At 72.3% G+C, this 85,263-nt stretch carries 61 protein-coding genes and 1 pseudogene (1 of these 62 running past the window's edge); 41 read left to right on the forward strand and 21 right to left on the reverse strand.

Features of this window, described 5'->3' with window-relative positions; translation table 11 throughout:
- From ACLZOT_RS39910 to ACLZOT_RS39940, 7 genes are all read left to right on the forward strand, one after another.
- Positions 1 to 501 carry the 3' portion of a GntR family transcriptional regulator gene (locus ACLZOT_RS39910; protein WP_416974080.1) on the forward strand. Its footprint begins 228 nt before the window's first position, so the window shows 501 of its 729 coding nt (coding positions 229–729); the start codon falls outside the window, past its left edge; it ends in the stop codon at positions 499 to 501.
- 113 nt (positions 502 to 614) lie between these two features.
- Positions 615 to 1,685 (forward strand): Ldh family oxidoreductase, encoded by a 1,071-nt coding sequence (locus ACLZOT_RS39915; RefSeq protein ID WP_416974081.1) that lies wholly within the window; start codon positions 615 to 617, stop codon positions 1,683 to 1,685.
- Positions 1,682 to 1,984, forward strand: coding sequence for a putative quinol monooxygenase (locus ACLZOT_RS39920; protein WP_416974082.1), 303 nt, complete (start codon positions 1,682 to 1,684; stop codon positions 1,982 to 1,984). The genes ACLZOT_RS39915 and ACLZOT_RS39920 overlap by 4 nt, the downstream gene beginning before the upstream one ends.
- Before the next feature lie 19 nt (positions 1,985 to 2,003).
- Positions 2,004 to 2,438, forward strand: coding sequence for a cupin domain-containing protein (locus ACLZOT_RS39925; RefSeq protein WP_416974083.1), 435 nt, complete (start codon positions 2,004 to 2,006; stop codon positions 2,436 to 2,438).
- The gene (locus tag ACLZOT_RS39930) at positions 2,435 to 3,820 is read left to right on the forward strand and encodes an aldehyde dehydrogenase family protein (protein WP_416974084.1); all 1,386 of its coding nucleotides are present in this window, start codon (positions 2,435 to 2,437) and stop codon (positions 3,818 to 3,820) included. The genes ACLZOT_RS39925 and ACLZOT_RS39930 overlap by 4 nt, the downstream gene beginning before the upstream one ends.
- A gap of 201 nt (positions 3,821 to 4,021) precedes the next feature.
- Positions 4,022 to 5,446 (forward strand): CitMHS family transporter, encoded by a 1,425-nt coding sequence (locus tag ACLZOT_RS39935; protein WP_416974142.1) that lies wholly within the window; start codon positions 4,022 to 4,024, stop codon positions 5,444 to 5,446.
- Between the two features lie 64 nt (positions 5,447 to 5,510).
- The gene (locus ACLZOT_RS39940; RefSeq protein WP_416974085.1) at positions 5,511 to 6,698 is read left to right on the forward strand and encodes a lactonase family protein; all 1,188 of its coding nucleotides are present in this window, start codon (positions 5,511 to 5,513) and stop codon (positions 6,696 to 6,698) included.
- Between the two features lie 262 nt (positions 6,699 to 6,960).
- Here ACLZOT_RS39940 and ACLZOT_RS39945 read toward each other — a convergent pair whose 3' ends face one another.
- A complete protein-coding gene (locus tag ACLZOT_RS39945; RefSeq protein ID WP_416974086.1) occupies positions 6,961 to 7,545 on the reverse strand; it encodes a TetR/AcrR family transcriptional regulator in 585 nt (194 codons plus the stop codon).
- A 183-nt stretch (positions 7,546 to 7,728) separates the two neighbouring features.
- On the opposite strand from ACLZOT_RS39945, the gene ACLZOT_RS39950 reads away from it, so the two are divergent.
- Complete coding sequence (locus ACLZOT_RS39950) at positions 7,729 to 8,538, forward strand: SDR family NAD(P)-dependent oxidoreductase (RefSeq protein ID WP_416974087.1); 810 nt, start codon at positions 7,729 to 7,731, stop codon at positions 8,536 to 8,538.
- Positions 8,539 to 8,623: 85 nt separating this feature from the next.
- Entirely contained in the window at positions 8,624 to 9,544 is a 921-nt protein-coding gene (locus ACLZOT_RS39955) for an aldehyde dehydrogenase family protein (RefSeq protein ID WP_416974088.1), read from the forward strand.
- A 56-nt stretch (positions 9,545 to 9,600) separates the two neighbouring features.
- On the opposite strand, the gene ACLZOT_RS39960 is transcribed toward ACLZOT_RS39955, so the two are convergent.
- A complete protein-coding gene (locus tag ACLZOT_RS39960) occupies positions 9,601 to 14,541 on the reverse strand; it encodes a LamG-like jellyroll fold domain-containing protein (protein ID WP_416974089.1) in 4,941 nt (1,646 codons plus the stop codon).
- 200 nt (positions 14,542 to 14,741) lie between these two features.
- On the opposite strand from ACLZOT_RS39960, the gene ACLZOT_RS39965 reads away from it, so the two are divergent.
- From ACLZOT_RS39965 to ACLZOT_RS39995, 7 genes are all read left to right on the forward strand, one after another.
- Entirely contained in the window at positions 14,742 to 21,209 is a 6,468-nt protein-coding gene (locus tag ACLZOT_RS39965) for an RHS repeat-associated core domain-containing protein (RefSeq protein WP_416974090.1), read from the forward strand.
- Between the two features lie 63 nt (positions 21,210 to 21,272).
- Positions 21,273 to 21,929 (forward strand): hypothetical protein, encoded by a 657-nt coding sequence (locus tag ACLZOT_RS39970; RefSeq protein ID WP_416974091.1) that lies wholly within the window; start codon positions 21,273 to 21,275, stop codon positions 21,927 to 21,929.
- 19 nt (positions 21,930 to 21,948) lie between these two features.
- Positions 21,949 to 22,260 (forward strand): hypothetical protein, encoded by a 312-nt coding sequence (locus ACLZOT_RS39975; protein ID WP_416974092.1) that lies wholly within the window; start codon positions 21,949 to 21,951, stop codon positions 22,258 to 22,260.
- Positions 22,260 to 22,583: a hypothetical protein gene (locus ACLZOT_RS39980; RefSeq protein WP_416974093.1), complete on the forward strand. Its 324-nt coding sequence runs from the start codon at positions 22,260 to 22,262 to the stop codon at positions 22,581 to 22,583. The genes ACLZOT_RS39975 and ACLZOT_RS39980 overlap by 1 nt, the downstream gene beginning before the upstream one ends.
- 69 nt (positions 22,584 to 22,652) lie before the next feature.
- A complete protein-coding gene (locus tag ACLZOT_RS39985; RefSeq protein ID WP_416974094.1) occupies positions 22,653 to 23,327 on the forward strand; it encodes a hypothetical protein in 675 nt (224 codons plus the stop codon).
- A gap of 25 nt (positions 23,328 to 23,352) precedes the next feature.
- Positions 23,353 to 24,027, forward strand: a complete 675-nt coding sequence (locus ACLZOT_RS39990) for a hypothetical protein (RefSeq protein WP_416974095.1) — start codon at positions 23,353 to 23,355, stop codon at positions 24,025 to 24,027.
- A gap of 131 nt (positions 24,028 to 24,158) precedes the next feature.
- Complete coding sequence (locus ACLZOT_RS39995; RefSeq protein ID WP_416974096.1) at positions 24,159 to 26,867, forward strand: protein kinase domain-containing protein; 2,709 nt, start codon at positions 24,159 to 24,161, stop codon at positions 26,865 to 26,867.
- 58 nt (positions 26,868 to 26,925) lie between these two features.
- On the opposite strand, the gene ACLZOT_RS40000 is transcribed toward ACLZOT_RS39995, so the two are convergent.
- A complete protein-coding gene (locus ACLZOT_RS40000) occupies positions 26,926 to 27,447 on the reverse strand; it encodes a hypothetical protein (RefSeq protein WP_416974097.1) in 522 nt (173 codons plus the stop codon).
- A 273-nt stretch (positions 27,448 to 27,720) separates the two neighbouring features.
- Here ACLZOT_RS40000 and ACLZOT_RS40005 point away from each other — a divergent pair, with 273 nt between their 5' ends.
- From ACLZOT_RS40005 to ACLZOT_RS40040, 8 genes are all read left to right on the forward strand, one after another.
- Complete coding sequence (locus tag ACLZOT_RS40005) at positions 27,721 to 30,732, forward strand: BTAD domain-containing putative transcriptional regulator (RefSeq protein ID WP_416974098.1); 3,012 nt, start codon at positions 27,721 to 27,723, stop codon at positions 30,730 to 30,732.
- A 333-nt stretch (positions 30,733 to 31,065) separates the two neighbouring features.
- A complete protein-coding gene (locus ACLZOT_RS40010) occupies positions 31,066 to 33,432 on the forward strand; it encodes an AfsR/SARP family transcriptional regulator (RefSeq protein ID WP_416974099.1) in 2,367 nt (788 codons plus the stop codon).
- Between the two features lie 5 nt (positions 33,433 to 33,437).
- On the forward strand, positions 33,438 to 34,346 hold the full coding sequence (locus ACLZOT_RS40015; protein WP_416974100.1) for an aromatic prenyltransferase: 909 nt from the start codon (positions 33,438 to 33,440) through the stop codon (positions 34,344 to 34,346).
- A 44-nt stretch (positions 34,347 to 34,390) separates the two neighbouring features.
- Positions 34,391 to 36,133: an FAD-dependent monooxygenase gene (locus ACLZOT_RS40020; protein WP_416974101.1), complete on the forward strand. Its 1,743-nt coding sequence runs from the start codon at positions 34,391 to 34,393 to the stop codon at positions 36,131 to 36,133.
- 52 nt (positions 36,134 to 36,185) lie between these two features.
- On the forward strand, positions 36,186 to 37,703 hold the full coding sequence (locus ACLZOT_RS40025) for an FAD-binding oxidoreductase (RefSeq protein ID WP_416974102.1): 1,518 nt from the start codon (positions 36,186 to 36,188) through the stop codon (positions 37,701 to 37,703).
- A 79-nt stretch (positions 37,704 to 37,782) separates the two neighbouring features.
- On the forward strand, positions 37,783 to 39,396 hold the full coding sequence (locus tag ACLZOT_RS40030) for a prenyltransferase/squalene oxidase repeat-containing protein (RefSeq protein WP_416974103.1): 1,614 nt from the start codon (positions 37,783 to 37,785) through the stop codon (positions 39,394 to 39,396).
- A gap of 45 nt (positions 39,397 to 39,441) precedes the next feature.
- Positions 39,442 to 41,553, forward strand: coding sequence for an MMPL family transporter (locus ACLZOT_RS40035; RefSeq protein WP_416974104.1), 2,112 nt, complete (start codon positions 39,442 to 39,444; stop codon positions 41,551 to 41,553).
- 75 nt (positions 41,554 to 41,628) lie between these two features.
- Complete coding sequence (locus tag ACLZOT_RS40040; RefSeq protein ID WP_416974105.1) at positions 41,629 to 42,846, forward strand: AfsR/SARP family transcriptional regulator; 1,218 nt, start codon at positions 41,629 to 41,631, stop codon at positions 42,844 to 42,846.
- Positions 42,847 to 42,891: 45 nt separating this feature from the next.
- On the opposite strand, the gene ACLZOT_RS40045 is transcribed toward ACLZOT_RS40040, so the two are convergent.
- The 6 genes and pseudogenes from ACLZOT_RS40045 to ACLZOT_RS40070 form a co-directional block, all read right to left on the reverse strand.
- Positions 42,892 to 43,896, reverse strand: a complete 1,005-nt coding sequence (locus ACLZOT_RS40045; protein ID WP_416974106.1) for a methyltransferase — start codon at positions 43,894 to 43,896, stop codon at positions 42,892 to 42,894.
- Positions 43,893 to 44,975 carry a type III polyketide synthase gene (locus ACLZOT_RS40050; protein WP_416974107.1) on the reverse strand — a complete coding sequence of 361 codons (1,083 nt, stop codon included), beginning with the start codon at positions 44,973 to 44,975 and terminating at the stop codon, positions 43,893 to 43,895. Before ACLZOT_RS40050 ends, ACLZOT_RS40045 begins: the two co-directional genes overlap by 4 nt.
- Before the next feature lie 58 nt (positions 44,976 to 45,033).
- A complete protein-coding gene (gene pcaB, locus ACLZOT_RS40055) occupies positions 45,034 to 46,386 on the reverse strand; it encodes a 3-carboxy-cis,cis-muconate cycloisomerase (protein ID WP_416974108.1) in 1,353 nt (450 codons plus the stop codon).
- Between the two features lie 416 nt (positions 46,387 to 46,802).
- Positions 46,803 to 48,608 (reverse strand): annotated as a pseudogene (locus ACLZOT_RS40060) (FAD/NAD(P)-binding protein); the annotation flags it as partial.
- Positions 48,605 to 49,750: a DegT/DnrJ/EryC1/StrS family aminotransferase gene (locus tag ACLZOT_RS40065; protein ID WP_416974109.1), complete on the reverse strand. Its 1,146-nt coding sequence runs from the start codon at positions 49,748 to 49,750 to the stop codon at positions 48,605 to 48,607. The pseudogene ACLZOT_RS40060 and the gene ACLZOT_RS40065, both read right to left, overlap by 4 nt.
- Positions 49,747 to 50,286: a cupin domain-containing protein gene (locus ACLZOT_RS40070; RefSeq protein ID WP_416974110.1), complete on the reverse strand. Its 540-nt coding sequence runs from the start codon at positions 50,284 to 50,286 to the stop codon at positions 49,747 to 49,749. The genes ACLZOT_RS40065 and ACLZOT_RS40070 overlap by 4 nt, the downstream gene beginning before the upstream one ends.
- A 268-nt stretch (positions 50,287 to 50,554) precedes the next feature.
- On the opposite strand from ACLZOT_RS40070, the gene ispH reads away from it, so the two are divergent.
- Positions 50,555 to 52,570 carry a 4-hydroxy-3-methylbut-2-enyl diphosphate reductase gene (gene ispH, locus ACLZOT_RS40075; protein ID WP_416974111.1) on the forward strand — a complete coding sequence of 672 codons (2,016 nt, stop codon included), beginning with the start codon at positions 50,555 to 50,557 and terminating at the stop codon, positions 52,568 to 52,570.
- 22 nt (positions 52,571 to 52,592) lie between these two features.
- Complete coding sequence (locus tag ACLZOT_RS40080; protein ID WP_416974112.1) at positions 52,593 to 54,206, forward strand: AMP-binding protein; 1,614 nt, start codon at positions 52,593 to 52,595, stop codon at positions 54,204 to 54,206.
- Here the strand turns inward: ACLZOT_RS40080 and ACLZOT_RS40085 are convergent.
- The gene (locus ACLZOT_RS40085) at positions 54,183 to 54,539 is read right to left on the reverse strand and encodes a DoxX family protein (protein ID WP_319726837.1); all 357 of its coding nucleotides are present in this window, start codon (positions 54,537 to 54,539) and stop codon (positions 54,183 to 54,185) included. The two genes, ACLZOT_RS40080 and ACLZOT_RS40085, sit on opposite strands and share 24 nt — an antisense overlap.
- A gap of 120 nt (positions 54,540 to 54,659) precedes the next feature.
- Complete coding sequence (locus ACLZOT_RS40090; protein ID WP_416974113.1) at positions 54,660 to 55,016, reverse strand: hypothetical protein; 357 nt, start codon at positions 55,014 to 55,016, stop codon at positions 54,660 to 54,662.
- A 39-nt stretch (positions 55,017 to 55,055) separates the two neighbouring features.
- On the opposite strand from ACLZOT_RS40090, the gene ACLZOT_RS40095 reads away from it, so the two are divergent.
- The 3 genes from ACLZOT_RS40095 (at position 55,056) to ACLZOT_RS40105 (ending at position 59,380) form a co-directional block, all read left to right on the forward strand.
- Entirely contained in the window at positions 55,056 to 56,615 is a 1,560-nt protein-coding gene (locus ACLZOT_RS40095; protein ID WP_416974114.1) for a phytoene desaturase family protein, read from the forward strand.
- A gap of 75 nt (positions 56,616 to 56,690) precedes the next feature.
- Positions 56,691 to 57,803, forward strand: coding sequence for an NAD(P)H-dependent flavin oxidoreductase (locus ACLZOT_RS40100; RefSeq protein WP_416974115.1), 1,113 nt, complete (start codon positions 56,691 to 56,693; stop codon positions 57,801 to 57,803).
- A complete protein-coding gene (locus ACLZOT_RS40105; RefSeq protein ID WP_416974116.1) occupies positions 57,800 to 59,380 on the forward strand; it encodes an acyl-CoA synthetase in 1,581 nt (526 codons plus the stop codon). Before ACLZOT_RS40100 ends, ACLZOT_RS40105 begins: the two co-directional genes overlap by 4 nt.
- Here the strand turns inward: ACLZOT_RS40105 and ACLZOT_RS40110 are convergent.
- Positions 59,345 to 61,729 carry a penicillin acylase family protein gene (locus ACLZOT_RS40110; RefSeq protein WP_416974117.1) on the reverse strand — a complete coding sequence of 795 codons (2,385 nt, stop codon included), beginning with the start codon at positions 61,727 to 61,729 and terminating at the stop codon, positions 59,345 to 59,347. The two genes, ACLZOT_RS40105 and ACLZOT_RS40110, sit on opposite strands and share 36 nt — an antisense overlap.
- A gap of 146 nt (positions 61,730 to 61,875) precedes the next feature.
- On the reverse strand, positions 61,876 to 62,337 hold the full coding sequence (locus ACLZOT_RS40115) for a MarR family winged helix-turn-helix transcriptional regulator (protein ID WP_416974118.1): 462 nt from the start codon (positions 62,335 to 62,337) through the stop codon (positions 61,876 to 61,878).
- A gap of 107 nt (positions 62,338 to 62,444) precedes the next feature.
- Between ACLZOT_RS40115 and ACLZOT_RS40120 the strand changes: the two genes are divergently transcribed.
- Together ACLZOT_RS40120 and ACLZOT_RS40125 are read left to right on the forward strand one after the other, a co-directional pair.
- Positions 62,445 to 62,825, forward strand: a complete 381-nt coding sequence (locus ACLZOT_RS40120; protein WP_416974119.1) for a tautomerase family protein — start codon at positions 62,445 to 62,447, stop codon at positions 62,823 to 62,825.
- A 110-nt stretch (positions 62,826 to 62,935) separates the two neighbouring features.
- Positions 62,936 to 64,438 carry an acyl-CoA synthetase gene (locus tag ACLZOT_RS40125; protein WP_416974120.1) on the forward strand — a complete coding sequence of 501 codons (1,503 nt, stop codon included), beginning with the start codon at positions 62,936 to 62,938 and terminating at the stop codon, positions 64,436 to 64,438.
- On the opposite strand, the gene paaK is transcribed toward ACLZOT_RS40125, so the two are convergent.
- Positions 64,425 to 65,702, reverse strand: a complete 1,278-nt coding sequence (paaK, locus tag ACLZOT_RS40130; protein ID WP_416974121.1) for a phenylacetate--CoA ligase PaaK — start codon at positions 65,700 to 65,702, stop codon at positions 64,425 to 64,427. The genes ACLZOT_RS40125 and paaK overlap by 14 nt on opposite strands.
- A 68-nt stretch (positions 65,703 to 65,770) precedes the next feature.
- On the opposite strand from paaK, the gene ACLZOT_RS40135 reads away from it, so the two are divergent.
- The gene (locus ACLZOT_RS40135; protein WP_416974122.1) at positions 65,771 to 66,592 is read left to right on the forward strand and encodes an alpha/beta fold hydrolase; all 822 of its coding nucleotides are present in this window, start codon (positions 65,771 to 65,773) and stop codon (positions 66,590 to 66,592) included.
- Here ACLZOT_RS40135 and ACLZOT_RS40140 read toward each other — a convergent pair.
- A complete protein-coding gene (locus tag ACLZOT_RS40140; protein WP_416974123.1) occupies positions 66,589 to 68,184 on the reverse strand; it encodes an acyl-CoA synthetase in 1,596 nt (531 codons plus the stop codon). The genes ACLZOT_RS40135 and ACLZOT_RS40140 overlap by 4 nt on opposite strands.
- A 169-nt stretch (positions 68,185 to 68,353) precedes the next feature.
- Between ACLZOT_RS40140 and ACLZOT_RS40145 the strand changes: the two genes are divergently transcribed.
- The 6 genes from ACLZOT_RS40145 to ACLZOT_RS40170 all read left to right on the forward strand — a co-directional run bounded on the left by ACLZOT_RS40145 (position 68,354) and on the right by ACLZOT_RS40170 (position 73,245).
- Positions 68,354 to 69,154, forward strand: a complete 801-nt coding sequence (locus ACLZOT_RS40145) for a crotonase/enoyl-CoA hydratase family protein (RefSeq protein ID WP_416974124.1) — start codon at positions 68,354 to 68,356, stop codon at positions 69,152 to 69,154.
- Between the two features lie 17 nt (positions 69,155 to 69,171).
- Positions 69,172 to 70,095 carry a Zn-ribbon domain-containing OB-fold protein gene (locus ACLZOT_RS40150; protein ID WP_416974125.1) on the forward strand — a complete coding sequence of 308 codons (924 nt, stop codon included), beginning with the start codon at positions 69,172 to 69,174 and terminating at the stop codon, positions 70,093 to 70,095.
- On the forward strand, positions 70,092 to 71,141 hold the full coding sequence (locus tag ACLZOT_RS40155) for a thiolase domain-containing protein (RefSeq protein WP_416974126.1): 1,050 nt from the start codon (positions 70,092 to 70,094) through the stop codon (positions 71,139 to 71,141). The genes ACLZOT_RS40150 and ACLZOT_RS40155 overlap by 4 nt, the downstream gene beginning before the upstream one ends.
- A complete protein-coding gene (locus tag ACLZOT_RS40160; protein ID WP_416974127.1) occupies positions 71,138 to 72,304 on the forward strand; it encodes a thiolase domain-containing protein in 1,167 nt (388 codons plus the stop codon). Before ACLZOT_RS40155 ends, ACLZOT_RS40160 begins: the two co-directional genes overlap by 4 nt.
- 84 nt (positions 72,305 to 72,388) lie before the next feature.
- Positions 72,389 to 72,631, forward strand: coding sequence for a DUF397 domain-containing protein (locus tag ACLZOT_RS40165; RefSeq protein ID WP_416974128.1), 243 nt, complete (start codon positions 72,389 to 72,391; stop codon positions 72,629 to 72,631).
- Between the two features lie 116 nt (positions 72,632 to 72,747).
- Positions 72,748 to 73,245, forward strand: coding sequence for a hypothetical protein (locus ACLZOT_RS40170; protein ID WP_416974129.1), 498 nt, complete (start codon positions 72,748 to 72,750; stop codon positions 73,243 to 73,245).
- 6 nt (positions 73,246 to 73,251) lie between these two features.
- On the opposite strand, the gene ACLZOT_RS40175 is transcribed toward ACLZOT_RS40170, so the two are convergent.
- Both ACLZOT_RS40175 and ACLZOT_RS40180 read right to left on the reverse strand, forming a co-directional pair.
- Complete coding sequence (locus tag ACLZOT_RS40175) at positions 73,252 to 75,174, reverse strand: N-acetylmuramoyl-L-alanine amidase (protein ID WP_416974130.1); 1,923 nt, start codon at positions 75,172 to 75,174, stop codon at positions 73,252 to 73,254.
- A gap of 202 nt (positions 75,175 to 75,376) precedes the next feature.
- Complete coding sequence (locus ACLZOT_RS40180) at positions 75,377 to 76,483, reverse strand: aminoglycoside phosphotransferase family protein (protein ID WP_416974131.1); 1,107 nt, start codon at positions 76,481 to 76,483, stop codon at positions 75,377 to 75,379.
- Between the two features lie 233 nt (positions 76,484 to 76,716).
- Here ACLZOT_RS40180 and ACLZOT_RS40185 point away from each other — a divergent pair, with 233 nt between their 5' ends.
- On the forward strand, positions 76,717 to 78,210 hold the full coding sequence (locus ACLZOT_RS40185; RefSeq protein ID WP_416974132.1) for a hypothetical protein: 1,494 nt from the start codon (positions 76,717 to 76,719) through the stop codon (positions 78,208 to 78,210).
- A 103-nt stretch (positions 78,211 to 78,313) separates the two neighbouring features.
- On the opposite strand, the gene ACLZOT_RS40190 is transcribed toward ACLZOT_RS40185, so the two are convergent.
- The 3 genes from ACLZOT_RS40190 to ACLZOT_RS40200 form a co-directional block, all read right to left on the reverse strand.
- Positions 78,314 to 79,663 carry a SpoIIE family protein phosphatase gene (locus ACLZOT_RS40190; protein ID WP_416974133.1) on the reverse strand — a complete coding sequence of 450 codons (1,350 nt, stop codon included), beginning with the start codon at positions 79,661 to 79,663 and terminating at the stop codon, positions 78,314 to 78,316.
- Positions 79,664 to 79,930: 267 nt separating this feature from the next.
- Positions 79,931 to 80,956 carry a Gfo/Idh/MocA family protein gene (locus ACLZOT_RS40195; protein ID WP_416974134.1) on the reverse strand — a complete coding sequence of 342 codons (1,026 nt, stop codon included), beginning with the start codon at positions 80,954 to 80,956 and terminating at the stop codon, positions 79,931 to 79,933.
- 59 nt (positions 80,957 to 81,015) lie between these two features.
- Entirely contained in the window at positions 81,016 to 82,530 is a 1,515-nt protein-coding gene (locus tag ACLZOT_RS40200; protein ID WP_416974135.1) for an alpha/beta hydrolase, read from the reverse strand.
- Between the two features lie 297 nt (positions 82,531 to 82,827).
- Between ACLZOT_RS40200 and ACLZOT_RS40205 the strand changes: the two genes are divergently transcribed.
- Entirely contained in the window at positions 82,828 to 83,484 is a 657-nt protein-coding gene (locus tag ACLZOT_RS40205; protein ID WP_416974136.1) for a chaplin family protein, read from the forward strand.
- Positions 83,485 to 83,538: 54 nt separating this feature from the next.
- Here ACLZOT_RS40205 and ACLZOT_RS40210 read toward each other — a convergent pair whose 3' ends face one another.
- Positions 83,539 to 83,937, reverse strand: coding sequence for a nucleoside deaminase (locus tag ACLZOT_RS40210; protein WP_416974137.1), 399 nt, complete (start codon positions 83,935 to 83,937; stop codon positions 83,539 to 83,541).
- Positions 83,938 to 84,023: 86 nt separating this feature from the next.
- Between ACLZOT_RS40210 and ACLZOT_RS40215 the strand changes: the two genes are divergently transcribed.
- Positions 84,024 to 84,800, forward strand: a complete 777-nt coding sequence (locus ACLZOT_RS40215; protein WP_416974138.1) for a GNAT family N-acetyltransferase — start codon at positions 84,024 to 84,026, stop codon at positions 84,798 to 84,800.
- Positions 84,801 to 85,263: the final 463 nt, after the last annotated feature.

The following is an 85,263-nucleotide window of genomic DNA, read 5'->3' on the forward strand; positions in this document are numbered from 1 at the left end:
GTGCGGGCCCTGTTCGAGTTCCGGATGCTGTTGGAGCCCCGTGCGGCCGCGTCGGTCGCGACGGCAGGGGTGGCCGACGAGCGCGTGCTGGTGCCGTTCCGCGCACTGCTGGAGCGGCTTGAGGAGTTCGACGAGTCCTTCCGCGCACGGGATGCCGTCGCGCAGACGCGGTCCTTCCAGGAGTTCTACGAGGTGACCGAGGGTTTCGACCAGGCCGTCATCGCCGCCTGCCGCAACACCTACCTCGCCCGGACGATCCGTGACCTGCGCAGCGAGACCGTACGGCTGCGGCATCTGTCGCACAGCGGTCCGCGCCGCATGCTCACGTCGCTGGAGGAGCACCGCGCGATGCTGAAGGCGATCGTGCGGGGGGACGCGCAGGCGGCGGAGGCGGCCGGCCGGCACCATCTGCTCCAGACCCTCCAGGCGCTCATCGAGAGTCTGACCGGCCAGGATTTCGCGATCGGCGCCGACGTCCACGTGGACGTCGCCCGCCCGTAGCCCGTCCCTGTCCACACCTCTCGGTACGGCTGTCGGCCGCGCCCGTGACTTCCGCACGAGCCATCCTGTATACAGGAGTGGATACATCATCTCTCGATACGAGGGGCCGTTTCATGCCGCATACCGTCGGCGCCGCCGACCTGCTCGGGTTCGCCGCCGCCACCACCGAAGCACACGGCGTTCCGCCCGCGGACGCCCGTCTGCTCGCGGACACCCTGGTGACCGCCGAGCTGTGGGGTCATCCGTCCCACGGGATGCTGCGCCTGCCCTGGTACCTCGGGCGTCTCGCGAGCGGGGCGACCGCGGCGGTCGCGGCCCCCGAGGTCGTGAGCGACAGCGGCGCCGTCCTGGTCGTGGACGGGTGTGACGGTCTCGGCCAGGTGCTCACCGACCACGCGGTGACGTGGGGTGTGGAGCGTGCCCGCCGGCACGGCATCAGCGCGGTCGGGGTCCGCAACTCCGGTCACTTCGGTACGGCCGCGTACTTCACCCGCAAGGCCGCCGAACAGGGCTGTGTGGCGCTGCTGGCCACCAACGCCAGTCCCGCGATGGCCCCTTGGGGCGGGCGGGAGAAGCGTGTCGGCACCAACCCGTGGTCGATCGCCGCTCCGGGCGGCCGCTACGGCACGGTCGTGATGGACATCGCCAACACCGCCGTCGCGCGCGGCAAGATCTACCACGCCGAGGAGCGTGGCGAGCCCATCCCCGCAGGCTGGGCGGCCGACGCGGACGGCGTGCCCACCACCGACCCGCGCCGCGCCATCGAGGGACTGATCCTGCCCATGGCCGGCCACAAGGGCTACGCCATCTCCTTCATGTTCGACGTGCTGGCGGGCGTGCTCACCGGCAGTGCCTTCGGCTCGGCGGTCGTCGGCCCCTACCACGCCACCGGCCGCAGCGGCGTCGGCCACCTGCTGATCTGCGTCGACATCGCGGCCATGGCCGATCCGGCCGAGTTCGAACAGCGGATGGAGACCCTGGTCGAGGAGACCAAGCACACTCCCGCCGCCCCGGGCACGGCGGAGGTCTTCGTCCCCGGCGAGCCGGAGGCCCGCACCGCCGAGCGCCTGCGCGGCGAGGGCATCACCCTCGCCGACGGCACCTGGTCCTCCCTCGGCCGTATCGCCGACGCCACCGCCGTACCTCTGCCCGCCCCCGTCACCCCGCAGGAGTTGTCCGCATGATCGCGCTGACCGTGTCCCTCCAGGTTCGTCCCGGCTGCCGGGACGACTTCCTCCAGGCCATCGAGGAGAACGCCGAGCGTTCCTTCACCGACGAACCCGGCTGCCGCTACTTCGACGTCGTCTGCGACCTGGCCGACGACCACCACTTCGTCTTCCACGAGATCTACGACGACGAGGCGGCCGTCGAGGCCCACCGCTCCGCGCCTCACTTCAAGGTCTGGCGCGAGGCCGCGGGGAAGTACGTCGTCCCCGGCAGCCAGGTCAACACCCTCTCCCGCCGCCTCCTCCACCACTCCTGACCTCGATCGGAGCCGCCGCATGCGCACCGAACCCGCCGCACCGAACCTGATCGTCCACCCCGACCGGGTCGAACGCTTCGACCGCGGGGGAGGGGTGGCCACCGTCCCGTACGTCGGCAAGTGGAATTCGGCACTGGCCGTCATCACCACCGGCCAGACCGTTTTCCAGCCCGGCACCGGCCTGCCCCTGCACAGCCACAATGTCGAGGAGTCCGTCCTGATCCTCGAAGGCGAGGCGACCGCCGAGATCGACGGAGCGTTCTTCGACCTGGAGGCCGGCCAGGCGACCTGGGTGCCGGCCGGGGTGCCGCACCGGTTCTTCAACCGCGGCGAGGGCGTCATGCGGATCTACTGGGTCTACGGCGGCCGGGACGTCACCCGCACCATCACCGCCACCGGCGAGACCTTCGAGCACCTGTCCGCGAACGACAAGGGAGGGGCACCCACCGCATGAGCGCCATCGTCCGCACGACCAACCCCGCCACGGGGCAGCCGCTCGCCGAGTACGAGGCGTGGGACACCGTACGGATCGAGGCGGCTGTGGAGCGTGCTCATGCCGCCGCCCGCGCCTGGGCCCTGGTTCCCGTTGCCGAACGGGCCGCCCGTGTAGGTCACTTGGCCACCGTCCTGCGTGAACACCGGCAACCCCTGGCCCAGCTGGCCGTCACCGAGATGGGCAAGCCGGTCGTCGAGGCGGAGGGCGAGGTGAGCAAGTCCGCACTGACCGCCGCGTACTACGCCGAGCACGGCCCGGACATCCTCGCCGACGAACGCGTGGCCGTCGACGGAGCCGAAGCCTGGGTCGCCCACGAGCCGGCCGGTCTGGTCCTGGCGGTCATGCCGTGGAACTTCCCGGTCTGGCAGGTCATGCGCTTCGCGGTCCCGTCCCTGGTGGCGGGCAACGGGATTCTGCTCAAGCACGCCCCCGACGTCACCGGCAGCGCGCTCGCCCTGGAGAAGCTCTTCGTCGAGGCCGGCTTTCCCGAGCACCTGGTGACCACGCTGGTGATCGCCGAGGCGGACGTGCCGGGGGCCGTCGCCCGGCTCATCGAGGACGACCGCGTCGCCGCCGTCACCCTGACCGGAAGCAACCGGGCGGGCGCGGCCGTGGGATCGGCTGCCGGGCGCGCGGCGAAGAAGTCCGTACTGGAACTGGGCGGTTCGGACGCCTTCCTGGTCCTGGACGACGCCGATGCCGCATCAGCCGCAGCGGCGGCGGTGAAGGCACGTTTCACCAATTCCGGCCAGAGTTGCGTGTGCGCGAAGCGGTTCATCGTCGCCGCCCCGGTGGCGGACGCCTTCACCGCCGCGTTCGTGGCGGCCGTCGAAGCCCTGCGGGTCGGCGATCCGCAGGGCCGGGAGACTCAGGTCGGCCCGCTCGCCCGCGATGACCTGCGGGCCGCGATCCAGCGACAGACCGAGGAGTCCGTCGCCGCCGGTGCCCGCCTGCTGACCGGAGGCGAACCACTCCCCGGAGAGGGGTACTTCTACCGGCCGACCGTGCTGGCGGACACCGGCCCGGGGATGCCCGTGTTCGACGAGGAGACCTTCGGGCCACTCGCCGCCATCACCGTCGCCCGGGACGACGAGGATGCCGTACGTCTCGCGAACGCCACCCCCTACGGACTCGGCCTGAGCGTCTGGACCTCCGAGCCGAGCCGCGGTGTGGCGCTGGCCCGCCGGATCACCAGCGGCGCGGCCTTCGTCAACGCGATCGTCGCCTCCGACCCGCGCCTGCCCTTCGGCGGCACCAAGCGCAGCGGCTACGGCCGCGAACTGGCGGCCGCCGGCATCCGCGAGTTCACCAACACGCGCACCTACTGGGTCACCGCCTGACCGGATCGGGCCCCGGACCGACCCCTCCCAGGACCTGTCTGCCGTCTCCGGGCAGACAGGTCCTCGGGCTGCCCGGAGACCGGTGAATCCCGCCTCTGACCTGCTGTTTTTCCGGCCATCTGAGGTCGACACGAGTCTATACAGCGCTGGATTCATAGCTGTATACAGACCATGTCACGGCTTCATGGAAGGGAGATGATGATGCTGGTCCTCCTGGGATTCGCGATGATCGCGACGTTCCTCTACCTGGTCATGAGCAAGCGCGTGGTGCCTGTCGCCGCCCTCGTCCTGGTGCCCCTCGTCTTCGGTCTGGCGGCGGGAGGGGGGCTCGGGCTCGCGGACGACATCACGCAGTCGATCGAGGACGTCGCGCCCACCGCCGCCCTGCTGTTCTTCGCCATCACGTTCTTCGGCATCATGATCGACGTCGGTCTCTTCGACCCGCTGATCAGGACGATCCTGCGCGTGGTGGGACATGATCCGGCGAAGATCGTCGTCGGCACGGCGCTGCTCGCCTCGATCGTCTCCCTCGACGGCGACGGTTCCACGACGTTCATCATCGTCACCTCGGCCTTTCTGCCGATCTACCTCCGTCTCGGCATGAGCCCCGTCGTCCTGACCTGCGTGACGGCCACCGCCAACGGTGTGCTCAACACCGTGCCGTGGGGCGGCTCCACCGCCCGTGCGGCAGCGGCCCTGAAGGTCTCACCGATCGACATCTTCGTGCCGATGATCCCCGCGATCACCGCCGGCCTCATGGCCGCCCTTGTCTTCGCCTACCTCCTCGGCCGCGGCGAACGCATCCGCCTGGGCGCCGTGGTGGAACTCCGCGACGGCGTCCTGGGCAAGGGGAGCGGCTCCGGCCGGGCCGCCCCGGCCCCGGGCACCACCTCGATCACCTTGGCGACCGGCCCCTCGAAAGACGATGCCCTCTCGGCCGGGACCGGCCGACGGCCCGGGACGGACACCGCGGTGATCTCCTCCGACGGCACCATCAACCGGCCCGACGCGCGCCCGAAGCTGCTGTGGCTCAACCTCGGACTCACCCTCGCCGTGATGGCGCTCCTGGTGGAGGGCACCGTCGAACCCGCCGTCCTCTTCCTCGCCGCCGTGGCGATCGCGCTCGTCGTCAACTTCCCCCGCGTCGCGGAGCAGCGGGAGCACCTCCAGGCGCACGCCTCCAGCGTCGTCGGTGTCGTCGGTATGGTCTTCGCCGCCACCGTCCTCACCGGTGTCCTCAGCGGCAGCGGCATGGTGGAGGCGATGGCGGACTGGCTGGTGGGCATCATCCCCGACTCGCTCGGCGCGCACTTCCCCGTCATCACCGGCCTGCTGTCCATCCCGATGACCTTCTTCACCAGCAACGACGCCTTCTACTTCGGCATGCTGCCGGTCCTCGACGAGACCGCCTCCCACTACGGTGTCTCCTCGCTGGAGATGGCCCGCGCCTCCCTCGTCGGCCAGCCCCTGCACCAGTCCAGCCCGATCGTCGCGTCCTTCCTGCTGCTCGTCGGGCTGGCCAAGGTCGACCTGGGGGATCACCACCGCAAGACGATCTGGCGGGCCGTGATCGTCGGACTGATCATGCTCGCCGTCGGGGGCCTGACCCTCGCCTTCCCTCTCTGACCCGGCCCTTCCCGTCCGGGAGCCCCTCAGACCGCCTCATCCCCGATCCGCAGGAGCCGCACCCGTGACGGTCCCCGACACCTCCCGCAGAGCCGTCCTCACCCTCGCCGCCGGTGCCGCCCTCGCCCCAGCACCCGCCGCCTTCCCGGCACCGCAGCCCACCCGTCCCGCCACGTCGCCGCGTTTCGCTTACGTCGGCTGTTACACCACCACCCCACGAGACGGACACGGCAAGGGGATAGCCGTGTTCCGTGTGGACGGGCCCGGCCGCTGGCGGCAGGTCGACGTCACCGACGTCCTCCCCAACCCGTCCTTCCTCACCCTCGATCACACCCAGTCGTTCCTCTACGCCGTCCACGGCGATCTCGACCAGGTCAGCGCCTACGCCGTCCACCGCCGCACCGGACGTCTCACCCCACTCGGCACCCGGCCGAGCGAGGGCACGAACCCCGTCCACCTCGCCCTCACCCCCGACAACCGGCGCCTTCTCGTGGCCAACTACGCCACCGGTACCCTCGCCGTCCTGCCCCGCGCCGCGGACGGCCGCCTCGGGCCGGCCGACCAGGTCGTCGCACTGACCGGCACCCCCGGCCCCCACCGCACTCAGCAGACCGGCCCGCACCCCCACCACATCCCCGTCGCCCCCGACGGACGTCACGTCCTGGTCCCCGACAAAGGCACCGACCGCATCCACCACTTCACCTACGACACGGCCGCCGGACGCCTGACCCCGGCCACCCCCGCGACCACCGCGGTCCGCTCCGGCGCGGGCCCCCGCCACCTGGCCTACCACCCCCACCTGCCGCTGGCCTACGTCGCCGACGAACTGAACTCCCAGGTCACCACGTACTCCTACGACCCCGCGACCGGCGCCCTCACCCCGCGCTCCTGGCTGCCGAGCCTGCCGCCCACCTACACCGGCGACAACACCGCGGCCGGGATCCAACTCACCCCCGACGCACGCTTTCTGTTCGTCTCCAACCGAGGCCACGACAGCATCGCCACCTACGCCGTCCGCGACGACGGCACCCTGCACACCCCGCGCTGGACGCCGTCCGGCGGCGGGCAGCCCCGGTTCTTCACCACCGATCCCTCCGGCGCCACCCTCTACGCGGCGAACCAGGCGACCGACACCATCACGGCCTTCCACCTCACCCGGGAGGGCACCCTGCGGCCCACCGGCAGAACCGTGCCCACCGGATCGCCGGTCTGCATCGTCTTCTCGACCGAGGACGGGCACCGCGGCGGCTGACCGGGCGGCGGAGAGCTCGGGGACGGGCTGATGCCGATGGGCAACCCGTGCATGCCGACAGGGCAGGAAGTGGAAGGCGTGCTTGCGGCGGCGGAAGCAGTCCCATGCGATCGGCCCGAGTTCGGCCAGAGCCGCCTTGAGTTCCCCGTGCCGCCGGACACCTCGAAATGGAACTCAGCCTCGCGACACCACCGGTTCAGCCGCGAGCCCGCGACCAGCCGGCCCATCCCGGTTGGCGAAAGCGCAGGTCAGCTCGGTGTGTTCAGTCGTGGGGCCCCATGCCGCGGAGGAACGTGTCGACGACGAGCGTGGCCAGCGCGTCCGCGTTCTGTCGTACCTGGTCCGGGTCGAGATCCGCGCCGCCTCCGTGCTGGGCCTCGTCGACGAGGGCGTAGTAGACCCGCTGCGCCCACACGAGGTCCGTGTCCGGGGCGAGGAGCCCCTCGCGCTGGGCCCGGGCGAAGAACTGGAGGGTGCCGGCGTTGATCTCGGACCAGATCTCCGCCGTGAGGGGGGCGTCCGCGAGGGGGTGGCCGAGGGTGAACCGCCAGACGCTCTTGGTCCGCAGGACGTTCGCCGTGACGCGGTGCAGCGCCACGAGCGGTGGGGCGGTGTCCATGTGGGCGTCTTCCACGCACTCCATGAGCTGTCGCTTCGCCGAGGCGCCGAGCGCTTCGATGAGGGCCTGACGGTTGGCGAAACGCCGGTGGACGGTCGTTCTGGCCACTCCCGCCTGCTCGGCGATCTGCTCCATGGAGGCCCCGGGATCTTCGGCGAGCACCTGCTCGGCCGCTTCCAGAATCACGCGCACGCTGCGCGCGGCATCTGCCCGTAGGGGTCGGCCCATGACCTCTCCACTCCCGTAGTTGATTCGTGACGCACCGAAGACCATACGCCTGACCTGCGGATTTGTGCATATTTGCGACAGGTTCGTTGTGCGTGAATATAAAAATGAGACGATGGTGATGCCGTTAGCTCCATTAACTGCTACATTAATGTGTCAGATAGGGATTGAAAGGAGCGAGGTGTCATGAACAAGATCGACTACCGCACCCAGACCACACTGATCACCGGAGCGAGTGCGGGGCTCGGCGCGGAGTTCGCCCGTCAGCTCGCCGAGCGTGGTTCGGACCTCGTGCTGGTCGCCCGCCGCGCGGACCGGCTGGAGGCCCTGGCCGACGAACTGTCCGCGAAGTACCGGGTCACCGTCACGGCGGTGCCGTTCGACCTCACCGCACCGGACGCGGGCGAAGCACTGGCCGAGGAGGTGGCCCGGCGCGGGATCACCGTCACCAGCCTCGTGAACAACGCCGGCTTCGGCACCCACGCCCCCTTCCGCCAGGAGGACGCGAAGCAGGTCCGGCAGGAGATCGGCCTGAACGTGACCAGCCTGGTCGACGTCACCAGGGCGTTCGTCGGTCAGCTGACCGGGGTCCTGGTCAACGTCGCCAGCTCCCTCGGGTATCAGCCGTGGCCGAACGCCGCTGTCTACGGGGCGACGAAGGCGTTCGTGCTGAGTTTCACCGAGGCGTTGTGGGAGGAGTCGCGGGGGACCGGGCTGCGTGTGCTCGCTCTCTCCCCGGGCCCGACCCGCACCGAGTTCTTCGACGCGCTCGGCTCGGACGACATGGCCCGCGGGGTCCGGATGCAGACCCCGAGCCAGGTCGTCGCCACCGCCCTGCGCACGCTGGACCGGCGCAACCCGCCGCCCAGTGTCGTCTCCGGCACCTTCAACTGGATGACCACCCTGACCTCGCGTTTCACCACCCGCCGAGCCAACGTTCTGGCCTTCGGCGCGCTGACCCGCTGGCAGACGCGCTCGACCGGGCCGGGCCACTGACATTCCTCGGGCCACCGCCGGACGGACCGCCGCGCCGGCTACCGCGGCACCTCGTCGCCCTCCCCGACAGCCAAGGAACACCGCCATGACCACCACCGACATCACCGCACAGTCCACCGACGCGGAGCGCTTCCAGCACCTCCTCCAAGCTCAGCGCGCCGCCTGCCTCCGCGACGGGGCGCCCTCACTTGAGGCGCGGCGCACCGATCTGTCCAGATTCAAGGCGGCGCTGATCGCCCGGCGCGGCGCCATCGAGGAGGCGATCGACGCCGACTTCGGACATCGCTCGCGACACGAGACCGCGATCATGGAACTCGTGGGCGTCGTGCAGGGCATCGACTACCTGCACCGCAACCTCCGCCGGTTCATGCGTCCGACCCACCGCCACATCGAGATGCTGCTGCGCTTCGGCGGCAACCGCATCGAGTACCAGCCGCTCGGCGTGGTCGGCGTCATCTCGCCGTGGAACTATCCGGTCAACCTGTCGCTCATGCCCGTCGTCACCGCGATCGCCGCCGGCAACCGCGTCATGCTCAAACCGTCCAAGCTGACCCCGGCGACGAACGCGGTGCTCGCCTCGATGCTCGGCGAGCTCTTCCCGCCGGAGCAGGTCACGATGGTCAGCGGCGACGGATCCGCGTTCTCCTCCCTGCCGTTCGACCATCTCGTCTTCACCGGCAGTACCGTGGTCGGGCGAGCCGTGATGAAGGCGGCGAGCGACAACCTCGTCCCCGTCACGCTGGAACTCGGCGGCAAGTCCCCGACCATCGTGGCCAAGGGACACGTCCGGGACCAGGCCGTGTCCGACATCGTCTTCGGCAAGCTCCTCAGCGGCGGGCAGACCTGCATCGCCCCCGACTACGCCCTGGTGCACGAAATCGAAGGATTCCGCACACTCAGCCACCCCAAGGGCATCTACGTACAAGGACGTTGGAACGCCACCCGTCTGCTGTACGCCCCCTTCGGCAAGCGCGCCGACACTCTCCTGGACTTCTTCGTCCGGTGAACTGGTGAGAGGGGTGGCCCGCCCGAGCAGACCACCCCCCCCCGGCATCCCCTGGGTCAGGGGATGTTCTGGTACAGCGCGGTGATCTGGTTCGCCGTCAGGGCGTACGCGTACGCCTGGACGCCGCTCACCGAGCCGCCGAACCAGGCGTTCTGGGTGCCGGCGGACAGGCCCCGGCCGAGGGCGAGGTCGCCGGTCGCCGCCCAGGGGGTCACCCCGGTCGTCGTGGCGGCGAGGGTGCCGTTGACGTACAACTGGGCTGTCTTCGTCGCGGCGTTGTAGACGCCGGTCAGGTGGGTCCAGGTGCCCGCCGTGGCGTTCGCCGCGTACGTGTAGGTGGTCGTCGGGCTCGCGGTGTCGGCGCTGGTGAACGCCAGGGCCCAGCCGGGGTTTCCGGTGTGGGTGTGGTTGTACTGGAGGGCGAAGGGCGAGGTCTGGGTGCCCTCTTCGGACAGGACGGTCTGGTCGGACGTACCGGCGGTGGTGAGTTTCACCCACGCGGAGAGGGTGAAACTGCCGGTGGTGCCGACGACTTGGGGGTTGGCGCTGACCGCGTACCCGGTGCTGCCGTCGAGCGACAGGACGGTGCCCCGCGTCGCGTCCGTGGCCCAGCTCGCGCCGCCCGTCAGGGTGAGCGGGTTGTTGCCGAGGTTCGGGTTCGCGCCCGCCGCGTTGAGGGTGTTGAGCGTGTCGGTCGCGGCGGTGTCGGTGGCGACCGGCATTCCGTCGCCGTCGTCGAGGTTCCAGGTGTCGACGGGGGAGAGGAGGGCCGTGGTGAGCGCCCCGAACGCCGGGTTGGACAGGTTGACGTGGTCGCCGCTGTCGGCCGCCGCCGAGAGTTTCTCCTCACCGGTCGTCGCGTCCGGCACGGCCACGGCCGCGTCGAAGTCCGCGAAGTACACGGCGGGCGTGGCCCAGGGGTTGCCCAGGTTCATGCCGCCGAGGAAGGCGTTGACGTCGGTGCGGTTGTCATCGGTGGTGCTCGTGCACGGGTCGTTGGGGGTGGCGCCGTCGCCGGCGAAGCCCTCGCAGGGGGTCAGCGAGGTCAGGACGACGTTGACGCCCCAGCCCTGGAGCTGCTGCACCAGCTCCGTGTAGCCGTCGGCGTCCAGGTCGTCGCTGGTGGACCCGGAGAGCAGGTCTTCGAGCCCGGCGTCCACGACGACCGTGGACAGGCCCGGCTGGTCGAGGATGTCCCGGTCGAGCCGGGAGAGCACCGAGGGCCCGCCGACCGGATTGCCGCTGTACGTCTCGGGGTTGTCGGTCATGAGCTGGTTGGCCTCGATGCCCTCGGCGAGCACGCCGTAGGGGCTGGCCGTGGTGGGTTCGGCGGCGGTCAGGCCGTCGGCCACCCGGTAGCCGTTGGAGTTGGGCAGCGTCGTGTTCGGCTGGAACGGGTCCACCAGGTGGTCCCCGAGGACCGCCTCGGTGGGTACGTTCGCCGACTGCACGTCCAGACCGGTCACCAGGTCCGTGAAGTTGCCGTACGCGGCGGCGGTGGTCGTGAACGGTGTGGCGCTGGTGCCGGTGGTGAGGTCGCCGCTGCCGTTCGCGGTGATGTACTCGTAGGAACCGCCCGCGTACGTGTGCTGCACCAAGTACGGGACGGCGTTGGAGAGTTGGTAGGAGACCAGCAGGTACTGGTTCGCGGTGACGGTGAACGGCAGCGGGTCGCTGTAGACCATGCCGCCGACGGGGACGGTCACCGCCTGGGCGCCGCCGAACTTCAGGGTCGTCGGCGTCCCCGAGGGGACCGCGCCGATCGCGTTCGGGGTGGAGCTGACGGCGATCGTCGCGTGGCCGATGGACAGCTTGTTCGTGCCGAGCGCGTTGTCGAGCTTGACGCGGACCGTGGACCCGGACACCGAGGGCTTCAGGGCCACCCGGATCGTCTGGTTCGAGTAGGTTCCGCCGCCCGGCAGGCCGAAGCTGCCCTCGGTGGCCCCGGACCAGGCGCCCGTCCAGGACTGGCCCGACGGGGCGGCGGCGTAGGTGCCGTTCGCCTCGGCGGTCCCGGCGGTCGTGTTGCGGGTGCCCAGCGCGAAGACGTGCAGCGTCGGCTCGCTCGCCCCGGCCGCGCCGGTCAGGTCGGGCAGGGTCACCGAGGCGATGGTGCGCGTCGGGTCGACCGGCACCGAGAAGGCGTACACCTGGCGGTTCGCCGTGCTCTGCGTGGAGCCGTTGGCGTGCGGGAAGACCGCCGCCGCGATGGAGCTGTCGGTGTTCGACCAGTCCGGCACGGTCAGCGTGTACCCGGCGCTGGTGCCGTCGGTGTACGTGATCTGCCCGGTCGCCGGGCAGAATCCGTCGGCGTCGTCACCGGTGAAGCAGTACGCGCCGCTGACCCGGGTACCGGCGGGCACGTACGGGGACGTGGTGTCACCCGCGATCGCCCCCGGCGAGGCCAGGTTGGTGTACGTGGAGGCGGTCAGGAAGACCAGCGCGCTGCCCTGGCCGGAGTAGCCGACGGTCTGGTTGGCCGCGACCAGGTTGTCCTTCTGCCCGGAACCGAAGGCGGGCAGCGTCATCGTGGCGCCGTCGACGGTCACCCTGCCGCCGCTCGCCCAGCCCGCGTTCGCCCAGTCGGTCGCCGAGAAGCTGTGCCCGTTGCCGTCGAAGTTGCCGGCGGTCATGTTGCTGTCGGCGCTGACACCCACGTTGTCGAAGCAGGCGGCGAGGCTCGCACAGCTCGTGTTCGGGTGCCCGGCGGCCAGGAACGGGTAGGCGGAGGTGCCCGACACGTCACCGGCGCCGTCCACGGCGTACACGTACAGGGTGTGCGGACCCGGCGAGGGCGGGGCGACGGTGACGGTCGCCTTGTTGCCGCTCGCGGTGACCGTCTCGCTCGCGGGCGCGCTGCTCGTCGGCGGCGGCACGTCGAGGTGGTACACGAACTTCGTCGCGGTCGTGCCGGAGCCGGTGATGTCGAACTTGCCCGAGGTGCCCGCAGCCGCGCCGACCGCCGCGTCGGTGACGTCCGTGTTCGGGTACAGGTTGCTCTCCGAGGCGAGCGCCGGCTCGTCGGGGGCGTTCGGCTCGGCGGTGAAGTGGCAGGTGGGGGACTGGCTGTAGGTCGTGGACGCCATGCCGTCGGTGACGATGACGTCCCAGTCGACCGTCTTCCCGGCCGTCAGCGACGAGACGAACGAGGCCGGGAGCGAGGCCGTGGCGTACGTGTTGTTCGACAGGTTGTCGCCGCTCTTGACCGTCGCCTTCGTGGTCGTGCCGTCCACCCAGTACTGGAACGTCGCCTGGAGCTTGTCCCCGTTCGGGTCCTTCACCTTGGCGCGCAGCACCGGCGGCGTGGAGGCGATCGTCTTGCCCATGTAGGGGTACGGCGAGGCGGTGTCGCAGGCCGCGTCGGCGGCGCCGGACACGGCGGCCATGGTCGCGGCGGTCGGGGCGCTCGGCGGGTTGTCGAAGAAGATCTGGAGCGTCGGGTTGTGCGAGAACCGCTTGAACCCCAGGTCGTTGCGGCTGGACTCCATCGAGTCCTCGCTCAGGGTGGCGGTGAAGCTCGTCGAGTGCCCGCTCGCCGCCTTCTTGATCGGCGTCAGCACGTCGAAGCCGTTGGTGGAGCTGCCGTTGTTCGGGCACAGCGACGGGTTGTACGCCGGTCCGAAGCTCTTCGACGTCGAATAGCTGTTGTACTTCGGCCTGTTGCTCCAGTCCGTGCCCGAGCCGATGCCCCTGGACCAGTGCAGGTTGACCGTCGCCGTCGTCGAGCAGGACGCCGAGTAGATGTCGGTCGCGTCGACCTCGGCGCTGTTGATCGTCGCGCCGAAGATCGTCTTGGACAGCGTCCACTGGTAGATGGCGTGTTCGTCACCCGTGTTGCAGGAGCCCTCGGGCCAGCCGTTGTAGCCGACGCCGAGATAGCCGTTGTCGGCGAGCGACCCCGTCTTGTTGTAGAACGACGTGCCCGGGCAGCCCTGCTTCACCTCGTCGAACGCCGGGTTCGCGTAGTCGACGGGGTGCCAGTTCACCGAGGGGTCGATGTAGACCGGGAAGACCGTCGAGGCGCGCGTCAGCATCGCGCGGTCCGGTACGAGGGACAGGGCGCCGGAGCCGACATGGGTACCGACCTCGGCGACGCGGGCGGCCATGCCCGGGTGCGCGGCGTCGGAGGCGTCGGCGGCGACCTTCGCCTTCGTGTGCAGGGCGCGGTTGGAGTCCCACTGGAGCGGGGTGGGGGAGTCCGCGACGGCCGTGCCTTCGGGGTCCGTGACGGTGAGTCCGCCGTCGGTGGCGGTGGCCAGGTGTCCTCCGTGCACCTGAGCGCCCAGGCGCAGGGAGGCCAGCGCCGGGTTGCGTGCCGCCGAGGCGTCGTGCACGACGAGGGTCTCGCTGGGGCCGCCGGACGCGGTGGCGGAGACCTGGAGGTCGACGCCGGGGAGCACGGCGGGGTAGGTCGCGGTATCGCCTTTGACGCGCGGCGTCGGAAGGGGAGTCGGCCAGGTCAGGGTGAGCGTGGTGGCGCCGGAGCGGGTGACCGCGAGGGGGGCCGTGCCGCCGCCGGAGAAGGTCACCGTGCCGTACGCGGTGGCCTTCGGGGTCCAGGTGCCGTCGGCGTGGTGCGTGAGCGTGAGGTCCACCGGGACCCAGTGGCCGGACTGCCGGGTTCGCACCGGCAACGGGTTGGAGACCGTGCGGAATCCGCCGCCCGGCTGCGCCTCCACCTGGACCGTGGGGGTGGTGAGGGAGGGGACGGTGACCGGTTTCCCGGTGGCGTGCGCCTGCTTCGCCGCCGCCTGCATGGCGGTGGAATCGGCCGAGGTGGGGCCGAAACCGTCCGGGAGTACCGGCGAACTCGTCGACGGCGCCGGGGACTTGGAGACGGGGGCGCTCTTGCCGGAGACCTGGAGGCCGGCGGCCGGGCGCGGGGTCGCGGCGGCGGGGGTGGCGGCGAGGCCGGCCGCGCCGACCGCCAGGATCGCGGCGGCCGCGAGCGCCGCGCTCGGTCTGTGGATTCGCGCACGTGCACGAGGTGGGTGCATCGGATTCCCGTCTCTGGAAGGGCTCTTGGGGCGGACGTTCGGAACCCCGTAAAGATCAGGCGGGCAGGTGAGAGACGTATGTGGTCCGGTCAAGAATCGGGGAAGAGGTTCCGGTTGCCCGATGCGCGGCAAATCCACAGGCACGTACGGTCCGTCACATCGTGAAGATCGACCGCCTCGCCGTGCGAAGGAGCAAGTCCTTGCCCAGGACGACAGGTTCACACGGCCGGACGGCCGCCGGACGCCTCAGACCCGACGCCCGCCTCGGACGCGGACTCACCGCGCTGACGGCCGTGATCTCCGTGATCGTCGGCGCGAGCGGCGCGGCCCGACCGGTCCACGGCCATCCGCAGCCCGGGTTCACGCAGGTGAAGGCTGTGCCGGTGACGGCCGTGCGCTCCCACTACGGGCCCGCCCGGCATCTGGCCAACACGCCGTCGCCGAAGGTGACGTGGCCCAGCGGGGCGGCGTCCTTCAGCGGGGCCGGTGCGGCGGGTCGTACGGCTGCGGCACCGGGCGCCCGGCTCCGGGCGGGCAGCCTTCCGATCTGGCTCACGACCCCCGCGAGCAACACCCCTTCTTCCGGGGCGAGTTCCTCCGCCGACTCCGGTCGAGCCGCCGCCCACAGTGCCGCTCCCGCCACCGCACGCGTCCTCCCCCAGCGCACAGGCCAGGCCGCCGGAGTCCACGGCGTCCTCCTCCAGTTGACCGGCCTCCCGAGGGCCAAGGCTCAACTCGCCCTGGACTACCGGGACTTCACCGCCGCCTACGGCGCCGACTGGGCCTCCCGTCTCCGCCTCGTCCAGCTCCCCGCCTGCGCCCTGACGACACCGGCCCGCCCCGCCTGCCGTACCCAGACCCCCGTCGCCTCCACCAACGACGCCAAGGCGCAGACCCTCTCCGCCCCGCTCGCCCTCGCGCAGAGCGACGTCGTCATGGCCGCCACCGCCGCGCCCACCGGAGGCGGCGGCGACTTCAGCGCCACCTCCCTGAAGGCGTCCGGCTCCTGGCAGGCCGGCGGCAGCACGGACGCGTTCACCTGGTCGTACCCGATCAGCGGCCCCGCCGTACCCGGTGGACTCGCCCCCAACCTCGCCCTGGGCTACGACTCGCAGAGCGTGGACGGCCTCACCTCGTCCACGAACAACCAGGCGTCGGCCGTCGGCGACGGCTTCTCCCTGCCGAGCAACTACATCGAGCGCTCGTACGGCTCCTGCCACGACAACCCGGCGGGCTCCACGAGGACTTGGGACAACTGCTGGTCGTCCGACAACCAGCTCACCCTCTCCCTCAACGGCACCACCACGACCCTCGTCAAGGACGACACGACCGGCGCCTACCGCGCCCAGGGCGACTCCGACGAGCGCGTCGAGCGGCTGACCGGCGCCACCAACGGCGCGCAGAGCGGCGAGTACTTCCGGGTGACCACCTCCAACGGCACCCAGTACACCTTCGGCCTCAACCAGCTCCCCGGCTGGGCCTCGGGCAACACCGCCACGAACTCCGTCCTGACGGAACCCGTCTACGCGACCGCCTCCGGCCAGCCCTGCTACAACGCGACCTGGGCCAACTCCTGGTGCCAACAGGGCTACCGCTGGATGCTGGACTACGTCAAGGACACCCACGGCGACGTGATGTCCTACTTCTACACCCCCACGACCGGGCACTACGCCCGCAACCTCGGCAAGACCGCCGACACCCCGTACGTCCGCGACGCGGCCCTCGCGAAGATCCAGTACGGCCAGCGCGACGGCTCGGTGTACTCCACCAGCCCCGCCGCCCAGGTCACCTTCACCTACAACGGCCGCTGCAACACCTCCGCGACGGGCTGCGCCACCTCCACGCTGACCAGCTCCACCGCGTCCAAGTGGCCCGACGTGCCGTTCGACCTCGACTGCGCGAGCGGCGCGACCTGCTCCTCCAACTCGCCGACGTTCTGGAGCGAGAACGAGCTGACGGGCATCCAGACCCAGGCGCTCGTCGGCACCACCGAGACCAACGTCGACGCGTGGGCGTTCACGTACTCGTTCCCCGCCACCGGGGACGCGACCACCCCCTCCCTGTGGCTCAACTCCGTGACCCGCACCGGCCAGGACACCTCCGGCGGGGGCTCCACGGCGGCGCTCGCCATGCCCAAGGTGACCTTCTCCGGCACCCCGCTGTCGAACCGCGTGGACCTGACCGACGGCTACCCGCCCATCACCCGCTACCGCCTCAACACGATCACCACCGAGTCCGGCGGCATCATCAGCGTCGGCTACACGGCCCCGGCCTGCGGCGGCGGCACCCCCAGTGACGCGAGCCAGAACACCAAGCTGTGCTACCCCGGTTACTGGACGCCCACCGGGCAGACCAGCCCGATGCTGGACTGGTTCAACAAGTACGTCGTCACCACCGTCACCCAGCAGGACCCGACCGGCGGCGGCGTCAACGACACGATCGTCACCCGCTACACCCCCGTCGGCACCCCCGCCTGGCACCACGACGACAACCCGCTCACCGCCGCCGCCCAGCGCACCTGGGACCAGTGGCGCGGCTACGGCGGCATGAAGGTCACCACCGGCACCGCGCCCGACCCGGCGACCGAGACCGACTACACCTACTTCCGCGGCATGGACGGCGACACCCTCTCCAGCGGCACCCGCGCGGCGTCCGTCACCGACTCCCGGGGCGACCCGGCGGTCACCGACTCACCCCAGTACGCGGGCCTGACGTACGAGGCGATCCTCTACAACGGTCTGAACAGCGGAAAGGTCGTCAACGACACGATCACCACGCCCTGGAGCAGCGCCGCCACCGCGACCCACGCCCTGTCCGGCGGGCTCCCCGCGCAGAAGGCGTACCTCACCGGCCAGAAGTCGGTCCAGGTCTTCACACCGCTGGCCTCCGGCTCCACCCGCGAGACCGAGACCGACTACACCCACGACACCCACGGCCGCGTCACCCAGACCGACGACAAGGGCGACGTCTCCACCACGGGCGACGACCTGTGCACCACCGCGACCTACGCCGACAGCGCCTCCGCGTGGATCTACGACCTGGTCGACGAGACGAGGACGGTCTCCGTCAAGTGCGCGACCACCCCGACGCTCCCGGCCGACGCCGTCAGCGACAAGCGGGTCCTGTACGACGGCTCCACCACCTTCGGCGCCACCCCGACCACCGGTGACCCGACCTCGACCCAGCAGGCCACGTCGTACACCGGCTCCACCCCGGTCTACTCGACCATGTCGGCCCTCACGACGGACGTCTACGGCCGCACCCTCACCAGCACCGACGCCGACCAGCGCACCACCACGACCGCCTACACCCCGACGACCGGCGCCGCCCCCACCGCCATCGTCTCCACCGACCCGCTGGGCCAGACCCTCAGCCAGACCTACGACGCCTCCCGCGGCCTGATGCTGACGCAGACCACGGCCGCCGGGTACGTCACCAAGGCGCAGTACGACGCCCTCGGCCGCACCACGGCCGTCTTCCGCCCCGGCATCACCGCCGCGACGGCCAAGTACACGTACGCGCTCGCCGCCGACAAGCCGAGCACCGTCACCACCCAGACCCTCAACGACGACGGCACCTACCGCAGCAGCGAACTCCTCATGGACGCCCTGCTGCGCCCCCGCGAGACGCAGATCGCGACCGTCGACGGCGGCCGGGACGTCACCGACACCGTCTACGACACCAACGGCTGGGTCGCCAAGACCACCGCCCCCTACTACACGACCGGCGCCCCCGGCGCGACGCTCGTGCAGGCCCAGGACGGTGACATCCCCTCGGAGACCGGCTTCACCTACGACGGCGCCGGCCGCAAGACCGTCGCCACCGCCTACGCCCTGGGCACCGCCACCTGGAACACCACCACCGTCTTCGGCGGGAACTTCACCACCACCATCCCGCCGAAGGGCGGCGTCGCCGAGTCCACGCTCACCGACGCCCGGGGCCGCAGGACCGACCTGTACCAGTACCACACGGGCGCCGCCGCCGACCCCGTCCACGACAGCGCCTCCGACTACTCCGACACCCACTACACGTACTTCCCCGACGGCCACCAGTCCGGCCAGACCGACCCCGCCGGCAACACCTGGTCCTGGACCTACAACCTCCTCGGCGACCAGGTCACCTCCACCGACCCCGACGCCGGCGGCTCCTCGGCGAGCTACGACAACGCCGGCCAGCTCCTGACGACCACCGACGCGCGCGGCGACCAGGCGACCTACACGTACGACAAGGACGGCCGCCGCACCGCCGTCTACGACACCACCGGCAACGCCACCGCGTCCGCCGCGAACCAGACCGCCGCCTGGACGTACGACACGCTGAAGAAGGGGTACCCCACCTCCTCCACCTCGTACCAACTGGGTACGGGGAGCGCCTCGGTCACCAACGCCGTCCTCGCCTACACCAGCCTCGGCAAGGTCGCCGCCACCAAGACCACCCTGGCCAACCTGCCGAGCAACCTCGCGGCCCTCGCACCCAGCGCCGGGTACACCGAGTCGTACACCTACAAGACCACCGGCACACCGGCCAGCAGCCAGTCCCCGGCGGGCGGCGGGCTCCCCGCCGAGACCGTGGACTACGGGTACGACCAGTTCGGGCAGCCCACCAGCGTCGCCAGCAGCGCATGGACGTACGTCGCCGCCGTCGGGTACGACGAGTACGGGGAGCCCCTCCAGTACTCCATGGGCCCCACCACCAGTTGGGTCGACCTCACCCTCAAGTACGACGCCCAGACCGGGCAGCCCACCGACGCCAAGACCACCGACTCCAGCAGTTCCACGGTCGTCGACGACACCACGTACACGTGGGGCAACGCCGACGTCTCCAAGGGCGCCGGGCTCCTCACCTCCACCACCGGCAGCCAGTCCGGCACCCAGTGCTACGGCTACGACTGGGCCGCCCGCCTCACCGCGGCCTGGACCGCGACCGACAACTGCGCCGCCGCCGCGAGCAGTTCGACCGTCGGCGGGCCCGACCCCTACTGGCAGACCTGGACCTACACCGCCGACGGCCAGCGCGACACCCAGACCGACCACGGCGCCACCGACACGACCACGGCCTACCACTACCCGGCGCCCGGCTCCGCGACCGACCAGCCCCACACCCTCACCAGCACCACCGGCCCCGCCGCGGACACCGCGTCCTACACCTACGACGCCTCCGGCAACACCACCACCGTCAAGGGCGGCGCCCTCGGCGACCAGACCCTCGTCTGGAACCACCAGAACCGCCTGGACACCGACACGACGTCCGGCGGCACGACGAGCTACCTCTACGGCCTCGACGGCGGCCTCGTCCTGCGCACCGACCCGACGCAGGCCACGCTCTACCTCGGCGACGAGGAACTCGTCGAGAACCTCTCCACCAAGACGGTCACCGGCACCCGCTACTACTCCGTCGCCGGCACCACCGTCGCCGCGCGTTCCAGCAGCGGGAACATCCAGTACCTCATCCCCAACCGCCAGGGCACCGACTACCTCTCCGTCGACTACCAGACCCAGGCCGTCACCCGCCGCGAGTACCTCCCCTTCGGCGGCACCCGCGGCACGACGCCCACCACCTGGCCCGGCGACAAGGGCTACGTCGGCGGCACCACCGACACCGGGACCGGGCTCGTCAACCTCGGGCTGCGCGAGTACGACGCCCGGACGGGCCGTTTCATCAGCCGCGACCCCCAGCTGGAGGCCACGGACCCCTCGCAGCTCACCGGCTACGACTACGCCGCCAACAACCCCGTCACCGGCAGCGACCCCACCGGCCAGAGCTGGTTCAGCTCCCTCTCCAACGCCGTCTCCGGCTTCGCCGACACCGCCCAGCAGGTCATCGACCGCACGAACGGGCCCATGGCCGCGCTCGGGGTGGGCGAGCTGCTGATCGGGGCCGCGCCGGACGGGCTGGGCGGGGCGCTCATGGCCACCGGCATCGGCGCACTGGGCCCGGGCGAGGCGCTGATCGCCGCGGGGACCGCGCTGGCCGTGTCCGGAAGCGCGACGGTGGCGTCGGCGGTCGCCGCGCCGAACATCGCGTATGCCGTGCAGAACGGGGACGGCGGGGGCGGCGGTGAGGACGGGGGCGGGTCCGACGGCTCGTCCTCGGAGGACCCGAGCCGGGACGCGGACGCGCAGAAGCTGGTCCGCGAGCACCTGAAGAGTGGTAGGACCGACCAGCTCACCCTGGACAACGCCTACCGCGCGCTGGACGGGGCGCCGGAGGGTACTCGGGTTCAAGGTCTGTCCGAAGAGAACGAGTACAAGAACATGAAGGGCTATAAAAATCCTGACCTTGAGTATCTCGACCAGCAAGGAAACGTGGTCGGCTACGGAGAGGTCAAGACTGTTGGGAAGATCGACCAGAAGACCTTCAACGATCAGCTTTCCAGTGCCGTGCAACAGTTGCGTGTTCGTGATGACGTGGAGGGGTCCCAGGACATCGATGAAATCTTCATTCAAGTCCCTGACCTGACCGATGCCCGGGAGATCAAGGGATGGGTCCGTTCCTATCAGCGGGCCCGGGAGAGGCGAGGCAGCCCTCTCGACAAAGTCAGCGGATACCACGTACGGGTCTACAGTAAAAGCGGCAGCAAACTGGCAGACTTCGACCTCGGCGTCAACGCCGACGAAGGCCATGTCGTGGGACACACCTACTATTCGTCGAACGGTTACTCCTACTGAATCTCCGTCCACTGTCCTGCCCTTGCCCGAAAGGCACATTCCTTGTCCTCGACGCTTTACCGAGTGCTCGAACCCTTTTCCGACGCGTCGAGCGCGCTGACCCGGGCACGGGCGATCATGCGGGACCTGACCGACTGGACCGCCCTCCCCTGGCCCACCCTGGAGGAGATCACCACAGCCGAGCAGTACGCATACGCCCTGCGGACCTTCGACACCGCCCGCATGGCCGGCGACTGGGAGCCCGGCGTCATGCCTTTCCTGGGCGAACTGAGACGCCGCGGGGTCATCACCTTCGACGAGGGTCCGTCGAAAACCTGGTTCACGGCGGACCTGAGGATCAGCCCTGACCTGGCCGATCTCTGGCCGCTGCCCGAGGGGGTGGACCTCGGCCTGGACCTGACCCCGCCCTTCGGCAGTCCTGGTGGCAGGGAGCCCGAGGACACCTGCACCGAGGAGGAGTTGGACCAGATGGTCGCCGCCCTCGGGCCACTGACGCTGAATGCCAGATGGGATTGCGCCTGGCGCGGCCTGCCCGAGTCGAAGGACTGTGCCGTGCAACTCTGCTTGAACAGTGTCTGGGTCTCGCAGCACACCGAGCCGTCCCCCGGAGAGTTCGGCGTCTGGATCTCCCTCGGCCCCCGCGTGGCCTGGACCCCCGCCGGAGAGACATGGCTGCATGACCTGGGAATTCCGCTGGGCGAACCCCAGACGGGCTGGTGAACTTCGAAAGGAACCCTTTTTGTCCTCTACGCTCTGGCCCGTACTCGAACCCTTTCCCGACGCCGTGAGCGCGTTGGCGAGGGCACGCGAGATCGCGCGCGAGCTGGCTGACTGGGCCTCGGGCCCCACGGCTCGAATGAAGCTGGTCACCACGGTTGAGCAGTACGCGTACGCCCTCTCGGCCTTCGACACCGCCCGCATCCACGGGAACCAGGCAGAACCCGGTGTCGGACCCTGCTTGGACGAACTGCGGCGCCGCACTGTCGTCACGTTCGACAACGAAGAGCCGGGGTCCTGGTTCGCTGGCTATGCGACCCTCCCCCCGATCTGATGGACCTCTGGTCGCTGCCCGAGAGGCTGACTCTCACTCTGGACTCGACAGCGCCCTTCGGCGATCCCTACAGCGAGTTCGACCCCGACTGCAGCGAGGAGGAGCTGGATGACATGGTTTCCGTTCTCGGACCGCTGTCTCTGGACGTGGACTGGGACTGCGGTTGGCGCGGCCTGTCCGAGTTCAAGGACTGCGGTGTGCAACTCTGCCTGAACAGTGTCTGGACGCAGCAGATCGCCGTGCCGTCGCCCGGCGAGTTCGGCGTCTGGCTCCCTCGGCAACCGCATCGCCTGGACGACCGAAGGCGAGAACTGGCGCCGTGACTGCGGACTTTCGCTGGGCGAACCGCAGTCGGGTTGGTGATCCGGCCGACTCCCCGATAGGCATGTTCCTTGTCCTCGGCTCTCCACCGTGTGCGCGAACCCTTCCCCGACGCGCCGAGCGCGCTGGCGCGGGCGCGGGCGATCATGCGTGACTTTGCCGACCGGAGCGGTCTTCCCTGGGCCCAGCTCGGAGAGGTCACCACACGCGAGCAGTACGAGCACGCGGTACGGACGTTCAGCACCGGGAGGGTGGGAGGGGAACGGGATCTTCCCGGACTGGACGCGTACCTCGGTGAACTGGCATTCCGGGGGGTCGCGCTCGACCGTATGGAGCCGCACCCCGTCTTCGTCGCGGACATCGAGCTTCGGCCCGACCTCGCCGACCTCTGGCCGCTGCCGGAGGGACTCTCCTTCTTCCTGAACTCGACGCCGCCTTTCGGTACAGCCGACAGTGAGCCGGAGGACGACAGCGCTGAGGAGGACGTCAGCCGGATGGCCTCCCTGATCGGACCCCTGGTCCTGGACGTCAGGTGGGACTGTGCCTGGCGTGGTCTGTCCGAGTCCAAGGACTGCGGGGTGCTGTTGTGCATGAACAGTGTCTGGGTGCCCCAGCATGTCGAGCCGTTCCCGGGTGAGTTCGGGGTCTGGATCTCTCTCGGACCTCGCGTCGCCGGGTCACCGGAAGCCGAGGGGTGGCTCCGGGACTGCGGACTCGTGCTGGACGAACCCCAGGACGGCTGGTGACCAGGTCTGTTGAAAGGAACGCTTCTTGGCCTCGACACTCTGGCCCGTGCTCGAACCCTTTCCCGACGCCGTGAGCGCGTTGGCGAGGGCGCGGGAGATCATGCGGGAACTCGCCGACGGGTTCGGCCTTTCGTGGCCCGAACTGGAACCGATCGGTACGGCGGAGCAGTACGCGTACGCTCTCCGTACCTTCGACTCCGCTCGCATGGTCGCGGACCGCGACCCCGTGGCCGTCTTTCCTTTCCTGGACGAACTGGTGCGGCGCGATGCGATCACGTTCGCGGCGGAGCAGCCGAGGTCATGTCTCCTGGCGGAGCTGCGCCTCGACCCGGGCCTCGGCGACCTCTGGCCGCTGCCCGAGGGCGTGATGGTCTCGCTGGACACGACCTTGCCCTTCGGTACGCCGGAGACCGAGTCCCATCACGACTGCTCGGATGAGGAACTGGACCGGATGGTCGCGGTGCTCGGGCCGTTGAGCCTGGACGCGGAATGGGGCTGTGACTGGCGTGGGCTCTCCAGTACCAAGAACTGTGGCCTGCGGCTCTGTCTGAACAGCGCCTTGCTGGATCAGCACAGCGAGCCGTCCCCCGGAGAGATCGGCGTCTGGGTCGAACTCGGCAACAGGGTCGCCTGGGAGCCGGAGGGGCAAGCCTGGCTCCGGGAGTCGGGGCTGGTGCTGGGGGAACCGCGCATGGGGTGATGCGTCGGCCGGCCGTGCTGAAGGTGGTGCGGGGGAGCGCGAGGACGTGCCGTCCGCGCCGTACCGGGTAGGGCGGGAAATCGTCATACTGGAACTCGCCGGAAGGGCAACGACGGGGGCGGCGGGGCGAGATGGCGGAGTCGAGGCTGATCCAGGGGCGGTACCGGCTGCTGGAGCTCATCGGGCGTGGCGGCATGGGCGAGGTGTGGCGGGCGATGGACGAGTCGCTCGGCCGGCAGGTCGCCGTGAAGTGTCTGAAACCGCCCGGCCCGCAGTACGACCCGGGGTTCACCAGGGTCCTGAGGGAACGGTTCCGCCGTGAGGCGCGCGTGGCGGCGGGGCTCCAGCACCGGGGCGTGACCGTCGTGCACGACTTCGGGGAGGCCGACGGTGTCCTCTACCTCGTGATGGAGTTCCTGGACGGCCGCAACCTGTGCGAGATCCTGACGGCGACCGGGCATCGCCCGCTGCCCGTCCCGGACGTCGTCGACATCGCCGACCAGATCGCCTCGGCCCTCGCGTACACGCACCGGCAGGGCATCGTCCACCGCGACCTGAAACCGGCGAACGTGGTCCGCCTCGCCGAGGGCACCGTCAAGATCTGCGACTTCGGCATCGCCCGCCTCGGCCACGACATCGCCGTCACCTCCCGGCTCACCGGGACGGGCGTCGCGATGGGCACGCCGCACTACATGTCGCCCGAGCAGATCGGGGGCAGCGAGGTCGATCTCCGCAGCGACCTCTACTCGCTCGGCTGCGTCCTGTACGAACTCGCCACGGGCGCACCGCCGTTCGCCATGGACGACGCGTGGGCCGTCCTCATCGGCCACCGCGACACCCCGCCCCGCCGGCCCAGCGCACACCGCCCCGAACTCCCCGACTACCTCGACCGCATCATCCTCGACCTCCTCGCGAAGGAACCGGCGGGCCGCCCGGGAGACGCGGGCGAGATCGTCCGCCGGATAGCTTTCGGCCGGGCGGCACAGGGGTACGTCCCGACGGTGGTGACGGAGCGACCCAGCTGGGCCGAAGTGGACGCGGGGGAAGCGGGGACGGGTCGAGCGGAACTCGGGGCTGGGGCGGCCGAGTTGCGTCGAGGTGAACTGGGCGGTGAGGCGGCGGAGTCGGGGCGGGTCGGACTCGGATCCGGGCCGGCGGGGTCGGGCTGGGCTGAACTCGGGGTTGGGGAAGTCGAGGTGGGGCGAGGTGGGGTAGTGGAGTCGGGGAGGGTCGGACTCGGATCCGGGCCGGCGGGGTCGGGCTGGGCTGAACTCGGGGTTGGGGAAGCCGAGGTGGGGCGAAGCGAGGCAGTGGAGTCGGGGAGGGTCGGACTCGAAGCCGTGTCATTGGAGTTGGGCTGGACTGAAGTCGGCGCTGGGGCAGTCGAGTTGCGGCGGGGTGAAGTCGATGCCGGGGCGGCCGAGTCGAGCCCGGTGGAACCCGACGCCGGGGTGCCGGAGCCCGGGCGGGCTGAACTCGGCGCCGGTGTCGCGCAGTCGGGCCGGTCCCGGCGTCCCGTAGAGGTCACCCCCTCGCCCCGCCCCGCGTCCCGTACCGAGCCCCCCGACCCCCGCCTCCCCCTCTGGACCCGGGGTATGACCCTCGGCCCCAAAGCCACCGGCCCCCACACCCCGCCGCCCCCGGACTCGGCCCTCGCCGGTGACTGGACCCCCCGGCCCGTCCGGGGGGCCGTCGCGGCGCCTCGCCCCGAACAGCGGCCGGCCGTCGACAAGGTGACGGCCCTGGCCCGCAGGCACAACGCGGCGCTGGGGCTGGGCAGGTCGGGGCGGTGGGCGGAGGCGGGGGAGGTGCACCGGGCGGTCGCGGGGGAGCGGGCGCGGGTGCTCGGCGCGGAGCACCCCGACACGCTCGCGAGCCGGTACGAGGCCGCGTTCGCGCTGAGCCGGACGGGCCGGGCGCAGGAGGCGCTGAGGGAGTACCAGTACGTGGCGGCGGCCCGTGCGAGGGCGCTCGGCGACGACCATCCCGACACGCTCGCCGCGCGCCAGGAAACGGCGTACGCGCTGGGCCAGTTGGGCCGGCACCTGGAGGCGCACCAGACGTACACGACCGTCCTCGCGGCCCGCACGCGCGTGGCCGGCGCCGACCACCCCGACACCCTGCGCTGCCGCCACAACCTCGCCTTCAACCTGAACCGGCTGGGCCGGCTGACGGAGTCGTACCGGATGGCCCGCGAGGTCGCGGCGGCGAGGTCCCGGGTGCTGGGCCCCGAGCACCCCGACACCTTGGTCACCCGGTACGAAGTGGCGTACACGCTGGGCCAGTTGGCGCGCTGGGGCGAGGCGCTCGTGGTGTACGGGGAGGTCGCGGCGGCCAGGGCGCGGGTGCTGGGTCCCGACCACCCGGACACGCTCGCCGCCCGCCACGAGACCGGCATCAGCCTCGGCCGGCTCGGGCGCGGCGCGGAAGCCCTGGCTCTGTACCGGGAGTTGACGGCCGACCGGACCCGGCTCCAGGGCCCCGCGCACCCGGAGACGCTGCGCGCCCGCCACGGCCTCGGCGTCAACCTGGGCCGCCTCGGCCGCTGGGAGGAGGCCCTGACCGAGGCGCGGGACGTTCACGCGATCCGCTCCCGGGTCCTGGGCGACGACCACGAGGACACCCTCGTCAGCCGCCGCGAGGTGGCGATCGCGCTGGGCTGGCTGGGCCGCTGGCCCGACGCCCTCACCCACTACCGGGTGATCGCCGCGACCCGTGAACACCTCCTGGGCCCGGACCACCCCGACACCCGCACGGCCCGCGAGGACGAGGCGAACTGCCTGCGCCGGGTGGCCGGAAGGGCGACGGAACCGGGCGTGCCGCACCGGCGCGGGGCGTAGCGCCAGACGCGCCGAGCCCCCCGGCAAGCTGCTCCGGGGGGCTCGGCGGGCCGGTCGGCTACCAGGTGAAGGCGCTCGACTGGGCGCTCGTGGCGACGCAGTACGAGGAGAACGTGCCGCCCGCGTTGGTGACGGTGAACCTGAGCGACCAGTTGGAGGCGCTCGGAGTGCCGGACAGGACCGTCGAGTTGGTGACGTCGCCCGCGGCGAGGGTGCCCGAGGAGAGCGGGAGGGGCCCGAAGGAGATCGGGTCGCCCGTGCTCGCCGCCGGGTGCACGGCGCCGGAGAACTGCACCTCGCCGCCGGACGCCTTGTTCAGCTTCAGCGTCGTCGTCACGGAGTTCGCCGCGTACGGGAACTGCGCGAGGATGTCCGCCGAGTCGAGCTTCACGGACTTGACGCCGCCGGAGTCGGCCGTGGTGAGGGTGACGGTGCCGCTGCCCGCCGCGTCACAGTCGTACGAGGCGGTCGCGGACGCCGGGGCGACGGCGACCGCCGAGCCGGCCAGCGCCAGGGACGCCGCGAGGGCGGTGGCGGCGGCCGCGGTCAGGGTGAATCGGCGCGTCGACAAGCGGTTCATGTGGGGTGCTCCTTCTTGGCAGGTGCCGTATTCCTGAGAACTGAGCTGTCTGCGCGAGCCGGGCCCGGCGTCACGGAACCGAGTACACCCCATGATTCTTTTCCCGCGGTTGGCGATCACTTGGGGCCGGACCGCTGGTGACGGAGCGTGAGGAGAGCGGAACGGGCCTGTCAAGATGCGGATCCGCCTTGTCAAGATCAAGCCATCTCCACAGAATGGCCATGCTGTGTCTTCGCGGGGGGCGGGACATTCACAGTCCTGGAAGGAGGCGGCATGACGGTCTGTCTGTCGTTTCAGGTGCTGGGCCCGCTCAAGGTGAGGGCGGACGGCCGGCCACTGCTGCTGCGCAGCGCACGGCAGCGCACGGTGCTCGCGGTCCTGCTGCTCACCCCCGGCCGCGCGGTCTCCGTGGACGCGCTCGCCGACGCCGTCTGGCACGGCCGGCCCCCCGTCACCGCCCGCAACCAGATCGCCATCTGCGTCTCCGCGCTGCGCAAGACGTTCCGCGACGAGGCGGGCGTCGACGGCCTCATCGAGACCCAGCTCCCCGGCTACGTCCTGCACCGCGAGGGCCACTACGTCGACGTCGCCGACCTGTACGAGTCGGCCGCCGCCGCCCGCGCCGCCGCCGAGGCCGGGGACACCGACGAGGCCGCCGCCCGCTTCGAGGACGCCCTCGCCCTGTGGTCGGGACCGGTCCTCGACGGCATGGACGACAGCGTGCTCAGCGGCGTCGTCGACCGGATCACCGAGCTGCGCAACAACCTCGTCGAGGAGCACGCCGCCGTCCAACTGCGGCGCGGCGCCTACCGGTCGGTCGTGGAGTCCCTCGGCCCGCTCGTCGCCGAACACCCGCTGCGGGAGGACGCCCGCGCCGTCCTCATGCGCGCCTACCACCTGTCGGGCCGCCGCTCCGAGGCCCTGGAGTGCTACCGGGAGGGCCGCCGCATCCTCGTCGCGGAACTCGGCGTCGAACCCGGCGCGAAACTCCGGGAGTTGCACCGTACGGTCCTGGAGGGCGACGTCCGCACGGACCCGGCACCCCCCGAGAGCGTCCGCTCCCACGAGTACCCCCCGGCCGCCTCCGAACCCGCCCGTTCACACGAGGAACCCGCCCGCCCGCACACCGAGTTCACCGCACTCGCCCGCCATCTCCCCCTGCCCCCCGAACCGTTCGTCGGCCGAGCGGCCGAACTGGACCTCCTGCAACGGCTCGTGCCGGGCCGCGACGACGCCACGGCCGCCCGGGTCGCGGTGGTCTGGGGCGCGGCCGGCACCGGCAAGAGCGCCCTCGCCCTGCACTGGGCCGACCGGGCCGCGCACCACTTCCCCGACGGCCGTATCCACCTGGACCTCCGAAGCCCCCAGGACGCCCTGGAACAGGCGCTGCACGCACTGGGCGTGCCCCACGCCGCGATCCCCGGGCACCCGGCGGACCGGGCCGCCCTCTACCGGGCCACCCTCGACGGCCGCCGCCTCCTCGTCCTGATCGACGACGCCCGCTCCGCCGACCGCGTCCACCCCCTGCTGCCCGGCCCCGGCCCCGCCCGCGCCCTCGTCACCGGCCGCGACCCGCTGCCCGGACTCGACCGGACGGCCACCGTGACCCGCGTCGAACTCGGCCCCCTGCACCCCGCCGAGGGCCTCGACCTCCTCACCGCCACCATCGGCGCCCACCGCGTCACCGCCGAACCGGAGGCCGCCCGGCGCCTCGTCGACCTGTGCGACCAACTGCCCCTGCCCCTGCGCGACATCGCCACCCAGCTCCTCTCCGACCACCACCGCTCCCTGCGCCGCACGGTCGCCCACCTGGAGAGCCGGCGGACCCCCACGCACGCCCCCGGACCCGACGCGAGCTACCGGGCGCTGTCGGCCCAAACCGCCCGCCTCTACCGCCAGTTGAGCGCACTGGACGTGCCCGATGTCCCCGAGTGGATCGGCTGCCCCGTCCTCGGCGTCACCCCCGGCACCTCCGCGGACCTCCTGCGCCGCCTCGCCGACACCGGCCTCCTCCAGGCCCGCCCCGCCCGCGGCGGCACCACCCGCTACCACCTCCCCGACCCGGCACGCGCCCTCGCCCGGGAACGCCGCCTCGCCGAGGACGGCGCACAGGACCACGAACACACCCTGGACCGCGTCCTCGCCGCCGCCCTCACCCTGGTGTACGCGGCACAGGAACAGCTCTACGGCAAGGGCGCCGTCCCCTGCGGCGACCGCCTCCCCGCCGAACCGGCGCTGCGCGAGACGGCCGGCGAACTCGTCGCCGACCCCATCGAATGGTTCGAGAGCGAACGCGAGACCCTCGGCGCCCTCGTCGCCCAGGCCGTCCGCGAAGGGCGGACCGAGCGCGCCTGGCTCCTCGTCGCGGGAGCGGTCCCCTTCTACGAGACCCGCAACTACCTGGAGGACTGGCGGACCGCCGCCGAATGCGCCCTCGACGGCGCCCGCCGCACCGGCGACACCCGAGGCGCGGGCACCATGCTCCGCTCCCTGGGCACCCTCGCCATCTACCAGCGCCGCCACCGCGAGGCCCGCGACCTCCTGCGCACCGCCCTCGACCACCTCGAACACACCGACGACACCCAGGGCCGGGCCATCGTGCGCCGCAACCTCGCCGTGTGCGCGCGCTTCCTCGGCGACCTCGCCGAAGCCGCCCGCTACTGCGAGGAGTCCCTCGTCCTGTTCCGGCGTGCCGAGGACAACTCCGGCCTCTCCCACGCGCTCGGACTCCTCGCCCAGATCGAGATCGAACAGGGCAACCCCGAGCGCGGAGTGAGCCTCAGCAGCCAGGCCATCGAGGTCAGCTACGAGGCCGGGTCGCTGCGCAGCCGCACCCAGAACCTCTACCGGCTCGCCGAAGGGCTCCTCGGCGCGGGCCGCTGCGCCCAGGCCGAACGCATCTGCCACGACGTCGTCGGCCTCGCCCGCGGCCAGGGCGACCGGCTCGGCGAGGCCCACGGCCTGTGCGCCCTCGGCGAGGCGCAGTGGCGGCAGAACGAACCCTGCAAGGCCCGCGCCGGTCTGCTGCGCGCCCTGCGCCTCGCCGAGGAGGTCGGCGACCGGTTCCTCCAGGCCCGCATCGTCGTCCACCTCGCCTGCGCCGAGGCCGTACGCGGCGGCTCCGGCGCGGGCGAGCCCCTGGACTGGGCCCAGAAGGAGTTCCGTACCCTCGACGCGCCGATGTGGGAACGGCGGGCGGGCCGGTTGCGCGAGGTCCTCACCGCACATGACGCGGCCCGTCCTGTCGAGGGATCGGTCCTGGCCGGACTGCTCACCGACCACTGACCGGGATGACCGTCAGGTCCAGGGCAGATCGCCCGTCGTGTCCGCCGCCCTGCCCAGCGCGAGCAGCAGGGGAAGAAGGAGTGCGGCGGCGCCGCTGAGGGCACCCGCGAGTGTTCGGTGCTTGCGCATATCTGAATCTCCCCGTTTGGTAATTCTCTTCGGCACTCGGTGTGGTCTTTTTCTTCGGTGCTTGTGAAGCATCCTATAGACGCGCGCTTTTGCCGCGATTTCGACACCGTATCGCCCCTCGAAATCCACTCGATAACGTGCGGAAAACGCCGGTGCATACAGTGGTGAACGATCAGCAAGTCGTTTCGCGGGGGAGGCTGAACTTTGCTGAACTCCGCCGGCGCGCTCACCTTCCGGCTGCTCGGCCCGGTCACCGTGACCAGGGAAGGAGCTGACGTCCCACTGTCCGGGACGAAGATCCACACCGTTCTCGCCGTCCTGCTCATGGCCCGCGGCACCCACGTCGCCGACAGCCGGCTCACCGCCGCGCTCTGGGGAGACACACCGCCGCCCACCTCGAATTCACAGATCTATACGTACGTGTCACGGCTCAGGAAAACCCTGGGGAACTGTGCGCGGATCTTCCGGAAAGGGCCCGGATACGTGCTCGAAGTCCGGGAGGCCGACGTCGACCTGTTCTCCTTCGAACGGCTCGACCGGCTCGGCCGCGAAGCCCTCGAACAGAACCGGCCCGAGGAAGCCGGCCGGCTCCTCGGCGGCGCGCTCGACCTCTGGAGCGGCCAGGCCCTGGAGAACGTGACCGAACACCTCCTGCGCCACGAACGACCCCGCCTGGAATACCGGCGCACCCAGGCACTGGAACGCCGCATCGAGGCGGACCTCTCCCTCGGCCGGCACCGCGCCCTCGTCCCCGAACTGCTCGCCCTCGTCGCCCGCTTCCCCCTGGACGAGACCCTGCGCGCCCACCTCGTCACCGCCCTGCACCGCTCCGACCGCCAGGCCGAGGCCGTCCAGGTGTACGACGAGGGCCGCCGGGTCCTCGCGGACCAACTCGGCGTCGTCCCCGGCCGCAGGCTCAGCGAGGCATACCTGCACATGCTGCGCGGCGACATCACGCACCCCCTGCCCGTACGCCTGCCCCCTCGGCCCGCCACCTTCACCGGCCGCACCGCGGAGGCCGGCCGCCTCAGGTCCCTCCTCCTCAGCCGCCCCCGCCTGCGAGCGGCCCTGATCACGGGGGCCCCGGGCAGCGGCAAGACGGCCCTCGCGGTCGAGGTGGCCCACGGCTGCGTGGAGGCGTTCCCGGACGGGGTCGTCCTGCTGGGGCTGCGGGATGAGGACGGGGCGGGGCGGACAACTGCCGCTGTCCTGCGGGAGATCCTGGCTGCGCTGGGGGAGGGGAAGGGGACGGGGGCGGGGGAAGGGGAGAGGGCCGGGCCGGGTGGGCCGGCGCAGGCTGGTGGATCCGGGCTGGGCGGACCACTGCACGCAGGTGGGCCAGGGCTGGGGCTGGGCGGACCGGTGCAGGGTAGTGGGTCTGGGCCGGATGGACCGGTGCATGCGGGCGGACTCGGGCTGGGCGGGCTGGTGGACGCCGGTGGGCTTGGGCTGGGTGGGCCGGTGGCTGCTGGTGGGCCTGGGGTGGGTGGGCTGGTGTGCGGTGGTGGGTTTGGGTCGGGTGGGCCGGTGCAGGCGGGTGGGCTTGGGCTGGGTGGGCTGGTGTGCGGTGGTGGGTCCGGGGCGGGTGGGCCGGTGCAGGCGGGTGGGTTCGGGCTGGGTGGGTCGGCGGCTGCTGGTGGGCCTGGGGTGGGTGGGCTGGTGTGCGGTGGTGGGTCCGGGGCGGGTGAGCCGGCGGATGCCGGTGGGCTCGGGTCCGGGTGGTCGGCGTATGCCGGTGGGGCTGGGGTGGGCCGAGTGGTGTGCCCCGGCCGGCCCGAGCTGCGCGACCTGGTTCGCCGTTACCGTGCGCGTCTCGCCCGGGCCCGGATCCTCCTCGTACTCGACGACGTCGTGAGCGACTCCCAGCTTGCCGCGCTGCTGCCGGTCGGGCTGGACAGTGCGCTGCTGGTCACGAGCCGGGGCCGACTGGTGGCCGTACCTGCGGCGCACACGCTGACGCTCGGCCCGCTGGACGACGAGGACGCCGTCCGGCTGCTCGCCGACATCGCCGGAGCCGATCGCGTTCGCGCGGAACCCGGTGCCGTCCGTGAACTCGTCCGGCACTGCGCCGGGTTGCCGTCGGCGCTGAGCGCGGCGGGCGCCCGGTTGGCGGAGCGGCCGCGGCTCGGGGTGGCCCGGCTCGCCGCGCGGTTCACCGAGCCGCGTACCCGGCTGGCCGCGCTGAAGCGGGACGGCCGGGCGACGCCGGCTCGGCTCGGCCCCATCGCCCGCGCCCTGGTGCTGAAGCTCGCGGCGGACGGCCCCGGCCTGCTGCCCGCCCTGCTCGCGGCAGCGCCGCCCGGCGCCACCGAGTCCGACGCGCGGCACGCCCTGACGGAACTCGTCGACGCGGGCCTGGTCATCACACAAACCGGCACGCGACCCGGCACACAGGCTGACGCACACCCCGGCACGCGGCCCGACACACAACCCCGCCCGCCGCTCGACGCACGTCCCGCCCCACAGCCCGGCGAGCCCCACCCCCGCCTCCACCCCCTGCTTCTCCTGTCCGCCGACACCCCCCTGCCCCGACGGCAGCCCCGCCCACGACAGACAACCCAAGGAAGGTGACCGCCATGAACGAAGCGGTGCACGCCCTCCACTCGGCCATCGAGGAAGCGGCCGGGCTCCTGGAGGTGAAGTACCAGCGCGAGGACGTGCTGGGCATCCTCAACCTGTACGGAGGTGATCTCGCCGAGGCCGTGGTCGCGTTCCGGGTCTCGACCGGCGAGGGCCGTGCCGACGAACTCGACTGCCGGTTCACGATCCCCGACGGCCTCGACCCGTACCAACTAGCTGTAGACAACGGCCTGTTGGAGAAGGACGACCACCCGGTCTCCCGGCTCCTCACCGACCTCGCCGAACGGTGCCCCGTGGACGGCTACGGCATCGACTTCGGCGTCGTGGGCGGCTTCAAGAAGATCTGGGCCGTCCTGCCCCGCACGCGGCTCCAGGACGTGAAGACGCTCGCCGCGCTGCCCTCGATGCCCCGCAGTCTCGACGCGAGCCTCGGCTTCATCGACCGGCACGGCCTCGGCGACACCGTCGGCCTGCTCGGCGTCGACTACCGCCACCGCACCGTCAACATCTACTTCGGCGAACCGCCCGCCGGGGGCATCGCCCCCGACTCCGTACGGGCCATGCTCCGCGAGGTCGACCAGGCCGAACCCAGCGACGAGATGCTCCGCCTCGGCCGCCAGGCGTTCGGCGTGTACGTGACCCTCGACTGGGACTCCCCGGCGATCACCCGCGTCTGCTTCGCCGTCGCGACGACCGACCCGGAGTCCCTGCCGGTCGAACTCGACGACAGGATCAGGCGGTTCGTGGCCCATGTGCGGGCCGCCGACCCGGAGACCCGGTTCGTGTACGCCGTCGCCTCCCAGCCGGACGGCGAGTACTACAAGCTCCAGTCCTACTACCGGTGGGGCGCCGGCGTGCCGGACATCATGCAGCTCCCCGAAGGCGCCCTCGCGGACCCGGTCTGACCTCCCCCTTTTTTTCTCACCAATTCCCTTGAGAAGGACGAACCATGAACACCGTAGACGTACCTGTCCTGATCGTCGGAGGCGGCGGCTCCGGCCTCGCCGCCTCCGTCTTCCTCTCCGCCCACGGCATCGACCACCTCCTGGTGGAGCGCCGCGCGGACACCTCGCGCCTGCCGAAGGCGCACTACCTCAACCAGCGCACGATGGAGATCTTCCGCCAGTACGGCCTGGCGGACGACGTGACCGAACTCGCCGCGGGCCCCGAGCAGTTCGGCAAGGTCCGCTGGCAGACCACGCTCACCGGACAAGGCCCGCTGGACGGCCGCGTCATCCACGAGATGGACGCCTTCGGCGGCGGCGCCCTGCGCGCGTCGTACGAGGAGGCGGGCCCCGTCCTGCCCGCGAAGCTCCCGCAGCTCCGGCTGGAGCCGATCCTGCGCCGCCACGCCGAGCAACAGGGCCCGGGGCGGGTCAAGTTCGGGCACGAACTGGTCGCACTGACCGAGAACGCCGACAACGTCACCGCCGAGATCCGCGACACGGAGACCGGCGAGACCACGACGGTCGTGGCGCAGTACGTGATCGCGGCCGACGCGGGCCGCACCGTCGGACCCGCCCTCGGCATCCGCATGGAGGGCCTGCCCGCCCTGTTCGACGCGACCACCGCGTACTTCTCCGCCGACCTGTCCGAGTGGTGGACCGAGGGCTCGGTCATCACCTGGTTCCTCAACCCCTACCGCCCCGACCTGTCCAGCGCGCTCATCGAGATGGGCCCGACCTGGGGCAAGCGGTGCGAGGAGTGGGGCCTGCACCTGCCGCTCATCGGCATCGACCGCACCGACGAGGCGGCCGTCGTCGCCCGGATCCGCGAGGTGCTGGGCCTGCCCGAACTGGAGCTGACCCTGCACGACGTGACGAGCTGGAGCGTGGAGGCGGTCATCGCCGACCGCTACCGGCAGGGCAGGGCCTTCGTCGTCGGCGACGCCGCCCACCGCCAGCCCCCGGCCGTGGGGCTCGGTCTCAACAGCGGCATCCAGGACGCGCACAACCTCGCCTGGAAGCTCGCCGCCGTGCTGACGGGCCGCGCGGGAGACGGCCTGCTCGACACGTACGAGGCCGAGCGCCGCCCGGTCGGCCAGTTCAACCTGGGCTGGGCGATGTCCGCCGCCGGACACCACCAGGTCGTCATCGACGCCGCCGTGGGCCTCGGCCCGCACGTGCCGCCGGAGCGCCGTACCCCGGTGTTCTTCTCCTACTTCTCACCGACCCCGGTCGGCGCCGCGCAGCGTGCCCGCGCGGCGGAGATCTTCGCGACCCACCGGGCCGAGTGCCAGGCCCTGGACGTCGAGACCGGCTTCGCCTACGAGCGCGGCGCGGTCGTCCCCGAAGGCAGCGCCCCGCCCGCCCGTTCGCCGCTCGGCGACGTGTACCGGCCCACGACCCGCCCCGGACACCTCCTGCCGCACACCTGGACCGAGCGGGACGGCGAGCGCCTGTCCACCCACGACCTGGTCGGCACCGGCTTCACCCTGCTCACCGGCCCCGCCGGCACCGCGTGGGCCGAGGCCGCAGAGCAGGTCGCCCAGAAGCTCTCGGTGCCGCTGACCGTGGCCGTCCTCGGCGAGGACGCCTGGCGGTCCCTGCCCGGCACCGACCCGGCGGGCGCGGGCGCGGTCTTGGTACGCCCCGACCAGCACGTGGCCTGGCGGGCGGCCGGCGCCGAGGCCGACCCGGCCGGTGCCCTGGCCGAGGCGTTCGCTCTCGTCCTCGGCCACCGCGCCCCGTGACCCGCCGCCCGACCGCCCGCACGCACTGCCTCACGAACACGGAAGAAACACCATGATCGACAGAAGGTCCTTCCTCGCCGTCGGCGGCGCCGCCGCCGTCACGACCGCGCTGACCGGCGCCGCGCGCCCCAGGTCCGCGACCGTGAGCAGCCGTTGGAGCACGCTCGCCGACCGCCTCCAGGGGCGCCTGGTGCTCCCCGCCGACGCCGACTACCAGCGGGCCAAACAGCTCTACCAGGTCCAGTTCGACAGCGCGGCCCCCCAGGCCGTCGCCTACTGCGCCTCCGCCGCCGACGTCTCCGCCTGCGTCCGCTTCGCCGCAGCCCACGGCATCCCCGTCGCCGCCCGCAGCGGCGGCCACAGCGCGGCCGGCTACTCCACCACGCAGGGCCTGATCATCGACGTGTCGCAGCTCAACTCCATCACCCGGGGCGAGAGTTCGGTCCGGATGGGGCCCGGCGCGCAGCTCGTCGACATCGCCGACACCCTCGCCCCGGCCGGCCTCGGCATCTCCGGCGGCTACTGCCCGACCGTCGCCGCCGGGGGCTTCCTCCAGGGCGGCGGCATGGGCCTGTTCACCCGCAGCATCGGCATCGCCTCCGACAAGGTGACCGCCGCGCAGGTCGTCCTCGCCGACGGGCGGACCGTCACCGCGTCCCCGCACTGCAACAGCGACCTGTACTGGGCGCTGCGCGGCGGTGGCGGCGGCAACTTCGGGATCGTCACCTCGTACGACATCACCCCCTCGCCGCTGACGAACGTCGCCGCCATCAACCTCGTGTGGACCTTCGACCAGGCCCTCGACATGCTGGACGGCTGGACGCAGTGGCTGCCCGACGCGCCCTGGACGATCGGCAGCGGCGTCAACGTCACCCTCACCGACGCGGGTCCGAACGGTGTGCCGACCGCGTCCGTGTTCCTCGGCTCCGTCGACACCGGCGCCGGGTTCGACGCCGAGATCGCCCGCCTGATCTCCCTGGTCGGCCGGCCGCCGGTCTACCAGCAGAAGTTCACCGCCCCCTACCGGGCGATCCTCATGCAGCTCTACCAGTGCTCCGAACTGTCCGTGCAGCAGTGCCACCGCGCCGACACCTCCCCCGACGGCAAGATCCAGCGCCCCGCGTTCGGGGCCTGGCGCAGCCGCCTCTTCAAGGAGCGGGGCATGCCGCGCGACGGCTGGGCCAAGGCGCTGGAGACGTTCAACGGGAACCGCTTCGCGGGCGGGCAGATGCGCCAGCTCCAGATCTCCGCCCTCGGCGGCCGGGCCAACACCGTGGCCCGCGACGCCACCGCCTACGTCCACCGCGACAGCCTCTTCTCCGTCAGCTACCTCACCTCCAACGCCGCCTCCGTGAGCGAGGAGGCCAAGGCCGCCGCCTGGGAGTACGTCGACGCCGGGTTCGCCGCGATCGACCCCTACTCGCAGGGCGAGACGTACCAGAACTTCATCGACCCCCGGCTGCCCGACTGGCGGCGCTCCTACTACGCCGAGAACTACGCGCGACTGGCCCGGATCAAGCGGAAGTACGACCCGTACGGGTTCTTCCGGTTCGCCCAGAGCGTCGGCTGATCCGCACCGCCCGGCCCCCCTGCGGGGCCGGGCCCGTCCTCCGCCATCCAGTCCAGGCCGTACCAGACAGGAGCACGACATGAAGATCGCCGACCTCGCGCGCCCGGCCCCGCTGTGCCTGCCCCAGGGGGTCACCCCGGCCGAACTGCGCCGCGCCACCGCCCGCCTGGCCGCCCACATCAGCGCCAGGACCGACGACGACGGCGCGATACGCGAGCAGTGCGAGAGCCGGGTCCTGGAATCCGCCCTCGCCCTCGCCCTGATGACCCGCACCGGCACCGCCTCCCCGGCCCGCGAACGCCTCCTCGGCTACCTGCGCGGCCACCTCGACTCCCCGGACCCCCTCGACCGGGTCCTCGCCACGCACGCCGTCGAAGGCGCCGCCGGGCGCACGGCGGGCGGCAACAGCGTCCTCGCCGGGACCCTCGCCGCAGGCGTCCTCGGCGCCGCGCCCGGCTTCATCTCCAGCCGCCGTCGCCTCATGGTGTACGCCGTGCTGTCGGTCCTCGGCTGCCCGCTGCCCGCCGACGCGGAACTCCCCGGCGGCGGACACGTCCCCACCGACCCGCTGCACTCCTGGGCCGCCGTCCAGCAGGCCGCGATCACCCTGATCCTGGCCACCGCCCTCGGCGTCGACAACGCGGCCACCGAAGCCGCCCTCGACACCCTGCTGGCCACCGACCCCGGCACCACCGTCTGGGAGGGCTACGCCCTCATGCACCTCCTGGTGCTGCACGCCCTCGCCGGCACCGGCCGCCACGACGACACCGTCCGCGGCGGCGTCACCACCCTCCTGCGCCACCAACGCCCCGACGGCGGCTTCCCGTTCGTCCTGGAGATGCACAACTGGTGCACCTCCACCGGCGGCCTCGCCCTGCACGCGGCCGGCGCCGACCTCGCCCTCCTGCGCCGCATGGCGTCCACGCTCGCCGCCGAACGAGGCGGCGCCCCCCTGCCCTCCCTCTCCCGGGGCACCCCCCTCACCGGCGGCTGGTCCATGTCCCCGGCCGTCGCCCAGAACGACGTCGACGACACCTCCTGCGCCCTGGAGTTCCTGCACGCCGTCGACCCCGTCGCGCACGCCGGGACCGTCCGCGCCGGCGTCGCCGCCCTCCTCGCGGTCCAGGGCGCCGACGGCGGCTTCCCCACGTACGTCGCGGGCGCCTCGTCCGAACCCTGCATGACGGCCGCCGCCGTCGGAGCCCTCGGCCAGCACCCCGCCACCGCGCCCCAGCGCGCGAAAGCGCTCGCGTTCCTCGCCGAACACCAGGACGCGGACGGCGGATTCGAACCGGGCTGGAGCCGCTCGCGCCTGCACAGCCTCTTCCGGGTCCGGCTCGCCGCCTGCACCGCCCACCCCGACGACCTGCGCTCCGGCGCCATGGCCGCCCGCATCGAACGCACCGTCCTCGACACCCAGAACGACGACGGCGGCTGGGGCATGCGCCCCGGCGAACCCAGCGACGACATCAGCACCGCCTACGGCATCGTCACCCTCTGCCACGCCGACGAACCGCGCGCCTTCGGCGCCGCCCTCACCTGGCTGCTGGCACGGCAGAACGCCGACGGCGGCTACGACGGCCCGCCCGACATGGTCGGACCCCGTCCGTTCGCCTACCACTTCCCGCTGCTCACTGATATCCCGGTGCTGCTGGCCCTCGGACACGTCCGGGCCCGCCTCCTGGACACGTGAGACCCGAAGGAACACCCGTCCCCCACGAACACTGGAGACACACGCATGCTGCGAAAACTGGCCGCCCTGCCGAGCGGAAGGGTGGGCAAGTGGGTCGTCATCGCGATCTGGGCCGTGATCCTCGTCCCGGCGCTCATGCTCGCCGGGAAGCTCGGTGACGCGGAGGAGAACGACAACTCGGCCTGGCTGCCCGGCAACGCGGAGTCCACGGCCGTCGTCGAGCGCGCCCAGAAGCTGATGCCCGCCGACACCGTTCCCGCGATCGTCGTCTACGACCGGGCCGCCGGAACCACCCCCGCCGACCTCGCGAAGGCCCGCGCGGACGCCACCGCGTTCAAGTCCATCACCAACGTCGTCGGCGAACCCCAGGGCCCGGTCGTCTCCGAGGACGGCAAGGCCCTCCAGACCGTCGTCCAGGTCCGCAAGGACAAGACCGGCTGGGAAGGGCTCGGCAAGGTCGTCGACGCGATGACCGAGGTCGGCAAGAAGGACGCGCAAGGGCTCGGCTTCCACGTCGCCGGGCCCGCCGGGTACGGCGCCGACTCCATCAAGGCGTTCGGCGGAGGCGGCGCGCTCACCACCATCACCGCCCTGGTCGTCGTGGCGATCCTGCTGCTCACCTACCGCAGCCCGCTGCTGCCCCTGCTGCCGCTGCTCACCGTCGGCGTGGCCCTGATGGCGGCGGAGGCGTTCATCTACCTCCTCGCCGACAACGCCGGACTGGTCGTCAACAAACAGACCAGCTTCATCCTCGTCGTCCTGCTCTTCGGGGCCGCCACGGACTACGCGCTGCTGCTGATCTCCCGCTACCGCGAGGAACTCGCCCGCCACGAGGACCGGCACGAGGCGATGGCCGAGGCCCTCTACCGCTCCGGGCCCGCGATCGTCGCCAGCGCCGCGACCGTCGCCGTCAGCCTCATGCTCCTGACCCTCGCCGTCCTCAACTCCACCAAGGGCATGGGCCCGGCCTGTGCGATCGGCATCCTCGTCGGCCTGCTCGCCATGACGACCCTGATGCCGGCCCTCCTGGTCGCCTGCGGCCGGTGGATCTTCTGGCCGAAGAAGCCCGTGTACGGCGCCGAGGCGCAGGCCAAGGAGAGCGTCTGGGACCGGGTCGGGAACGCCATCTCCGGCCGGCCCCGCCTGGTGTGGGCCGGGACGGTCGTCGTACTCGGCGCGATGGCGCTCGGCGCGCTCGGGCTGAACGCCTCCGGGCTGTCCAACAAGGACCAGTTCACGAACAAGCCGCAGATGGCCGTCGGCGAGGAGATCCGCGCCGAGCACTTCCCGGCGGGCTCGGGCGACCCCGTCTACGTCGTCGCCAAGGCGGACGCCGCCGCACAGGTCCGGACGGCACTGGCCGCCGTACCCGGCATCACCGGCGTCGGCGACCCCGTCGTCAAGGACGGTGAAGCGGTCCTGCTCGCCCAGCTCAAGGACGAGCCCAGCAGCGAGGGGGCGATGAGCACCGTCGACCGGGCCCGCACCGCCGTCCACAAGATCGAGGGGGCGGACGCGCAGGTCGGCGGGTCCACCGCGATCATGGTCGACACGGAGAACGCGGCGGCCCGCGACTCGAAGGTGATCATCCCGATCGTCCTCCTTGTTGTCCTGCTGATCCTCGGCCTGCTGCTGCGCTCGGTGGTCGCGCCGCTGCTGCTGATGGCGACCGTCCTGCTGTCGTTCGGCGCCGCCCTCGGCGTGAGCAGCCTCGTCTTCGAGCACGTCTTCGGCCTCGCCGGGGCCGACGCCTCGTTCCCGCTGCTCGCGTTCGTGTTCCTCGTCGCCCTCGGCATCGACTACAACATCTTCCTGGTCACCCGCGTCCGCGAGGACGCCGCCCTGCACGGCACCCGCAGGGCCGCGCTCACCGGCCTCTCCTCCACCGGCGGCGTCATCACCTCGGCGGGCGTCGTCCTCGCGGGCACCTTCGCCGCGATGGCCTCCCTGCCGCTGGTCTTCGCCGTCGAACTCGGGTTCGCCGTCGCCTTCGGCGTCCTCCTCGACACACTCGTGGTGCGCTCGGTGCTCGTCACCGCGCTCACCCTCGACGTGGGCCGCTGGATGTGGTGGCCCAGCAAGCTGTTCCACCGCCACGACGACGCCGGCACCTCGGCGGGCGAGAGCGGGCAGATACCCGCCTACAGCGGCAGGTGAACCGTCTCTGCCACGGCGACCCCGTGGCAGAGACGACCGCACGCACGGATTCACAGCAACGGGGGCAAGAGATCTATGCACACGGAGACGAGGGACAGGGACGCCCGCCGCGACACCACGACGGAAGGCACCGGTGCGCGGCGCATCGCCGAACTCGAACACGAGGTCCGCGAACTCAGGCGAGCCAACGAGACACTCAAGCAGTACGTCAGCAAGGCACTCGACCTCGACACCGGCGCTCGGCGTCCGGAGCGGGCGGGGGTGAGGCGCGGGGGTTGGGACGGCGCCCCGGAGCGGGCGGACGCGCGGCACCCGGGTCTGGACCCGGACCCGGGCCAGGACCGGTCGGACGATCGGCCCTCGGGCTCGTGCGGGGACCAGCCGGGGCAGCCCCCGGGCCGGTACGGGGATCGGGCGGGCGTCCAGCCCCCGGACCCGGACCCGGAGCGGTACCGGGACCGGCCGGGCATGAGGTTTGCAGGACCCGGCCAGGAACGGCCGCCCCGCGCGCCCGTCACCGGCGTCGAGTTCCGCGTCCTCGGCCCCGTCGAGGCCGCTGTCGACGGCCGCCGGGTCGACCTCGGGGCGCCCAAACAGCGTGCCGCACTCGTCCTGCTGGTCAGCCAGGTCGGCCAGCCCGTCTCCGTCGACACACTCGTCGACGCCCTGTGGGAGGGCCGGCCCCCGCAGTCCGCGATCACCTCCCTGCACGCCTACATCGCCAACCTGCGGCGCGCGCTGGAACCCCACCGCGCCCCGCGCACCCCGGCCACCGTGCTGTGCACGCGCGGACGCGGCTACCTCCTCGACAGCCGGGCCGTCGAGGTCGACGCGCACCGCTTCTGGGAGCACGCCACCGCCGGGTGGCAGGCCCTGGACCGGGGCGACCCGCAGCGGGCCCTGTACGCCTTCGAGGCGGGCCTCGCCCTGTGGCGCGGGGAGGCGTACGCCGAGGTCGCGGGCGCCCCGCACGTCGCGCCCGAGGCCGTGCGCCTGGAGGAGCTGCGGCTGTCGGTGACCGAGGGACGCTGCGCCACCCTCATCGCCGTCGGCAGCCACGAGATGGCGGTCCCCGAACTGGTCGCCTTCACCCAGGCCCACCCGCTGCGCGAGTACGGCTGCGAACTCCTCACCCTCGCCCTGTACCGGTCGGGCCGGCAGGCGGACGCGCTGTCGGTGCTGCGGGCCCACCAGAAGAAGATGGTCGAGGGCCTCGGCATCTCGCCCAGCCCCGCCCTGCAACACCTGGAGCTGGAGATCCTGCGCCAGGCACCGGAGCTGGAACGCTCCTGAGAACCCGGCGCGGTGGCCCGTCCCAGGGGGCCACCGCGCCGCCCCTCACCGGGCCAGGACGAGGGTCGTCGGGGACGGTGTCTCCACGAACCGCACCTCCTCGAACCCGGCCGCCGTCAGCCACGCGTGATAGTCGCCGCGCCGCCACGTGGACCCGTGCCGGCTCTTCAGGAGCATTTCCCCGGCGAACGTCAGCGCGAACGGCGGCCCGCTGCGGTCGTCGTCGGTGACGTAGTCGGAGACGACGAGCGTGCCGCCCGGCCTCAGAGCCCGCCGGATCCGCGCGAACACCGCCCGGTTGTCCTCCGGCCCTTCCTGGTGGGCGATGTTGGAGTACATGACGACGTCGTGCTCGCCCTCGCCGAAGTCGACGGTGTGGAAGTCGCCGTCCACGTGCTCGACCCGCTCGCCCACCCCCTGCTCGGCCAGCAGCCGCCGGGCGATCGCGTTGATCGGCGCCCAGTCGATCTGCGTGGCACGGGCGTCCGGGTTGAGCCCGAGCCAGACCGCCGAACACACCCCGGAGCCGCCGCCGACGTCGAGGACGGAGATCTTCCCGGCGTCGGCCAGCCCGAGTTCCCGCGCGGCGATGTGCGCGACGGGCACGGACTGCGCGGCGATGGCCTGTACGAGGTTCTCCCAGTGCGGGTTGTCGGCGACCTCCACGACCGCGTCCGACACCGGACCGCCCGCCTTGACGACGTCCGGCAGCGCGGCCAGCGACCCCATGTGCCCCATCTTCAGCCGCGCGAACGCCGCCAGCGACGCGGGCCTGCCGGAGACCAGGAACGCCGACGCCTCAAGGGAGTTGCGGTAGCGGCCCCCGGCCACCTCGACCAGTTCCAGCGCGACCAGCCCGTCCAGCAGCGCCCGCGCCCCGCGCACCGCGATCCCGGCCCGCCCGGCCAGCTCCTCGGGGGTGCCGGCGCCGTCCTCCAGGTGCGTGAACACGTCGTACGTCGCCGCCGTGCCCAGCACACCGGTCGCCCAGTAGCCGTTGATCAGCCGCATCACGCGGTCCGAAGTGGGCGTGGTGTCGTGGTCGTTCATGCGGTCCTCCCCGCGTGGTGGTGGTCGTCGACCCAGGTGCCGAGGGCCATCTCGGCGGTGATGCCCGGCCCGAACCCGGCGATCAGGCCGGTCGCCCCGGTGGGCAGCGGGCCTTCCTCGAACCGGCGGCGCAGGGCGTCGAGGACCACCGCGCTGGCGATGTTCCCGTACTCGGTGAGCGTCCCCCAGCTGTGCCGGAAGACCGCGCCGTCGACCCCGAGGTACTTCGCGAGGTCGTCCAGGATGCGGGGGCCGCCCGCGTGGATGATGTAGAAGTCCAGGTCCCCGGCGTCCCAGCCGTGCCCGGTCGCGAGGTCCTTGAGGACCGGCGCGAGCGGCTCCATGGTGCCCGGCACCCGGCGGTCGAGCTGGAAGTGGAACCCGGTGTCCCGCACGGCGTACGAGATCCAGTCCTCGGTGTTCGGGATCAAGTACGAGGCGTTGCGCGCCAGTTGGACACCGGTGACGCCCGGCCCGCCCCGGCCGCGTACGACGGCCGCCGCGACCGCGTCGCCGAAGAGGCCGTCCGACAGCAGCGAGCCGATGTCGTCGGCGTCCGGCTGGTAGCACAGGGAGCACAGCTCGCAGGACACGATCAGCACGTTGCTGTCCGGGTGCGCCGCGCAGAAGTCGTGGGCCCGGTTGATCGCCGCGCCGCCCGCCGCGCAGCCCAGTTGGGCGATGGGCAACTGCCGGGTGTCGTAGCGCAGGCCCATCGTGTTGATCAGCCAGGCCGTCATCGAGGGCATCATGAAGCCGGTGCACGACACGTAGATGATCGCGTCGATGTCCTCGGCCCGCAGCAGCGCGTTCGCGAGCGCCTCCTCGATGGCGTCCGGGCAGCGCTTCTTCGACTCCGTCTCGTAGATACGGTTGCGTTCCTCGAAACCCGGGTGGGACAAGGTCTTCTCGATGGGCTGCACCAGGTGTCGTTTCTTCACCCCCGTGTTCTCTATCAGCCGCAGCGCGAGCGGCAATTGCGGTTTTCCCGCATGTGCTTCGCGGGCGAAATCCAGCGTCTGTTCCATCGTGATGACGTATTCCGGTACGCGCACCGCGGGCTTGCAGAGAATGGGCATGTCCGGCATTCGCCTCTCAGAAGTACGGGAATTCTCGGAAAGTGATCGTTCGGAGGGGTCAATGCCGGCGGACCTCGTCGTCGACCAGCAGGGCGGCGGCGCCCGTGTAGCCCCCGGGGTCCAGGAGGTCGGAGAGCCGGGCGGCCGTCAGACGCGCGGTGACCTCGGGCAGTTCGCCCAGGACGTCACCGAGGCCGCGTCCGTCGCGGTCGGCCCGCGCCGAGGCGTCGGTCAGCAGCGCGCGGGCGCGCGCCTTGCCGAGGAAGGGGGCCAGCGCGGCAGAGATCCGCTCCGAGACGATCCGGCCGCCGGTCAGCTCCAGGTTCGCGCGCATCCGCTCGGGCCGGACCACCAGCCCCTCGGCCAGCTCCACCGCCGTGTGCGCGGCGCCCCCGGCCAGCCGCAGGCACTCCCGCAGCAACTGCCACTCGGCGTGCCACACCCCGCCCGACCGCTCGTCCTCGCAGACCAGACACTGCGTCACACCGGCCGCGAGCACCGGCACCTGGAGCGCCGCGCTGCGCAACAGGGTCGCCAGCACGGGGTTCTGCTTGTGCGGCATCGCCGACGACGCGCCCCGCCCGGCGGGGGACGGCTCGGCGACCTCACCGACCTCGGTCCGGGCGAGCGACTGCACGTCCACGGCGATCTTCCCCAGCGCGCCGGCGGTCAGCGCCAGCACGGCCGCGAGATCCGCGACCGGCGTACGCAGCGCGTGCCACGGCAACGGCGGCCGGACGAGCCCCGTCTCGACGGCGTACGCATCGAGCAGCGGTTCGACCGGGCCGGACTCCAGGTACCCCGCGAGCGTCCCGGCCGCCCCGCCCAGCGAGAACGGCAGCCCGCCGTCCAGCAGAGCCGCCACCCGGTCCCGGGCGTCCAGCACGAGCCGCCGCCAGCCGGCCGCCTTCAGCCCGAACGTCGTCGGCACGGCGTGCAGGGCGAGGGTCCGCCCGGCCATCACCGTGTCCCGGTGCCGCACGGCGAGCACGCCCAGCGCGGCGGCGGTGCGTTCCAGGTCGGCGCGGATCAGCCGGAGCACCCGGTCGGCGACCAGCATCGCGCCGGTGTCGAAGACGTCCTGGCTGGTCGAGCCGTGGTGGACGTACCCGGCGGCCTCGGGCGAGGTCTCGGCGACGACCCGGCTGAGGGCACTGACCAGCCCGACCACGGGGTTCGCGGTCTCCCGCGCGACCAGGGCGAGCGCCCGGACATCGAACCGCTCGACGCGAGCCGCTTCGCCGATGGCCTTCGCGGCGTCGGCGGGAACCACTCCGACGGCGGCCTGGGCGCGGGCGAGAGCGGCTTCGGCGTCCAGCATGGCCTGGAGCCAGGCTGTGTCGGAGGTGGCCGCCTCGGCGGGGGTGCCGGCGCGGACGGGGGAGAGGAGGCCGAGGTCGTGGTCGGTCATGCGGACGCTCGCAGGGTCGGGGCCGGCGGGGTGGACGTGGGCGGAGGGCCGGCATGAGGGGTGAGCATGGGGTGGGAGAGGTCGGCCGGGGTGCCGGCGGAGAGTGGCGCGGGATCCGAGGAGGCGGCGGGAGGTTCTGGTGCGGAGCGCGGGAGGACGGTCGGTGAGATGGCCGGGGCATCGGCGGGCGGTGTCCGCACCGGTTCCGAGGGCGCGGCGGCGAGTTCCGGCGCGAGTGAGGCCGGAACACCCCCGGGCGGTGTCAGCGCGGCGGGATGTTCTGGTACCGGGGCGGTGAGGGCTCCCGGGGCATCGGTGGGCGATGTCCGCGCGGGGCCCGAGGGAACGGCGGCACGTTCTGGCGCCGCGCCCGATGACACCCCGGGAACCCCCGACGCGGCCTCCCCGGTCATCCTCGGCCCCAGCGCCAGCACCGCCCGCGCCACCGCGTCCGCGTCGCCGAGGATCATCGAGTCCACGCCGGGGCGGATCCCGGCGGCGGTCACCCAGTGGACGCCCTCCGTGGGGACGCCGAGGGCGAAGCGCCGGGGATGAGGGCGCCCCGCCGCGTCGACCAGGCGGTACGGGCGCTCCGTGACGGCCAGGCCCCGCGTCGGGACCTCCGTCCCGCAACTCCCGGCGATCGAGAAGCACTTCGCCCGCCCGGAGTCCAGCAGCCCCCGCAGCAACGGGTCCGCCGTACGGTCGAGGTCCGGCTCCGGGAGCCGCGCCTCGATCAGTGCCGTCGCCCGTACCGGCGGCCCCGGTACGACACCGGAGACGACGCCGAAGCCGTCCTCCCCGGCCGACACCCGGACCTCCGGCCCGAGGATCTCCACCACCCCCGCCTCGACCAGCGCGACCAGTTCGGCCACCCGCGAGACCGGCGGCCCGATCGACAGGAACGCGTTCAGCGGGGTGTACCAGCCCTGGAGGTCGTCCCGGTACGAACCGCCCTCCAGGCGCCCGTGGTCGACGGCGGCCCGGATCTCGTTGCGCAGATCCCGCAGCACGTCCAGGGCGGCCTTGAGGGGACCGCGTACGTTGCCCGCGCGGGCCTCGCGCACGTCGTCCGTAAGGTGCTCCAGGAGCCACGCACGGTACGCGTCCTGGTCAGGAAGGCCGTGTCCGAGCCAGGGCCGGGCCACCCGCTCCCAGTCCCACCGCTCGTCCGGCGCGACCCCGGCGGCGTCCAGCAGGCGGGCTTCGGCGGCACGGTCGGGCGCGGCCAGGAACTCCCGTACGAAGCGCTCCCCGCCCAGCAGCGTGCCGTAGTAGACGCTCTCGACCTCCTTGGCGATCAGCGGCCACAGGTCGGCGCCGAACGACAGGCGTTCGCCGTCCTCGGCCCGCCGGTGCAGCCGGGCGACAGCCGCCAGGGTCAGCAGCCGGGGCTCGTGCCGGCCGTGCGCGCCCTTCTGGTTCTCGCCGCGCGCGTGGTACGGCACCCCGCGCCGGGACCCGGCGACGATGCGCGGCTCCCGGCCCGAGGGGCGGTAGCGCAGCCGCCCGGCGTCCTCGGCGAACGTGCCGCCCCGGTCCTCGGTGAGCAGGGCCAGCACGTCGAAGAAGTTCAGCCCGAGACCGCGTACGAAGACCGTCTCGCCCGGCGCGATCCCGGACAGGTCGAGGTCGGCCGGGTTCGCGGGGGCGAAGTAGCCGGGGGTCCGCGCGAGGTGTTGTTCGGCGGGCGTGGGGAGGGCGGGGAGGTGCCCCTGTGCGAGGACCACCGCGTCCAGGCCGGTCAGCCGGGTGCCGTCCGCCAGGCGCAGGGACTGCGTGCCGTCCGCCGAGTCGTCGAGCGCGAGGGCGGACGTGCGGTGTTCCAGGACGGTGAGGTGAGCCGGCGCCGAGTCCCGCACCGTGCGGAAGACGTCCTCCAGGTACGCGCCGTAGAAAGCGCGCGTCGGATAGTCGTCGGGCCCGAGCCGCCCCGCCGCCCACTCGTACAGGCTGGGCCCCTCCTCCACGGGGCCGTCCATCGTCACCGTGTGGTCGGTGAACATCGTGACCTGCGAGGCCACCGTGTTCATCAGCAGCAGCCGCGACTGGTCCGTACGCCACACCTTTCCCGCGCCCGGCGCGTACGGGTCCACCACATGCACGGTCACCGCCTCGTGCGCGGGCGACTTCCGCTCGTTCGCGCACAGCCGCTCCAGGACGGACAGCCCTCGCGGCCCCGCTCCGACAAGACAGACGACAAGCACGGGCTCTCCTGTCAGGACGCGCGGACGTTGTTCTTCAGCTCGGCCCGCAGGACGTCGACGACGCGTTCCACCTGGCCGTCGCTCAGCTCGGCGTGCATGGGGATCGCGAGGTTGCGGTGGAAGAGGTCCGCGGAGACCGGGCAGCTCTGTACGGCGTCGTAGACCGGCTGGAGGTGGCTAGCCCAGGTGCCGTGGCCGCAGCCGACGCCCTGGGCGCGCAGCGAGGCGGCGAGGGCGGAGCGGTCGACGCGGGGGGAGAGGGTCACGAGGTAGGACTGCCAGGCGTGGGTGCGGTCGTCCGGCACGTGCGGCAGGGCCAACAGCTCCTCGTCGGCGAGGAGTTCGCCGTACGCCGCCGCCACCTCGGCGCGGCGGGCCAGGAGTTCGTCGACGCGCTCGATCTGGACCTGGAGGATCGCGGCGGCGATGTCGGAGAGCTTGTAGTTGTAGCCGATGTCGGTGAAGACGGGGATCGGCAGCCCGACCACCTGGGCCTGGTCGTAGATGCTCCCGATGCCGAACGACGACCGCAGCCGCGCGTCCGCGCCGATCACCGGGTCGGCGGCGAGCAGCGCCCCGCCCTCGCCGCTGCTGGCGCCCTTGCGGCCGTGGAAGGAGAGACACGCCACCGGCGCCAGCGCGCCCGCCGGCCGCCCCCGGTAGGTCGCGCCGACCGCGCAGGCCGCGTCCTCGACGACGAACAGGCCGTGCCGGTCGGCGAGCGCCATCAACTCGTCGTAGTCGGCGGGCAGTCCGACCGTGTCGACGGCGATCACACCCACCGTGCGCGGCCCGATCAGCGCGGCCACCGCCTGCGGGTCGACCGTGCCGGTGTCGGGCCGGACGTCCGCGAAGACGGGCGTCGCACCGAGGTAGCGCACCGCGTGCGCCGGGGCCGGGAAGGTGTAGTCGGCGACGATCACCTCGTCGCCCGGCTCGACGCCCAGCGCCAGCATCGCCAGGTGCAGCGCGGCGCCGCAGTTGCTCAGCGCGACCGCGTCCCCGACGCCGTACCGCTCCTTGAGCTGGGCCTCGAACGCCTTGCCCCGCGGACCCTGGCCGGCCGGCCAGCCGGAGGCGAACACCTCGGCGACGGCGGCGAGTTCGCGGGCGCCGAGGCTCGCGTGGACGAGCGGGACGCTGTCGTTGGTGGTCACGGGGCGACCGTCCTTTCCGCGGGAGGGGTGTAGCGCAGCGGGGTGATCTGCTGGACGTCGTAGCGGCGGCGCATCCGCTCGACCGCCTCGGGGTCCACCGAGTCACCGGCGGCGAAGATCTCGACGATCTCCTCGAAGTAGTGCTCGTGGTCCGGCGAGGGGGAGCTCTGGAAGAGCATGCGGGCCGGGGTGTCCGAGGCGTTGCGGAAGGCGTGCGGGGTGCCCGGCGGCACGAACATGCAACTGCCGGTGACCGCCCGGACCGGACGCTCGCCCTTGAGGGACTCCCAGCCGTGCCAGGTGTCCTCGGTCCGCTCGGCGGGCTCGAACGCGAACAGCTCCAGCTCGCCCTCCAGGACGTAGAAGAACTCCTGGGACTCGCTGTGCGCGTGCGCCCCCACGTCGAAGCCCGGCGGCACGACCACCTCGAACACGGACGAGGAGGAGCCGTCCGCGGCCGTGACCTTGAAGGTCACGTCCTGTGCTTTCGTCACGAGTTTCCTGCCGTGACCGGGCGGAACGATCAGACCGCTCATAGAGGTTGTTCTCCGTGTTATCGATGTCATTCGTGTCAGTTCGTGTCAGTCCGTGTCAGGGGAAATGCGGAATTCCGGGCCGGTCCCGCGGCCGATTTCCCCAGTGACGATGCCAGCGCCGACTTGGTGGCCACTGGGCCCGCGATTGGCGCCCGCTTGCCGCCAAGCCGGGGCCAACTCGCCGCGTATTCCCCGGCAAGGGACGGCACCGAGGATGCGGTGCGCACGGATTCCGGAATCCGGTACCGACCACCCCGAGGGGGAAACCATGCAGTCCGCAACCGCACCGCCGCGTGTGCTGCTCGCCGCGCCGCGGGGGGCCTGTGCCGGAGTGCACCGGGCCATCGAGACCGTGGAACGCGCCCTGGAGATCCACGGCGCCCCCGTGTACGTCCGCAAGCAGATCGTCCACAACGAGCACGTCGTGCGGGAACTGGAGGGCAAGGGCGCCCGGTTCGTCGACTCCGAGGAGGAGGTACCGGCCGGCGCCGTCTGCGTGTTCTCCGCGCACGGGGTCTCGCCGAGCGTGCGGGAGAACGCGCGGGGGCGTGAGCTGACGGTCGTCGACGCGACGTGCCCGCTGGTCACCAAGGTGCATCAGGAGGCGGTGCGCTTCGCCCGCACCAAGGACACGCTGATCCTCATCGGGCACGCCGACCACGAGGAGATCGAGGGCACGTACGGGGAGGCGCCGGAGCGGACGGTCGTCGTCGCCGACGTGGCCGAGGCGCGGAAGCTCGAACTGGCGCCGGGGGCGAGGGTCGCGTACCTGACGCAGACCACGTTGTCCGTGGACGACACCGCCGAGATCGTCGCCGTGCTCACGGAACGCTTTCCAGGGATCACCGGGCCGGGCGCCGCCGACATCTGCTACGCCAGCCAGAACCGGCAGAACGCCGTCAAGGCCATCGCCGGGCGCAGCGACCTCGTCCTCGTCGTGGGCTCGGCGAACTCCAGCAACTCCCTGCGGCTCGTGGAGGTCGCGCGGGCCGCCGGCACGCCCGCACGGCTCCTGACGGACCCGGCGCTGCTGGACGCCGGGTGGCTGAAGGACGTGCGCACGGTCGGGCTGACCGCCGGGGCGAGCGTGCCCGAAGTGCTGGTCGACCAGGCGCTGGGGCGGCTCGCGGAGCTGGGGTTCGAGGACGTCCGGACGGAGGAGACGGTGGTGGAGAACGTGACCTTCAAACTGCCGGTGGAGCTGGGGGAGTTGGAGAGCCCGGTGGAGCGCGCCGCGTCAGATGCCGCGCGGCATGCCGAGGAGACCTGCGCCAAGCTCCTCGACCGAGTCGACCAGCGCATCGCCGTCCTCCTCAACTCCGAGGCCGAGCACTGGAGTTCCGTGGACCCCCGGGCCGCCGTACCGGTCGCCGTCGTCGCGGAACTCGTCGCGGCGGGCGGCAAACGGCTGCGCCCCCTGTTCTGCGTCACCGGCTTTCTCGCGGCCGGCGCGGACGGCGACGAGGACACCGTCGTCGACGCGGCCGCCGCCCTGGAGCTGCTGCACGCGTTCGCGCTGCTCCACGACGACATCATCGACAACTCGCCCACCCGGCGCGGCAGTCCGACCGCCCACGTCGCCCACACCGACCTGCACGCGCGCAGCGGCTGGGCGGGGGAGTCCCGCCGGTACGGCGAGGGCGTCGCCCTCCTCGCCGGGGACCTGGCACTCAGCTACGCGAACCGGCTCGCGGGCACCCTGACCGGCCCGGCGGCGCAGGTCTGGCACGAGCTGGTCACCGAGATGATCGTCGGCCAGCAGCTCGACGTCGCCCTCGCCGCCGAGGCCGTCCCCGACGAGACGCTGGCCCGCTGGGTCGCCGTCTGCAAGTCCGGCCGCTACACCATCCACCGCCCCCTCGCCCTCGGCGCGGCCCTCGCCGGACACCCCGCGCTGTACGGCGCGTTCGAGGCGTACGGGGTCGCGGCGGGCGAGGCGTTCCAGCTCAGGGACGACCTCCTCGACGCGTTCGGCGACGCCGAGGTCACCGGGAAGCCGGCCGGCCTCGACCTCGACGAGCACAAGATGACCCTGCTCATCGCGCTGGGCGCCGCGAAGGACCCAGAGGTGGCCCGGCTCGTCGAGGAGAGCCGGCACGCCGACTGGAACCCGGCCGCCCTGCACGCCGCGCTGCTCGCCTCCGGCGTCCGCGCGGACGTGGAGGCGCGCATCGACGCCCTCGTCACCGACGCCCGCACGGCCCTCGCCGGTGCCGCGCTGCCCGACCTGTGGCGGCTGCGGCTCGAAGGACTCGCCGACATGGTCGCCTACCGCGACCGCTGACCCCACCCGAAGGACCGAAGCCATGAGCACACTCCTGTACCGACTGAGCCCGAAGCCGGACCGTGCCGCCCTGCACCGCAAGGGCCTCTACCTCGGTGTCGTCCCCCAGGCGGCGGCCCGGGTGCGGGGCGCGATGCCGGTGACCCTCGACCACGACCTCGACGTCCTGCCCGACGCCGGACGCGACCTGACGGTGAGTCAACTCGCGGGCCACGTCGCGGACATCGCGAACCGCCTCGCCGTCGCCGGAGTACGCCGGGGCGGACACGCGGTGATCTGCAAGGCCCCCAACTTCGACCTCTGGCTCCTCGCGACGGCCGTCGAACGCCTCGGCGCGGTCCCCGTGATGCTCTCCCACCACCTCGACTCCGAGGCCCTGTCAGCGCTCCTCGCCCGCCTCGACCGCCCCCACCTGATCACCGACGGCCCCAAGCTCCGCTCCCTCACCGGGGACGGCGTCGACCTCGACGGGCTGACCCGGGGCGTGCTCGGCGTCGGCGACGCGGGGCCCGGCGCGGTCGCGCTCGCCGGTCTGGACGGCTCGGTCGCGGTCCGCCCGGTGCTGCGCGGCCTCGACGAACCCGCGATGATCACCCACACCTCCGGCACCACCGGCCTGCCGAAACTCGTCGTGCACACCCCGCGCACGATGCGCTCCCGGCTGCGCCCCCAGATCTTCCTGCTCGGCCTGATGCGCAAGAAGGGCACCGTCGCGATCCACACCCCGTTCGGCCACTCCCGGACCTTCGCCGCGATGTCCCTGTGCCTCCTCCAGGGCATGCCGCCGCTGCTCGTCAACGACGGCACCCCGGACGCCGTCGCGACCTTCTTCGCCGAGCAACGCCCGTGGCTGATCGAGGCGTTGCCCAACACCTTCCTCGCCTGGGAGCGGTTGGCCGACGACCCGCGCCGCCCCTTCGCGTCCGTCAAGTACTTCAGCAGCACCTTCGACGCGATCCACCCGCGCACCGTACGCCGCCTGCTGCACGCCTCGGGCCAGCGCGCGCAGTTCTTCCAGATCTACGGACAGAGCGAGGTCGGCCCCGCCGCCGGACGCCCCTACTTCCGCCGGTTCGCCCACCGCATGGACGGCCGCTGCGTCGGCTACCCCCTGCCGGGCAGCGCCCGGGTCCGCCTCGTCAGCCGGGACGGCGGCCGGCCCTCGCAGGACAACCCCGGTTCCATCGAGGTCCGTTGGGACGGCATCGCGAAGACGTACCACGGCGAGCAGGAGCGCTACGACGCCAACCTGAACGACGGCTGGTGGCGCACCGGTGACGTCGGCTACCGCTCACGGTTCGGCTGCCTGCACCTGCTGGACCGGGAGTTCGACGAGATCCCCGGCGTCGGCAGCAACCTGGAGATCGAGGACCTCCTCCTCGACGAACTCGCGGAACTCGCCGAGGTGGTCGTCGTGCAGGGGCCCGACGCCGAGGCCGTGCCCGTCGTCTGCACGCACGGCGACGAACCGCTCGACGCCGGCCGCTGGCGCGCGGCCACCGCCCGCTACCCGCAGCTCGCCGCGCCCGTCCAGATCCCGCTGGCCGAACTCCCGCGCACCGCCACCCTCAAGACCCGCCGCGTGGAACTCTCCCGGCGCCTGGCGGCCGGGCTACCAGGGGCCGTGGTCGAGTAGTCCGAGGACGAGGATCGCCACCGCCGTGGCGAGGAACACGATCCCGCCCACGATGTTGCGGGACCCCACCCGCACGTGGGCGATGATCGCCCCCACGAAGTACAGGATCAGGCCGATCGCGGCGAGCGTGCCCAGCACGGGGACCGCGAGCCCGGCCAGCAGTCCGACGGTGCCCGCCGCCAGCAGCGACCCGAGGACCGGGACGTACTTGCGGGGGATGCCCTTCATGTCCGCCTGGGTCTTGGGGTACTCATGGCCGATCAGGTAGGTCACGGCGGCGGCACCGTTGAAGACCGCGCCGACGATGGTCATGGTGACGAAAGCGGTGGACAAGTTCTCTCCGCATCTTTGAGGACGACCTTGCTGAGCACCGTACCGAGATGCCCCCCGAGTTTCGATGATCGTACAGGCGACACCGCGCCAAGTCTCGGTGACCGCGCGTGACTTGAGGGCTCAGACGGCGTCCCAGCCGTGCTGTCGGTGCGCGGGTTCCGCCTCGCTCACCGGCAGCCACCGAGCCTCGTACACGGTGTCGCGCAGCCGGAAGCGGCCTGCCGACCAGTCGGCGAGTTCGCTGTCGACGTCCTCGCCCCGGACCACGTCGTCCTCGGGGGCCAGCGTGCCGGAGGAACCCACCGGCCACACCATCCACTCCGGCAGCTCCTGCTCACTGGTCACGCGCCTGCGCCACAGCCACCCCGTGTACTCCCGCCAGACGTCCACCCGGGTGACCAGCAGCCCGACCTCCTGCCCGTCGGCGAACAACCGAGCCGCACCTCGCCGATACGGATCGAGCCGCACGTCGCGCATGATCACGCCCTCCCACCCCCACGCGTGTTACCAAGAACCATGCCTGCACACGAAGGATCCCACGCGTACGACGCCGTCATCGTCGGCGGTGGTCACAACGGCCTGGTCGCCGCCGCCTACTTGGCCCGCGCCGGACGGACGGTGCTCGTGCTGGAGCGGCTGGACCGCACCGGCGGCGCGGCCGTCTCCACGCGGCCGTTCGCCGGGGTGGACGCGCGTCTGTCGCGGTACTCGTACCTGGTGAGCCTGCTGCCCGACAAGATCGTCAAGGATCTCGGCCTGAGCTTCCGGGTCAGGTCCCGTGACATCTCCTCGTACACGCCCGTCGAGCGGCACGGGAAGCCCACGGGCCTGCTCGTCGGTGGCGGAGATCACCGCACTCGGGAAGCCTTCGCGCGACTCACCGGCTCGGACCGGGAGTTCGAGGCGTGGCAGCGGTTCTACGGACTCACCGGGCACGTCGCCCGCCGCGTCTTCCCGACGCTCACCGAACCCCTGCCGGGCCGCGAGGAGTTGAGGCGGAGGGTGGACGACGAGGAGGCGTGGCGCGTCCTGTTCGAGGAGCCGGTCGGGACGGCGATCGAGGAGCGGTTCGCGGACGACACCGTGCGCGGAGTCGTCCTGACGGACGCCCTGATCGGTACGTTCGCGGACGCGCACGACCCGTCGCTGGCCCAGAACCGCTGCTTCCTCTACCACGTCATCGGCGGCGGCACCGGCGCCTGGGACGTCCCCGTCGGCGGCATGGGCGCCCTCACCGACGCCCTCGCCCAGGCGGCCCGCGAGGCCGGCGCCGTCCTCGCCACCGGCCACGAGGTCACCCGCATCGACACCGACGGCCGTACGGCGGAGGTCAGTTACCGCACCGCCGACGGCGAGGGCGTCGCCGCCGCCCGCCACGTCCTCGTGAACGCCTCCCCGCAGGCCCTCGCCCACCTGACCGGTGCCACACCGCCGGAGCCCGCCGAGGGTGCCCAGCTCAAGGTGAACATGCTCCTGAAGCGGCTCCCACGCCTCAAGGACACGGCCGTCGACCCGCGCGAGGCGTTCGCCGGAACCTTCCACATCGCGGAGGGGTACGGCCAACTCGCCGCCGCCTACGCCGAGTCGGCCGCCGGACACCTCCCCAGCGCCCCGCCCTCGGAGATCTACTGCCACTCCCTCACCGACCCGACCATCCTGGGGCCGGAGTTGACGGGTCATCACACGCTCACCCTCTTCGGGCTGCACACTCCTGCCCGTCTTTTCCGCGAGGACAACGACGCCGTCCGTGAGGAACTCCTCACCCGCACCCTGGCCCAACTCGACGCCCACCTCGCCGAACCGCTGGCCGACTGCCTCGCCACCGACGCCGACGGCCGCCCCTGCATCGAGGCGAAGACGCCGCTCGACCTGGAACGCGACCTGCGCCTGCCCGGCGGCAACATCTTCCACCGCGCCCTGTCCTGGCCCTACTCCCAGGAGGGCGACGGCCGTTGGGGCGTGGAGACGCCGCACGCGAACGTCCTTCTGTGCGGCGCGGGCGCGATCCGCGGGGGCGGAGTGAGCGGCGTGCCGGGGCACAACGCGGCCATGGCCGTACTGGAGCGCCCCCGTTGACGACAGGGACCGGTTTCTGACGATCCATCAGAAAACCTCTTCCCTCGGACGACCGTCTGCGGCATCCTGCGCGACATGCAGACGGAGCTGAGCAACCAACTGGGAGTCGAGCACGCCCTCTTCGGCTTCACGCCGTTCCCCGCCGTCGCCGCGGCGATCAGCCGGGCCGGCGGGTTCGGCGTGCTCGGCGCGGTCCGCTACACCGCCCCCGACGACCTCAAGCGCGACCTGGACTGGCTGGACGCGCACGCCGAGGGGCGGCCGTACGGGCTGGACGTCGTCATGCCGGCCAAGAAGGTCGAGGGCGTCACCGAGGCCGACGTCGAGGCCATGATCCCCGAGGGGCACCGGCAGTTCGTGCGCGAGACCCTCGCCAAGCACGGCGTGCCCGAACTCGCCGAGGGCGAGGTGTCCGGCTGGCGGATCACCGGGTGGATGGAACAGGTCGCCCGAGGCCAGCTCGACGTCGCCTTCGACTACCCGATCAAGTTGCTGGCCAACGCGCTGGGTTCACCACCGGCCGACGTCATCGCCCGCGCCCACGCGCGGGGGGTGCGGGTCGCGGCTCTCGCCGGAAGCGCCCGGCACGCGCTCAAGCACAAGGACGCGGGCATCGACATCGTCGTGGCCCAGGGCTACGAGGCCGGCGGCCACACGGGCGAGATCGCCTCGATGGTCCTCACCCCAGAGGTGGTCGAGGCCGTCGACCCGCTGCCCGTGCTCGCCGCCGGAGGCATCGGCAGCGGCGCCCAGGTCGCCGCCGCGTTCGCCCTCGGCGCGCAGGGCGCCTGGCTCGGCTCGCTCTGGCTCACCACCGCCGAGGCCGACATGCACTCCACCGCCGTCACCCGCAAACTCCTCGCCGCCGGCTCCGGTGACACCGTCCGCTCCCGCGCCCTGACCGGCAAACCGGCCCGGCAGCTGCGCACCGAGTGGACCGACGCCTGGGACGACCCGGACGGCCCCGGCACCCTCCCCATGCCCCTCCAGGGCCTGCTGGTCGCCGAGGCGCTTTCCCGGATCCAGAAGTACGAGGTCGAACCGCTGCTCGGCACTCCCGTCGGGCAGATCGTCGGCCGGATGACCGAAGTGCGCGCCGTCCAGGCCGTCGTCGACGACCTCACCCGCGGCTTCGAGAAAGCAGTCGAGCGCATGAACCGGATCGCCGCCGGAAGGAGCCCCCGATGACCACCGGTTTCTGGGCCCAGGCCACCGAGAACCCCGACCGCGTCGTCCTGGTCGCCCCCGACGGCCAGGAGTGGACCGCCGGACGCCTCCACGCCGAGGCCAACCGCCTCGTCCACGGCCTGCGCGCCGCCGGACTCGAACGCGGCGACGCCTTCGCGACCGTCCTGCCCAACTCCCCCGAATTCATCGCCACTCACCTGGCCGCCACCCAAGCGGGCCTCTACCTCGTCCCGGTCAACCACCACTTCGTCGCCCCCGAGATCGCCTGGATCGTCGCCGACTCCGGCGCCAAGGTCCTCATCGCCCACGAACGGTTCGCCGACACCGCCGCTCAAGCCGCCGACGAGGCCGGACTCCCCGCCGGCCGGCGGTACGCCCTCGGCACCGTCGACGGCTTCCGGCCGTACGCCGAACTCCTCGACGGACAACCGGAGTCGGCCCCCTCGGAGCGCACCCTCGGCTGGGTCATGAACTACACGTCCGGGACGACCGGACGCCCGCGCGGCATCCGCAGGCCGCTGCCGGGGAAACTCCCCGAAGAGACCTACCTGGGCGGCTTCCTGGCCTTCTTCGGCATCCAACCGGCGGGCGGCAACGTCCACTTGGTGTGCTCACCGCTCTACCACACAGCCGTCCTCCAGTTCGCGGCCGCCTCCCTGCACATCGGGCACCGGCTCGCGCTGATGGACAAGTGGACGCCCGAGGAGATGCTCCGCCTGATCGACCGTCAGAAGTGCACGCACACCCACATGGTGCCCACCCAGTTCCACCGCCTCCTCGCCCTCCCCGAGGAGGTCAGGGCCCGCTACGACGTCTCCTCCATGCGGCACGCCATCCACGGCGCCGCCCCCTGCCCCGACCACGTCAAGCGGGCGATGATCGACTGGTGGGGGAGCTGCGTCGAGGAGTACTACGCGGCCAGCGAGGGCGGCGGGGCGTTCGCGAGCGCCGAGGACTGGCTCAAGAAGCCCGGCACGGTCGGAAAAGCCTGGCCCATCAGCGAGCTGGCCGTCTTCGACGACGACGGCAACCGGCTGCCGCCCGGCCGACTCGGGACGGTCTACCTGAAGATGAACACGGGCGGGTTCGCCTACCACAAGGACGAGCAGAAGACCCGCAAGAACCGCATCGGCGACTTCTTCACCGTCGGCGACCTCGGACTCCTCGACGAGGACGGCTACTTGTTCCTGCGTGACCGGAAGATCGACCTCATCATCTCCGGCGGCGTCAACATCTACCCCGCCGAGATCGAGGCGGCCCTCCTCGCCCACCCGGCCGTCGCCGACGCCGCCGCCTTCGGCATCCCCCACGACGACTGGGGCGAGGAGGTCAAGGCGGTCGTCGAACCGGCCCCGGGTCACACCCCGGGACCGGACCTCACCGCCGACCTCCTCGCCCACTGCGCCGGACAACTCGCCGGCTACAAACGGCCCAAGAGCATCGACTTCATCGCCGAGATGCCCCGCGACCCCAACGGCAAGCTCTACAAACGCCGGCTGCGGGAGCCGTACTGGGCCGATTCGACTCCGGCCGACACCGGCTCAGTTGTGAACGCGGACGGTCCGAAGGACGGGTGACGCCTTGACGTCCTTCTCGCAGAACCGCGCCGTCACCCACCGCTCCTGTGAATACAGGCGCGTCTGGTCCGTGTAGTGCGGCGAGTTCGGGTTCGACGACTGCGAGTACGTCAGCAGCGTCCGCGCCACCGGACACCCGCTCCCGTCCCAGCCGACGGCCTGGACATGGCTGGACCCCATCGACACCTCGGAGTAGCCACCCCCCGCCGGATCCCACCGCGGCTCGACCTTGTTCCACACACCCAGCCCCTCGGTCCCGCCCGGGACGGGAATCCGCTTCCCGTTCCGGACGACGAACTGGTGCTCCCCCAGCGGGGAGTCGAGCGGGATCCCCGCCGACCGCAGCTCGGTCACCGCGTCCGCGAGAGCCTTCGCGAAGGCCGGGCTGTCGGTGTTGAGGGTGTTCGGCGTGTTCACCGGGTCGGCCGCCGAGAACGGCACCTTCCAGCGCTGCGCGGGCAGCTTCCGCCAGAACCGGTCGAAGAGCAGCGCACCCCTGCTGCCCGTGTCCATCGTCCGGTCCCAGGCCGCCAGCACGCCGCACGCCTCGGAGACGTCGACAGCCGTACCGCTGCTGCCCGTCGCCTGCCCGCCCGGCAGTGCCGCGCACGCCCTCGCCGCGTCGGCCGCCGTCAGGTCCCCGGCCGGAACCCGGTTCGCGAACTGCTGCGCCTGAAGATCCCGCACGGTCAGCTTCCCGCGCTCCGCGAGCGCCGCCACGTCCTGGATCGCCCCGCGCGTCCGCAGCCCCCGCTGCGTGCCGATGGTCCCGAAGATCCGCTCGTACCCGGTGATCGGCTGCCCGGCATTGGTCAGCCAGGGACTGTCGTTGGAGTTCTCGACGTACGCGGCGTCCCGCAGCGTCGGCATCTTCGCGGGCCCGAAGATCCCGGGCTGTACGGCGTCGGCGTCGTCGCCCGGCACGCACGCGGTGCGGGAGCCGTCGAGGACCGCGAGCCCGGCCGCCGGGTACGTCGCCGAGCCGAGCGGCGTGGAGCAGGCCGCGGCGAGGTCGTTCGTGATCCGGGGCAGCACCTGCGACTGGGAGTACAGGGTGTGCCCGGCGGAGTCGGCGGCGATCGTGTTGACCCAGGGCAGGCCCTGGTGGCTCGCCAGCGACGCGGCGATTCCCGCGGTGTCGCGGGCCTTGCCGAAGCCGAGCGAGGTGTCCGCGAACCGTAGGTTGGCCGCGTTCGGGTCGTTCAGCGCGAACGCCGTCGTCGCCGTCCACGGCAGCGGGAGCCCGGCGTCCGAGGAGGCTACGACCGGGCCGTACCGCGTCCACCACTGGGTGCGCGTCACCGGCGTGCCGTCCTTCACCGCGACGGTGACCGTCCGCTGTGTCATCCGCTCCGGCTTCCCGTCCACCAGGTAGGCGGTCGGGTCCGAGGGGGACAGGGCGAGCTGGGTGAGGTTGAAGGGGACGCCCGTCGAGACGGTGTGGCTCCACGCGATCCGCGCGTTGTAGCCGATGGAGATCGTCGGCAGGCCCAGCAACGAGCCGCCCGCGACGTCGAGTTGGCCCGGGATCGTCTGGTGCGACTGCCAGAAGCGGCGGCCCCCGTGCCACGGGTAGTGCGGGTTGCCCAGCAGCAGACCGCGGCCGTTCGCCGTCGTGTCGCCCCGGAACGCGACCGCGTTCGAGCCCATCGCGGCGTCGGCGGCGCGGCGCTCCACCTCGCGGACGACGGCCCGCGGATCGGCCTGCGTCTTGGGCGAGTCGGCCGTCGGCGGCTGGGCCGACGTGATCTCGTCGATGTTGCCGCCCTGGCCGCCGAGCATCGACAGCGCGTGGAGGCGGGCGGCCACGTCGACCGTCGTGACCGGGCCGACCCACGCCGCGTTCCTGCACGCCGGGTCGGTGATCCGGTTCTGCCTCAGCCACGCGTTGTATCCGGCCGCGAACCCGGCCATCAGGTCCTTCGCCTGACGGCTCGGGCCGCGCGGCGCCGGCTCGGCGAGGAGTGCTTCGACCGTGCGCTTGTCCCGAACGCCCTTGAAATACAGGTCACTCGACAGGTTCGTGGTGGCCGAGGAGAGCGACTGGTCGCTCGTGGCATCGGCGCCGAAGTAGCGGGAACGTTCACCCCTGACGGTCGCGAAACCGTCGGCCAGCACACAGACCTGGTCCGCCGCCTGGGCCCAGCCGGTGCCGAAGCCGAGGTCCGCGTAACTCTTCGCGGTGATGTGCGGGATGCCGTACTCGGTGTAGCGGACGACCGCGGACAACCGGCCGGAAGAAGGGTGGTCCTGTCGGCCCTGCGACTGCGCCGCCGCTGCCGGAAGCACCGTCGCCCCGGTGAACAGGGCGACGGCCGCGACGGTCAGCCGTCTGAGGCGGGTACGCATCGTGCCTCCCAACGTCGTTGATGGAAAGGGACGTTGAGCCTATCAACGGGTAAAGCGGCGTCAGGGGAACGACGGGAGGGGCGGCGGGGACGGGGGACAGGCGCCGACTCTCGGTCCGTACGCCGGCCCGCTGCCCGCCGCGCCCGTCACGCCGGCTCCCCGCCCACCTCCGTCTCGTACGCCAGCAGCGTGTTCACGAACAGGCGCCGCTCCAGCGGCGTCAGAGGGGCCAGGACCCGTCGCCAGGCCGCCGCGCCCGGCGCGAGCCATGCCGTGATCGCCGGTTCGTGCTCGGGGGACAGGGCGATGATCCGGCGTCGGCGGTCGCGTTCGTCCTCGCGGCGTTCGAGGACGCCCTTCCTGCTGAGGTCGCCGATCAGCAGGCTGACGGTCGTGGGGGCGACGCCGAGCCGCGCCGCGAGTTCGTTCACCGTCATCGGGCCGTCGAAGAGGAGGTACGACAGCAGGGAGAGGTGACGGGGGGCCAGGGAGAGGGACTGGAGGGCCTCCGGCACCGGCAGCCTCTTCGCCCGGCCGACCAGGCGGGGCATGAGCAGGAGCAGTTCACGGACGGCGGGGTCGACGCCGGTGTTGTCGTCGGAGGGCATGGACAGGGGGCTCCTGGTCGTTTATCTTTGTGATCAAAGCTATTTTGTCCGGCAAGACAATCTGGCGGACATCGTACGTGTGCCGTCTGGGAGAAGGGGAGCTGGTCATGCCGCACTGCACCGTCCATCTGGGCGAGGAGGCCCTCGCAGGGCAGGAGACGAAGCTGATCGTCGCCCTCACCGACGCGGTCGGATCCGTCTTCGGGGACGACTTCCGCAAGCTCGTGGGGGTGGACCTGATCGGCGTCCCGGCGCATCGCCGGGGGACCGGAGGGGTGGTCACGGGCGGGGCGACACCGCAGATCACGCTCAGCATGAGAGAGGGGGCCTACCGGCACCCCGGCGTACCCGAAGCGCCCGCGCGTCTGGTCGGGGCGATCACCGACGCCGTGGCCGGGGTGCTGGGGGAGGAGACGCGGGAGCGGACGCTGGTGACGCTCGTGGGGGTGCCGGAGGGGAGGTCGGGGGTGGGGGGCCGGCTGGTGTGAGGGACGGCCCGGCCCTCGACGCTGGATCGGCCCGGCCCGTGCCGCGTCCACAGCCCCCGTCCCCCGGCCCCGACTTGACCAGCCACCGCGCCCCGCCCAGGATCACCCCCATGACGTCCGGACAAGCCAGCACCACGGTCGACGGGGTGCTGCGGCGCAGTGCCCGCCGCACCCCGGCGCGTGTCGCGGTGGAGTACCGCGACCGCACCTGGACCTACGAGGAACTCGACGACGCGGTGTCCCGCGCGGCGGCCGCCCTGCTCGGGCAGGGGCTCGGGAAGGGCGACCGGGTCGCCGCCTACGGCCACAACTCCGACGCCTACCTGATCGCGTTCCTCGCCTGCGCCCGGGCCGGCCTGGTCCACGTCCCGGTGAACCAGAACCTCACCGGCGACGACCTCGCCTACCTCCTCGGCCAGTCCGGCAGCACCCTCGTCCTCACCGACCCCGACCTCGCGGCCAGGCTCCCCGACGGGACGAGGAGCCTGCCGCTGCGGGACACCGACGGCTCCCTCCTCGACCGGCTCACCGGGACGGCGCCGTACGACGGGGCGGAGGCCCGCGCCGAGGACCTCGTGCAGCTGCTGTACACGTCCGGTACGACCGCCCAGCCCAAGGGCGCGATGATGACCCACCGCGCGCTGGTCCACGAGTACCTGAGCGCGATCGCGGCACTCGACCTCAGCGCCGGGGACCGGCCCGTGCACTCGCTGCCGCTGTACCACTCGGCACAGACCCACGTGTTCCTGCTGCCCTACCTCGCGGTCGGGGCGACGAACGTCATCCTCGACGCGCCCGACGGGGACCGGCTGTTCGACCTGATCGAGACGGGCCGCGCGGACAGCCTGTTCGCACCCCCGACGGTGTGGATCGCCCTCGCGAACAGGGAGGACTTCACGACCCGCGACCTCAGCGGGCTGCGCAAGGCGTACTACGGCGCGTCGGTCATGCCGGTCCCGGTGCTGGAGCGGCTGCGGGAACGGCTCCCGAAGCTCGGGTTCTACAACTGCTTCGGCCAGAGCGAGATCGGCCCGCTGGCGATGGTCCTCGCGCCGGACGAGCACAAGGGGCGGCTCGACTCGTGCGGGCGGACGGTCCTGTTCGTGGACGCGAAGGTCGTGGACGAGAACGGGGAGGAGGTCGAGGACGGCACCGCCGGGGAGATCGTGTACCGCTCGCCGCAACTGTGCGAGGGGTACTGGGAGAAGCCGGAGGAGACCGCGGCGGCGTTCCGCGACGGCTGGTTCCGCTCCGGCGACCTCGCGACCAAGGACGCCCACGGCTTCTACACGATCGTCGACCGCGTCAAGGACGTCATCAACACCGGCGGCGTCCTCGTCGCCTCCCGCCAGGTCGAGGACGCCCTCTACACCCACGGGTCCGTCGCCGAGGCCGCCGTGATCGGCCTGCCCGACGAGAAGTGGATCGAGGCGGTCACCGCCGTCGTCGTCCCCCGAGAGGAGGTCACCGAGGCCGAACTCCTCGCCCACGCCCGGGAGAAGCTCGACCACTTCAAGGCGCCCAAGCGGATCGTGTTCGTCGACGCGCTGCCGCGCAACGCCAGCGGGAAGATCCTCAAGCGGGAGCTGAGGGACCGGTTCAGCGGGGCCTGAGGTCCACGATCCTGCGGATCTTGCCGACCGACCGCTCCAGGCTCTCCGGGTCGACGACCTCCACGCCGACCGAGACGCCGATGCCGGACTTGACCGCCGCCGCGATCGACGCCTCCGCCGCCCGGCGGTCGTCGGGGGTCGCGTCGGGGCGGGCCTCCGCGCGGACCGTGAGCGCGTCCAGGCGGCCCTCGCGGGTCAGCCGGAGCTGGAAGTGCGGCGCGACCCCCGGGGTGCGCAGGACGATCTCCTCGATCTGCGTCGGGAAGAGGTTCACGCCGCGCAGGATCACGAGGTCGTCGCTGCGGCCGGTCACCTTCGCCATCCGGCGGAAGACGCGGGCCGTACCGGGAAGCAGCCGGGTCAGATCGCGGGTGCGGTAGCGGACGACCGGCATCGCCTCCTTCGTGAGGGAGGTGAAGACCAGCTCGCCCTCGGCCCCGTCCGGCAGCACCTCGCCGGTCAGCGGGTCGACGACCTCGGGATAGAAGTGGTCCTCCCACACGTGCAGCCCGTCCTTCGTCCCGACGCACTCCTGGGCGACCCCCGGCCCGATCACCTCCGACAGGCCGTAGATGTCGACCGCGTCGATCCCGAACCGCTCCTCGATCTCCCGCCGCATCTCCTCCGTCCACGGCTCCGCCCCGAACACCCCGACCTCCAGCGAGGTGGAGCGCGGATCGACGCCCTGCCGTTCGAACTCGTCGAGGAGCGTCAGCAGGTACGAGGGCGTGACCATGATGACGCGGGGCTCCAGGTCCCGGATGAGCTGGACCTGCCGGGCCGTCATACCCCCGGACGCCGGCACGACCGTACAGCCGAGCCGCTCGGCCCCGTAGTGCGCGCCGAGCCCGCCGGTGAACAGCCCGTACCCGTACGCCACATGGACGACGTCCCCCGGCCGCGCGCCCGCCGCGCGCAGGGACCGGGCCACGAGGTCCGCCCACAGATCGAGATCGGCCTGCGTGTACCCGACGACGGTCGGCACCCCCGTCGTCCCGCTGGACGCGTGCAGTCGCCGTACCCGCTCCCGCGGAACCGCGAACATCCCGTACGGATAGTTCGCCCGCAGATCCGCCTTCGTCGTGAACGGGAACCGCGCGAGATCGGCCAGCGACGCGCAGTCCTCCGGCCGCAGCCCCGCCCTGTCGAAGGCGTCCCGGTAGAACGGCACGTTGTCGTACGCGTGCCGCAGCGACCACCGCAGCCTGCGCAGCTGCGTCTCCCGCAGCTCCTGCGGGCCCATCCGCTCACCGGCGTCCAGCATCCGCCTCACCTCCGGACCTCCAGTAACACAGATGCCCGGGGCCACGACAAGAGGAGATGATCAGCCGCATGCCGACCTTCACCGCACCCGACGGAACCGAACTCGCCTACCACGTACGAGGCGAGGGCGAGCCCCTGCTCGTCCTGCCCGGCGGCCCCATGACGTCCTCCGCCTACCTCGGCGACCTCGGCGGGCTCACCGCCCACCGGACCCTGGTCCTCCTCGACCCGAGGGGCACGGGAGACTCCGCCATACCCGGGGACCCGGCGACGTACCGCTGCGACCGGCAGGTCGACGACGTGGAGGCGCTCCGCGCCCACCTGGACCTGGACCGCATCGACCTGCTGGCCCATTCGGCGGCGGGCGCCCTCGCGGTGCTGTACGCCGCCCGCCACCCGGAACGCGTCCGCACCCTCGCCCTGATCACCACGACCCCGCGCGCCCTCGGCCTCGCGGTCACCGACGAGGACCGCCGGACCGCCGCACACCTGCGCACGGGCGAGACCTGGTACGCCGAGGCGTATCCCGCGTACGAAGCCTGGCTGGCCGGCGCCGACACGGACCTCTCGGACATCGGCGGCTTCTTCTACGGCCGCTGGGACGACGCGGCCCGCGCCCACCTGGCGCTCGTGGACGCCCACATCAACGACGAAGCGTGCGACCTGTTCCACGCGGACGGCGCCTACGACCCACCGGCCACGCTCACGGCACTCGCCGCCCTCGACGCGCCCGTCCTCGTCCTCACCGGCGAACTCGACCCCGCCCTCGCCGAGCGGACCACCGCTCTCCTCCCGCGCGCGCAGGCCGCCGTCCAGCCCGGCGCCGGCCACTACCCCTGGCTCGACGACCCCGAGTGGTTCGTCCGGCGCGTCGCCGCTTTCCTGCGCTAACGGTCCGCCTCCACCGCCACCTCCCGCGCCCACCGGTAGTCCGCCTTCCCGCTCGGTGAACGCCGGATCGTGTCGGTGATCACCAGTTGCCGGGGCACCTTGTACCCGGCGAGGCTGGCACGGCAGTGGGTCTGGACGGCGTCGAGGGTCAACGCGGGGGCGTCGGGACGGAGTTGGACGACGGCCGCGACATGGTTGCCCCAGGTCGTGTCGGGGACGCCGGCCACGAGGGCGTCGTACACGTCGGGGTGGGCCTTGAGGGCCTGTTCGACCTCCTCCGGGTAGACCTTCTCGCCGCCCGTGTTGATGCACTGCGAGCCGCGGCCGAGGACCACGACCACGCCGTCAGCGTCGACGGTCGCCATGTCGCCGAGCAGCACCCAGCGCTCGCCGTCGAGTTCGAAGAACGTCTCGGCCGTTTTCGCGGGGTCGTTGTAGTAGCCGAGGGGGACGTGCCCGTGCTGGGCGACGCGGCCCACCTCGCCGGGGGCGACGGGCTCGTGGGTCGCCGGATCGACCACCCGGGTACGGGAGTTGACGCGGACACGGAAGCCTCGTTCGGGGCCGGAGTCGTCGGTGGCGGTGCCGTTGAAGCCGGACTCGGAGGACCCGAAGTTGTTCAACAGCATCGTGTTGGGGAGGAGTTCGGTGAACCGGCGGCGGACCGTGTCCGAGAGGATCGCGCCGGACGACGAGACGCTGAACAGGGACGAGCAGTCGGTGCCGCGCAGGGGCCCCGACAGGGCGTCGATCAGGGGGAGCAGCATCGCGTCGCCGACCAGGGAGATCGCGTTGACCTTCTCCTTCGCGACGGTCCGCAACACCTCCTCCGGCACGAACTTGCGGTGCAGGACGACCCGTTGGCCGTAGTTGAAGCCGATGAACGCGGTGAGGGTCGAGGTGCCGTGCATGAGCGGGGGAGTGGGGAAGAAGGTGAGCCCGGACCCCCCGGCCGCGACCCGCTCGGCCAGCTCCTGCGGCGCTTTCACCGGCTCCCCGGTCGGAGCGCCCCCGCCCATCCCGGAGAAGAACAGGTCCTCCTGACGCCACATCACGCCCTTGGGCATCCCGGTCGTGCCGCCGGTGTAGATGATGAACACGTCGTCGGCGGACCGCGCGGCGAAACCCCGCCCGGAAGACCCCTCGGCGTCGGCGAACGGCACCCCCAACTCCCCGTCCCCGACCCGCAACAGCTCCCGCACGCCCGGCGTCCGGGGCAGCACCGCCCGCACCCGGTCCTCGAACTCCCCGTCGAAGACCAGCCCGGCGAGGTCCGCGTCCCGGTACAGGTACGCCAACTCGTCCTCGACGTACCGGTAGTTGACGTTCACCGGTACCAGCCGCGCCTTGAGGCAGCCCAGGGCCGCCTGGAGGTACTCGACCCCGTTGTACAGATGCAGCCCGACATGCTCGCCGGTCCGCAGCCCGCGCGCCAGCAGGTGATGCCCGATCCGGTTGGCGGCCGCCTCCAGTTCGGCGTAGCTGAGCCGCAGTTCGGCGCCGGTGCCCGGATGGTCGACGTACACGAGTGCCTCGCGGTCGGGCACGACGTCCACGACCGACTCGAACAGGTCGGCAAGGTTGTACTCCACCGTTCCTCCCCACCTCGGCTCGCCGGTCATCAGAGCAAAGGGGACGGCAACTGGGAAGGCTCACGGCAGAGAAATCTGACTGACTGTCAGAAAGTCGCCGGTCGCCCCTTGAAGTGCCCACCGGGCTCCTGCAACCTGTTCCCCCGAAGGCTCAGGAGGGGAAAGTGCCATGAGCGGTACCGAACACCTCACAGTCCGGCGCGAGGGCGCCACCCTCGTCCTCACACTCAACCGGCCCGAAGCGAAGAACGCCCTCTCGCTGCCCATGCTGGTCGGCCTCTACGACGGCTGGATCGAGGCCGACGCGGATGACAGCGTCCGCTCGATCGTCTTCACCGGCGCCGGCGGCACCTTCTGCGCCGGCATGGACCTCAAGGCCCTCGCCGGCAAGGGCATCGACGGCGAGCACTACCGCCACCGCCTCGACGCGGACCCCGACCTCCACTGGAAGGCGATGCTCCGCCACCACCGCCCCCGCAAACCGGTCATCGCGGCGGTCGAGGGCCACTGCGTCGCGGGCGGCACCGAGATGCTCCAGGGCACCGACATCCGTGTCGCGGGCGAGTCGGCGACCTTCGGCCTGTACGAGGTGAAACGCGGCCTCTTCCCGATCGGCGGATCGACGGTCCGTCTCCAGCGGCAGATCCCCCGTACCCACGCCCTGGAGATGCTCCTCACCGGCCGCCCCTACACCGCCCGCGAGGCCGCCGCGATCGGCCTCGTCGGCCACGTCGTCCCCGACGGCACCGCCCTCGACAAGGCGCTGGAGATCGCCGAACAGGTCAACGCCTGCGGCCCGTTGGCCGTCGAGGCCGTCAAGGCGTCCGTGTACGAGACCGCCGACCTCACCGAGACCGAGGGGCTCGCCTCCGAACTCAAGCGCGGCTGGCCGGTGTTCGCGACCGCCGACGCCCAGGAAGGCACCCGCGCCTTCGCCGAGAAACGCGCCCCCGTCTACAAGCGGGCCTGACCGAAGGAGCAACACCCGTGCTCAAGGCACCGCTCGTCGTCGAGTTCCCCTTCACCCGCTCCCTCGGCCCCGTCCAGAGCGCCTTCCTCACCGGCCTGCGCGAGAAGACCGTGCTGGGCGTCCGCACCACCGACGGCCGCGTCCTCGTCCCGCCCGTCGAGTACGACCCCGTCACCGCCGAGGAACTCCGCGACCTGGTTGAGGTCGCCCCCACCGGCACGGTCACCACCTGGGCCCACAACCCCGCACCCCGCCGCGCCCAGCCCCTCGCCACCCCCTTCGCCTGGGCCCTGATCCGTCTCGACGGCGCCGACACCGCCCTCCTGCACGCCGTCGACGCCGACACCGTCCACACCGGCATGCGCGTCCGCATCCGCTGGGCCGACGAACGCGAGGGCGCCATCACCGACATCGCCTGCTTCGAGCCGTACGACGGCGAGACCCCCGAACTCTCGGGCCACACCGGCGAGTTCGCGGCCCCTGTCACCGGCATCGTCGCCCCCGCCCGCCTCGACTACACCTACTCGCCCGGCCGCGCCCAGACCGCCTACATCGCCGCCCTCTCCGAACAGCGCACGGTCGGCGAACGCTGCCCCCGCTGCCGCAAGGTGTACGTCCCCCCGCGCGGCGCCTGCCCCACCTGCGGCGTCGCCACCGCCGAACAGGTCGAGGTCGGCCCGGCGGGCACGGTCACCACGTTCTGCGTCGTCAACATCAAGGCGAAGAACCTCGACATAGAAGTCCCGTACGTCTACGGCCACATCGTCCTCGACGGCGCCGGCCTGGCCCTGCACGGACGCATCGCGGGCATCCCCTACGACCAGGTCCGCATGGGCCTGCGCGTCGAACCCGTCTGGGCGGAAGGCGCCCGCTACCCCGACCACTACCGGCCCACCGGCGAACCGGACGCGGACTACGACACGTACAAGGAGCTGACGTGACCCGGGACATAGCGGTCGTCGCCTTCGCGCAGAGCGACGTCCGGCGCACCACCGAGGAGTCGTCCGAGGTCGAGATGCTGATGCCGGTCCTGCACGAGGTCCTGGACCGCACCGGCCTCAAGACGGCCGACATCGGCTTCACCTGCTCCGGCTCCTCCGACTACCTCGCGGGCCGCGCCTTCTCCTTCACCCTCGCCCTCGACGGCGTCGGCGCCTGGCCGCCGATCGCGGAGTCCCACGTCGAGATGGACGGCGCCTGGGCCCTGTACGAGGCGTGGGTCAAACTCCTTACGGGGGACGCCGACACGGCGCTCGTCTACTCGTACGGCAAGTCCTCGCCAGGCCGTCTCCGCGACGTCCTCACCCGCCAGCTCGACCCGTACTACGTCGCCCCCCTGTGGCCCGACTCCGTCGCGCTCGCCGCCCTCCAGGCGCGGGCCCTCATCGACGCGGGCGACACCGACGAACGCGAACTCGCCGAGATCGCCGCCCGCAGCAGGCGGGCCGCCACCCTCAACCCCCACGCACAGCAACGGGGTGCGCATCCGCAGGGCGAGTACGTGGTGGCGCCGCTGCGGCACGGCGACTGCCCGCCGGTCGGCGACGGGGCGGCGGCCGTGATCCTCGCCGCCGGAGACAGGGCGCGGGAGCTGTGCGACCGGCCCGCCTGGATACGCGGCATCGACCACCGCATCGAGGCCCACTCCCTCGGCGTGCGCGACCTCACCGACTCCCCGTCGACCCGCCTCGCCGCCGAGAAGGCCGGCGTCTTCGAACGGCCCGTCGACACCGCCGAGTTGCACGCCCCCTTCACCTCCCAGGAAGTCGTCCTGCGCAAGGCGCTCAAGCTCGACGACAGTGTGCGCGTCAACCTCTCCGGCGGGGCGCTCGCCTCCAACCCGGTGATGGCGGCGGGGCTGATCCGCATCGGCGAGGCCGCGACCCGCGTACAGCGCAGCGAGGCCGACCGGGCGCTCGCCCACGCCACCTCCGGGCCCTGCCTCCAGCAGAACCTGGTCGCCGTCCTGGAAGGGGATCCGCGATGAGCAAGGAACCGGTGGCCGTCGTCGGGATCGGCCAGACCAAGCACGTCGCGGCCCGACGGGACGTGTCCATCGCCGGGTTGGTCCGGGAGGCCGCCCAACGGGCGCTGGAAGACGCCGAGTTGAGCTGGGCCGACGTCGACGCCGTCGTCATCGGCAAGGCGCCCGACTTCTTCGAGGGCGTGATGATGCCCGAGCTGTACCTCGCGGACGCGCTCGGCGCCGTCGGGAAGCCGATGCTGCGGGTGCACACGGCGGGGAGCGTCGGCGGGTCGACCGCCCTGGTGGCGGCGAGCCTTGTCGCCTCACGCGTCCACACGACCGTCCTCACCCTCGCGTTCGAGAAGCAGTCCGAGTCCAACGCGATGTGGGGCCTGTCCCTGCCGATCCCCTTCCAGCAGCCGCTGCTCGCGGGCGCGGGCGGCTTCTTCGCCCCGCACGTACGGGCGTACATCCGGCGCAGCGGCGCCCCCGACACCATCGGCTCGCTCGTGGCGTACAAGGACCGGCGCAACGCCCTCAAGAACCCGTACGCCCACCTCCACGAGCACGACATCACCCTCGACAAGGTCCAGTCCTCGCCCATGCTGTGGGACCCGATCCGGTACTCCGAGACCTGCCCCTCCTCCGACGGGGCCTGCGCGATGGTCCTCACCGACCGTGCGGGCGCGGCGCGTTCGCCCCGGTCGCCCGCCTGGATGCTGGGCGGCGCGATGCGCAGCGAACCCACCCTGTTCGCGGGCAAGGACGCGGTGTCCCCCCAGGCGGGCAAGGACTGCGCGGCCGACGTGTACCGGCAGGCCGGGATCACCGACCCGCGCCGCGAGATCGACGCCGTCGAGATGTACGTGCCCTTCTCCTGGTACGAGCCGATGTGGCTGGAGAACCTCGGCTTCGCCGACGAGGGCGAGGGCTGGAAGCTCACCGAGTCCGGGGTGACCGAACTCGACGGCGACCTCCCCGTCGACATGTCCGGCGGCGTCCTGTCCACCAACCCCATCGGCGCCTCCGGCATGATCCGCTTCGCGGAGGCCGCCCTCCAGGTCCGCGGCCAGGCCGGTGACCACCAGGTGGACGGCGCCCGCCGGGTGCTGGGACACGCGTACGGCGGCGGCTCCCAGTTCTTCTCCATGTGGCTGGTCGGAGCCGAGGCGCCCGACTCCTGAAAGGCACGGCCGACGTGCTCTGTCGGGGCCCGGAGCCGATCGCTAGGCTGACCCGCGGACGACGGAACCGGGAGGAGCACGGACGTGGCCGAAAGCACCATCCAGCAGCAGCCGTTGGCGGGCTGGGACAAGCCGGACCTGGACCTCAGCGAGGCACAGTGGCAGCCGGGCAGCCGGGGCCTGGGAGATGTCCAGATAGCCTTCGTCGAAGGCTTCATCGCGATGCGCAACAACAGCCGCCCCGAGAGCCCGTCCATCGTGTTCACCCCCGCGGAGTGGGGCGCGTTCGTCTCGGGCGCCCGTGAGGGCGAGTTCGACCTGACCTGAGCGGCGCGCACGGGCCCCCGCGGCACGGACACCGCGCGCGGGGGCCCGTACCCGTGCTCCACCCTCATCCGACCCGCGCTCGGCCACGCACCCCCGCCACCCCGTACGATGGCCGTATGTCGTTCCTCCGCCGCCGAAGCGCAACCCCCGCCGGCCCCGATTTCGACGTCCTCGCCATGGACCCGGGCGACTGGCCCGGCAACCTCGGCGCCGGCCTCCTCCCCGCGCCCGACGGCACCTGCCAGGGCGTCTTCCTGCGCTACGACCTCTTCGGCGGCCGCGGCCCCGCGATGATCATCGGCAACCTCCCCGAGGGCTCCCCGGCGCGGGACACCGCCGACGGCGAGATCCCCTTCGAGGTCGCGCAGCTGCTGATCGCGCTGGAGAACGACGAGGAGGTCACCGTCACCGGCACCGAGGACATGCCGGTGATGCAGGGCGACAACCTCCTCATCGTCCGGCGCCTCAAGCTCTCCGAGAGCCGGATCTCCTGCGTCCAGTTCGACCGCAGCGACAACGTCCTGGTGACCATCGCCGCCTGGGACCGCCCCATCACGGACGACCTCTACGCCCTCCTGAAGCCGCTCCCGGCGGAGCTGTTCCAGCAGGGCTGACCGGCCTCACCCCCTGACCGAGGGCACGACGTCCACATCGGCGGCGCGGACGTACGCGACCCGGTGCCCGTACTGGATCTCGTAGTACTGGTCCTTGCCGACGACGACCTGGTGCGTGTCGGTGGCGAAGGTGACCGCGTAGTAGTACTCGCCCGGCACCTCGCCGCCGACCACGTACGACTGCCCGGCGGGCAGGGTGTACGACAGCGGCGACACCGCCTGGACCGGGACGCCCTTCGGGTACGCGGACGCCTCCGGGTAGGCCCTGCCGTACACCGGCACCGAGGTCCGGCCCGCCTTGGCCCGCGCGACCGGGCCCGCCGCGTGCACGGCCGTCGCGTGCTTGCGGGGGTTCTTGAACCACGCCTTCTGTCCCAGGTACCAGATCGCCGTCCAGTCTCCCCGGCGGCCCGCGACCGCGTACTGCTGGCCGGTCGAGACCCGCGAGGAGATGTCGTTGACGCCGGTCGTCGGCTCCGTGCCCCGGCCGACGTCCTTGACCAGCGGATACGTCTCACCGGGGCCGGTGTACAGGCGCACCTCGCTGGACCCGTGGTCCGGGCAGGGCACGCCCTTGGTGACGCAGTCCGTGTAGGAGGGCCGGTTCGCGTCGTACGAGGGGCGGATCGTCACCAGCCCGCCGTGCCCCTGCGCGGTCGCCCGGATCGGCGCCTTCAGCAGCTCGAAGTAGTGCCGCCAGTCCCAGTACGGGCCGGGGTCGGTGTGCATCCCGGGCACGTTCGCGGTCGTCGGACCGGGCACGTTGTCGTGGCCCAAGATGTGCTGGCGGTCCAGCGGTACGCCGTAGCGCTGCGCCAGGTAGCGGACCAGGCGGGCCGAGGCGCGGTACATGGCCTCCGTGTACCAGGCGTCCGGCTGGGCGAGGAACCCCTCGTGCTCGATGCCGACGGAGCCCGCGTTGACGTACCAGTTCCCCGCGTGCCAGGCCACGTCCTTCGTCTTGACGTGCTGCGCGATGTGGCCGTCGGTGGAGCGCAGGGTGTAGTGCCAGGACACGTACGTCGGGTCCTGGACCATGTTCAGGACGCCCTCCCAGGCGCCCTCCGTGTCGTGGACGACGATGTACCGGACCTTCTGCGAAACCGGACGGTTCGCGAGGTCGTGGTTGCCGTAGTCCTTGTCGCCGAACTCCTCGTACGGCGCCGGGATCCACTCGCAGGACACGCCCTTGGGGCACTCGGTCCCCCTGGTCACCGGCCCGCGCAGCCCGGCGTGCGCCAACTGACCCCGGTCCGGGGCCAGTCGGGGCTGCGCAGCGAGGCTGACGAACTGACCGGCGTCCGTGGTCCGTTCCTCGCCGGCGCGCAGCACCTCGTACACGTCGTCGGCGTACGCCGCTGCCGTCGCCGTGTCGTCGGCGCCGGAGAAGCGGGCCACCGCCGCGTACCAGTCGGCGGGGTCGGCGCTGAGGGGCTCGCCCAGGGCACGCTGGGCGTCGGCGAGCAGGGCCGCGCCGCCCTCGACGTTCGCGGCGGGGTCGGTGCGCAGGGCCTCGGGGGAGAGGCCGGTGAGGGCGGCGGCGCGGGGGAGGGTGCGCAGGCGGGGGGCGTCGACGCTCCGTGCGGGGACGGCCGACGGGCGCAGCGCCGGACGCGCCGAGTCCCCGCGCGGGTCCTCCTCGCCCTCGCTGTGGTGCGAGGCGCCCGTCAGGGCCGTCCGCGCGTCCGTCAGGTGCATCGGGCCGTAGCCGCCGGTGACGCTGGGGGCGCCGGCGTGGTCGTCCCAGCGGGACTGGAGGTAGGAGACGCCGAGCAGGACGCTGCGCGGGACGCCGTACTCGGCCGACGCCGAGGTGAACGCGCGGTTCAGGGCGAGGCGGGCCGTGCCCGAGTCACGGGGCGGGGCGGCGGCCAGCAGCGGGAGCAGAAGGGCCGCCGAGGCGACGGCCTGGGGGATACGTCTGGGCAATGCGGCCTCCTGTGGGGGATCGCGCGGGCCGGACGGTATCCGTGCTACCGGCCCGCTGACGCTCCGTCAATCATGCCCGGGAGGAGGCGTTCGCCCTTGTCACGGCAGGACGCTGCGCGTTTCGCCGCACCGGCACGCGCTGAGGACCTGCGATGCGCCGCCGCTCTGGCGCACCGCAGGCCCTCGGTCGGGGAGGTCCGGGTCAGCGCGTGCCGACCGCCGCCCGCACCGCGCGCCGCGCCATCTGGCTGTCGTCGTGCAACCGCCGCAGCAGCAGCCGCTGTTCCTCACCGGACGGCAGCGCGCCGTGGGCGGGCGCCGGCTCGTGCAGGGCGCGCTGGACCGCCGTCTCGTAGGTGCGGATCTCCCGCGTCAGGACCAGCATCAGGTTCACCAGGAAGGCGTCCCGGGACGCCGGGCCCGCCGCCTGGGCGAGCTGGCTGATCTGGCGGCGGGCGTCCGGCGCGTCCGCCAGGACCGACCACAGGACCGCCAGGTCGTAGCCGGGCAGGTACCAGCCCGCGTGCTCCCAGTCCACCAGCACCGGGCCCGCCGGGGACAGCAGCAGGTTCGACAGCAGCGCGTCGCCGTGGCAGAACTGGCCCATCCCGCCCCGGCCCGCCGACTGCGCGATGCCGTGCAGGAGCTTCTGCAGGTCACCGAGGTCGCGGTCGGTCAGCAGGCCCAGCTCGTGGTAGCGGGAGATCCGGGCCGCGTAGTCGAGCGGCGCGTCGAACGTGCCTGCCGGGGGCCGCCACGAGTTCAGCCGGCACACGGCGGTCAGCGCCGCCCGGATGTCGGCGCGCGGCGGCGCCTGGACCGGATGCCGGGTCAGCGCCGCGACCCGGCCGGGCATCCGCTCGATGACCAGGACGCAGTTCTCCGGGTCCGCCGCGATCAGCCGGGGCGTGCGCACCGGCGGACGCTGCCGCACGAACGTGCGGTACGCGGCTATCTCGTGCCGGCCGCGCTCCGCCCACGCGGGCGAGTGGTCGAGCAGACACTTCGCCACGGCCTGCTTGCGTCCCGTCGTCCCCACCAGGAGGACCGAACGGCCGGTGCGGCGCAGCACCTGCACGGGGGTGAAGTCCGGGCAGATCCGGTGCACGGAGGCGAGCGCGGTGCGCAACTGGGCGCCCTGAGGGCCCGACAGGTCCAGTCTGCCGCTGAGGGGTTGAGCGACCGCGCCGGCGGGCCGACGCTGCCGCACCATGCCGGGGGCGACGGGTGCCAGATAGGGGCCGCCACCACCCTGACGGGGGTAGGAGGGCCGGGGCGGCGCGGACACGGAGGACGATGCTGCGTACATGGGCTGGACAGATCCCTTCGTGTGCCTGCGACGTAGGTGCGCGGCCCGACCCGGAGCCCGGGTGCACCCTGGGGAGTGTCTCCGGACGACCGGGTCGGGGTGGCGCGTTCCTACCTGACACCCGATCGGCCGTGGCACACCACGTGGCGGACCCTGGCGAACCCTGGCGAATAGTCGCTAGGCAACCCCGGCGCGGCTAGTGTCAACTCCAGCCGAGAACCTGGGGGCTTGACGTGAGCGGAGAACCCAACACCCGACTGTCGGACCTGTTCGGCCTGGCCGGCTGGTCCAAGGGGGAACTCGCGAGACTGGTGAACCGGCAGGCGGCGGCCATGGGCCACCCCCAACTGTCCACCGACACCTCGCGGGTACGGCGCTGGATCGACACGGGAGAGATCCCGCGCGACCCGGTGCCGCGGGTGCTGGCAGCCCTGTTCACCGAGCGTCTCGGCCGTGTCGTGACCATCGAGGACCTCGGTCTGGTCCGGCACGGGCGCCCGGGGAAACGGCAGAGCGGCGGGAGCGCTGAGCGCCCCGACGGGGTTCCGTGGACGCCCGACCGGACGGTCGCGTTCCTCACCGAATTCACGGGAATGGACCTCATGCTCAACCGACGCGGCCTGGTGGGCGCGGGCGCCGCGCTCGCCGCGGGCTCCGCCCTCAGCAACGCCATGTACGACTGGCTGCACACCGACCCGATCCTGTCCGCCGACGCTCCCGTCCTCGACCACCCCCTGAACGCCGACCCGGTGGGGTTCGACCGCTACGAGGCCGCCCCCATCGGGGCCGAGGAGATCGAGGCGCTGGAGCGCTCCGTGGAGGTGTTCCGCGCCTGGGACGCCGCCCGGGGCGGGGGACTCCAGCGCAAGGCGGTGGTGGGACAGCTCAACGAGGTGGGCGGCATGCTCGCCTACCGCCACCCGGCCCACCTCCAGCGCCGCCTGTGGGGCGTCGCCGCCAACCTCGCCGTCCTCGCGGGCTGGATGTCCCACGACGTCGGCCTCGAACCGACCGCCCAGAAGTACTTCCTGATCGCCGCCCACGCCGCCCGCGAGGGCGGTGACCGGCCCCGCGCCAGCGAGGCCCTGTCGCGGGCGGCCCGTCAGATGGTGCACCTGGGCAAGCCCGGCGAGGCCCTCGATCTGATGCGGCTCGCCCAGTCCGGCGCCGGTCCCGAGACCCTGCCGCGCACCCGGGCCATGTTCCACACCGTCGAGGCGTGGGCGCAGGCGTCCGAGGGCAAGGGCCAGGCCATGCGCCGCACCCTCGGCAAGGCGGAGGACCTGTTCACCTCCGCCCAGGACGACGGCCCGACCCCGTCCTGGATGCAGCTCTTCAACGAGGCCGACCTGTACGGCATGCAGGGCCTCGCCTACCGCACCCTCGCCGAGCACGACCCGAGCGCGGCGGCGCAGGCGCAGTACTTCGCCGACAAGGCGCTCGCCCTGCGGGACGACGCCCAGCAGCGGTCGAAGATCTTCGACCACCTGTCGATGGCGTCGGCGCTGTTCATCGCGGGGGACGCGGACCACGCGCACTACTACGCGCGCGAGGCCCTGTCGTCGATGGGGGCGAACTCCTCGCTGCGGACGTGGGACCGGCTGGGCGACATGTACCGGCTCACCGCGCCGTACGCGAAGGAGCCGAAGATCGCGCAGCTGCGGGAGGAGATCAAGTCGGCGCTGCCGAGGTCGAAGGGCGGCCGGGGGGCGGTGGTCGCGATGTGAGGGCCCGCGCGGTGTGCGGGCGCGCGGGGGCCAGGGCTTGTCAGGGCTACGTCTGTGAGGCCAGGGCTACGGCTGTGAGGCCAGGGCTACGGCTGTGAGGGGCTTACGGCACCTTCGCCACCAGCACGCACGCCGAGTCCTCGCCGGTGTGGGGTTCGGCTGCCGCCTCGGCGGCCTCCTGAGCCGTCCTCGCCTCCACGAGCCGGGAGGTGAGGACGGGACGGGCGTCGGGGGCGGTGTGCAGCACGATCAGGTCGCCCGGTTCGAGGACCGTCTCGGACGGGCGGTGCACGGCACCCGGAGCGGTGCCCAGGAGGGCGCCGCCCGGCCCGGCCAGGCGGCGCCCGGCGCCGTCGCGCACCAGCAGCGGGGCGCAGGGGCCCGCCTGGGTCCAGGTGAGGGTGCGGGTCGCGGGCCGGTAGCGGCAGCAGACGACACCGGCGAGCGCGGGCCGCTCCGCCGCGCCGAGCAACTGCCCGAGTAACCCGAGCAGCCGGCCCGGCTCGGTGCCGGCCAGCGCCAGGCCCCGCAGCGCGCCCAGCAGCATCGTCGTCGTCGACTCCAGCGACTCCGCGTTGCCGGTCAGCGAACCCACCGTCAAGAGCGTGTCGCCGCCCGGCAGTTGGACCGAGTCGAACCAGTCCGCGCCGATCGGGGCGCCGCCCGCCGCGGGCAGGTGGAGACCTGCGACGTCCAGCACGGGGGGCGCCTGGCGCGGGAGTCGCAGGGAGCCGCACCAGGGCGGTGGCGCGGCTCCCCGCGACTCGACCGCGAGCCGTGCCTCGGTGCGCGGACGCCGCCCGCCCCGGCGGAGCGAGTCACGGGTCTCGGTCACCGCCCGCTGGCTGCGCCGCAGTTCGCTGACGTCCCGCAGCACCGCCCACATCGAGGCGGTGCATCCGTCAGCGCCGAGCACAGGCTCGCCCATCAGGTGAACCGTGCGCACCTCGCCGCCCGGCCGCACGACCCGGAACTCGCCGTCGATGGGCCGCGAGTCGATGAGGCAGTCCGTCACCATCGCCGTCAGCTTCGGCCGGTCCTCCTCCAGGACCAGCGACGGAAGCTCGTCCAGGGTCAGCGCCGGGGACGCCGGATCGCGGCCCAGGATGCGGTGGAATTCCGCCGACCACACCGCCTCGTCCGCCATCAGGTTCCACTCCGCGCTGCCGACCCGGCTGAGCAGGGCGCCGCGCCGGGGAGCGGTCGGCGCGGCCTCCGCTGCCCCGGGCGGCCCGTCCCGCAACTGGGCCAGGTGCTCGTCGAGATCGCTGAGCTGGTGCAGGGCCAGGTCGTACAGCGCGCGCTGCCACAGGTCCGCCGGCTCGCAGCCGGTGGGCCGGGCGTCCCGGCGCACCGCGTCCATGTCCCCGCGCAACTGTCGCGCCTGCGATATCAACGCGTCGACCGGGCCCGGCCGGTCGGCCGGGCGGTCCGCGGAGAGAGGGGACGGCATGACGCACTCCGATGCGGGGACGGTTCGGCCGGGGTTGCCGAACGGAAAGGCCGTTACGACTGTTGCACAGCGCGCGACGTCGTGTAAGGGATTTGGCAACACACCTTCAGGTGATGCGTTCGGCATATGCCACCGGCCTCCCGGACGGCTTTCCCGGCTACTGGCGCGTACGCCGCACGCTCTCCAAGTCGTGGACGGTGCACGGGAGTTGCCGGTTCCCTCAGAGTGCCACAGGAGCCCCACCCGGGTGTTCGAACCCCGTACGCGCTATCCCGTCGCACCGGCGTACAGCGCCGGCCGCCCGGCGAGTTCCACGACCGTCCGGCCACCCTCGCGCAGCGACCGCACCCCCGCCGCCGCGACCGCCGACGCCGCGTACCCGTCCCACACCGACGGACCCGTCACCCGCCCCCGCCGGGTCGCGTCCACCCACGCCCGCACCTCACGGTCGTACGCATCCGCGAAGCGCACCACGTAGTCCTGCGGCACCTCGGTCGCCGCCGTGCCCGACACGGTGAGCAGCGCGCCCCGGTCGTCCCCGATGCGGGCGCTGCCGTGCTCGCCGACCGCCTCGCAGCGCACCTGGTAGCCGGAGCGGCAGTTCACGAACACCTCGACGTCCACCAGGGCGCCGCCGGACGTCTCGAACACCACGAACAGCGGGTCGGCCAGCCCCTCGGGCGCACCGGCCGACGGACGCGGGCGCAGCACCGTCACGGCCGTCAGCTCCTCGCCCAGCAGCCAGCGCGCCGCGTCGATCTCGTGCGCCACCGAGTCCTCGACCAGCATCTCGCTCGTGAAGAACGACGGGGAGGCCGCGTTGCGGTGCACGCAGTGCAGCATCAGCGTCCGGCCCAACCCGCCTTCGTCCAGGACGGACTTGAGGCGCTGATACCCCGCGTCGTAGCGCCGCATGAACCCCACCTGCGCCAGTCGGCGCCCGAGCCGCGCCTCCGCCTCCACGACCCGCAGCGCGCCCGCCGGGTCCGGGACCATCGGCTTCTCGCACAGCACCGGCAGACCGCGCGCGAACGCCGCGAGCAGCGCCGCCTCGTGCGCCGGGCCCGGGGAGGCGATCAGGACGGCCTCCACGCCGGGCGCCGCGAGAGCCGCCTCGGCGTCCGCGTGCACGGTGACGCCGTCGATCCCCGCGGCAGCCTCCTTCGCCCGGTCGGTGTCCGGGTCGGCGACGGCGACGACCCGTGCCCCGCTGACGACCCGGTCCAGCCGCCGTATGTGGTCCGCCCCCATGTGCCCGGCTCCCAGCACGGCGACACCCAGCAAGTCCGTCACGTCCACGGCTCCTCTCGCAGCGACGGTCACCAGGGTGTCACGCGAGGTCGAGAGCGGGGTTACCGCTCCTCGTCCGCCCCGCACGAACTCCCGCTCGGCGGCAGCGATCCGAACCGCAGGAAGTCGTCCACCGTGCGCCGCACACACCGCGAGGACGCGTAACCGGTGTGCCCCTCACCCCGGTTGTCGAGCACGACCGCGGCGGGGCCGAGGCGGGCCGCGGTCTCCGTCGTCCACCGGTACGGCGTCGCCGGATCGCCCCGCGTGCCGACCAGGAGCAGCTTCGGCGTCCGCAGATCCCTGACGTCCTCGCGGATGAACTCCGTCCCCTTCGGGCGCCCGTAGCACATCAGGGTCTCGGTGAGGCGGTACGGACCGAAGACGGGGGACGCCCGCAGGAAGGCGGCGCGCAGGGCGGGGAGGCCGTCGGTGATCTCGCGGGCGCTGGGGCGGTCGGGGTCGTCGGCACAGTTGACCGCCATGAGGGCGGCGGCCATGTTGTCGAGAGGGACGTCGGAGGGGTCGGTGAGGGGGGTGTGGGAGCCGCCCGAAACCGCCTTCGAGCGCGCCGCGTCCAGGCCGCCCGCCGCGAACGACTGCACCCCGCTCGGGTCCCCGTCCCGCGTCAGCCGTTCCAGCCCGACCTGGAGCGACGGCCACGAGTCCCTCCGATACAGCGCCTGGCCCAGCGCGCCCACGAGGTCCTGGCCGGTGAACTCCCCGCCCAGGTAGGTGTGTACGGGGTTCTCGTCCAGCGACCTCACCAGCCGTACGACCGCCTCGCGGGCCGCACGCGGTTCCTCACCGAGGGGGCAGGCCGGACCCCGCGCGCACCAGGCCGTGAAGTCGTCCAACGCCACCTGCTGTCCCCGCGCCCCCGCGATGCCCTGCTCGGCGACCGGTTCGGTCAGCGTGTCCACCCCGTCGAGCGCCAGCCTCCCCACCCGGCGCGGGAAGTGCGCCGCGTACACGGCCCCGAGCCGTGTCCCGTACGAGAAACCCAGGTAGTTGAGCCTGCGCTCGCCCAGCGCGGAGCGGATCACGTCGAGGTCGCGCGCGGCGAACACCGTGCCGATGTACGGGAGGACAGGCCCCGACCGCCGCGCGCAGAGCCCGGCGATCTTCCGCAGCCGGTCCAGGAGCGCCGGTGGATCGTCGCCGGACGACTCCTCGTCCGAGGCCCAGTCCCCGCAACTCACCGGCGAGGAACGGCCGACGCCCCGGGGATCGAAGGCGACCACGTCGTACTGGTTCGTGAGATCGGCGAACGTACGCCGGTTGTAGGCGAGTTCGGGCACCCCGGCCGCGCCGGGACCGCCGAAGTCCAGCACCACCGAGCCCCGCTTCTCGCCGGTGGCCCGGTAACGGGCGAGCGCGAGTTCGAGGGTGCCGGCGGCGGGGTGCGCGTAGTCGAGGGGGACGGTGACCTTCCCGCACTCCAGATCCTTCGGGACGTCCTGCCCGGCGCAGCGGGACCAGGCGACCTTCTGGCCGGAGAAGCCGGCGGGATCCGGGGCGGGCGCGGCCGTCCCGGCACCGAGCAGGGAGACCGCGACGACCAACGTGACCAGCATCGATGCCTCCCGGAGCGCAGTGCCCACGGTCACGATAGGCGGGGTCGCGCACCCTCGCCCGCCCAGGTGCGGGGGGCGCGGAGCGGGGTTACCCTGCGCGCCCGCGCGGCCGGAGCACGCCACCCGGGTGGCCGATTCGACCGCTTTACTGCCTGTTCGACAAGCAGGCCACTCGATGGGGTGAAAGGACGATGAGCCATAACTCCGATGGTTCGCCCGCGTTTTAACCGGTGCGGGCGACACGCCCGTGTCCGGTGCGGGGAACGCCCGCGCCTCTGACTGGAAGGCAGGGACCCCATGAGACGGGTGACCCGAAACGGCGTGATCGCCGTCGTCGCCGCGTCCGGTGCGATGGCCGTGACGATGCCCGCCCACGCCGACTCCGCGGCGGACGGCGCCACCGCCGACTCGCCGGGTGTGGCCTCCGGGAACACGCTCCAGGTGCCGGTGCACATCCCGGTCAACGTGTGCGGCAACACCGTGGACGTCGTCGGACTGCTCAACCCGGCGATGGGCAACAGGTGCGTCAACTCCTCCGGGAGCAAGGGCACGTCGGGAGCCGCCAACGGCGGTGGCGCCCACACCGACGGGCGGACGCACGACTCGCCGGGCGTCGTGTCCGGCAACACCGTCGAACTGCCCGTGCACATCCCCGTGAACATCAGCGGGAACAGCCTGAACGTCGTCGGCGCCCTCAACCCGGCGTTCGGCAACGAGGCCGTCAACACCTCCCACGAGGACCCGCCGGCCCGCCCCGTCGACCCGGCACCCCAGCACCCGCAGCCGCACAAGCCCGTGCCCGTGCCGCGCGCGGAGGCCCCCGACCCCGGGGTGCACGCCACGCTGGCCAGCACCGGCAGCGGCGGGCAGGAGGCGCTGCTCGCGGGGAGTGCCGCGCTCGTCCTCGGCGGGGCCGCGCTGTACCGGCGGTTCCGGCCGCGGGCCGTGCGCTGAAGGCCGACCACGCCGGGCCGTCCGAGGGCCGTACCGACCGAGCCGGTACGGCCCTCAGCGCGTGTGGAAACGGCGGTGCAACTCCCGTACCTCACCCGCGAGTTCGGGCACCGGGCCGGTCACCGGCACGCCGGGCGCGACCTCTTGGACCGGGAGCGGGCGCACCGGTGGCGCCGGGACACCCAACTCGGCGAGCCACGCGGTGAGTTGCCGCGACGAGGCGACGTACACGATCCGGCCCAGGCCCACCCAGGCGTGCGCCGCCGACCAGCGGGCCAGCTCGAACTCCGGGTGGCGGGTGCGGTCACCCGAGGCCACCCGGTTGTGGTCCTCCGCGAGGACCGTCCCGTCGGCGCCGACCAGCACCGACCCGAACGGCTCGTCCCCGGCGGCCAGCGCCTCGGCCGCGAGCCGCACCGCACGGCGCAGATGCGCCGGCTCCGAGTCCTTCACGTACGTCCTCCCGGGTGGGCGGGCACGATCTGTCTGTGCAGCGTAATTGTGTTGTGGGGCGCCTGCCGGGGTGCTGGAGTGACCGCATGAACCATGCCGACATCCTTGCCCTGTACGACCGCGAGATGCGCCGGGGCGCCCGCCCCGACAGCTCCGACGCCCGCATCGAACGCACCGACGCGGTCGTGCGGCAGATCTCCTCCGCGGAAGGGTGGAGCGGCATCCTGTGGTCCGGGCTCGACGCGGGCGACGCCGACGCGGTGATCGCCGAGCAGGTCGCGCTGTACACGGGGCTCGGGCGCGAGTTCGAGTGGAAGACGTACTCCCACGACACGCCCGCCGACCTCGAATCCCGCCTCCGGGCCGCCGGATTCGTCCCCGACGACCCCGAGACCCTCCTCATCGCCGAGACGAAGACCCAGCTCACCGGGGCCGAACCGCCCGAGGGCGTGCGGATCGAGCCCGTCACCGACATGGCCGGGGTCGAGCTGATGGTCCGCGCCAACGAGCGGGCCTTCGGGCGGGACGGCTCCTGGCTGCGCGACCTGCTGCGGGTACGGCTCACCGAGGACCCGGACATCCTCGTCGCCGTCGTCGCCCTCGCCGGGGACGAGCCGGTCAGCTCCGCCCGCATGGAGCTGATCCCGGGCACCCGCTTCGCGGGGCTGTGGGGCGGGGGGACGGTCCCCGAGTGGCGGGGCAAGGGCATCTACCGGGCGCTGATCTCCTACCGGGCCCGGATCGCCCATGAGCGGGGGTACGAGTTCCTCCAGGTCGACGCGTCGGAGGACAGCAGGCCGATCCTGGAGGGGCTGGGGTTCGCGAAGTTGGGGACGACGACGCCGTATCTGTATACGCCGTGAGGGAGTCGGGGGGGCTGAGGCCGGGGGCGCCTGCGGCGGGGGAGGGCCACTGCGGGGGCGTGCCTCATGGGTGGGGTGACACCCCGTCGCCGGGCGCCTCTTGGCCGTGTCCCGTCCGCGTGGGCCCGCCGTGCGTTGAGGGGAGCCGAGGCGGCGGGCCCGGTGTCGGACCTTTGGGTGTCCGTCCAGCGTAGACCCCGGGGGCCGAGGGGGGAACGGCGCGCGGAGGCGTCGTACGGGCGCGCGGGGCAGTTCGTCGTACGGGGGCTGCGTGGGGTGGCGTAGGGGGAGTGGGCCTGAACGGTCGGGGTGCGGGGTGGTGGGGGACCGGGGCGCACGCCCGCGGGGGGGCCCCCCCCCCCCGCCCGGGGGGGGGGGGGGGGCCCCCGACTCCGCCTGGTCGCACACCTTCACCCTGCCCGCCCCTGCCTCGGGGATCGCCCTCGCCGAGGTCGTGGTGAGA

Origin of the sequence: Streptomyces sp. 4F14, assembly GCF_048159485.1 — a bacterium.
Classification (GTDB): domain Bacteria; phylum Actinomycetota; class Actinomycetes; order Streptomycetales; family Streptomycetaceae; genus Streptomyces.

Bases quoted from the DNA above. Each gene is read 5' to 3' on its own strand.
- ACLZOT_RS39945 (WP_416974086.1), bottom strand. From the start codon at position 7,545: ATGGGCCGACCCCTACGGGCAGATGCCGCGCGCAGCGTGCGCGTGATT.
- ACLZOT_RS40095 (WP_416974114.1), top strand. From the start codon at position 55,056: ATGCCTGCACACGAAGGATCCCACGCGTACGACGCCGTCATCGTCGGC.
- ACLZOT_RS39920 (WP_416974082.1), top strand. From the start codon at position 1,682: ATGATCGCGCTGACCGTGTCCCTCCAGGTTCGTCCCGGCTGCCGGGAC.
- ACLZOT_RS40030 (WP_416974103.1), top strand. From the start codon at position 37,783: ATGAAGATCGCCGACCTCGCGCGCCCGGCCCCGCTGTGCCTGCCCCAG.
- ispH (WP_416974111.1), top strand. From the start codon at position 50,555: ATGCAGTCCGCAACCGCACCGCCGCGTGTGCTGCTCGCCGCGCCGCGG.
- ACLZOT_RS40215 (WP_416974138.1), top strand. From the start codon at position 84,024: ATGAACCATGCCGACATCCTTGCCCTGTACGACCGCGAGATGCGCCGG.
- ACLZOT_RS39950 (WP_416974087.1), top strand. From the start codon at position 7,729: ATGAACAAGATCGACTACCGCACCCAGACCACACTGATCACCGGAGCG.
- ACLZOT_RS40070 (WP_416974110.1), bottom strand. From the start codon at position 50,286: ATGAGCGGTCTGATCGTTCCGCCCGGTCACGGCAGGAAACTCGTGACG.
- ACLZOT_RS40125 (WP_416974120.1), top strand. From the start codon at position 62,936: ATGACGTCCGGACAAGCCAGCACCACGGTCGACGGGGTGCTGCGGCGC.
- ACLZOT_RS40035 (WP_416974104.1), top strand. From the start codon at position 39,442: ATGCTGCGAAAACTGGCCGCCCTGCCGAGCGGAAGGGTGGGCAAGTGG.
- ACLZOT_RS39930 (WP_416974084.1), top strand. From the start codon at position 2,435: ATGAGCGCCATCGTCCGCACGACCAACCCCGCCACGGGGCAGCCGCTC.
- ACLZOT_RS40025 (WP_416974102.1), top strand. From the start codon at position 36,186: ATGATCGACAGAAGGTCCTTCCTCGCCGTCGGCGGCGCCGCCGCCGTC.
- ACLZOT_RS39935 (WP_416974142.1), top strand. From the start codon at position 4,022: ATGCTGGTCCTCCTGGGATTCGCGATGATCGCGACGTTCCTCTACCTG.
- ACLZOT_RS39960 (WP_416974089.1), bottom strand. From the start codon at position 14,541: ATGCACCCACCTCGTGCACGTGCGCGAATCCACAGACCGAGCGCGGCG.
- ACLZOT_RS40160 (WP_416974127.1), top strand. From the start codon at position 71,138: ATGAGCAAGGAACCGGTGGCCGTCGTCGGGATCGGCCAGACCAAGCAC.
- ACLZOT_RS40015 (WP_416974100.1), top strand. From the start codon at position 33,438: ATGAACGAAGCGGTGCACGCCCTCCACTCGGCCATCGAGGAAGCGGCC.
- ACLZOT_RS40120 (WP_416974119.1), top strand. From the start codon at position 62,445: ATGCCGCACTGCACCGTCCATCTGGGCGAGGAGGCCCTCGCAGGGCAG.
- ACLZOT_RS40170 (WP_416974129.1), top strand. From the start codon at position 72,748: ATGTCGTTCCTCCGCCGCCGAAGCGCAACCCCCGCCGGCCCCGATTTC.
- ACLZOT_RS40110 (WP_416974117.1), bottom strand. From the start codon at position 61,729: ATGCGTACCCGCCTCAGACGGCTGACCGTCGCGGCCGTCGCCCTGTTC.
- ACLZOT_RS39980 (WP_416974093.1), top strand. From the start codon at position 22,260: ATGGACCTCTGGTCGCTGCCCGAGAGGCTGACTCTCACTCTGGACTCG.
- ACLZOT_RS40200 (WP_416974135.1), bottom strand. From the start codon at position 82,530: ATGCTGGTCACGTTGGTCGTCGCGGTCTCCCTGCTCGGTGCCGGGACG.
- ACLZOT_RS40040 (WP_416974105.1), top strand. From the start codon at position 41,629: ATGCACACGGAGACGAGGGACAGGGACGCCCGCCGCGACACCACGACG.
- ACLZOT_RS39915 (WP_416974081.1), top strand. From the start codon at position 615: ATGCCGCATACCGTCGGCGCCGCCGACCTGCTCGGGTTCGCCGCCGCC.
- ACLZOT_RS40190 (WP_416974133.1), bottom strand. From the start codon at position 79,663: ATGCCGTCCCCTCTCTCCGCGGACCGCCCGGCCGACCGGCCGGGCCCG.
- ACLZOT_RS40080 (WP_416974112.1), top strand. From the start codon at position 52,593: ATGAGCACACTCCTGTACCGACTGAGCCCGAAGCCGGACCGTGCCGCC.
- ACLZOT_RS39955 (WP_416974088.1), top strand. From the start codon at position 8,624: ATGACCACCACCGACATCACCGCACAGTCCACCGACGCGGAGCGCTTC.
- ACLZOT_RS40145 (WP_416974124.1), top strand. From the start codon at position 68,354: ATGAGCGGTACCGAACACCTCACAGTCCGGCGCGAGGGCGCCACCCTC.
- ACLZOT_RS39925 (WP_416974083.1), top strand. From the start codon at position 2,004: ATGCGCACCGAACCCGCCGCACCGAACCTGATCGTCCACCCCGACCGG.
- ACLZOT_RS40105 (WP_416974116.1), top strand. From the start codon at position 57,800: ATGACCACCGGTTTCTGGGCCCAGGCCACCGAGAACCCCGACCGCGTC.
- ACLZOT_RS40005 (WP_416974098.1), top strand. From the start codon at position 27,721: ATGACGGTCTGTCTGTCGTTTCAGGTGCTGGGCCCGCTCAAGGTGAGG.
- ACLZOT_RS40020 (WP_416974101.1), top strand. From the start codon at position 34,391: ATGAACACCGTAGACGTACCTGTCCTGATCGTCGGAGGCGGCGGCTCC.
- ACLZOT_RS40000 (WP_416974097.1), bottom strand. From the start codon at position 27,447: ATGAACCGCTTGTCGACGCGCCGATTCACCCTGACCGCGGCCGCCGCC.
- ACLZOT_RS39995 (WP_416974096.1), top strand. From the start codon at position 24,159: ATGGCGGAGTCGAGGCTGATCCAGGGGCGGTACCGGCTGCTGGAGCTC.
- ACLZOT_RS40050 (WP_416974107.1), bottom strand. From the start codon at position 44,975: ATGCCCATTCTCTGCAAGCCCGCGGTGCGCGTACCGGAATACGTCATC.
- ACLZOT_RS40045 (WP_416974106.1), bottom strand. From the start codon at position 43,896: ATGAACGACCACGACACCACGCCCACTTCGGACCGCGTGATGCGGCTG.
- ACLZOT_RS40205 (WP_416974136.1), top strand. From the start codon at position 82,828: ATGAGACGGGTGACCCGAAACGGCGTGATCGCCGTCGTCGCCGCGTCC.
- ACLZOT_RS40180 (WP_416974131.1), bottom strand. From the start codon at position 76,483: ATGTACGCAGCATCGTCCTCCGTGTCCGCGCCGCCCCGGCCCTCCTAC.
- ACLZOT_RS40090 (WP_416974113.1), bottom strand. From the start codon at position 55,016: ATGCGCGACGTGCGGCTCGATCCGTATCGGCGAGGTGCGGCTCGGTTG.
- ACLZOT_RS40100 (WP_416974115.1), top strand. From the start codon at position 56,691: ATGCAGACGGAGCTGAGCAACCAACTGGGAGTCGAGCACGCCCTCTTC.
- paaK (WP_416974121.1), bottom strand. From the start codon at position 65,702: ATGCTGGACGCCGGTGAGCGGATGGGCCCGCAGGAGCTGCGGGAGACG.
- ACLZOT_RS40115 (WP_416974118.1), bottom strand. From the start codon at position 62,337: ATGCCCTCCGACGACAACACCGGCGTCGACCCCGCCGTCCGTGAACTG.
- pcaB (WP_416974108.1), bottom strand. From the start codon at position 46,386: ATGACCGACCACGACCTCGGCCTCCTCTCCCCCGTCCGCGCCGGCACC.
- ACLZOT_RS40135 (WP_416974122.1), top strand. From the start codon at position 65,771: ATGCCGACCTTCACCGCACCCGACGGAACCGAACTCGCCTACCACGTA.